At 65.7% G+C, this 106,738-nt stretch carries 105 protein-coding genes, 1 pseudogene and 2 riboswitches; of the genes and pseudogenes, 74 read left to right on the forward strand and 32 right to left on the reverse strand.

Annotation, left to right across the window (positions count from 1 at the left end; translation table 11 throughout):
- Positions 1-409: 409 nt before the first annotated feature.
- The 8 genes from RSO01_RS18180 to RSO01_RS18215 all read right to left on the reverse strand — a co-directional run bounded on the left by RSO01_RS18180 (position 410) and on the right by RSO01_RS18215 (position 7,655).
- Positions 410-649 carry a hypothetical protein gene (locus RSO01_RS18180; protein WP_147150561.1) on the reverse strand — a complete coding sequence of 80 codons (240 nt, stop codon included), beginning with the start codon at positions 647-649 and terminating at the stop codon, positions 410-412.
- A 161-nt stretch (positions 650-810) separates the two neighbouring features.
- Positions 811-2,223 (reverse strand): pyruvate kinase, encoded by a 1,413-nt coding sequence (gene pyk / locus RSO01_RS18185; RefSeq protein WP_147150562.1) that lies wholly within the window; start codon positions 2,221-2,223, stop codon positions 811-813.
- A gap of 9 nt (positions 2,224-2,232) precedes the next feature.
- A complete protein-coding gene (gene ltnD / locus RSO01_RS18190) occupies positions 2,233-3,147 on the reverse strand; it encodes an L-threonate dehydrogenase (protein ID WP_147150563.1) in 915 nt (304 codons plus the stop codon).
- A gap of 5 nt (positions 3,148-3,152) precedes the next feature.
- A complete protein-coding gene (gene otnI, locus RSO01_RS18195) occupies positions 3,153-3,938 on the reverse strand; it encodes a 2-oxo-tetronate isomerase (RefSeq protein WP_147150564.1) in 786 nt (261 codons plus the stop codon).
- 15 nt (positions 3,939-3,953) lie between these two features.
- The gene (gene otnC / locus RSO01_RS18200) at positions 3,954-4,601 is read right to left on the reverse strand and encodes a 3-oxo-tetronate 4-phosphate decarboxylase (RefSeq protein WP_147150565.1); all 648 of its coding nucleotides are present in this window, start codon (positions 4,599-4,601) and stop codon (positions 3,954-3,956) included.
- A complete protein-coding gene (gene otnK, locus RSO01_RS18205) occupies positions 4,598-5,854 on the reverse strand; it encodes a 3-oxo-tetronate kinase (RefSeq protein ID WP_147150566.1) in 1,257 nt (418 codons plus the stop codon). Before otnK ends, otnC begins: the two co-directional genes overlap by 4 nt.
- 9 nt (positions 5,855-5,863) lie before the next feature.
- Complete coding sequence (locus RSO01_RS18210; RefSeq protein ID WP_218037376.1) at positions 5,864-6,295, reverse strand: GFA family protein; 432 nt, start codon at positions 6,293-6,295, stop codon at positions 5,864-5,866.
- 82 nt (positions 6,296-6,377) lie between these two features.
- Entirely contained in the window at positions 6,378-7,655 is a 1,278-nt protein-coding gene (locus tag RSO01_RS18215) for a glycerate kinase type-2 family protein (RefSeq protein ID WP_147150567.1), read from the reverse strand.
- 29 nt (positions 7,656-7,684) lie between these two features.
- Between RSO01_RS18215 and RSO01_RS18220 the strand changes: the two genes are divergently transcribed.
- On the forward strand, positions 7,685-8,452 hold the full coding sequence (locus tag RSO01_RS18220; protein WP_147150568.1) for an N-formylglutamate amidohydrolase: 768 nt from the start codon (positions 7,685-7,687) through the stop codon (positions 8,450-8,452).
- A 109-nt stretch (positions 8,453-8,561) separates the two neighbouring features.
- On the opposite strand, the gene RSO01_RS18225 is transcribed toward RSO01_RS18220, so the two are convergent.
- The 4 genes from RSO01_RS18225 to RSO01_RS18240 form a co-directional block, all read right to left on the reverse strand.
- Positions 8,562-10,061, reverse strand: a complete 1,500-nt coding sequence (locus RSO01_RS18225) for a PepSY-associated TM helix domain-containing protein (RefSeq protein ID WP_147150569.1) — start codon at positions 10,059-10,061, stop codon at positions 8,562-8,564.
- 21 nt (positions 10,062-10,082) lie between these two features.
- Entirely contained in the window at positions 10,083-12,548 is a 2,466-nt protein-coding gene (locus tag RSO01_RS18230) for a TonB-dependent receptor (protein WP_147150570.1), read from the reverse strand.
- 118 nt (positions 12,549-12,666) lie between these two features.
- On the reverse strand, positions 12,667-13,689 hold the full coding sequence (locus RSO01_RS18235) for a FecR family protein (protein ID WP_170303158.1): 1,023 nt from the start codon (positions 13,687-13,689) through the stop codon (positions 12,667-12,669).
- Between the two features lie 100 nt (positions 13,690-13,789).
- Positions 13,790-14,290 (reverse strand): sigma-70 family RNA polymerase sigma factor, encoded by a 501-nt coding sequence (locus RSO01_RS18240; RefSeq protein ID WP_147150572.1) that lies wholly within the window; start codon positions 14,288-14,290, stop codon positions 13,790-13,792.
- Positions 14,291-14,579: 289 nt separating this feature from the next.
- On the opposite strand from RSO01_RS18240, the gene RSO01_RS18245 reads away from it, so the two are divergent.
- The 5 genes from RSO01_RS18245 to RSO01_RS18265 all read left to right on the forward strand — a co-directional run bounded on the left by RSO01_RS18245 (position 14,580) and on the right by RSO01_RS18265 (position 20,820).
- Positions 14,580-14,846 (forward strand): hypothetical protein, encoded by a 267-nt coding sequence (locus tag RSO01_RS18245; RefSeq protein ID WP_147150573.1) that lies wholly within the window; start codon positions 14,580-14,582, stop codon positions 14,844-14,846.
- Between the two features lie 66 nt (positions 14,847-14,912).
- Complete coding sequence (locus RSO01_RS18250; RefSeq protein ID WP_147150574.1) at positions 14,913-16,178, forward strand: TolC family protein; 1,266 nt, start codon at positions 14,913-14,915, stop codon at positions 16,176-16,178.
- Positions 16,175-17,143 carry a divalent metal ion exporter adaptor subunit IhpB gene (ihpB, locus tag RSO01_RS18255; protein ID WP_147150575.1) on the forward strand — a complete coding sequence of 323 codons (969 nt, stop codon included), beginning with the start codon at positions 16,175-16,177 and terminating at the stop codon, positions 17,141-17,143. The genes RSO01_RS18250 and ihpB overlap by 4 nt, the downstream gene beginning before the upstream one ends.
- 135 nt (positions 17,144-17,278) lie before the next feature.
- Positions 17,279-20,452 (forward strand): efflux RND transporter permease subunit, encoded by a 3,174-nt coding sequence (locus RSO01_RS18260; protein WP_147150576.1) that lies wholly within the window; start codon positions 17,279-17,281, stop codon positions 20,450-20,452.
- Positions 20,449-20,820, forward strand: a complete 372-nt coding sequence (locus tag RSO01_RS18265) for a hypothetical protein (protein ID WP_147150577.1) — start codon at positions 20,449-20,451, stop codon at positions 20,818-20,820. The genes RSO01_RS18260 and RSO01_RS18265 overlap by 4 nt, the downstream gene beginning before the upstream one ends.
- A gap of 11 nt (positions 20,821-20,831) precedes the next feature.
- On the opposite strand, the gene RSO01_RS47340 is transcribed toward RSO01_RS18265, so the two are convergent.
- Entirely contained in the window at positions 20,832-20,993 is a 162-nt protein-coding gene (locus RSO01_RS47340) for a hypothetical protein (RefSeq protein ID WP_170303159.1), read from the reverse strand.
- Positions 20,994-21,135: 142 nt separating this feature from the next.
- Between RSO01_RS47340 and RSO01_RS18270 the strand changes: the two genes are divergently transcribed.
- The 15 genes and pseudogenes from RSO01_RS18270 to RSO01_RS49750 all read left to right on the forward strand — a co-directional run.
- A complete protein-coding gene (locus RSO01_RS18270; RefSeq protein WP_246158534.1) occupies positions 21,136-21,816 on the forward strand; it encodes a nitrile hydratase subunit alpha in 681 nt (226 codons plus the stop codon).
- Complete coding sequence (gene nthB / locus RSO01_RS18275; RefSeq protein WP_147150578.1) at positions 21,800-22,417, forward strand: nitrile hydratase subunit beta; 618 nt, start codon at positions 21,800-21,802, stop codon at positions 22,415-22,417. The genes RSO01_RS18270 and nthB overlap by 17 nt, the downstream gene beginning before the upstream one ends.
- Before the next feature lie 21 nt (positions 22,418-22,438).
- Positions 22,439-23,353 (forward strand): DUF6925 family protein, encoded by a 915-nt coding sequence (locus RSO01_RS18280; protein ID WP_373867928.1) that lies wholly within the window; start codon positions 22,439-22,441, stop codon positions 23,351-23,353.
- Between the two features lie 19 nt (positions 23,354-23,372).
- A riboswitch (cobalamin riboswitch) is annotated at positions 23,373-23,571 on the forward strand.
- A gap of 129 nt (positions 23,572-23,700) precedes the next feature.
- Complete coding sequence (locus RSO01_RS18285) at positions 23,701-25,575, forward strand: TonB-dependent receptor plug domain-containing protein (protein ID WP_170303160.1); 1,875 nt, start codon at positions 23,701-23,703, stop codon at positions 25,573-25,575.
- 335 nt (positions 25,576-25,910) lie between these two features.
- The gene (locus tag RSO01_RS18290) at positions 25,911-26,663 is read left to right on the forward strand and encodes a carbon-nitrogen hydrolase family protein (RefSeq protein ID WP_147150581.1); all 753 of its coding nucleotides are present in this window, start codon (positions 25,911-25,913) and stop codon (positions 26,661-26,663) included.
- Positions 26,660-27,478, forward strand: coding sequence for an ABC transporter substrate-binding protein (locus RSO01_RS18295; protein ID WP_147150582.1), 819 nt, complete (start codon positions 26,660-26,662; stop codon positions 27,476-27,478). The genes RSO01_RS18290 and RSO01_RS18295 overlap by 4 nt, the downstream gene beginning before the upstream one ends.
- Positions 27,475-28,431: a FecCD family ABC transporter permease gene (locus RSO01_RS18300; protein ID WP_147150583.1), complete on the forward strand. Its 957-nt coding sequence runs from the start codon at positions 27,475-27,477 to the stop codon at positions 28,429-28,431. Before RSO01_RS18295 ends, RSO01_RS18300 begins: the two co-directional genes overlap by 4 nt.
- A complete protein-coding gene (locus tag RSO01_RS18305; protein WP_147150584.1) occupies positions 28,428-29,207 on the forward strand; it encodes an ABC transporter ATP-binding protein in 780 nt (259 codons plus the stop codon). Before RSO01_RS18300 ends, RSO01_RS18305 begins: the two co-directional genes overlap by 4 nt.
- Positions 29,208-29,348: 141 nt before the next feature.
- Positions 29,349-29,945, forward strand: coding sequence for a hypothetical protein (locus RSO01_RS18310; protein WP_147150585.1), 597 nt, complete (start codon positions 29,349-29,351; stop codon positions 29,943-29,945).
- Between the two features lie 59 nt (positions 29,946-30,004).
- A riboswitch (cobalamin riboswitch) is annotated at positions 30,005-30,206 on the forward strand.
- A gap of 79 nt (positions 30,207-30,285) precedes the next feature.
- On the forward strand, positions 30,286-32,079 hold the full coding sequence (locus tag RSO01_RS18315; protein ID WP_218037377.1) for a fatty acyl-AMP ligase: 1,794 nt from the start codon (positions 30,286-30,288) through the stop codon (positions 32,077-32,079).
- An 82-nt stretch (positions 32,080-32,161) separates the two neighbouring features.
- On the forward strand, positions 32,162-32,458 hold the full coding sequence (locus RSO01_RS18320) for a DUF1244 domain-containing protein (RefSeq protein ID WP_092820576.1): 297 nt from the start codon (positions 32,162-32,164) through the stop codon (positions 32,456-32,458).
- Positions 32,459-32,732: 274 nt separating this feature from the next.
- On the forward strand, positions 32,733-33,005 hold the full coding sequence (locus tag RSO01_RS18325) for a DUF2312 domain-containing protein (protein ID WP_147150586.1): 273 nt from the start codon (positions 32,733-32,735) through the stop codon (positions 33,003-33,005).
- Positions 33,006-33,153: 148 nt separating this feature from the next.
- Entirely contained in the window at positions 33,154-34,305 is a 1,152-nt protein-coding gene (locus RSO01_RS18330) for a YncE family protein (protein WP_147150587.1), read from the forward strand.
- Positions 34,306-34,315: 10 nt separating this feature from the next.
- Positions 34,316-35,278 carry a Bug family tripartite tricarboxylate transporter substrate binding protein gene (locus RSO01_RS18335; RefSeq protein ID WP_147150588.1) on the forward strand — a complete coding sequence of 321 codons (963 nt, stop codon included), beginning with the start codon at positions 34,316-34,318 and terminating at the stop codon, positions 35,276-35,278.
- Positions 35,279-35,343: 65 nt separating this feature from the next.
- A pseudogene (locus RSO01_RS49750) lies at positions 35,344-35,466 on the forward strand (ClpX C4-type zinc finger protein); the annotation flags it as partial.
- 252 nt (positions 35,467-35,718) lie between these two features.
- Here the strand turns inward: RSO01_RS49750 and RSO01_RS18345 are convergent.
- Positions 35,719-36,393: a DUF429 domain-containing protein gene (locus RSO01_RS18345; protein WP_147150589.1), complete on the reverse strand. Its 675-nt coding sequence runs from the start codon at positions 36,391-36,393 to the stop codon at positions 35,719-35,721.
- Positions 36,394-36,426: 33 nt separating this feature from the next.
- On the opposite strand from RSO01_RS18345, the gene RSO01_RS47345 reads away from it, so the two are divergent.
- Positions 36,427-36,687 carry a hypothetical protein gene (locus RSO01_RS47345; protein WP_170303161.1) on the forward strand — a complete coding sequence of 87 codons (261 nt, stop codon included), beginning with the start codon at positions 36,427-36,429 and terminating at the stop codon, positions 36,685-36,687.
- 66 nt (positions 36,688-36,753) lie between these two features.
- On the opposite strand, the gene RSO01_RS18355 is transcribed toward RSO01_RS47345, so the two are convergent.
- Positions 36,754-38,976 carry an NADP-dependent isocitrate dehydrogenase gene (locus RSO01_RS18355; protein ID WP_147150591.1) on the reverse strand — a complete coding sequence of 741 codons (2,223 nt, stop codon included), beginning with the start codon at positions 38,974-38,976 and terminating at the stop codon, positions 36,754-36,756.
- A gap of 133 nt (positions 38,977-39,109) precedes the next feature.
- Positions 39,110-39,700 (reverse strand): LOG family protein, encoded by a 591-nt coding sequence (locus tag RSO01_RS18360; protein ID WP_147150592.1) that lies wholly within the window; start codon positions 39,698-39,700, stop codon positions 39,110-39,112.
- A 139-nt stretch (positions 39,701-39,839) separates the two neighbouring features.
- Between RSO01_RS18360 and RSO01_RS18365 the strand changes: the two genes are divergently transcribed.
- From RSO01_RS18365 to RSO01_RS18400, 8 genes are all read left to right on the forward strand, one after another.
- Complete coding sequence (locus RSO01_RS18365) at positions 39,840-40,916, forward strand: LysM peptidoglycan-binding domain-containing protein (RefSeq protein ID WP_147150593.1); 1,077 nt, start codon at positions 39,840-39,842, stop codon at positions 40,914-40,916.
- Between the two features lie 24 nt (positions 40,917-40,940).
- On the forward strand, positions 40,941-41,633 hold the full coding sequence (locus tag RSO01_RS18370; protein WP_147150594.1) for a phosphatidylserine decarboxylase: 693 nt from the start codon (positions 40,941-40,943) through the stop codon (positions 41,631-41,633).
- A gap of 147 nt (positions 41,634-41,780) precedes the next feature.
- The gene (gene pssA / locus RSO01_RS18375) at positions 41,781-42,611 is read left to right on the forward strand and encodes a CDP-diacylglycerol--serine O-phosphatidyltransferase (RefSeq protein WP_147150595.1); all 831 of its coding nucleotides are present in this window, start codon (positions 41,781-41,783) and stop codon (positions 42,609-42,611) included.
- A gap of 10 nt (positions 42,612-42,621) precedes the next feature.
- Positions 42,622-43,035 carry a CDP-alcohol phosphatidyltransferase family protein gene (locus RSO01_RS18380; RefSeq protein WP_218037378.1) on the forward strand — a complete coding sequence of 138 codons (414 nt, stop codon included), beginning with the start codon at positions 42,622-42,624 and terminating at the stop codon, positions 43,033-43,035.
- Between the two features lie 341 nt (positions 43,036-43,376).
- A complete protein-coding gene (locus tag RSO01_RS18385; RefSeq protein ID WP_246158537.1) occupies positions 43,377-43,517 on the forward strand; it encodes a Flp family type IVb pilin in 141 nt (46 codons plus the stop codon).
- A gap of 281 nt (positions 43,518-43,798) precedes the next feature.
- Positions 43,799-44,305, forward strand: a complete 507-nt coding sequence (locus RSO01_RS18390) for a prepilin peptidase (protein ID WP_147150596.1) — start codon at positions 43,799-43,801, stop codon at positions 44,303-44,305.
- A gap of 57 nt (positions 44,306-44,362) precedes the next feature.
- Complete coding sequence (locus RSO01_RS18395) at positions 44,363-44,590, forward strand: hypothetical protein (protein ID WP_147150597.1); 228 nt, start codon at positions 44,363-44,365, stop codon at positions 44,588-44,590.
- Positions 44,591-44,613: 23 nt separating this feature from the next.
- A complete protein-coding gene (locus RSO01_RS18400) occupies positions 44,614-45,192 on the forward strand; it encodes a hypothetical protein (RefSeq protein WP_147150598.1) in 579 nt (192 codons plus the stop codon).
- A 32-nt stretch (positions 45,193-45,224) separates the two neighbouring features.
- Here RSO01_RS18400 and RSO01_RS18405 read toward each other — a convergent pair whose 3' ends face one another.
- The 5 genes from RSO01_RS18405 to RSO01_RS18425 all read right to left on the reverse strand — a co-directional run bounded on the left by RSO01_RS18405 (position 45,225) and on the right by RSO01_RS18425 (position 48,155).
- Positions 45,225-45,995 (reverse strand): SDR family NAD(P)-dependent oxidoreductase, encoded by a 771-nt coding sequence (locus RSO01_RS18405; protein WP_373867929.1) that lies wholly within the window; start codon positions 45,993-45,995, stop codon positions 45,225-45,227.
- 285 nt (positions 45,996-46,280) lie between these two features.
- Complete coding sequence (locus RSO01_RS18410; protein WP_147150600.1) at positions 46,281-46,556, reverse strand: hypothetical protein; 276 nt, start codon at positions 46,554-46,556, stop codon at positions 46,281-46,283.
- 60 nt (positions 46,557-46,616) lie between these two features.
- Positions 46,617-46,889 (reverse strand): hypothetical protein, encoded by a 273-nt coding sequence (locus tag RSO01_RS18415; RefSeq protein ID WP_147150601.1) that lies wholly within the window; start codon positions 46,887-46,889, stop codon positions 46,617-46,619.
- 115 nt (positions 46,890-47,004) lie between these two features.
- Positions 47,005-47,586, reverse strand: a complete 582-nt coding sequence (locus RSO01_RS18420; protein ID WP_147150602.1) for a sigma-70 family RNA polymerase sigma factor — start codon at positions 47,584-47,586, stop codon at positions 47,005-47,007.
- A gap of 101 nt (positions 47,587-47,687) precedes the next feature.
- Positions 47,688-48,155, reverse strand: coding sequence for a sigma-70 family RNA polymerase sigma factor (locus RSO01_RS18425; RefSeq protein WP_147150603.1), 468 nt, complete (start codon positions 48,153-48,155; stop codon positions 47,688-47,690).
- Between the two features lie 188 nt (positions 48,156-48,343).
- On the opposite strand from RSO01_RS18425, the gene RSO01_RS18430 reads away from it, so the two are divergent.
- From RSO01_RS18430 to RSO01_RS18470, 10 genes are all read left to right on the forward strand, one after another.
- Positions 48,344-48,541 carry a CsbD family protein gene (locus RSO01_RS18430; protein ID WP_147150604.1) on the forward strand — a complete coding sequence of 66 codons (198 nt, stop codon included), beginning with the start codon at positions 48,344-48,346 and terminating at the stop codon, positions 48,539-48,541.
- Positions 48,542-48,727: 186 nt separating this feature from the next.
- Positions 48,728-48,949 (forward strand): YMGG-like glycine zipper-containing protein, encoded by a 222-nt coding sequence (locus RSO01_RS18435; protein ID WP_147150605.1) that lies wholly within the window; start codon positions 48,728-48,730, stop codon positions 48,947-48,949.
- Between the two features lie 132 nt (positions 48,950-49,081).
- Positions 49,082-49,879 (forward strand): response regulator, encoded by a 798-nt coding sequence (locus RSO01_RS18440; protein WP_170303162.1) that lies wholly within the window; start codon positions 49,082-49,084, stop codon positions 49,877-49,879.
- Positions 49,880-49,895: 16 nt separating this feature from the next.
- Complete coding sequence (locus RSO01_RS18445; protein WP_147150607.1) at positions 49,896-51,620, forward strand: sensor histidine kinase; 1,725 nt, start codon at positions 49,896-49,898, stop codon at positions 51,618-51,620.
- Positions 51,613-54,201, forward strand: coding sequence for a response regulator (locus tag RSO01_RS18450; protein ID WP_147150608.1), 2,589 nt, complete (start codon positions 51,613-51,615; stop codon positions 54,199-54,201). Before RSO01_RS18445 ends, RSO01_RS18450 begins: the two co-directional genes overlap by 8 nt.
- Before the next feature lie 80 nt (positions 54,202-54,281).
- On the forward strand, positions 54,282-54,428 hold the full coding sequence (locus RSO01_RS47350) for a hypothetical protein (RefSeq protein WP_170303163.1): 147 nt from the start codon (positions 54,282-54,284) through the stop codon (positions 54,426-54,428).
- Positions 54,429-54,645: 217 nt separating this feature from the next.
- Positions 54,646-54,852: a CsbD family protein gene (locus RSO01_RS48990; RefSeq protein ID WP_246158545.1), complete on the forward strand. Its 207-nt coding sequence runs from the start codon at positions 54,646-54,648 to the stop codon at positions 54,850-54,852.
- Positions 54,853-54,869: 17 nt separating this feature from the next.
- Positions 54,870-55,421: a hypothetical protein gene (locus RSO01_RS18460; protein WP_147150610.1), complete on the forward strand. Its 552-nt coding sequence runs from the start codon at positions 54,870-54,872 to the stop codon at positions 55,419-55,421.
- Between the two features lie 228 nt (positions 55,422-55,649).
- Positions 55,650-57,221 carry an ABC transporter substrate-binding protein gene (locus RSO01_RS18465; protein WP_147150611.1) on the forward strand — a complete coding sequence of 524 codons (1,572 nt, stop codon included), beginning with the start codon at positions 55,650-55,652 and terminating at the stop codon, positions 57,219-57,221.
- 55 nt (positions 57,222-57,276) lie between these two features.
- A complete protein-coding gene (locus tag RSO01_RS18470; protein ID WP_147150612.1) occupies positions 57,277-57,540 on the forward strand; it encodes a GNAT family N-acetyltransferase in 264 nt (87 codons plus the stop codon).
- 29 nt (positions 57,541-57,569) lie between these two features.
- Here the strand turns inward: RSO01_RS18470 and RSO01_RS18475 are convergent, their stop codons facing one another.
- Together RSO01_RS18475 and RSO01_RS49485 are read right to left on the reverse strand one after the other, a co-directional pair.
- Positions 57,570-57,962, reverse strand: a complete 393-nt coding sequence (locus RSO01_RS18475; protein WP_147150613.1) for a DUF2177 family protein — start codon at positions 57,960-57,962, stop codon at positions 57,570-57,572.
- Between the two features lie 22 nt (positions 57,963-57,984).
- Positions 57,985-58,119 (reverse strand): hypothetical protein, encoded by a 135-nt coding sequence (locus RSO01_RS49485; protein ID WP_281291471.1) that lies wholly within the window; start codon positions 58,117-58,119, stop codon positions 57,985-57,987.
- 135 nt (positions 58,120-58,254) lie between these two features.
- On the opposite strand from RSO01_RS49485, the gene RSO01_RS18480 reads away from it, so the two are divergent.
- Positions 58,255-58,422, forward strand: coding sequence for a DUF1328 domain-containing protein (locus RSO01_RS18480; protein ID WP_092820650.1), 168 nt, complete (start codon positions 58,255-58,257; stop codon positions 58,420-58,422).
- Here RSO01_RS18480 and RSO01_RS18485 read toward each other — a convergent pair.
- Entirely contained in the window at positions 58,419-59,444 is a 1,026-nt protein-coding gene (locus tag RSO01_RS18485; RefSeq protein WP_218037380.1) for a hypothetical protein, read from the reverse strand. The genes RSO01_RS18480 and RSO01_RS18485 overlap by 4 nt on opposite strands.
- Between RSO01_RS18485 and egtB the strand changes: the two genes are divergently transcribed.
- Positions 59,443-60,627: an ergothioneine biosynthesis protein EgtB gene (egtB, locus tag RSO01_RS18490; RefSeq protein ID WP_147150666.1), complete on the forward strand. Its 1,185-nt coding sequence runs from the start codon at positions 59,443-59,445 to the stop codon at positions 60,625-60,627. The genes RSO01_RS18485 and egtB overlap by 2 nt on opposite strands.
- The gene (egtD, locus tag RSO01_RS18495; protein ID WP_147150614.1) at positions 60,624-61,592 is read left to right on the forward strand and encodes an L-histidine N(alpha)-methyltransferase; all 969 of its coding nucleotides are present in this window, start codon (positions 60,624-60,626) and stop codon (positions 61,590-61,592) included. The genes egtB and egtD overlap by 4 nt, the downstream gene beginning before the upstream one ends.
- 180 nt (positions 61,593-61,772) lie before the next feature.
- On the opposite strand, the gene RSO01_RS18500 is transcribed toward egtD, so the two are convergent.
- From RSO01_RS18500 to RSO01_RS18525, 6 genes are all read right to left on the reverse strand, one after another.
- Positions 61,773-62,018 (reverse strand): hypothetical protein, encoded by a 246-nt coding sequence (locus RSO01_RS18500; RefSeq protein WP_147150615.1) that lies wholly within the window; start codon positions 62,016-62,018, stop codon positions 61,773-61,775.
- 9 nt (positions 62,019-62,027) lie between these two features.
- Complete coding sequence (locus RSO01_RS18505; protein ID WP_147150616.1) at positions 62,028-63,155, reverse strand: amidohydrolase/deacetylase family metallohydrolase; 1,128 nt, start codon at positions 63,153-63,155, stop codon at positions 62,028-62,030.
- A gap of 152 nt (positions 63,156-63,307) precedes the next feature.
- Complete coding sequence (locus tag RSO01_RS18510; RefSeq protein WP_174825939.1) at positions 63,308-64,528, reverse strand: winged helix-turn-helix domain-containing protein; 1,221 nt, start codon at positions 64,526-64,528, stop codon at positions 63,308-63,310.
- 67 nt (positions 64,529-64,595) lie between these two features.
- Positions 64,596-64,805, reverse strand: coding sequence for a hypothetical protein (locus tag RSO01_RS18515; protein ID WP_170303164.1), 210 nt, complete (start codon positions 64,803-64,805; stop codon positions 64,596-64,598).
- Between the two features lie 57 nt (positions 64,806-64,862).
- Complete coding sequence (locus RSO01_RS18520; protein ID WP_147150619.1) at positions 64,863-66,059, reverse strand: mandelate racemase/muconate lactonizing enzyme family protein; 1,197 nt, start codon at positions 66,057-66,059, stop codon at positions 64,863-64,865.
- Positions 66,056-67,426 carry an amidase gene (locus RSO01_RS18525; protein ID WP_147150620.1) on the reverse strand — a complete coding sequence of 457 codons (1,371 nt, stop codon included), beginning with the start codon at positions 67,424-67,426 and terminating at the stop codon, positions 66,056-66,058. The genes RSO01_RS18520 and RSO01_RS18525 overlap by 4 nt, the downstream gene beginning before the upstream one ends.
- Positions 67,427-67,530: 104 nt before the next feature.
- On the opposite strand from RSO01_RS18525, the gene RSO01_RS18530 reads away from it, so the two are divergent.
- From RSO01_RS18530 to RSO01_RS18605, 16 genes are all read left to right on the forward strand, one after another.
- On the forward strand, positions 67,531-68,019 hold the full coding sequence (locus tag RSO01_RS18530; protein ID WP_147150621.1) for a response regulator: 489 nt from the start codon (positions 67,531-67,533) through the stop codon (positions 68,017-68,019).
- Entirely contained in the window at positions 67,952-68,608 is a 657-nt protein-coding gene (locus RSO01_RS18535; protein ID WP_147150622.1) for a DUF2161 family putative PD-(D/E)XK-type phosphodiesterase, read from the forward strand. The genes RSO01_RS18530 and RSO01_RS18535 overlap by 68 nt, the downstream gene beginning before the upstream one ends.
- 215 nt (positions 68,609-68,823) lie before the next feature.
- Positions 68,824-69,741 carry a transglutaminase family protein gene (locus RSO01_RS18540; RefSeq protein ID WP_147150623.1) on the forward strand — a complete coding sequence of 306 codons (918 nt, stop codon included), beginning with the start codon at positions 68,824-68,826 and terminating at the stop codon, positions 69,739-69,741.
- A gap of 117 nt (positions 69,742-69,858) precedes the next feature.
- On the forward strand, positions 69,859-70,551 hold the full coding sequence (locus tag RSO01_RS18545) for a hypothetical protein (RefSeq protein ID WP_147150624.1): 693 nt from the start codon (positions 69,859-69,861) through the stop codon (positions 70,549-70,551).
- Between the two features lie 56 nt (positions 70,552-70,607).
- Positions 70,608-72,029, forward strand: a complete 1,422-nt coding sequence (locus RSO01_RS18550) for an O-antigen ligase family protein (protein WP_170303165.1) — start codon at positions 70,608-70,610, stop codon at positions 72,027-72,029.
- 105 nt (positions 72,030-72,134) lie between these two features.
- Entirely contained in the window at positions 72,135-73,415 is a 1,281-nt protein-coding gene (locus RSO01_RS18555; RefSeq protein WP_170303166.1) for a sugar transferase, read from the forward strand.
- Between the two features lie 28 nt (positions 73,416-73,443).
- Positions 73,444-75,282: an asparagine synthase (glutamine-hydrolyzing) gene (gene asnB / locus RSO01_RS18560; RefSeq protein ID WP_147150627.1), complete on the forward strand. Its 1,839-nt coding sequence runs from the start codon at positions 73,444-73,446 to the stop codon at positions 75,280-75,282.
- A 7-nt stretch (positions 75,283-75,289) separates the two neighbouring features.
- Complete coding sequence (locus RSO01_RS18565) at positions 75,290-76,393, forward strand: glycosyltransferase family 4 protein (RefSeq protein WP_147150628.1); 1,104 nt, start codon at positions 75,290-75,292, stop codon at positions 76,391-76,393.
- The gene (locus RSO01_RS18570) at positions 76,390-77,622 is read left to right on the forward strand and encodes a glycosyltransferase family protein (protein WP_147150629.1); all 1,233 of its coding nucleotides are present in this window, start codon (positions 76,390-76,392) and stop codon (positions 77,620-77,622) included. Before RSO01_RS18565 ends, RSO01_RS18570 begins: the two co-directional genes overlap by 4 nt.
- A complete protein-coding gene (locus RSO01_RS18575) occupies positions 77,619-78,341 on the forward strand; it encodes a class I SAM-dependent methyltransferase (RefSeq protein ID WP_147150630.1) in 723 nt (240 codons plus the stop codon). The genes RSO01_RS18570 and RSO01_RS18575 overlap by 4 nt, the downstream gene beginning before the upstream one ends.
- The gene (locus RSO01_RS18580; protein ID WP_147150631.1) at positions 78,341-79,390 is read left to right on the forward strand and encodes a glycosyltransferase; all 1,050 of its coding nucleotides are present in this window, start codon (positions 78,341-78,343) and stop codon (positions 79,388-79,390) included. The genes RSO01_RS18575 and RSO01_RS18580 overlap by 1 nt, the downstream gene beginning before the upstream one ends.
- Positions 79,387-80,682 (forward strand): glycosyltransferase family protein, encoded by a 1,296-nt coding sequence (locus RSO01_RS18585; protein ID WP_147150632.1) that lies wholly within the window; start codon positions 79,387-79,389, stop codon positions 80,680-80,682. Before RSO01_RS18580 ends, RSO01_RS18585 begins: the two co-directional genes overlap by 4 nt.
- Before the next feature lie 2 nt (positions 80,683-80,684).
- The gene (locus RSO01_RS18590; RefSeq protein ID WP_147150633.1) at positions 80,685-81,833 is read left to right on the forward strand and encodes a glycosyltransferase family 4 protein; all 1,149 of its coding nucleotides are present in this window, start codon (positions 80,685-80,687) and stop codon (positions 81,831-81,833) included.
- 135 nt (positions 81,834-81,968) lie between these two features.
- Complete coding sequence (locus RSO01_RS18595; protein WP_170303167.1) at positions 81,969-83,051, forward strand: methyltransferase domain-containing protein; 1,083 nt, start codon at positions 81,969-81,971, stop codon at positions 83,049-83,051.
- A gap of 8 nt (positions 83,052-83,059) precedes the next feature.
- Positions 83,060-83,800: an FkbM family methyltransferase gene (locus RSO01_RS18600; RefSeq protein WP_170303168.1), complete on the forward strand. Its 741-nt coding sequence runs from the start codon at positions 83,060-83,062 to the stop codon at positions 83,798-83,800.
- A gap of 205 nt (positions 83,801-84,005) precedes the next feature.
- Positions 84,006-84,998 (forward strand): IS481 family transposase, encoded by a 993-nt coding sequence (locus RSO01_RS18605; RefSeq protein WP_147150636.1) that lies wholly within the window; start codon positions 84,006-84,008, stop codon positions 84,996-84,998.
- Here RSO01_RS18605 and RSO01_RS18610 read toward each other — a convergent pair.
- Positions 84,995-85,900 carry a glycosyltransferase family protein gene (locus tag RSO01_RS18610; RefSeq protein ID WP_147150637.1) on the reverse strand — a complete coding sequence of 302 codons (906 nt, stop codon included), beginning with the start codon at positions 85,898-85,900 and terminating at the stop codon, positions 84,995-84,997. The genes RSO01_RS18605 and RSO01_RS18610 overlap by 4 nt on opposite strands.
- A gap of 183 nt (positions 85,901-86,083) precedes the next feature.
- The gene (locus tag RSO01_RS18615) at positions 86,084-86,854 is read right to left on the reverse strand and encodes an FkbM family methyltransferase (RefSeq protein ID WP_147150638.1); all 771 of its coding nucleotides are present in this window, start codon (positions 86,852-86,854) and stop codon (positions 86,084-86,086) included.
- Positions 86,855-87,483: 629 nt separating this feature from the next.
- Here RSO01_RS18615 and RSO01_RS18620 point away from each other — a divergent pair.
- The 15 genes from RSO01_RS18620 to RSO01_RS18690 form a co-directional block, all read left to right on the forward strand.
- Positions 87,484-88,320 (forward strand): ABC transporter permease, encoded by an 837-nt coding sequence (locus tag RSO01_RS18620; protein ID WP_147150639.1) that lies wholly within the window; start codon positions 87,484-87,486, stop codon positions 88,318-88,320.
- 2 nt (positions 88,321-88,322) lie between these two features.
- Positions 88,323-89,615 carry an ABC transporter ATP-binding protein gene (locus RSO01_RS47355; protein ID WP_170303169.1) on the forward strand — a complete coding sequence of 431 codons (1,293 nt, stop codon included), beginning with the start codon at positions 88,323-88,325 and terminating at the stop codon, positions 89,613-89,615.
- 64 nt (positions 89,616-89,679) lie between these two features.
- The gene (locus RSO01_RS18630; protein WP_147150640.1) at positions 89,680-90,606 is read left to right on the forward strand and encodes a glycosyltransferase family 2 protein; all 927 of its coding nucleotides are present in this window, start codon (positions 89,680-89,682) and stop codon (positions 90,604-90,606) included.
- The gene (locus tag RSO01_RS18635) at positions 90,600-91,991 is read left to right on the forward strand and encodes a glycosyltransferase (protein WP_147150641.1); all 1,392 of its coding nucleotides are present in this window, start codon (positions 90,600-90,602) and stop codon (positions 91,989-91,991) included. The genes RSO01_RS18630 and RSO01_RS18635 overlap by 7 nt, the downstream gene beginning before the upstream one ends.
- A 35-nt stretch (positions 91,992-92,026) precedes the next feature.
- Entirely contained in the window at positions 92,027-93,583 is a 1,557-nt protein-coding gene (locus tag RSO01_RS18640) for a hypothetical protein (RefSeq protein ID WP_170303170.1), read from the forward strand.
- A 38-nt stretch (positions 93,584-93,621) separates the two neighbouring features.
- Entirely contained in the window at positions 93,622-94,560 is a 939-nt protein-coding gene (locus RSO01_RS18645) for a glycosyltransferase family 2 protein (RefSeq protein WP_170303171.1), read from the forward strand.
- 29 nt (positions 94,561-94,589) lie between these two features.
- Positions 94,590-95,984 carry a glycosyltransferase family 39 protein gene (locus tag RSO01_RS18650; protein WP_147150644.1) on the forward strand — a complete coding sequence of 465 codons (1,395 nt, stop codon included), beginning with the start codon at positions 94,590-94,592 and terminating at the stop codon, positions 95,982-95,984.
- 415 nt (positions 95,985-96,399) lie between these two features.
- Positions 96,400-97,869 carry a hypothetical protein gene (locus RSO01_RS18655; protein WP_147150645.1) on the forward strand — a complete coding sequence of 490 codons (1,470 nt, stop codon included), beginning with the start codon at positions 96,400-96,402 and terminating at the stop codon, positions 97,867-97,869.
- 41 nt (positions 97,870-97,910) lie between these two features.
- On the forward strand, positions 97,911-99,092 hold the full coding sequence (locus RSO01_RS18660; RefSeq protein ID WP_147150646.1) for a glycosyltransferase: 1,182 nt from the start codon (positions 97,911-97,913) through the stop codon (positions 99,090-99,092).
- Entirely contained in the window at positions 99,089-100,249 is a 1,161-nt protein-coding gene (locus tag RSO01_RS18665; protein ID WP_147150647.1) for a glycosyltransferase family protein, read from the forward strand. Before RSO01_RS18660 ends, RSO01_RS18665 begins: the two co-directional genes overlap by 4 nt.
- Before the next feature lie 690 nt (positions 100,250-100,939).
- A complete protein-coding gene (locus tag RSO01_RS47360; protein WP_170303172.1) occupies positions 100,940-101,350 on the forward strand; it encodes a hypothetical protein in 411 nt (136 codons plus the stop codon).
- Between the two features lie 70 nt (positions 101,351-101,420).
- Positions 101,421-102,776, forward strand: coding sequence for an outer membrane beta-barrel protein (locus RSO01_RS18675; protein WP_170303173.1), 1,356 nt, complete (start codon positions 101,421-101,423; stop codon positions 102,774-102,776).
- A 64-nt stretch (positions 102,777-102,840) separates the two neighbouring features.
- The gene (locus tag RSO01_RS18680) at positions 102,841-103,416 is read left to right on the forward strand and encodes a polysaccharide biosynthesis/export family protein (protein ID WP_170303174.1); all 576 of its coding nucleotides are present in this window, start codon (positions 102,841-102,843) and stop codon (positions 103,414-103,416) included.
- A gap of 209 nt (positions 103,417-103,625) precedes the next feature.
- A complete protein-coding gene (locus RSO01_RS18685) occupies positions 103,626-105,950 on the forward strand; it encodes a GumC family protein (protein ID WP_170303175.1) in 2,325 nt (774 codons plus the stop codon).
- 132 nt (positions 105,951-106,082) lie between these two features.
- On the forward strand, positions 106,083-106,738 hold a 656-nt coding region (locus RSO01_RS18690; protein WP_246158542.1), incomplete at its 3' end, for a metallophosphoesterase.

Genomic DNA, 106,738 nt, shown 5'->3' on the forward strand with positions numbered 1-106,738 from the left:
ACATTCACCGCACGCTTCATCAGTTCCTCTCCTCTTGAGAAACTGTCCGGGTTTTACCTGTCTCACTTTTGGGGTGCACTCCAAGCCTCGGCCGCCCTGACAAGCAGGTTGACCTGCCCGCGCAGCGCGTGCGGCCGGTGATGGTATCGGATGAACGATGCATAGAGCAGAGCTCGCCGCGAGGCAGGCGCGCGGCCAATATAACTTAGGTGCTTTATAGAGTCAACTACGGTTCTATTTTGGCGGGCCGTGGAGCGCCAGAGTTGATCGAGGTCGGACATCGGCGCCAGCACTGCCGGCAGTCTCGTCGACCCCGCGCCAGCTCGTCAAAACCCCTGTGCAGCGCCACTAGTCTAGTTTCTGTCTCGAAAGGGCTGCGACATGCACATTGTCGCCACAATCCGACGAGCTATCGGTTCAGCAGCGCGATTCCAATTCTTGCCTTAATCAGGTCGGCAGCGGCGGACGAGCGCCCGCTATCTACCGAGAACGTCGGAGGATCGTTGTAGTCCGAGGCCTTGGCGTGACTAATGGTGGTACTGGCGATGGCGATGAAGGTGAGAGCGATGGCTCCCATCACCAGGAAATCGATCCAGGTCAGGGCGTCCGGGCGGAAAGGACGGGCGGTGGTCCGCGACTTGCGTTTCACGATCGCCTCTGTGCGTTGCTGCTTCTGAAAATTTCTACGAGCGCAACTTCGCCTCCATCCCCGATCTTTTCAGGGTCACACTAGGGCGATTCCAAGGTGATCCGCCGTTCTTCGTATCGTTCGTTTCGTGTTGCTCAACGGCAACAGCGCCGGGCGGGCCTTCAGACGTAGGCGATACGCAGGATGTTGGTGGCGCCGGGCGTGCCGAACGGCACGCCGGCGGTGATCACCAGGCGCTCCCCGGCGGCAGCGATCTTGTGCTGGCGGGCGGCGCGTACGGCGCGCGCCACCATGTCGGCGAAGTTGTGCGCATCTTCGGTCTGGATGGGATGCACGCCCCAGGTCAGCGCCATGCGTCGCGCCGTATCGAGCACCGGCGTCAGGCAGAGGATGCGCACGTCGGGCCGCTCGCGCGCCGCGCGCAACGTCGTCGAACCCGTCGTGGTGTAGGTGACGATGGCGGCGGCCGAGAGCGTGTGCGCGCACTGGCGCGCGGCGGCGCTGATCGCGTCGGCGGTCGTCGCCTCGGGCTCGCGGCGGCTCGCATCCATCAGCTTGCGATAGAGCGGGTCGTGTTCGACGCTCTTCAGGATGCGGGCCATCATGGTGACCGCCTCGACCGGATAGTCGCCCGACGCGGACTCCGCCGACAGCATCACCGCATCGGTGCCGTCATAGACCGCGGTCGCCACGTCCGACGCCTCAGCGCGCGTCGGCGTCGGCGAATGGACCATCGAATCGAGCATCTGGGTGGCGACGATGGCGGGCCTGCCGGCAACGCGGCAGGCCGCCAGGATGCGCTTCTGCAATGGCGGCACGGCCTCGGGCGGCATCTCCACGCCGAGGTCGCCGCGCGCCACCATGATGCCGTCGCTCTGCTCGATGATCTCGTCGAGATGGTCGATGGCCAGCGGCTTCTCGAGCTTGGCCATGACGGCGGCGCGGCCGGCCACCAGCTTCTTCAGCTCGGCGATGTCGTTGGCGTGCTGCACGAAGGAGAGCGCCACCCAGTCGACGCCGAGCGACAGGCCGAAGGTGAGGTCGCGATGGTCCTTGGTCGTCATCGGCGACATCGGGATCACGAGGTTGGGCAGGTTGACGCCCTTGCGGTCGCTGATCTGGCCCGACACCTCGACCTCGGTATCGATGGTGGCCTCGTCGTGCGCCGTGATGCGCAGCCGCACCTTGCCGTCGTCGATCAGCAGGATGCCGTCGGGCTTGGCGGCGCGGAAGATCTCGGGATGGGGCAGGGGCACGCGCTTCGCCGTGCCCGGCGCCTCTTCCATGTCGAAGCGGATCTTCTGACCCTTCTTCAGGTCCATTGGCCCCTTGGCGAAGGTACCCAACCGCAGCTTGGGGCCCTGCAGGTCCATCAGGATGGCGATCGGGTGCTTGTATTCCTTCTCCATCGCCCGCAGCAGGTCGACGCGCTGGCGATGGTCGTCCTGCGTGCCGTGGCTGAAGTTGAGGCGAAACACGTCGGCGCCGGCCTCGAACAGCTCGCGCAGGCGCTCGCGGGTCGACGACGCGGGACCGAGGGTGGCGACGATCTTGGTGAAGCGGTCGCGATACATCCTGTAAGTCTACTTCTTGGGCGACGACACTTTGAAGTCGCCGGCCTGCTCGTAGACCTTCACGACCGCTGCGTCATCGAGCCGCCCCCAGCCCGCGCCGGCGGCAGCGAGGAAGAGCTGGTGCGCCGCCGCGGCCATCGGCAGCGGCAACCGGTGTTCGTGGCCGGTGTTCAGCACCAGCCCGAGATCCTTGACGAAGATCTCCACCGCCGACAACGGCGAGAAGTCGTCGTCCAGCATGTGCGGCACGCGGTTGCCGAACATCCACGAGTTGCCGGCGCTGGCCGAGATTACCTCGTAGACGGCGCGTGTATCGGCGCCGGCCTTGGCCGCGAGCGCCATCGCCTCGGCCGCCGTCGCAATGTGCACGCCGGCCAGAAGCTGGTTCACGGTCTTGACCAGCGAGCCGATGCCCGGCGCCTCGCCCAGGCGGAACACCTTGGCCGAGGTCGACGACAGGATCGATTCGGCCGAGGCGAACGCCTTGGCCGAACCCGAGGCCATGAAGGTGAGCTCGCCCGATTCGGCGCGCGCGCGGCCGCCCGACATCGGCGCGTCCAGAAGCTCGTGGCCCGACTTGGTGAGACGTTCACCCAACGACTTGGCGAAGCCTGCGGGCACGGTGGCGCATTGCATGACCAGGCCGCCCTGGCGCAGCTTGGCGACACTGCCGCCCTCGCCAAACAGGACAGTCTCGACCTGCTGGGCGTTGACCACCGCCACGATCAGCGCGTCGGCGCCGGCGGCGGCCTCGCCGGGGGTCGCCGCGATCGTGCCACCGGCGGCAGCGAAGGCCTCGCGCGCCGGCGCGCTGGGATCGACGCCGATCACCTTGTGGCCATGCTTCAGCAGGTTCTTCGCCATGCCGAGGCCCATCGAGCCCAGGCCGACGAAAGCGACGACGGGAGTGTTCTTGTCGGCCATGACCCTTATGCCTTGATGCCGTACTTCGCGGCCCAGCCGAGGCCCGCACCGGTCGTGGTCTTGGGCTTGTATTCCAGGCCGACATAGCCCTGGTAGCCCAGCCGATCGAGCACATCGAGGAGATAGAGGTGATTGGCCTCGCCGATGTCGGGCTCGTTGCGGTCGGGATTGCCCGCGATCTGCACGTGCGCGGTAATGGGGAACAGCCGCTCGGTGCGCCTGGTCAGGTCACCCTCGGTGACCTGGCAGTGATAGAGGTCGAGCTGCAGCTTGAGATGCGGCGCGCCGACCTCGCTCATGATCTGCTCGACCTGTGCGGTGGTGTTGGTGAAGTAGCCCGGAATGTCGCGATGGTTGATCGGCTCCAGCACCAGCGTGAGGCCGCTCTTGGCGGTACGATCGCAGGCCATCTTCAGGTTGGAGATGAAGGTCTTGTGCATCGCCTTCACATCGGCGCCGGGCGCGATCATGCCCGACATGACGTGCAGCGTGGTGCACTCCAGGACCTTGGCGTAATCCAAGGCCTTGTCGAGGGCGGCGGCAAAGTCGGCTTCGCGGCCGGGCAGGGCGGCGAAGCCGCGCTCGCCCTTGCTGGCGTCGCCGGCCGGCAGGTTGAACAACGCCTGCGTGAGCTTGTGCTTCTTGAGTTCGGCCGCGATGTCGGCGGCGGGCGCCTCGTAGGGAAACAGGATCTCCACCGCCTTGAAGCCGTGTGCGGCGGCGGCGCCGAAGCGCTGCAGGAACGGCACTTCCTGGTAGATCCACGAGAGATTGGCGGCGAGCTTGGGCATTGCTTGTTGTTCCGATCAGGAAGGAAAGGCTTCTTCGACTTCGTGCACCTGCGCCTCAGACAGCAGGCGTACCTTGAACCCCTGCAGCAGCAGGTGGAGCTTGGCGGTCTCCTCCAGCTCCTCGATCGAGGCCGAGGCGGCCGACAAGGAAGTCCCCGCCACCACCGGGCCGTGATTGGCCAGCAGGACGGCGCGATGGCCCTTGGCGTAGTCGCGGATGGCATCGGCCAGCTTGGGATCGCCCGGCTTGAAGTAGGGCACCAGCGGCAGCTTGCCGACGCGCATCACGAAGTAGGGCGTGATCGGCGGCAGGGTGGTTTCCTTGTTGTGATGGCACGACGGATCAAGACAGGAGATCGCCACCGCGTGCGTGCAATGCAGGTGCACGATGGCGCCGTCCTTGGGCCGCACGTCGTAGACCGAGCGGTGCAGCAGCGCCTCCTTGGTCGGCGGGTCGCCGCCCACGTGCTTGCCTGAAAGGTCGAGCTTGGAGAGCTGGCCGGGTAAAAGCTCGCCGAGCGAGGAATTGGTCGGCGTCATCAGCCAGCCATCGTCGATGCGCGCGCTGATGTTGCCCGATGTGCCGGGGCAGAGACCGCGCGCGGCGAGCTTGGCGCCCAGCGCGCAGATCGCCTCGCGAGTCTTGGTTTCCTTGGTGCTCATAGCCGCTGGAATGCCTTGGTGAAGAAGTCGGGCGCGCCGAAGTTGCCCGACTTGAGCGCGAGCAGCAGCGGCTTGGCGCCGACCGACGCCGTCCACGGCACGCCGGGATCGATCTCCGGCCCGATGCGCAGCGCCGTCACGTCGAGCGCACCGACCACGGCGCCCGAGGTCTCGCCGCCTGCCACGACCAGCCGGCCGACGCCGGCTGCGACCAGTCCCTTGGCGAGGCTGGCCATGGTCTTCTCGATCGCTTGGCTGGACTTCTCGACGCCGTACTTGGTCTGCAGCGCCTTCACCATCTCAGGGCTATCGCTGGCCGACAGCAGGATCGGCCCGTTGCCGATCTTGTCCTTGGCCCAGGCGAGGGCCGCATCGCCGACCGGCTCGCCGCGGCAGATGGCGTCGGTGTCGAGATGCAGATGCGGGCCCTTGAAGGCCGCGATCTGTCCCAGGGTCGCGGCCGAGCATGAGCCGGCCAGCACGGCCGAGGCGCCGGCAATCTTGGGCAAGGTGTCGGCATTGGCCTTGTGCGCCAGCAGGCCGCGGCGGCGATAGGCGGCGGGCAGGCCGAGCGCCACGCCCGAGCCGCCGGTGACCAGAAGGTCGTCGCCGACCGCTTCGCCGATGATGCCGAGATCGGTGTCGGCCACCGCATCGACGACGACATGGCGCACGCCGTCGGCCGCGAGCTTGTCGAGCGCGGCACGCAGGGCGGCGGAGCCCGCCTGGACCTGCTTCAGCGGCACCAGCCCGACCTTGTGCTTCGTTTGGCGCGCCAGCACCAGCACCAGATTGGAATCCGTCATTGGATTCAGCGGGTGATGGCGCATGTGTGAGTCGGACAACAGGATGTCGCCCACGAACAGATGGCCGAAGAAAATGGTGCGGCCGTTCTCCGGGAAGGCCGGATTGTAGATCGCCTGCTTGGCGTTCAGCGCATCGAGCAGCGCGTCGCCGACGGGGCCGATATTGCCGGCGTCGGTCGAATCGAAGGTCGAGCAGTACTTGAAGAAGAAGCGCTTGCACCCTGCCGCCTGCAGCGCATCGAGCGCGGCCAGCGACTGGGCAATGGCATCCTTGGCCGCGATCGAGCGCGTCTTCAGCGCCACCACGACGGCGTCGACGTCATCGGGAATCGCGCCTTTTGCCGGCACACCGATGGTCTGGATGGTGCGCATGCCGTTCTTGACCAGCATGCCCGCGATGTCGGTGGCGCCGGTGAAGTCGTCGGCAATCACTCCGAGAATGGCCATGGCGGGACCCTAGGCGATCACTGTCGTCTTCATCCAGAACTTTCGCCGCCGGGCCCGCCGGCGCGCCTCGTCCTCGCCGTCATAGACGTGCAGGGGCGGGGCGGGATCGAAAGTGTCGCGGATGTCGAGCGAGTTGACGTTGACGATGCCGAGCTGGCCGCTTTCTTGGCCATTGTCGTCGGGCATGACGGCACCGACGTAGGTGCCGCACTTGGCGCACAGCAGATAGTCGGTGATGCCGAGCCCGAAGCGATAGCGGCTGAGGCTGCCGGGCTCGGCGCGGAACTCGACCGAGCCCGCGGGATCGCCCGAGGTGCGCGCACCGTGGCGGCGGCAGAACGAGCAGGCGCAGCGGCCGACGCGCATCGCCTCGGGCGCCTTGTCCGTCGTGTAGGCGATCTTGATCGCGCCGCAGTGGCAGGAGCCTGGATAGGTAGTCATGTGTGCCTCATGGGAGCGCGGACCTCCGGTCCGCTCATGATCATGATGCGGGCCAGAGGCCCGCGCTCCCAACAAAGATTGCTCATGGCGCGATCAATGTTGCCCTGAAATCGTTGACGTTGGTCTTGGTCGGACCTGTGACAATGCTGTCACCCAGCATCTCGAAGAAGCTGTGCCCGTCATTGTCGTCCAGCATCGCCTTCGGGTCACGGCCCATGGCGTGGGCGCGGGCAAGCGAATCGGGCGTGAACAGGCCGCCTGCGATGTCCTCGGCGCCGTCGACACCGTCGGTGTCGGCGGCCAGCCCCCAGATGCCCGGGGCGCCGTTGGCTTCGATCGCCTCGCCCAGAAGATACTCGACGTTGCGGCCGCCACGGCCTTTGCCGCGCACCGTGACCGTCGTTTCGCCGCCGGACAGGATCACCGTCGGCTTGCTGGCGCGCCTGGCGTGCTCGATCGCCTTCTGCGCATGCTCGGCGCCCAGCTCTCTCGCTTCGCCTTCGAGATTGTCGCCCAGCACGATCACTTCGACGCCGCGCTTGCGGGCAACGGCGGCGGCCGCGTCGAGCGAGCGCTGCGGTGTGGCCACGACGATGGTCTCGACGTGCGCCATGCGCGGATCGCCGGGCTTGGGCGTCTCCTCGATGCCGCCCGCTGCGCCCTTCTCGAGATGGGCGCGCACGGCCGCCGGTGCATCGATGCGGTACTTGGAGAGCACCGCCAGCGCGTCGGCGAAGGTCGTGCGGTCGGGCACGGTCGGCCCCGAGCCGATGACGCCGGGGTCATCGTTGGGCACGTCGGAGATCAGCCAGCTCAGCACGCGCGCCGGCTGGGCGGCGATGGCGAGCCGGCCGCCCTTGATGGCCGAGAGGTGCTTTCGCACCGTGTTCATCTCGACGATGTTGGCGCCCGATTTCAGCAGCGCGCGGTTGACCTCCTGCTTGTCGGCCAAGGTCAGGCCGGGCGCTGGCAGGGCCAGCAGGGCCGAGGCGCCGCCCGAGATCAGGCAGAGCACGAGATCGTCCGGCGTATGGCCCTTGACCCGCTCGAGGATGCGGCCGGCCGCGGCGCGGCCCTTCTCGTCGGGCACCGGGTGTGCGGCCTCGACGATCTCGATCCGGCGGCAGGCCTCGCCGTAGCCGTAGCGCGTCACCACCAGGCCTTCGAGCGCATGCGGCCACTGGTCCTCGACCGCCTTGGCCATGGCGGCACTCGCCTTGCCGGCGCCGATGACGATCGTGCGGCCTTTCGGCGGCTGCAGCTTCTCGATGTAGGGGGCAAGGCAGGTCGCGGGGCGTGCGGCGGCAAGCGCTGCATCGAACAGGTCGCGCAACAGCGCACGGGCTTCAGCATCTTTCATTTGCGCGATCTTCGCACTATAGGGGCGCGATGCAACAACTGCTCGTTCCCGGCGATCCGCCGCCGTTTTCCGTCCACAACGAGCAGGGCAGGGCACCATTGCTGCTGCTGTGCGACCACGCCAGCAAGGCCGTTCCCAAGGCGCTGGGCGATCTCGGGATCACCGAGGCCGAGCTGTCGCGCCACATCGGCTGGGACATCGGCGGTCTCGATTCCGCGATTGCCCTGGCCGAGGCGCTGGACGCGCCCCTGGTCGCCTCGGGCTATTCGCGCCTGGTGATCGACTGCAACCGCTGGCCGGGCGGCGAGGGCTCGACGCCCGAGGTCAGCGACGGCACCCTCGTGCCGGCGAACAAGGGACTGACGAAAGAGCAGATCGATGCGCGGGCCGAGGCCTGCTTCTGGCCCTATCACCGCGAGGTCGATCGCCATCTCGACCGCATGACCGCGAATGGCGCCGAGGTGGCCTTGCTGGTGATGCATTCCTTCACGCCGCAGATGAGCGGCTTCAAGCGTCCCTGGCATGTCGGCGTGCTGTGGAACGACGATGCGCGCCTGCCGGAGCCGCTGCTGGCCGAGCTGCGCCGCGATCCCGAGCTGGTGGTCGGTGACAACGAGCCTTATTCGGCGCGCGCCTCCTACGAATACACGCTCAACGCCCATGCGCGGACCCGCAAGCTGCCGCACTGCTCGCTGGAAGTGCGCCAGGACCTGATCGCCACGCGCGCTACGGCGCGCGTCTGGGGCCGCAGGCTGGCGCCTGCGATAGGCGCCGCAGTAGCCAAGGCATTGTCCTGAACTGCCATCATGTTGCTGTTTACCACAGTCATTGAAAACTTACTAGAGTAATTTTATTTGTTTTTTGCGCGCCATAGGGGGCCAAAACCGCAAAAAAGTGACAGCACTGCTAGCAGCGGATCCGCAAGCGGATTGCCGTGAGCGTCGCGGCGGCAGCGCTGGCCAGGAGCAGCAAATCCATGCCGGCAACTGCCCAGAGATGGCGGTGGGCGAGGCTGTGCAGCAAATGATCGCCGGTCGTCAGCCAATTCAACAGGACTGCAGTCACCGCAAAGGCGGCCATGGGCCAGCATTGCTCCATCCAGGCCCGGCGCGGCCGCCACCAGGCATGGCCGAAGGCCGCCAGCCACACGAGATAGAAGGTCCAGATCTCGAGCGCGGCGCGGTCGTATCCGGCGAACGTGGTGTCGGATGGCAGGAGCCGGTTGACGGCGAAGAAGGAAAGCGTGGCGATCACGATGCCGCTGACCGAACCGATGGCCAGGCCCTCGACGATGGGCACGCCCGCAAGGCCGAGTTCGGCATGCCGCTTGCGCCGCCGCTCCAGCCAGAAGAGGTAGCCGGTCGCGATCAAGACGCAGCCCGACAGCCCGAGGGCGAAGTAGAGCCAGCGCAGTGTCCAGTGCCGAAAGTGGATGAGGTGCAGTCCGGCAATGAAGTGCTGCGCCGATGCGACAGGGAGCGGCGCGCGATGGGTCAGCAGCTTTCCCGTCGCGGAGTCGAAAAAGATTTCGCCGGGTGGGAAGGAAACGACATCGTCGTTCGACCGGCGCATCTGGACGTAGCCTGCGGCATCTCCCGGATGCCAGACGATCACGAGGTGCGCGGCTGCTCCTCCCCAGAGGCGCTTTGCCTCCTCGGCCATGGCGCCGAGTGAGCCGACCGCGCCTGGTTGCCCCGATCGCGGCTGGCGCACGATTCCGGATGTCTCCTCCCTGAAGCGCGTCCGCCAGTTGTCGCCGTAGGCGATCTGGAAGACGACCGAAAAGTAGATCGAATAGAAGATGATCAGACCGGACAGCGTGATGGCGACATGAAAGGGCAGCGCCAGCACGCCCGTCACGTTGTGCAGATCGAGGAGCGCCCGCCGCGGCCGGTTTCGGGCCCGGAACGTGAAGAAGTCGGCGAAGATCTTGCGGTGGATGATCACGCCCGAGACGCAGAGCGCCAGCATCGCCATGGTGGCGAAGGCCACGATCCAGGCGCCCAGCCGTCCGATCCGTATCTGGAGCATGTAGTGGAAGGGATAGATGAAGCGAGTGGCGGCCCACGTCCCGGGATCCGGCAGCACGGCGCCGGTCGAAGGATCGAGCAGAAGCGAAGTGTCCTGCCAGGTGACGCGAATCACCGGTTCGCGTTCCGTCGCGGGGACGACAGCCCAGGCACGCGCCTTGGCCACCGTCGCCGTCTCCAGGTACGGCCGGAACGCATCCAGTGGGATCGGCGCGTCGGGCAGCGCCAGCCGTGTCGCAGGCATCATCCAGCGGTCGATCTCGCGATCGAAGACCGACAGCGTTCCCATCCAGAAGATCGCGAACAGCAGCCCGCCCAGAACGACACCGGCCCAGGTATGCAGCCAGTTCATCGAGGCGCGAAAGGTCGGCTCCACTTCAGCGCCGGCGATAGAGGTCTAGAAGTTCGCCGTCAGCGAGACGCGGAACGTGCGCGGCGCTCCCAGGGTCAGAGTCGTCGTGCCGTTCCCGCCCGCCCAGTAGTCCGCATCCAGCAGATTCTCGACATTGAAGCGCGCAATCAGAAGCTGGCCCTTGGCGCCGGGATTGTCGAAGGCATATCGGACACCGACGTCGAAACGCGTCCAGTCGGCCAGGCTGCGGCGCGGCCAGGTCGTGTCGATGTATTGCGAGCTCGTGTAGATGACGCGGCCGTTCAGGGTCAGGCCGGGCACGAAGGGCAGGTCCCATTCGCCGGCGAGGTTGAGATTGACGGCGGGGGCGAACGGCGCGATCCAGCCGTCGGTCAGCCCGCCCTGGGTCTTGGTCAGCACGCCGCTCAGCAGCATCATGCCGCCCAACAGTCGCACGCCCTGCAGCGGCTCGCCGAAGACATTGAACTCGAGGCCCTGGTTGCGCTGCTCGCCGCCGAGAAACTGCGTGTTGGCCGTGACGTTGGTGAGGATGCTGGGCTGGGAGATCTGGAAGGCGCTGAACGTCGTGGTGAACTTGCCCCAGTCGGCCTTGATGCCTGCTTCGTACTGGTTCGATTTGTACGGCGGAAAGATTTCGCCGGCGTTCGCGAACTGCGAGCCCACGATCGAGCCTTCCTGCAGCCCCTGGATCCAGTTGCCGTAGATCGTGACGTTCTCCACAGGCTTGAACACCAGCGCCACGGAAGGGCTGAGAGCGCCCTGGTCGTAGTTCGACGTCCTGACGCCCGTGGTCCTGTTGAAGTTCGCGGTGGTGACCTGTTGGAGCCGAGCGCCGACGGTCAGTTGAATGCGCTTGTCGGCGGCGGAAAGAGTGTCGGCTACACCCAGGGTCCAGAACGTGGCGGTGCTCACCTTGGCCGCCGCCGGCGTCGCCATGTTGAGAGGCGCAATGACGTTCGGGCTGTAGATGTTCGTCGACACGGCAGGAAGGCTGGCGAGGCCGTTGCCGATCGTCCGCTCGTATGTCGTGGCAATGACGGAGAGCTCGTGCCCGATCGGGCCGGTGTCGACCAGGCCGCGCACGCCGGCCTGGCCCGCAAGGATCGTGTTGTAGGCGCTGAAGTTCAGCGGCGTCGACGTCGCGTTGCCGTTCACGTCGGCGACTGTGATCGCGGTACCGGCATTCAGCTGTTGGTCGCGATAGTCATGGGCGCCGAACGAGGCGTAGGCCGTTACACGCTCCGTCAGATCGATCTCGGCGCGAAAGACCCCGAACAGGTCCTTGTCCGAGTGGTAACCCCAAGGCTGTCCCTGGTTTTTCCGCGCATCGGGCGCCCATGGCATGGGCACGTTGTCGGCCACGCCGAGGTACGGGATCATGCCGCCGATGTACTGGCTCTGATAGCCGAGATCGGCGGCGAGCCGCACGTGCTCGCCGCGAAAATCCAACCCGAGGACGGCCAGCGCCCTTTGGTCGGAATTCCATTCGACGTCCGTCTGGCCGGCCTTGAAGGCGCCGTTGAAGCGCACGCCGAACTGCTTGTCGTTGCCGAACCGACGGGCGACATCGGCATGGCCGCCGAACTGCGCGCCCGACACATAGCTCGCCGTCAGCTGGGTGAGATCGGTGTCTGGCGCCCGCTTGGGCACCACATTGACGGTGCCGCCGATGGAGTTCTGCGGCGGCATGCCGTTCAGCATGGCGCTGGGGCCCTTCAGGACCTCGATGCGTTCGGCGAGCTCCGCCATGATCGTGGCGCTCGGCAGCATTCCGTAGAGGCCGCCATAGGTCGTGCTGGCGTTCTGGACCATGAAGCCGCGAATGAACATCGTGTCGGCGCCGGTGCTGGCGTCGGGGACGAAGAAGCGGACGGAGGGATCGTCGACCAGTACGTCCCTGACCGTCTTCGCCTGCTGGTCCTGCGCCTTCTGCGCGGTGTAGTTCGTCTGGTTGAACGGCGTGTTCATGACGTCGCGGTTGCCGAGCAAGCCGAGCTGGCCGCCCGTCGCCACTTGGCCGCCGGCATAAGGCGGCGGCAGGTTGTCGATCATCGCCTGCGCTGGCACCGGGTAGCCCTGCACCCGCACCGGATCGAGCTGCAGGGCGTCGGACGGCGAGGTCCTGGCATTCTCCACCACCACCATCGTGCCGCTCAGCCGGTAGGCCAGTCCGGTGCCGGACAAGAGAGCGGCAAGCGCTTGGTCGGGCGTCATGCGGCCGCGCACGCCCGCGGTCCGGACGTTGCCGACGACGCCGGTCTCGGCGGAAACTTGTAGGCCGGACTGTCGCGCAAACTCGATCAGGCCGTCGGCCAGCGACTGGCCGGCGATGTTGAAATCCCGGACTCCGGCCTGGGCAAGGGCAGGCGGGTAGGGCTGGGCCCATGCGGCCTGCAGCGACGAGGCGCCGAGCAGGGCTGCCGCCAGCAGCGTTCGCGCACGGTTGGTCGTTCGACGGCGCGACGCGCCGGCGCTTGTCTCTCCGGACATTCGAATCCCCAAATTTTCGCACGGCCTGCGAGACGGCGCTGATGCGGCGGCGCGCACGTCCACGCTTTTCAATAGGTACTGACGGATGAGGCTTGCGATTTTCCGACAAAAAGTCGTATCAGCGCGCCGTCACCAGCAGCATCCAAGGCGAAACTTGGCGCACGACCGCATCGTGGGCGGAGGCGAGATTGCGCAAGGTGGCGTCGGGGTCGCGCAGGTCGTAGACGCCGTTCACCAGCCGACGCGCGAACGCATCATCGCTGACGATGATCACGCCACCATAGTAGTCGCGCAGCCGGTCGACGATCTCGGCGATCGGCCGGTTGCGGGCCACGAACTGGCCGCCTATCCAGTCGCCGATGTCTCCGGGCGCCCGTGTGCCACGTTCGGCGGTGCCGCGTGTCTTGACGCGTATCCAGTCGCCGGCCTGCAAGTTCGCCGATTGCTGCGCCTTCTCATCGTCGACCCGCACCAGGCCATGTCGGACGGCGACGGCGGCGCCGTCGTCCTGCATCGCCACCTCGAACGCGGTTCCGAGGACGGTCGCGACAACGTCGTTGGCCGATACGCGGAAGGGCCGGCGCGCATCGGGCGTGACGTCGAAGAAAGCCTCGCCCTGGAGCAGCCGCACGCGCCGCTCATTCTGCGAAAAGTCGACGCCGATCGCGCTGCGCGGCGCCAGGCGGACCTGGCTGCCGTCCTCCAGGTTGAGCGTGCGCAGCTCCGCGGTGGCCGTCACCGCGTCGGCCTGCAAGCGAAGAAGTGCCGCCGGCGCCGCCACGATCGCCAGGCATGCCGCCACAGCAAGGGTGGCGGCGGCGAGCAGGCGGCGCCCGCGGCGGGGACGAGGGGCGGGGGTGATCGCTGCCGCTGCCTCGCGTCGCGTGGCCGGTGCTCGCCATTCGGCTTCGTACAGAGCCGGGCTGCCGCCCATCATGCGATAGGTGCGGCAGGTCCGCTCCCAGACCTCCTTGTGCAAGGCGCTTGCGGCGCACCACGCCTCGATGCGTGCCTTGAGAGCCGGGTCATCGGGCCGCTCGGACAGGAGCACGAACAGCATCGACGCTTCCTTGCCGGCGCGCCGGCGTTCGGCATCGCCGCCGTTGTCGGGCGCACGATCTGAAGGAGTGGGTGTCGTCATGCCTATGCCTAGCGGGCCGTCCATCGCGGCGGTGAATGCCGTCCTTATTGAATTGACGCGCCAGTAGGATGTTTTTCCGACAGCCGCAACACACGATCGCCTAGATGCGGGTCTGGCAATATTCAATGCCTTCCGCGACCAGAGCCTGCGCCGTCGATATCGAAATGCCGAGATGCTGGGCAATCTCCCTCAGCTTGAAGCCGCCCAGGCGGTGCATCTCCAGGGCGATGCGCGTGCGCGATGGCAGCTCGTCGATGGCTTTCAGGAGATTGCGGAATTCCTGGCGCGCCGCTGCGGCGGCTTCAGGCGAGGGCAGGGCCTCGGCGACTTTGGCGGCAAGCTCGTCGGCGCCGGCCACCTCGTGGCGCCCCTCGAAGGTGAGATGGCGCTGCAAGTCGAGAGCGAGGTTGCGGACGATGCGATAGAGGTAGGCGACCGGCTCGTCGAGGAGGTTCGCCGCCGACGCCGTCCGCAAGCGCAGAAACGCCTCCTGCACCACATCTTCGGCGCGGCCGGGATCCCTGACGATCCGGTTCGCGTAGGTCAGCAGCGCGCGGCGATGAGAAACGTAGAGTTCGAAACAATCATCGTCCTGCTTCAAGGCGCGCCCCTTCCTGATCGCCTGGGCGGCGGCAAGTTAATTCAAATGAGAATCGTTCGCAACTGATTCCGTTGGACGCTCCTGCAAACAGGTGCGCCCGATCTGGAAGGGCAACGACTGGTGTATGTGATAACGACACGTGCGACGATTGCTCCGTCGCACTCTGTTGACGCGGACCCTTCGCGTCGCGTTCACTGCGCGCGTGAGGTCCCGCATTTCCTTCGACGGCGTCGGTGCGCGCGTTTCAGCCCTGTTCAGGGTTTTCTGCGCTCTCGTCGTTGCGACGGTCATGACATTCCACGTCTGCGGTGCGGCCTCGGCGCGCGATATCGGGCCGTCTCCCATCGTCCTTGAAGTGTCCGACGCTTCTCATCAAGCCGGCGACACCGATGTGACGGCCGAGAAGTGCCATATCTGTACGGTGGTCTCGCTTCCCGCCATCCTGGCAGGCGGCGCTGCACTCGCGGTAGCGCAAGTCGTGCCGCCGGGCATCTCGCCTGATCTCATCTCGTTTTCGCCGTCGGCGACCTCTCCACCGCCCAAAACCCTGACCTAGTCGTTCTTGTCGTGGCCGTGCCGCCTTGTGCGGGACGGCCTGTCGAACTCCGTCAGGGTCGTTTCAATGACATTTCGTGCCGTGTGGGCGCTGTGCGCGACGTGCGTCGTCGCGTGGTCGCCGGCCGTCGTCGCGCAGGGCCAGAAGGCGGGGCCGTTGACCTTGCCGCAGGCCCTGCAGCGGGCCGCCAACGCCAATCCGCGCATCGCCGCCGCCGATCGCACCATCGGCATGGCCGACGGGCGGCGCGAGCAGGCGAATGCGCTGCCCAACCCGACGCTTGGCGTCGAGATCGACAATTTCGCCTCGGGCCAGAGCGGCGTCGTCCAGGGGGCGGAGACGACGCTGCAGCTCAGCCAGCTCATCGAGCTCGGCGGCAAGCGCGACGCGCGCGTGCAGGCGGCCCTGGGCGACTACGACGCCGCACGTTGGGAGCGCGAGGCGGCGCGGCTGGAACTTCTGTCCGAGACGACGATCGCCTTCGTCGAGGCGCTGTCGGTGCAGCGCCGCATCCAGCTTCTGGACCGCCAGGCGGCGGCGCTGGAGAAGCTGGTGCCGCAGATGCAGCGTCGCGTCGAGGCCGGCGCTTCCTCGCCGGCCGAGGCCTCGCGCACCCAGGCGGCGGTGGGCTTGGCGCGGCTCGAGCGGGAGCGCGCGCGCACGGCGCTGGCCGTCGCCCGCCGCGAGTTGGCGGCTCTGATGGGCATGGACCGGCCGGATTTCGCCGCGGTATCCGGTGACTTCGGCCGCATATCGCGGCCCGCGCCGTTCGACGCCGCCGTCAAGGCGATCGAGGATAATCCGCAGCTCATGCGCTGGACGGCGGTGCGCGCGCGGCGCGACGCCGAACTCCTGTCGGCGCGCCTGAAGGCCGTGCCCGACGTCACGGCGAGCGTGGCGTGGCGCTACTACGGCCAGACCTCGGACAATGCCCTGCGGCTTGGCGCCTCGATGCCGATCCCGGTGCTCGATCGCAATCGCGGCGGCATCCGCGAGGCCCAGGAGGCGGCGCAGAGGACCGAGGCCGAACGCGCGCAGAACCGGCTCACGCTGATTGCCGTCGTCGGCAAGGCGCACGACAGCGCCAATGGCGCTTTGCAGCAGGTCGAGTTGCTGCGCCGGACCGTGCTGCCGGCCGCACGGTCGGCGCTTGCGACCATCGAAACGGGCTACGGGCAGGGCCGTTTCACCTTGCTGGAAATCCTCGACGCCTATCGCACCGTCGCCGATGCCGAGCTGATGGAGCACGACGCGCTGGCGAGCTTCCATACCGCCGTCGCCACCATCGAAGGGCTCATCGGCAGCCCGGTAACCTTGGCGAGGGCGCGATGATGAAGGTCCTGAAAATCGTTGTCGTCGCGCTGGTCTGCGCCGCCGCCGTCGGCGCTGCGGCCTACTACGTGCTCGATCCCAGGTTCGGCACGACGGCCAGAGCCGTCGGCGCCAAGGGCCATGGGCACGACGAGAAGGGCCACGGTCACGACGAAGGCGTGAAGCTGAGCGAAGCCCAGATCGCCGCGGCCGGCATCGAGCTGCTGGCCGCCGGCCAGCGTGACCTGCACGAGACGCTCCGCCTCAACGGCATGATCCAGCCCAACCAGGAAACGCTGGTGAAGGTGACGTCGCGCTTTCCGGGGGTCGTGCGGAGCATGCGCAAGCGGCTGGGCGACAAAGTGAAGAAGGACGAAGTGCTGGCCACGGTCGAGAGCAACCAGAGCCTCACGACCTACGAGCTGAAGGCGGCGATCGACGGCACGGTGATCGACCGCGACGGCACCTTGGGCGAGTTCGCCTCCGAGCAGCGGCCGCTCTTCACCATCGCCGACCTTTCAACCATGTGGATCGACCTCGCCGTCTACCGCCGCGACTTCGCGCGTGTCCGTGTGGGCGACAGCGTGGCGATCGACGTCGAGGATGGCGGGCCGACGATCGCGGCTCGCATCGACTACGTCTCGCCGCTCGGCGCCAGCGACACGCAATCCTCGATCGTCCGCGCTGTCGTGCCCAACGACGGCCGGCTGCGGCCCGGCCTGTTCGTCGACGGCCGCGTGCTCTTGTCGGCGCGGCCAGTCGAGGTCGCCGTCAAGTCGAGCGCGATCCAGACGCTGGAGGGCAAGACGGTCGTGTTCGTGCGCGAGGGCGACAGCTTCGCCGCGCGCGAGGTCGAGCTCGGCCAGCGCGATGCCGACTGGGTCGAGGTCAGGTTCGGCATCCTGCCGGGCGACGTCTATGCCGCGAGGAACAGCTTCGTGATCAAGGCCGAGATCGGCAAGGCCGGAGCGTCCCATGAGCATTGAGCCAGCCCGTCATCCCGACCGGAGCCGAGCGGAGCGAGGCGCAGTGGAGGGACCTATTTTGTTGATGCGTCGACAAGAACAGGTCCCTCGACTGCGCCGCCCTTTGGGCGGCTCCGCTCGGGATGACGCTTAGCCATGATCGACCGCATCCTCGCCTTCTCGATCCACAATCGCTGGCTGGTCATCGTCGCCGCCATTGCGGTCGCCGCGCTGGGCGCCTGGAACTTCACGCGCCTGCCGATCGACGCGGTGCCCGACATCACCAACGTCCAGGTGCAGATCAACACCGTGGCGCCGGGCTACTCGCCGCTCGAGGTCGAGCAGCGCATCACCTTTCCGATGGAAACGGCGATGGGCGGCCTGCCCAGGCTCGACTACACGCGCTCGCTGTCGCGCTACGGCCTCAGCCAGGTGACCGTGGTGTTCAAGGACGGCACCGACATCTATTTCGCCCGCCAGCTCGTCAACGAGCGCATCCAGCAGACCAAGGACCAGTTGCCGCCGGGCCTGCACACCTCGATGGGTCCGGTCTCGACCGGCCTGGGCGAGATCTACATGTACGCCGTCGAGGCCAAGCCCGGCGCCAAGACGCCGTCGGGTGAGCCCTACAGCACGACCGAGCTGCGCACGATCCAGGACTGGATCATCAAGCCGCAGCTTCGCACCGTGCCCGGCATCGTCGAGGTCAACACGATCGGCGGCTACGAGCGGCAGTTCCACGTGCTACCTGAGCCGGCGCGGCTGATCGCCTACAAGCTCACCTTCCGCGACGTCATGGCGGCGCTGGTGTCGCACAACGCCAATGTCGGCGCGGGCTATGTCGAGCGCAACGGCGAGCAGTACCTGGTGCGCACGCCTGGGCAGGTCGGCAATGTCGGCGAGATCCGCGACATCGTCGTCGGCTCGCGCGGTGGGCTCCCGATACGCATCGGCGACGTCGCCGAGGTGAAGGAGGGCACGGCGCTGCGTACGGGCGCCGCCACTCTCGACGGCAAGGAAGCCGTGATCGGCACGACCATGCTGCTGATCGGCGACAACAGCCGGACGGCGGCGCAGCGTGTGGCGGCCCGGCTCGAGGAGATCGCGCCGTCATTGCCCGACGGCGTCGTGGCACGGGCGATCTACGACCGCACGCGGCTGGTCGATGCCACCATCCGGACGGTCGAGAAGAACCTAGTCGAAGGCGCGATCCTGGTCGTCGTCGTGCTGTTCCTGGTGCTGGGCAACTTCCGTGCCGCCTTCGTCACCGCCTGCGTCATCCCACTGTCGATGCTGTTCACCATCACCGGCATGGTCGAGAGCCGGATCAGCGCCAACCTCATGAGCCTCGGCGCCATCGACTTCGGCATCATCGTCGACGGCGCCGTGATCGTGGTCGAGAACTGCCTGCGCCTGCTCGCCGAGGAGCAGCATCGTCGTGGTCGCGTGCTGACGCGCAGCGAGCGCTTCGCCACGATCCTGGGCGGCGCGCAGGAGGTCATCCGGCCGAGCCTGTTCGGCACCTTGATCATCGGCGTCGTCTACCTGCCGATCCTCACCCTGACCGGCGTCGAAGGAAAGATGTTCACGCCGATGGCGCTGACCGTGCTGCTGGCGCTGACCGGTGCGGCGATCGCCTCGATGACGCTGGTGCCGGCTGCCGTCGCACTGCTGGTGACGGGCCGCGTCGCGGAGAAGGAGAACCTGTTCATGCGGGGCGCGGCGCGCGTTTATGCGCCAGTGCTCGAGCAGGCGATCCATCTGCGCCTGGTCGTGGTCGGGCTGGCCGCCTTGCTGATCGTCGTGAGCGGCGTTGCCGCCTCGCGCATGGGCGGCGAGTTCATTCCCTCGCTCGACGAGGGCGACATCGCCATGCACGCCATGCGCATCCCCGGCACCAGCCTCAGCCAGTCGGTGCAGATGCAGGAGGCGCTGGAGAAGGCGTTGCTGGAATTCCCCGAGGTCAAGGAGGTCGTGGCAAAGATCGGCACGGCCGAGGTCGCGACCGATCCCATGCCGCCCAACGTCGCCGACAACTTCATCATGCTGAAGCCCCGGGCCGAATGGCCCGATCCGAAGCGGCCCAAGGCCGACCTGGTGGCTGCCCTCGAGAAACGCGCGGCCGAAGTGCCCGGCAACAACTACGAGTTCACCCAGCCCATCCAGATGCGCTTCAACGAGCTGGTCTCGGGTGTGCGCAGCGACCTCGGCGTAAAGATCTTCGGCGACGATCTCGACACGTTGCTGTCGGTCGCGGCAAAGGTACAGTCGATGGTGCAGGCCGTGCCCGGTGCCGCCGACGTGCGCACCGAGCAGGTGAGCGGCCTGCCCATGCTGACGGTCAAGCCCGATCGCCCCAGCCTGGCACGCTACGGCATCAGCCTGGCCGACCTGCAGGAAGCGGTCGAGATCGCGGTCGGCGGCAAGGAGGCCGGCCTGCTGTTCGAAGGCGACCGCCGTTTCGACATCGTCGTGCGCCTCCCCGAGCATTTACGAATTGATATCGATGCGCTGCGGTCGTTGCCGATTCCCGTGCCGGCGACCGCCGCGCCGCGCGGCATCGTGCAGACGGGCATCGGCACGGCGGCGCCCTACGTGCCGCTGTCCGCGGTGGCCGAGATCGCGACGGCGCCCGGTCCCAACCAGATCAGCCGTGAGAACGGCAAGCGGCGCGTCGTGGTCACGGCCAACGTGCGCGACCGCGACCTCGGCTCGTTCGTGGCCGAGGTGCAGCGCGAGGTCGCCGCCAAGGTGAAGTTGCCGGCCGGCTACTGGATCGGCTGGGGCGGCCAGTTCGAGCAGCTGGTCGCCGCTTCGCAGCGATTGGCGATCGTCGTGCCGGTCGCGCTGCTACTGATCTTCGTGCTGCTGTGCGTGAGCCTGGGCTCGGTCGGCGATGCCGCCTTGGTGTTCAGCGGCGTGCCCCTGGCGCTGACCGGCGGGGTGGCGGCGCTGGCGTTGCGCGACATTCCGCTGTCGATCAGCGCCGGCGTCGGCTTCATCGCGCTGAGCGGCGTGGCCGTGCTGAACGGCCTGGTGATCATCTCGTTCATCCAGCGCCTGCGCGCCGAGGGCCGGCCTGTCGGCGTGGCCGTGCGCGAAGGCGCCATGAAGCGCTTGCGGCCGGTGCTGATGACGGCATTGGTCGCCTCGCTGGGCTTCGTGCCCATGGCGGTCGCCACCGGTGCCGGCGCCGAGGTGCAGCGCCCGCTCGCCACTGTTGTCATCGGCGGCATCGTCTCGTCGACGATCCTCACGCTGCTCGTCCTGCCGGCGCTCTACGCGCTGTTCCATCGCGACAGACCCAATCAACAAGGAGAGAGTACATGAAGAAGTTGCTGATGATCGCCGTCCTGGCACTGTGGGCCGGCGTGGCGAGCGCGCAGCACAGCCACGGCTCCTTGAAAGGACCGAACGGCGGGGCGATGCAGGATGTCGCCGGCGTCCATGCCGAACTGCTCGTCGCGGCCAACGTGGTGACGATCAACATCTTCGACGAGAGCAACAAGCCCGCATCGGCGAAAGGATTTTCTGGTTCGGTCCTGATCGTATCCGGCGGCAGCCGCGAGACGGTCCAGCTCACGGTATCGGGCGACAGTTCCCTGAAAGGCGAGGCGAAGGCCGCGGTGCCCGCGGGCGCGGCCGTTACGCTGGTCCTCAAGAACGCGGCCGGGAAGTCCGGGCAGGTCAAATTCTGAGGAAGGGGACGCTAGTGGAACAGCTTGTCGATCCGCCTGCGCGCTTCCTCGACCCCGCGGTGAATCTTTTCTTCTTCCGGTGTCGGTGGCCGTATCAGTTTCGTCAACCACACGACGGCAGGCACACCCAATACGATGGTGAAGACCGCGCCGATCACCAAAGCCGTATACATGGGAGCCTCCTGGATGCCGCCATTGCCGGCACCGTCGGTGATCGCCGAGGTAGCAGCATGGTATGATTGAGCATGAAAGCACGCCGTATCCGTCCTGCCCTCGCGGCCCGGCGTGCCGCCGTGCCAACGGACATTTCTCTTGATGGCAGGCGGCGAACCTCGCCATTCTCCACGCAATCTTGCGGAGGGAGTGTCCGGCATGCCCGACAGTCAGACACGAAACGTTACGGCTTCGGTGGAACAGCGCGTCGACGCCATCGAGGCTGCCATGGAGGAACGCGGCCTGAAGGCGGGAGCCTTCATCGAAGACTTCAAGCGCACCGTCGAGGAGGATTGGGTCCCCCAGAACGGCGCGCGCGTCGTCGCCAAGGCCTGGTGCGATCCGGCTTTCAAGCTGCGCTTGCTGTCCAACGGGCGCAGCGCGGTTGCCGAACTTGGCCTGTCCATGCCGCCGCATCACAGGCATCTGGTCGTGCTGGAGAACACGCCGACGCTGCAGAACGTGATCGTATGCACGCTCTGCTCCTGCACGGCGTTCTCCATCATCGGTCTGCCGCCGGACTGGTACAAGGACCTCGAGTATCGGGCGCGTGTGGTGCGTCAATCGCGCACCGTCCTGAAGGAAATGGGTCTCGAGCTCCCGACCTCGATCGACATTCGTGTCTGGGACACCACGGCCGACACCCGCTACATGGTCCTCCCCGTGCAGCCTCCAGAGACCATCGGCTGGCCGGAGGAGAAGCTGGCGGAAATCGTCACCAAGGATTCGATGATCGGCGTCGCTCGCCTCGAAAAGGAATACGCGCATGGACGGCGTTCATGACATGGGCGGCCGACAAGGGTTCGGCCGCGTCCGCCACAGCCTGAAGGCTCTTACTTTCCATGAACCGTGGGAGCGGCGCGTCAATGCGCTGTACTCCCTGGCGGTCAAGCTCGGCGTCTTCAACATGGACGAGTACCGCCATGCCATCGAGCGCATGGAGCCGCGCCACTATCTCTCCGCCAGCTACTACGAACGCTCGCTCACCAGTCTCGCGACCCTTTGCGTCGAGAAAGGCCTGATCTCGAAGGAGGAACTGGAACGCCGCGCCGGCGGTGAGTTTCCGCTTTCGCTGCCAAGTGCGGCAGGTCGCACCAATGCCTCCGATCGACAGCGGTTCAAGCCTGGCGACAAGGTCAGGGTGAAAGTCGAGCACATAACCGGTCACGTCCGCGCGCCCGGCTACATTCGCGGAAAAACCGGTGTCGTCGTCGCCGAGTCTCCGGCCTATCCGTTCCCCGACGCGCACGCCCACGGCATCCATGCGGAGGACGAGCCGACCTACGACGTGCGCTTCAGGGCCGAAGAACTCTGGCCGAATTCCGCCGATCCGGCACAAGTGCATGTTGGCGTGTTCCAGAGCTACCTCGAACGCGTCGACTAGGGCGTGAGGCAAGGCGTGTCCATGCTGCGTGATCTTCTCGTCGACCATATCCGTGATCCCGGTGCGTCCTGGGCGTGCGGCCGCTTCGGCGCAATTGCGGAGTTCCATCGCGATCCCGAGGAGCCGGTCGAGATCGCGACCGGGCAGGCGATCGAGGCCTCGACCAGCCGCGGGGCGATTCGCCTCAACGTGCTGCCGGAACTGCGGCCCGTCGCCTACGAGACGATCAGCTCGTGCATCGAAAGCTGGGGGCAGGGCGTGGCGCTCTGCCTGCCGCGCGAGAGGGCGGCGATGAGCGGCCGCGCCGTCGTGACCGAGCTCGGGCCGGACCGCGACGCCGTGCGACCGCTGGATCGCGACGCCATCCTGTTCGATCTCGGACTGGGCGGCGAGCAGGCCGATATCTGCGTGCGCTCGGCCGATCCGGAAGCCATCGCGCTGCTGCGCGCCGCCTGCGGCGCTCCCTTGCTGCAGAACAATGCGCTGGTGCATCGGCTGCCGGCACTCAGCCCGCATCGCGTGTTCTGCTGCCGCATGGGCCGCATCGAGGTCTATCAGCCGATCCCCGCGCCGGACGGCAAATCACCCGAGGGCCCGCACACGCACGTGCTGCCGCGCCTGCTGGCGCATGGCCGCCTCAATGCCGCGACGGTCCCTGTGCCCGAGGGATGGCTCGCCGGCATGTCGTTGTTTCCGGCGCATCCGCTGCTGCGCGCCGACGGCCAGCCGACGGCGTTCGATGCCGATCGCTATCATGCCTTCCAGTCGTTGATGCAGCAGTTCGGCGATCCCGATTTGGTCGCCGGCAAGCAGGCGGCGTTTACCGGGGCACAGGCCGAGATTGCCGACAGCGACGAGCGGCGTCATGCGCTTGGCTTCCGCATCGGCCAACGTCAACGCAAGTGGCTACAGGAGCCGATTGCGGCAACTTCTTGACGCCGCGATTCGACGCGCTAAGAATATCCGCATCGACGGTCCTCCTTAGCCGGAGGCGAACAGGGAACGCCGTGGCGTCCGCAAGGACCAATCGGCGGCTGTACCCGCAGCTGTAAGCGGCGAGCGACTGCCCATGAGGCCACTGGACGCAAGTCCGGGAAGGCGGGCAGGAGCTAAGACCCGCAAGCCAGAAGACCTGCCGCCGATAGCGTCGCTCTTCCGTGGACGGGATGTTCCAACGGGACGGTCATCCGAGCGGTGACGCGCCTTGTGCGTGTTGCTGTCTGGAGGACCGTCCGATGACGCCGTTCCGTCGATTCCTGCTTGTCTTGTCGCTTCTTTCACCTGTGTCCGCGCTCGCGCAGACCGAACCAGCCGGCACGTTGCCGACCACGGTCGTAACCGCGGATCGCTTCCCGACCGATCCCGACAAGGTCACCTCGAGCTACACCATCGTCCCCCAGGAGGAGATGCAGCGGCGCCAGCTCCGCACCGCGGGCGAGGTGCTGAAGACGGTGCCCGGCATCTCGGTGCAGCAGTCAGGCGGTCCCGGCACGCAGACCTCGGTGTTCGTTCGCGGCTCCAATTCCAACCACGTGCTGGTGCTGATCGACGGCGTCACCGTCAACGATCCTTCGACTCCCAACGGCGCTCCCGACTTCGCGCATTTCCTGACCGAGAACCTCGAGAAGATCGAGATCGTACGCGGCCCCATGAGCACGATGTACGGCAGCCAGGCGATCGGCGGCGTCATCAACATGGTCACCAAGGCCGGCAAGGGACCGATGAACGGCCAGGCTTTCACCGAGCTCGGCACCCGGCTGTGGAGCAACAGCGGCGCCTACGTTCGCGGCAGCGAGGGGCGCTTCAACTACAACCTCACCTTCGCCGGCACGTTCACGCCCAACGACACGCCGGTGCCGGCCCGCTTCACGCCCAACGGCGGCTATGTCGATATCGATCCCTACCGCAACCTCACCTTCGCGGCGCGGCTCGGCTTCGAGATCAACGACAACACCCAGTTCAACTGGTTCGGCCGCTACATCGACACCAAGCTGAACTACGACCAGGTCGGTCAGGAGGACCCCAACGCCAACGGCTACACGTCGCAGTTCTACACGCGCGGCGAGATCGAGGGTAACTACTTCAACGGTCGCTGGAAGCCCGTCGTCGGCGTCAACTACAGCACGATCACCCGGCACGACCTGGACTACGCCAGCCCGCAGGTGCCATTCCCGTTCACTGTCGATGCCTTGTTCAACGGCCGCCGCCTGCAGGGCGACTTCAAGAACCTGGTGACCATCACCGACCAGGTCGAGGTCATCGCCGGCCTCGACTACGACCGGCAGTGGGCCTACAGCAACACACTCAGCTCCGTGGCGCCCGGAACGCTTGCGGCGCTGGCCTGGGGCACGATGTCCCAGACCGGCCTCTACGGTCAGCTCCGCCTCAACCCCTTCGAAGGCTTCAACCTCAATGTCGGCGGGCGTGTCGACTTCAACGACATCTATGGCAGCGTCGGTACGTGGCGCGCCGGTGCGTCCTACCTGTGGGCGCCGACCAACACCAAGGTGAAAGCGTCGTATGGCACAGCGTTCAAGGCGCCGTCGCTGTTCGAGCTCTTCGGCACCGGCGCTTTCTGCGGCGGCAACCGCAACATCCAGCCCGAGTACAGCCGCGGCTACGAGGTCGGCGTCGAGCAAGGCATCTTCGACCGCAAGGTCAAGGCGGGCATCACCTACTTCTTCAACACCTACTCGAACCTCATCCAGTGCCCGCCGCCCTTCACGACGCTGCAGAACGTCGCCAACGCGCAGAGCGAGGGCTTCGAGAGCTTCGTGCAGATCAGCCCACTGAAGTGGTTCGATCTCTACTTCGACTACACGTTCACCATCGCGCGCAACGTCGATGCCAACCAGCCTCTCGTGCGCCGGCCGCAGGACATCTTCAACATTCGTGCCGAGGTAAGGCCGTGGGAGAACACACTGTTCGGCGTAGGCGTGCTGCAGGTCAGCAACCGCACCGACTTCAACGCCACCACGGGCGCGATTATGAACCCGTCGCCCTACACACTGCTGCGCTTCACGGCGCAGTACGACGTGATCCCGGCCGTCCAGCTCTTTGCCCGCGCCGAAAACGTCCTGAACCGTGTCTACGAGGAACCGGAGGGCTTCCAGGCGCCGTATTTCCAGGCCTTCTTCGGTGTGAAGGCGCGATTTTAGGCGATCAATCTCCTCCCCCGTCTTACGGGGGAGGGTAGGGTGGGGGAGAGCTTCAGAGGCGATTTTGAAAATTTCTGATCTGAAACTGTCAGGCATCCCGCCTGTGGCCTTCCCCCTCCACCCGTCTGACGGGCAGGGCTATCGCATATGGCCAATTTTCCCGTCATCCCGCGCGGAGCCGCCCGAAGGGCGGCGCAGTCGAGGGACCTGTTTTGTCGATGCATCAACAAAACAGGTCCCTCCACTTCGCCTCGCTACGCTCGGCTCCGGTCGGGATGACGGAGTTTTGCAGTCATGTGCGATAACCCTGGCCTGACGGGCGAGGTGGAGATGCCATGAGCACTAGCCTGGCGCTGCTTCATCTGGCGCCCCTGCCGGGGGACATCGCTTACAACAAGCTCATGGTTGAGGACGCCGTGCACCGCGCCGCCTCGATGGGCGCGACGTTCGTCGTCAGCCCGGAGCTCGTGGTGAGCGGCTACGGCTTTCGCGACGCCATCGGCACCGACTGGATCGCGCGGGACCAGCCGGCGCTGTTCGCCTGGGCGAGCGATCTCGCGCGACAGGCGTCGGTGTCCCTGCTGCTGGGTACGCCCGAGGCGGATGGGCGGCTGTTCAACAGCCAGATCCTGTTCGCGCGCGACGGCACGAGGATGGGGCATCATCGCAAGATCATGGTGCTCAAGGTCGGTTCGGAATCATGGTCGACGGCGGGCGATCGCAGCACGGTCGTCAGCGTCGACGGAGTCGGACGTACCGGTCTGTTCATCTGCGCCGACATGTATTCCAAGCGGCTGGTCGATGAGACGGCGGCCCAGAGCGTCGACATGCTGGTTTCGTCGGCAGCCTGGGCGCCGGGACAGCATGGCCCCAATGGCGAGTGGGAGAGGGCGTCGCTGGAGACCGGGCGACCGGTGCTGGTGTGCAATCGCACCGGCGCGGACTCCATGGACTTCCGAGGCTCGCAATCGGTCGCTGCCGTCGGCGGCAGGATCGCGTCCTCGCACAGTTCGCCGCAGTCGGCGATCGTCCTGGTCGACTGGCTGCCGCAGGCGCGACAACTCGCGAACTGGCGTGTCGTGCAATGACCGGTTGGATGCGCTGGCTGGTCGCCATTATCTGCCTCGCCGGTTCGCCGGCCTGGGCGCAGGCGCCGCAGCGTGTCGTCACGGTCAACCTCTGCCTCGACCAGATCGCGCTGCGTCTCGCCGCGCCGGGCCAGCTCGTCGGCCTGAGTTACCTGTCGCACGATCCGCGCCTCTCCGTATTGGCTGACCGGGCGCGCGCCATCGCGCCGGTGCGCGCCAAGGTCGAATCGATCCTGGAACTGCGGCCCGACCTCGTGATCCTCGACCGCGATGCGCATGCCAATCTCAAGCGGCTGGTGCGCAAGGCGGGCGTGCCCATCCTCGAAGTGCCGTGGGCGTCATCGCTCGAGGATGCGGAGGGCCTGATCGCTCGCATCGGTGCCGCCCTCGGGCGCGAGGCCGAAAGCCGCGCGATCATCGCCGACATGCAGGAGCAGCGCCGGCAACTCAGCCGACCGGGACCGCCGACGGCGCTTGCCGCCACCCTGCAGGCCAATCGCGGCACGGCGGGCAAGGGAAGCCTGATGGACGAGCTGCTGCACTTGTCGGGCTATCGCAATCTCGCGGCCGAGCTCGGCATCCCGGCCTATGGCCGCCTGGCGCTCGAATCGGTGCTGGCGGGCCGGCCCGATCTGCTGGTGCTGGACGGCAGCGCCAATGCCAATCCGGCGCGGGCCACGGAGTTCGTCGACCACAACGCACTGCTGGCGCTGGCGGGCAGCACGCGGCTGGTGTCGATCCCGCTGAAGTACACGGTCTGCGCCGGGCCGGAGAACATCGAGGCCTTGAAGCTGTTGCGCGAGACGCGGCGATGAACCGCTGGCTCATTGCCCTCGTGCTGGTGCTCTACCTGATCTCGCTGGCTGTCGGTCCGGCGCTGTGGCCCTGGCGGCTGGGCAACGAGGTCGGCTGGGCGATCGTCTGGGAGCTGCGCGTGCCGCGCGCCACCCTCGGTCTGTTGATCGGCGGCGTGCTCGGCCTCAGCGGCGCCATCCTGCAGGGCTGGCTGCGCAATCCGCTGGCCGAGCCCGGCGTGATCGGCGTGTCGGCCTGTGCGAGCTTCGCTGCGGTCTGCGCTTTCTACAGCGGGCTGGCGGCGGCCTTCACCTTGGCCCTGCCGCTCGCCGGCATCGCCGGTGCGGCGATCGCGGTGGCACTGCTGATGACGGCGGTGCGCGCCGGCACCGGTACGGTGTCGCTGCTGCTGATGGGCGTGGCGATCAATGCCATCGCCGCGGCGATGATCGCGCTGGTGCTGGCCTCGTCGCCCAATCCGTTCGCCTATCAGGAGATCTCGCTGTGGCTCGCCGGTTCGATCACCGATCGCGACCTGCGCTACCTCGCGATCTCGACGCCGTTCATGGTCGCGGGCGCACTGCTGGTGCTGGGCGCGGGACGCTGGCTCGACGCGCTGTCGCTGGGCGAGGACGCCGCGCGCAGCCTGGGCGTCGACACTGGCCGGCTCGGCCTGCGGCTGACCTTGGGCGTCGGCCTGATGGTCGGCGCGGCGACGTCGGTGGCGGGCGTGATCGGCTTCGTCGGCCTGGTGGCGCCGCATCTCGTGCGCGCCCGGGTCGGCTACAAGCCGGGCGCCACGTTGGTGCCGTCGATGCTGGCAGGAGCGGCGCTGGTGCTCGCGGCCGATATCCTTGTGCGCCTGCTGCCGACCGCCTTCGAACTGCAGCTCGGCGTGTTCACCTCGCTGGTCGGCGCGCCCTTCCTGGTCTACGTGGTGCGCCGCTCGCGCTCGGCCTGGTTGGCGACATGAGCACGCTCGCCGCTCGTGCGCTCGTCTGCCGCAGAGGGACGCGCACCGTCCTCGAGTCCATCGACGTCGCCTTTGTCGCCGATCAGGTGACGGCGATCGTCGGCCCCAACGGATCAGGCAAGACCACGCTGCTGCGCCATCTCGCCGGGCTCGACCGTCCGGCGGCAGGCCGGGTCGAACTCGACGGCATACCGACCGGCGGGCTCGGCGCCGGCGTTCGCGCCCGGCGCATTGCCTATCTGCCGCAAGGGGCGTCGGCCTACTGGCCGCTGTTCGGCCGCGATCTCGTGGCCCTGGGGCGATTGCCGCATGGCGCCAACCTCGAGCGGCCGTTGGCTGCGCAGGATGCCGAGGCGGTCGAGCGCGCCCTGCGTCGAGTCGACGGGTTGGCGTTCGCGGATCGCACCATCGACGCGCTGTCGCAGGGTGAGCGTGCGCGCATGATGCTGGCGCGCGCCCTTGCCACCGAGGCCGACGTCCTGCTGGCCGACGAGCCGGTGGCGAGCCTCGATCCGGCTTATGCGCTGGACGCCACGGCGGTGCTGCGGGCCGAGGCGGCGCGCGGTGGCTGCGTGGTGGTGAGCCTGCACGACCTCGGGCTTGCCGCCCGGTTCGCCGATCGCGTCATCGTCCTGGCGAACGGCAGGGTTGCAGCCGACGGGCCGCCCGACGAGGCCCTGCGGCCCGCCGTCATCGACGCCGCCTACGGCGTCGGCTTCCGCACCGTCGTCCTCGACGGCGTGACGCAACCGGTAGCGTGGTCCCGAGGGCCCTGAGCCATAGGCTCCGTGGGAAACGACACAGACGACACAATTTTCACGCCCCACGATACGGCCAAGACACCCACAGGGCGTACAGCAACTCTCGTCGACGGGCGGCGTTACGCTCTCCCACCTCATCGGCAAACCGGTGCATCCATGGCTCATCTGCTCGGCCGTCCCTTGACGCTCCTCGCTGGCCTGATCGGCTTCACGGGTCCCGCCATGGCGGGCGCTGCTGGCTGGAGCCTGGAAGCGAACGTCCGCGACCCCAGCTACGCCATGGCCGAGCCCACGAGCACCAATCTCAACATCGATGTCGTCGTGCTGTCGTGCGAGCAAGGGCCAGAGCGGCGCGGGCTGCAGCTCCGCCTTTATCTGTCGGATGCAGGGCCGCTTGCGCCGAAAGTCGCCACGACGGCTTTGAAGGACGATCCCAGGGTGGAACTGGTCGTCGATGGGGTGAGCCGGCCTGCCGAGCTGCTGTTTGCCGACAATTTCGTCGTCGTGGCCGATAGCGCCGACGGCACCATGCCGCTGTTGTCGGATGCCTTCCTCGACAAGTTGCAGTCGGGCCGCCGGCTGGAGCTCAAGTTCGATCTTGTGCAGGAGCCGCGTGACCAGGCGCCGTCGTTCGACGCCAGCGCCGTGGTCGACCTGCAGGCCGGCGTGGGCAGCCGGGCAGTAGCGGCCGTCAGGCATTGCGCCGACGGGTCGACGCAGCATCTGGCCGAGACGCCGCGCCCCTCGCGCTGACGTCGACGCGCTGACGTCGACAGAGGGGCAGCGTGCTTGACCGCACGCTGCGCTCCCACTAACGGTAACGCATCGACGGTCCTCCTTAGCCGGAGGCGAACAGGGAATGCCGTACCGCCCCCTGAGGGCTAATCGGCAGCTGTACCCGCAGCTGTAAGCGGCGAGCGAACGCCCATACGTCACTGGACCTCACGGTCTGGGAAGACGGGCAGGAGCAGAGACCCGTAAGCCAGAAGACCTGCCGGCGATAGCGTCGCTCTTCCGATGGACGGGATGATCCAACGGGACGGTCAACCGAGCGGTGACGCGCACAGTGCGGAACCGTTTGGGAGATCGTCAGATGACGTCGATCCGTGCACGCTCGCGTGCGCTCTATTCAAAGCCAAAGTCTGTCGACGACGAATCGAGCAGGCTGCAACGTTACATCTCGGCCCTGCAGGTGAATCCGGGTCGCGGGTCGGCCGACCTGATGCCGACGCCGACGCGCAATTCCGGGCTGCCGTTCCGCCGCGGCGGCTTCCGCAGCCTGTGCGAGGCCCTCGACTATGCCGCCCACGGCGAGACCGGGCTCAACTTCTTCGACGCGCGCGGTCGGATGATCGGGCGCTTGCCCTATGCCGACCTGCGCACCAGAGCCCAGCGCTTTGCGCGCTGCCTGATCGGCGCGGGCATCGCCCGCGGTGAGCGGCTGGTCATCGTTGCCGACACCTGGCCCGGCTTCTGCGTCGCCTTCTTCGGCGCGCAGTATGCCGGCGTGCTGCCCGTGCCGGTCGCGGTGCCCGTCGGCCTCGGCGCCAAGCAAAGCTACATCCGCCAGCTTCGGCGACAGATCCTCGCCGCCGGCGCGATCGCCGTCGTGGCGCCCGACGATCTGGCCGAGTTCGCGGTAACCGCAGCCGAAGGGACATGGGCGCGCTTCGCCGGGCCGATGTCGCTCTTCGAGGCGATGCCGGAAGCGGCGGGCGAGCTGCGCCCGTTCGGCGCCGGCGATCGCTGCTATATCCAATATTCGTCCGGCAGCACGCGCGAGCCGCTGGGAGTCGATATCCGCCAGGACCAGCTCATGGCGAACATCGACGGTTCGATCGCGCGCCAGCAGCTCGACGCCGACGACAGCGGCGTGAGCTGGCTGCCGCTCTATCACGACATGGGATTGATCGGCTTCGTGCTGGCGCCGATGTGCGCCCAGCGCAGCGTCGATCTTTTGGCGCCGCGCGACTTCGCGCGCCGGCCGATGCAGTGGCTGTCGTTGATCTCGCGCCGTCGCGCCACCGTGACCTACAGCCCGACCTTTGGCTACGACCTCGTCGCACGGCGCGCCCGCCAGCAGCTGCCGGAGGGCATCGACCTGTCCTGCCTGAAGCTCGCCGGCATCGGCGCTGACATGATCCAGCCCGCCGTGCTGCGCCGATTCGCCGACGCCTTCGCCATCTGCGGTTTCGACAGCCGTGCGTTCATGCCGAGTTACGGCATGGCCGAGGTCTGCGTCGGGTTGAGTTTCGGCCGCCGCTTCAGCGGTTTTCGCACCGACCTGCGCGACGGCCGCGAGTTCGTGTCCTGCGGCCAGGCGATGGACGGCCATCGCCTGCAGATCCGCGGCGACAGCGGCTTTGCCCTGGGCGAGGGGAGCATCGGGCGGATCTTCGCTGAGGGCCCGAGCGTCATGCCGGGCTACTTCCTGAAGACCGAGGAGACCGCGCAGGTCCTCAAGGACGGATGGCTCGACACCGGCGATCTCGGCTACTGGCGCGACGGCGAGCTGGTGGTGACCGGCCGCGCCAAGGACCTCATCATCGTCAACGGCCGGAACATCTGGGCGCAGGACATCGAATGGGCGGTGGAGGGGCTGCCGCGCCTGCGACGCGGCGATGCCTGCGCCTTCTCGGTGAGCGCCGAGGAGCGCGAGGAGGTTGTCGTGCTGGTGCAGGGCGAGCCCCCCGACGCTGCCGACCAGGACGAACTGGTCGCGCGCGTGCATCAGGTCGTGCGCGAATCGGCAGCAGTCGATTGCCGGGTGGTGCTGATCGCGCGACGGCCGGGATTGCCCCTGACCTCGTCGGGAAAGCTCAGTCGCGTCCGGGCACGGGCGAACTATCTCGCAGGTCTTGGGGCGGGACTGGCCGACGGCCAGTGACCGGCGCGGCCGGTGGATTATACTACCGGCCGACCCTATATCCCGGACACACCGCCCCGCGCAGTGTCCCCAGGAGACCGCCATGGACGACAAGACCCGCACCGAACTCGAAGCCGCCGCCTTTCGGCGCCTGGTCGCGCATCTGCAGGAGCGCACCGACGTGCAGAATATCGACCTGATGAACCTGGCCGGCTTCTGCCGCAACTGCCTGTCGCGCTGGTATCGCGAGGAGGCGGGCAAGCAGGGCATCGAGATCGCCGATCCCAAGGCGCGCGAGATCGTCTACGGCATGCCGTACGACGAGTGGAAGGCCAAGCACCAGAAGGAAGCCTCGGGCGACCAGAAGAAGGCCTTCGACAAGGCGCACAAGCACGGGTGATTTCTGCTTCGTGAGACCGTCCTCTCATCTCCTCCCCCGTCATACGGGGGAGGGTAGGGAGGGGGATGGCCGCACGCATGGTGCTTGAGAATATCAGATCTGAAACTTGAGTCGCTTCGACTGGGGCTCGCCCCCTCCCGTACCCTCCCCCGATGACGGGGGAGGGATCTGAAGCATCTCCCCCGTTATCCCCATCATTCATCGCTGAAGTGTCATTGAGCCCGGAGGCCTTGCGCTCCTATGGTCCGGCCGACGTGATCAAGGAGTGTTGGACATGCCCGATGGCAGCGCCGTTTCGAAGAAGACCAAGGCCGGGCCGATCTCGGCTGATCGCCTGAAGAGCTTCGTCGAGCGCATCGAGAAGCTCGAGGAGGAGCGCAAGGCGATCGGCAGCGACATCAAGGACGTCTACAGTGAGGCCAAGGGCGTGGGCTACGACGTCAAGACCATGCGGAAGATCGTTTCGCTGCGCTCGATGGACGCTGCCGATCGCGCCGAGCAGGAGACGCTGCTCGACACTTATAAGCACGCGCTGGGCATGGTCTGAGCCTCCTACGCTCCTGCGGAGCTACGGAGGCTGAGCCCTCCGTGGCTCCAGTAGGAGGGACGAAGACTTGATTCCCTCTGCACGGTGCATGCTCTAGGCTGCCGCCCGGCCAACGCTCCAATCAAGTGAGCGGGCCAGGAGGGACGCCATGCGGAACACGACAATCGCGAGCGTTTGCGTTGGCTTGAGTCTGGTTGCTGCGCCGGCCTGGGCGCAGATCGCCGTCTCGTCGAACGACCACAAGGTCCAGCAGGTGAACGGCGTCACCAGCAACGCCGACAATCCGACACCGGATTCGATCACCATCCTCGACCTCGGCCAGTCGCCGGTGAAGGTTTTAGGCACCGTCAATAACGTGCCGGGCAGTGTCGTCGGTCCGCCGACCTCGGTCGCCATTACGCCCGACGAATCGGTGGCGCTTGTCGCAGCCTCCACGCAGATCGATCCGGCCGACAAGACCAAGACCAAGCCCGACACCAAGGTCAGCGTCGTCGACCTCAAGGGCCAGAAGGTCCTGGACACCATCAACACCGGCCCCGGCGCGGCGGGCATCTCGCTGACCAAGGACGGCAAGCGCGCCTACGTCGCCAACCGCATGGCGGGCTCGGTCTCGATCCTGGCGCTCGACGGCAACAAGGTGAGCCTGGTCAAGACCATCGACCTGGTGCCGGCGGCCGCCTTGCTGAGCCACGTCGCCGTCTCGCCCGACGGCGCCACGGGCGTGGCGACGCGCAACGGCGACGGCAAGGTTGCCGTCGTCAAGCTCGGCCCCGATTCGATCAGTGAGAAGGCCACGCTCGACGTGGCGCCGCGGCCCTATGCGGTGTCGATCACGCCCGACGGCAAGTACGCCGTGGTGGCGAGTCTCGGCGATCCCAAGGCCAACGGCATGTACACCGTGATCGACATCTCGAGTGATCAGCCCAAGATCGTCGGCACCGTCGACATCGGCCACGAGAGCCTCGAAGGCTCGATGATGTCAGGCGACGGCAAGTGGGTGGCGGGCATAGCGCATGGCGGCTCGACCCGGCCCAAGGATGCGCCGCAGTTCAAGCCCAACGGCATGCTCGTGCTCTACAGGCTCGACGACGGCAAGCTCACCAAGACCAGCGAGGCGCCGATCGGGGCGTGGTCGCAGGGCGTGTCCTTCTCCAAGGACGGCAAGACCGTCGCGGCGCAGAACATGATCCAGAAGAACATCCAGGTGTTCAAGAACGACGACGGCAAGCTCACCGACACCGGTCAGAAGATCGAGGTCGGCGGCGGCGCCGCCGCCATCCGCTCGTCGACAGATCGATAAGGACCAATTGATGAAACGGCGTACGCTTATCCTCGGCTCGCTCGTCGCGTTATCGGCGGGCGGGGCGGGGGCCCAACAGACTTTCCCCTCGCAGCCGGTCAAGGTCGTGGTGCCCTTTCCGCCGGGCGGCGGCACCGACGCGCTGGCGCGCGCCATCCAGGAGCCGATGCAGAAGGTGCTGGGCCAGACCGTCATCGTCGATAACAAGGGCGGGGCGGGTGGCGCGCTGGCGCACGAGTACGTGGCCAAGCAGCCGCCCGACGGGCACACGGTGCTGGTCAGCTCCAACAACCAGATGCTCTACCCTTTTCTGGTCGCCAAGCTCACCTTCGATCCGGCCGCCTTCGTGCCGGTGGGCTTCATCGCCAAGCAGGAATCGGTGTTCGTCGGCAGCGCCGATGCGCCGTGGGCCGACCTGGCGGCGATCACCGAGGCGGCGCGCAAGGCGCCGGGCGAGGTGCAGTACGGCACCGCCGGCGTCAGCACGCCGATGCATCTGTCGACCGAGCGCTACGCGCTCCTCAACAAGATCAAGCTGACGCACGTGCCGTTTCGCGGCACCGGCCCGTTGGTCACCGACCTTCTGGGCGGTCATATCAAGCTCGGCATGTCGAGCCTCACCAGCGTGCTGCCGCATATCCAGGCGGGCAAGCTCAAGGCCTACGGCATGGCGGCACCCGAGCGCGCCGCGCTGGCGCCCGACATCAAGACCTTCAAGGAGCAGGGTTTCGGCGACGTCGACGGCACCATCGTCTACACGATGATCGCGCCGCCCGGCACGCCGGCCGCGGCCATCGCCAAGCTGAACGAAGCGCTGAATGCCGGCGTGTCGACGCCCGAGATGACGGCGGAACTGCGCAAGCGCGGCTTCGTCGCCATGGGCGGTACGCCCAAGGAACTCGCCGACTGGACAGCGGTGCAGGCGGGCATCTGGGGACCGGTGCTGCAGGCAGCGGGGATCAAGCCAGAGTAGGTTGACGGGCGGGCTGTCAGGGTATACCTGACTGTCAGGATGGTCCTGACAGGAGGGAGATCGCCATGACGGCGACGTTGTCGAAGACCCTCTATTGCTCGTTCTGCATGAAGTCCCAGCACGAGGTGGCGAAGCTGGTCGCGGGCCCGGCGCAGATCTTCATCTGCGACGAGTGCGTGGATCTATGTAATCAGTGGATCGCCGACCGTCCGCCGAAGCCGTCGAAATTCCCGCCGCCCGAGGAAGTTGCGACCGAACGCCTGCTGGAACATCTGCGGGCAATCGAGGAGACGGTGAGGGCCAAGGGGGATCAGCTCCAACGCACGGTCGACTTGCTGCGATCACGCGAGGTGAGCTGGGCGCAGATCGGTACGGCATTGGGCGTCTCGCGCCAATCCGCGTGGGAGCGCTTCACCTGAGACTCATGCTCTTCCGGACCACTAAAACCAGATGTTCATCGGCAGGCCGCGGCTGTCGCGAGACTTGGCGGGTCCGAGGCGTGTCGCCTTTTTCTGAGTGATCAACAGCGCGGTGCGGCAGACGGCGATGGCGTCGAGGATGTCGTCGCGGGCGGCGCCGGAGAGGCGGTCTACGGGGCAGGGGAAGCCGTGCTTCGCTAAAAGCTTGCAGCGCTCGGCATAGCCGTCGGGTTGGCGCTTCTTGCTCAGCACCGGCTTGCCGCCATTCATGCGCGCGAAGGCGAGCTCGGGATGGGCCTCGTAGACGATGCGCTTCAGTTTCGGACGCGAGCACAGAAGCTCGTCGACCTCGCGCATTTTGGGGAACAGATGAAAGGTCTGCTGGTTGATGCCGACGCCCAGCGTCTTGCTGAGCGCATTGGCCTCGGCGTGGGTGGTGCAGGCGAGCGCCGGCCGGCACGGTGTCGGGAAGACCGAGCTTGCCTTGCCCGGCATCAGCCTGCGCGCCTCGACCTCGCAGATGCGTGGTGGGCGCGGCACGTCGACGAAGCCGATCGGCATGTCGACCGCCAAAATGGAAAGACCCTCGCAGGCTTCTGCGAGGGTCTTCACGACTCTTACATCCAACGTGCCGTTGGCGTCGCGCCGGCAGACGACCCAGCCGGTACGACAACCATCAGCGCCACCAACTACCATTGGGTTTGGTTAACGGTTGCTTCGCTGACTGTCTTGCAGTCTTCTCCACCTGATGAGGTAGCCGAAGCCTGGGGCAATGAGCATCCCGCCGACAATCCATTGAAACAGGCTAAGCGGGCGCACGTCAGGATCGGCGCCTGTGAGGAAGAGAAAGACGAAGAAGGCCAGGACGCCGCCTGCGATCATTGCCAGCGCGACGACCAGACCTTTCCGAGAATTTGGCATGAACCTCTAACCCTCAAGAAATCGGCGACCGGACGCGGTCGCCTGCGTGACCCGATCACAACGCGTTGAAGGGCCCAGGGTTGAGGACCGACCAAGCCGCCCCGGTTGCCCGGGGCGGTTCCACCCGACGCCGCGTCAGAGAGCAGCGAGCGCCTTGTTCAACGTCGCGCTCGGCCGCATCGCCGCCGAGGTCTTGGACTGATCGGGCTGATAATAACCGCCCGTATCCACCGGCTTGCCCTGCGCGGCGATCAGCTCGGCATCGATCTTTGCCTCATTTTCCTCCAGCGTCTTCGCCAGCGGCTTGAAGCGCGCCGACAAGGCCGTGCTGTTGTCGCGCCGGGCCAGCGCCTGGGCCCAGTACAGGGCCAGGTAGAAATGGCTGCCGCGATTGTCCAGCTCGCCGACCTTGCGTGCCGGCGAACGGTTGTTCTCGAGGATCTTGCCGTTGGCCTCGTCGAGCGTCTCGGCCAGGACCTTCACGTCCTCGTTGCCGGTCCGCTGCGCCAGATGCTCCAGCGACGCGCCGAGCGCCAGGAACTCGCCCAGCGAATCCCAGCGCAGATAGCCTTCGTGCTGGAACTGCTCGACATGCTTGGGCGCCGAACCGCCGGCCCCGGTCTCGAACAGGCCGCCGCCCGCCAGCAACGGCACGATCGACAGCATCTTGGCCGACGTGCCCAGCTCCATGATCGGGAAGAGATCGGTCAGGTAATCACGCAGCACGTTGCCGGTGACCGAGATGGTGTCGAGACCCTGGCGAATGCGATCGAGCGAGACCTTCATGGCCTCGACCGGCGCCAGGATGCGGATGTCCAGGCCCGATGTGTCCTCGCTCTTGAGGTATTTCTCGACCTGGGCGATCAACTGCGCGTCGTGCGCGCGCTTGGCATCGAGCCAGAACACCGCCGGAGTCTTGGACAGGCGTGCGCGGCGCACCCCGAGCTTGACCCAGTCGCGGATCGGCTCGTCCTTGACCTGGCACATGCGGAAGACGTCGCCGGTCTCGACCGGCTGCGACAGCAGAACCGTGCCGTCATCGGCGACCACGCGCACTGTTCCGGCGGTGGCGACCTCGAACGTCTTGTCGTGCGAGCCGTACTCCTCGGCCTGTTGCGCCATCAATCCGACGTTCGGCACCGATCCCATCGTCTTCGGATCGAAGGCGCCATGCGCCTTGCAGTCCTCGATGACGGCCTGGTACAGCGTCGAATAGCAACGATCGGGGATCGCGGCGAGCGCGTCGTGCAGCTTGCCGTCAGCGCCCCACATCTTCCCCGATTCGCGGATCATCGCCGGCATCGACGCATCGATGATCACGTCGCTCGGCACGTGGAGATTGGTGATTCCGCGGTCGGAATTGACCATGGCCAGGCCGGGTCGCTTCGCATAGGTGGCCTGGATATCGGCCTTGATCGCCGCCTTTTCCGCCTCCGGCAGCGTCTCGATCCGGGTCAGCATGTCGGCCACGCCGTTGTCGGGATCGACACCGAGGCGCGTCAACGTGGCGCCATGCTTCTCGAACACGTCGGCGAAGAACACGGAAACGCAATGACCGAACAGGATGGGATCGGAGATCTTCATCATGGTCGTCTTGAGGTGCAGCGAGAACAGGATTCCGTCCTTCTTCGCAGCGTCGATCTGTGCGGCGTAGAAGGCGCGCAACGCCTTGCGGTTCATCACCGAGGCGTCGATGATCTCGCCGGCCTTGAGCGGCGTCTTCGCCTTCAGCACCGTGACCGCGCCATCGCTGCCGACCAGCTCGATACGGGCATTGGTCGGTGCCGCGACGGTCGTCGCGACCTCCGAACCGTAGAAGTCGCTGCCCGACATGTGCGCCACGTGCGTCTTCGAGTCCTTGGTCCAGGCGCCCATCTTGTGCGGATGCTTGCGCGCGTACTGCTTCACGGCGCCGGCGGCGCGACGGTCGGAATTGCCCTCGCGCAGCACCGGATTGACGGCGCTGCCGAGCACCTTGCCGTAGCGGGCGCGAATTTCCTTGTCCGCCGGCGTCGCGTCGCTGTCCGGATAGTTCGGGACGTCGTAACCCTTGCTCTGCAGCTCCTTGATCGCGGCCTTAAGCTGCGGGATCGACGCAGAGATGTTGGGCAGCTTGATGATGTTGGCCTCGGGGCGCATCGCAAGCTTGCCGAGCTCGGCGAGCTCGTCGTTGATCCGTTGCGCGGGCGTCAGCTTTTCGGGGAAGTTGGCGATGATGCGGCCGGTCAGCGAAATGTCCTTCAGCTTCATCTTCACGCCGGCCGTCGCGACGAAGGCCTCGACGATCGGCAGCAGCGAAAACGTTGCAAGCCCGGGCGCTTCATCGACCTTCGTCCAGACGATTTCGAGATCTGACATACTTGCACCTCCGTGCGCCGCTTCGTTTCGGCCGGGTTGATCTATTGCTGATTATGGCCCGTCTTGTTGCATCGCCGCGAGGCAAAGGCAATGCGTCCAGGAGGCGTGGACTCCAGCGTCGTCGGCGCGCTGTTCAGACGCGGTCTAGCCGGATTTCGAAGCCGACCGAACGCGGCATTGCTGCGATTGCAGGCAGGACCTCTTTGAGGTCGCTCACGAAAGCGACATGGTCGAGATGTGTCCGTTCGGCGAAACCGCCTTCGACGACACCGCGCAGAAGGGCTGCGAGAGGCTGCCAGTAACCGCCCTGGTCGACGATCACGATCGGCTTGGAATGGAGGCCGAGCGTCCGCCAGGACAGGACCTCGAACAGCTCCTCCAGGGTGCCGATTCCGCCCGGCAGGACGACAAAGGCGTCCGAGCGCTCGAACATCTGCAGCTTGCGCTCGTGCATGGTCTCGACGACTACCGTCTCGGTCAGGGCCGGATGGCCTGCCTCGCGCTGCAGCAGGAAGCGGGGGATGACGCCGACCACCCGGCCGCCCCCCTTGAGGGCGGCATTGGCCACTAGCCCCATCAGGCCGACCCCGCCGCCGCCATAAACCAGGGCTATGCCTTCGCGCGCCAAAAGCTCGCCCAGATGCTGGGCGACCTCCCGGGCGGAAGGGTCGGTGCCGAAGCGGGCGCCACAGAAGACGCAGAGGGAGGAGGGGGCAGGTTTCACTTTATCTACACGGACCGGGAACAGACGGTTCTATTTACAGACGATCCGACGTCTTTCCGGACCGAGCCAACATGGTATCATTTCGCAGAGGAAGGTTGCGACGCCAATGGGGGCGGGTAGTCGCACCGTCGGGAGGGTGATGTCACGCACTGTTATCTGGCTCGTCGTAGGCGGGGCGATCGTGATCGCGGCCGGGCTCGGCGTGGCGTGGCAGGTGCGGATGAACGAGCAGGCCGTCCTCGATCGGGCGACCAAGCCGATAGCTGCCGTACCGCAAGCCGCGCCGTCCTCGACATCGAGCGCAACACCGCCAGCCGCAGCCGCTCCAGCGGCACCGTCGCCTGCACCGCCCGTGGTGGCGGTGCCCACCTTCGACATCGCCCGCATCTCGCCGGACGGCCGCGCCGTGATCGCCGGCCGCGCAAACCCGGGCGCGAAGATCGTGCTGCTGGATGGCGGCAAGGAGATCGCGCGCGGCGAGGCCGATGCACATGGCGAATGGGTCGTCATCGCGCAGGATCCGCCGCTCAGTTCCGGCCAGCACGAGTTGCGCGTGGTGCAGCACATCGAAGGGCGCGCGCCGGTGACGTCGGAACAGGTGGTTGTGGCCGTCGTGCCCGAGGCGCCCGTAGCGCCTCCGACGGCGCCCGGACAGCCGCGTCCGCCGACGCAGCCGCCGCGCGAAGAGACGCTGGTGATGATCGCGCCGCCTGGCGGTGGGCCGGCGAAGCTCGTACAGGCGCCGTCGGCTGCTGGCGTGCCGCGCTCGGGCGATCTTGCGATGTCGACGCTCGACTATGACGAAGCCGGTCATGTCACGGTCACCGGTCAGGCGACGCCGGGCGTCGTGGTGCGCGTCTATATCAACGACAATATGGTGGCCGAGGGCGCCGCCGGCCCGGACGGTCACTGGAAGCTACAGCCGCCCGATCCGATCGGACCCGGCAAGCACACGCTGCGGCTCGATCGGCTGGCGACCGACGGCAAGCCGATGGCGCGCCTGGAACTGCCGTTCGAGCGCGTCGTGGTGCCGCCGGGCACCAAGGACACGCGCCGTCTGGTCGTGGTGCGCGGCGACAATCTCTGGAATATTGCGCGCGCCCATTACGGCACGGGCTTCCATCACACGGTGATCTACGGGGCCAACAAGGAACAGATCATCAATCCCGACCTGATCTATCCTGGCCAAGTCTTCAGCCTGCCCAAGGTCAACTGAGACCACGGCAACAGAGAACCTTTCATGCTGGCGAATTTCTTCGTGCCGATCCTCGACGACGGCTGGCGCTTCATCGCGATCTTTGCCGGGATCACCTTTCTCGCGGCGCTGACCGGCGCGGCCTGGCTGTTCTGGCCGCTGTTCGTGCTGACGCTGTGGTCGATCTACTTCTTCCGCGATCCCTCGCGCGGCGTGCCGCAGGACGACGACGTGCTGGTGGCGCCGGCCGACGGGCTGGTGCAGATGGTGGTCGACGCCGTGCCGCCGGCCGAACTCGGGCTGGGCGACCTGCCGCTCAAGCGGGTGTCGATTTTCCTCAGCGTGTTCGACGTCCACATCAACCGCACGCCGTGCGCCGGCACCGTCGACGTCGTCTCCTATCGGCCGGGCAAGTATCTCAACGCCGCCGCCGACAAGGCGAGCGAGGACAACGAGCGCATGGCGATCGCGCTCAAGCGCGCCGACGGCCGCACCATAGGCTGCGTGCAGATCGCCGGCTGGGTGGCGCGACGCATCGTCTGCTACATCAAGCCCGGCCAGGCTGTGCAGGCCGGCGAGCGCTTCGGCCATATCCGCTTCGGCAGCCGCACCGACCTCTACCTGCCGCCCGGCGCGCGATTGCTGGTGGCGACCGGCCAGCGCATGATCGGCGGCGAAACGGTGATGGCGGAGCTCGATCCGGTGAAGCCGGAACCTCGGCGGGTCGTCGAGTTTTAGTATAAAATGAAGACCTCACCCTGAGGAGCGGTCCGCAGGACCGCGTCTCGAAGGGTGGATACAGCCCCGGTGTTGCCATCCTTCGAGACGCCGCGCTGCGCGAGGCTCCTCAGGATGAGGTGATCTTGTTGATGGAGTGAGCTCGCGATGGACAGCGACTTTCGCACCCGCCACGGCCGGTTGCGGGGCTTTTCGATCAACCGGCTGATCCCCAACGTGCTGACGCTCGCGGCGCTGTGCTCGGGCCTGACGGCGATCCGCTTCGGCCTGCAAGGGCAGATGAGGCTCGCGGTCATCGCGATCTTCGTCGCCGCGGTGCTCGACGCGATGGATGGCCGCGTTGCCCGGCGGCTGGGCGTGACCAGCCGATTCGGTGCCGAGCTCGATTCGCTGTCGGACTTCCTGTGCTTCGGCGTGGCGCCGGCGCTGGTGCTCTACATGTCCTCGCTGTCGGACGCCGGTTCGCTGGGCTGGGTCGTCACCCTGATGTTCCCGATGTGCTCGGCGCTGCGCCTTGCGCGCTTCAACACGGCGCTGGTCGCGGACACGCCGCCGCCGGTCTGGACAGGGTCGTACTTCACCGGCGTGCCGGCGCCGGCCGGTGCGCTGCTCGCCCTGATACCGCTGATGGTGAGCTTCGAGATCGAGGCGGCATGGCCGCGCCATGCGCTGGTCGTCGGCACGGTGCTGGTGCTGGTCGGCGGCCTGATGGTGAGCCGACTGCCGACCTTCTCGTTCAAGAAGGGCAGGGTGCCACGCCATCTCGTGCTGCCGGCGCTGCTTGGCGCGGCGCTGGTGATGGGCGTGATCGCAAGCTCGCCGTGGATCGGGCTGTCGTTGCTCGGCCTCGTCTATGTGTCGCTCATTCCCTACAGCTGGATGAGCTACCAGCGGCAGGCCCGGCAGGATCGCGAGCGCGCCGGCGCGGAGGTCGTGAACCTGCGCGCGGTCGATTCGGGGTCGCCGCCCGCCGAGTGATCGATCGTCGATGCTCGATCCGCTCTTGCGGCGATGGATCGATCCATCGCTCAACCAGGCCGGCGCCTGGCTCGCTCGCCGGGGCTTGTCGGCCGACGCGGTCAGCCTCTCGGGCCTTGCGGTCGGCCTCGTCACCGTCCCGCTGCTCGCTTGGCAGCAGTACCACGCGGCACTGCTGGTCATCCTGCTGAACCGGCTGATCGACGGCCTCGACGGCGCGATCGCCCGCCACATCGGCACGACGCGGTTCGGCGGCTACCTCGACATCATGTGCGACATGGGCTTCTACGCCGCCGTACCGGTCGGCTTCGCGCTCGCCCGGCCCGACAACGCGCTGTGTGTGGGCGGCGCTGCTGCTGGCGTCCTTCGTCTGCACGGCGTCATCGTTCCTGGGCCGGGCTGTCCTCGCCGTACAACGCGATGAGCCCGACGACGGCGCGCGGGGAACCAAGTCGTTCTTCCATGCCGCCGGCATCATCGAGGGTACGGAAACCATCGTCGCTTTCATCCTCTTCTGCCTCTTTCCGATGGCGTTTCCCTGGTTGGCCGGCGTCTTCGCCTTGCTGTGCTTCGGGACGGCTGCGGCTCGCGTTCTCGAGGCCAAAAAGTAATTTTTTTCAAACTCTTATCTATCGTCCTTAATGTTTTTATTGACGTTAGATTCAGGGTTGAGTACGTTTCTTCCCGTAACGGCCCCAGCAGAGGGCCGCATCCCCCTTTGAATCGACCCCCGAGAAATCAATGCTGTCCTTTTTCCGACGTCTAATGAAGAACACCCAAGGCGCCACGGTCGTTGAGTACACGCTTATCGCTTCGTTGATCGCCGTGGCCGCCATCGCGTCAATGCGTTCGGTCGGTACGAAGGTTTCGAGTGTGTTGGGAGCGGTCGGACCGGCAATCAACTGAACGAATTGCCCGACGACAGAACTGCCAAGGCGGCCCAGTAAATGGGCCGCCTTTTGTTTTGGGCCGCTATTAGATGTATGAGACTGGGATTTTTCCCTTTAAAAAGAACGTATTACAACCTTGACTTGAGGTAACACTGAAAATATCGTTCGTAACGATTTTATCTGCTGTCCTTTGTTTGTTCATTCGTTTGGAAATTAGTTGTTGAGACTTATTTTCCCGGCCGTGCGTTTGCGGCCGATTCCTGACGAATCTAAGGGCGGCGGCACGATGAGTATCGGATGTCGCTGTTTGCCTTTGTTCAGACCGGCTGCCTGATCGCCTTCGCGCTGCTCCTGGTGCTCGCGGCTTGGCAGGACTGGCGCATGATGCAGATCGCCGACGGGATCTCGCTCGAGATCATCGCGCTCTTCGTCGTCTGGGCCGCGGCGGGCTTCGTTTCGGGCACTTTCTCCCTGTTCGATCTGGCGATGGCGCTGGTCTGCGCGGCCGGCATGTTCGGCCTCTGCACACTCGCTTTCGCCGCCGGCGCCATGGGCGGCGGCGACGTCAAGCTCGCGGCGGCCGTCAGCCTGTTCGCCGGGCCGGTCCTGATCCTCGACTTCGTCCTGGTGACGGCCGTGGTCGGCGGACTCCTGGGACTGGCGATCCTGGCCGGCGCGCCGATCGGTCCCGTCGCCCCGGCGGGCGACGGCACGGTGCGGGCGCGCCTGCGCAGCAACCTTCCATATGGTCCGGCGATCGCCGTGGGCGGCCTGTCGGTCGCCCTGGCCCACGCCTTGACGTGACGCAAAGAGGGGAAGCGTCATGAACAGCAAGCGTATCGTCTTCCTGCGCTGCTCGCCGTGATCGTTGCCGGCACCACGGCCTTCCTCGCACGCGCCTGGCTGCAGGCCGAGCGCGCCGCGATCGCCGCCCAGATCGGCGGCCCCAAGCCCGTCGCCGCGCCGGCGGTGCAGGTGCTGGTGGCGCGCAATGCGCTACGCACGGGCCAGCTGATCAAGCCCGAGGACCGTAGCGCCGAACTCAGGCGCAATCCAAACTTCTTCCCGCAATCCGCTGCTAGCGGCTAGAGTGGCGGGGAAGGGGGAAGATCATGCGCGGACTTCGACTCGGCACTTTCGGTTTCATGGGCGGCCTCGCCGCGTTGACGATGATGGCGGCAGCGGCTCCGGCACAGACGCCGCGCAGCAGCATCGACATGCAATCGAGCCAGCCCGTGCCGGAATTCAAAGATCCCAAGACGGGGCAGATCTGGACACCGCTCAATGTCGGCCAGCAGAGCGGCCCGCCGACGCCGCAGGACCTCGCCTTCGATCCACTGAGCCAGGCGGTCTACGTCAAGGGCGTGGTGACGCAGAAGCCGAGCATCGTGCCGCTGTCGTCGGTGCCGATCACGGCGGGCCCGACGGTGCCGATCGTCAATATCGGCGACGCCACCTTGAGCGCCATCCCCGGCAAGCGCTGGCAGGTCGTGCTCTACCTGCAGAACAACAGCGCCAGCACCGTAGTGCCGCTGCTGACCTGCCGCTTCACCAACTCGAGCAGGCTGGTCGAGGAGACGCACGTGCTGGTGCCCGCCGTCGGCGCCGGCCTGCGCGTCGGCATGATCATCTACGGACCCAAGACCGACCTGTTCGTCGACCGCGCCAATTGCGGCGTGAAGTCGCCTTAGTCGGGAGCGCGGGCCAGAGGCCCGCGCTCCCGTCAGCCCAATACCGAATACCCGCCGTCGACGGTGATGGCGGCGCCGGTCACGAAATCGGACGCCGCCGCGGCCAGGAACACCGCGATGCCGGCGAAGTCCGACGGCTCGCCCCAGCGGCCGGCCGGCGTGCGGCGCAGCACGTTGTCGTGCAGCCCCTGGATCTGTTCGCGGGCGCGGCGGGTCAGGGCGGTGTCGATCCAGCCCGGCAGGATGGCGTTGACCTGGATGTTGTCCTTGGCCCACGCGGTCGCCATCGACTTGGTCATCTGCACCATGCCGCCCTTGCTCGCAGCGTAGGCGGTGGCGAAGGGGGCGCCGAAGATCGACATCATCGAGCCGATATTGATGATCTTGCCCATGCCGCCCTTCTTCATCTCGGAATAGGCGGCGTGGCTGCAGATGAAGGCGCTGGTGAGGTTGCTGTCCATCACCGTGTGCCATTCCGCGACCGTGTACTGCTCAGGCTGCTTGCGGATCGACATGCCGGCGTTGTTGACCAGGATATCGAGCCGGCCGTGCGCCTTCACCGTGTCGGCCATCAGCGCGCGGCAGGAGTCTTCCTTCAGCACGTCGACCGGGATGGCGCTCGCCCTCGCGCCGGCCTCCTGGATCTGCTTGACCGCGTCGGCATTCTTGGCGGCATCGCGACCCGCGACGACGATGGTGGCGCCGGCGCGCGCCATGCCCAGCGCCATGCCGAGTCCAATGCCGCCATTGCCGCCTGTGACCACGGCGACGCGGCCGGAAAGATCGAAAAGCTCCATGTCCAGGTTCCTCCCTCAGGTCGGCCTGTATAGCGAACCGAAGCAACCCGGAACAACGCTGCTCGTTAACTGCAGGCATGGAGATCGGGAGAGGGCACAAGCGTCCCTCCCTGCAGTCGAGTTCGCGGTGCGCCGGCCGGGCTGACCGACGCGTTGCGAATGAGGGTGGCGGCGGTCGCAAGGCCGCCGCCATTCTGTTTTCGGGAAATACACACGACCTCAAATTCCTCTCCCCCTAGCGGGGGAGAGGAGCATGAACGATGCCGAGATGGATAGGGCGAGAACTCCTCACTAAGGTCCGGACTTGGTCGGCGCACCATCTTCCTGGAGGTCAGGGAGACCGAGCTTTTCCTGTGCCTTCTTGACGTCGGCGAACAGGCTGTGCTCGCCTTCGGTCATGCCTTCCTCGGTCGCGACCTGCATCAGGCGCGCGTCGAGCTCCCACTGCTTGAGGATGGCAGCCTTCTCTTTCCGGTCGAGATCCTTGCACGCGACAACGTCGGTGGGATGCTTGAAGACGCTGCTCGGATTGGTCATGGCCTTCTTCTTGTCTTCGCTGGCGAGCATGTCGGTCTCCATCTGGTGAGACAGGAGAACGGATGGCCGCTTGCCGAAGTTCCTCTTTCGCTACGCCTTCTTGCCGCCCGGCGTCTTGCTGCCCGGACCGCCTTTGCCGTCATCGGCGTTGGCCGCGTCGTGATCGATCAGGCTGAGAAGGTCGTTGGGCAGCGGCTCGCTCGCGATCTCGTCGTACATCGCGTGGAGCTGCTTCTGCAGCCACATGTCGAAGGGTCGCTCGGCGGACGCCTTGGCGGGTCGCGCCGTCTTTCCATCCGCAGCCTTCGGCCCCGCCTTGGACGCCGGGGCCGGAGGACGCCGCCTGTTGTCATCAGAGGCCATGACGTTCTCCTCGGGGAATGCTGCCCATTCCTCCGGGTCCCGTCTGAGCCATTGATCTCTCCCCCACGAACTATCCATGACTATACTACAACCTCACGCCGTCTTCGGAAGGGGATTAGCGGTGCTGCTCCTGGTGCACCTCGTCGGCGTCGCGGTCGGCGGCGATGTCGACGCTGTTCGCCGGGCGCGGCTTGGTCTCGCCTTCCAGCAACAGGCGCTCAAGGGTGTCGCGAGCGCGGCTGATGCGGCTCTTCACCGTGCCCACCGACACGCCGGTGTGCTGCGCGATCACCTCGTAGGGCAGGCCCTCGAGGACCGCCAGCAGCAACGCCTCGCGCTGAGTCGGTGCGAGCTTGGCGAAGGCGGAGACGAACTCGCGCATCACCAGACCGCTCTCCTGATGCGCCGGATGCGACAGCGATTCGGCGATCGCCGTATCGACCGGCACGGTGGGCCGCTGACGGCGCAGGCCGGAAATGAACTCGTTGCGCTGGATGCGGAACAGCCACGCCGCGAGGTTGGTGCCCGGCTGGAAGCTGTGGCGTCCAGTCAATGCCTTGATGACGGTGTCGTGGACCAGGTCATCTGCTGCGTCGCGATCACGCGTCAGCGACAGTGCGTAGATCCGCAGCCGCGGAAGGATGGCCTTCAGCTGCTCGTGGAAGTCGCGAATGTCGTTGCTCGTTTCGGTGGCCATGAACCTCTCCAGAAATTCCGAACGATCAACTAATGCTGAGTTATTGAAAAGGTTACATGCCGGCGCGGGCTCGCGCCCAAGGCATTGAAATTGCTGGCTTTTTATCCGAGCTTACCTGACAGCTGCTTGCGCGCCCGCGAAACGCGCGCCTTGAGCGTGCCCACCGAGCAGCCGCACAGCGCAGCCGCTTCCTCATATGAAAAGCCGCCGGCGCCGACCAGCACGAGCGCCTCGCGCGACTGCGGACTGAGCTCGAACAGGGCCGACGAGAGCTCCTTGAGCGCGAGCGCGGCTTCGGGATTGTCGACGGCGGTGAGCATCGGCGCCGTGTCACTGTCGATCGAAGCGGGACGTCGACGTTGCGTGCGCAAATCCGAATAGAAGCGATTGCGCATGATGGTGAACAGCCAGCCTTTGAGATTGGTGCCGGGCGCGAACTGGTCCTGCTTGTCGAGCGCCGACAGAATGGTGTTCTGCACGAGATCATCGGCGGACTCGCGTTCGCGGCACAGGAAGCGCGAGAACGCACGAAGGTCTGGAAGCAACGCCACGATGTCGTCCCTAATCATCGAGCGCAGATCTCCCGCGACGAAAGTGAGTCTCGATCGGCCGCCCTCTATGTGGGCAATCGCCTGCTGCCGCGCAAAGGAAATCTGCCCATGCCCCTTGCCAGGTCTCTTGGGCAACCGCGTCAGTAGTGCTGCGTTGAGCGGACGTCGCGCAAGGCGACGAATCCATCCATTGAAAGGACAACCAGATGAACTGGGATCGCGTTGAAGGCAATTGGAAGCAGCTTACCGGCAAGGTCAAGGAGAAGTGGGGCAAGCTGACCGAGGACGACATCACTGTCATCAACGGCAAGCAGGACCAGCTCGTTGGCCGCATCCAGGAACGCTACGGCATCGCCAAGGACGAGGCGGAGCGTCAGGTCGATAGCTGGATCAACCGCATGTAGCGGTCCACGGGGAACCCTGTGCCGCATCCTGCGTTGTAACCGCAGAATCTAGGGAGGTTAGCTATGGGACGCGCAGCGGTGCTGTGGCTCCTGGGAGTGCCGATCCCGGTGCTCTTGCTGATGTGGGTGCTTGGCTGGCTGCATTGAGGCGGCCAGTGCAGGAACCGGGAAAGAATGGAGAGCAGTATGAGGTTTCACGTGTTGAAGCTGACCGTGGCGATTGCCGGCGTTGGCATGCTGACGGCAGCATGCGGCGAGCGGCCGGTCGACCGCGCGCTGACGGGCGGCGCGATCGGCGCGGCCTCCGGCGCGGTGGTTGGCTCGACCGTCGGTTCGCCGGTAGCGGGTGCAGTGGTTGGCGGCGCAGCGGGCGCCACGATCGGTGCGGTAACGGCGCCGGAGCGCTAGGTATCGAAATACGTCATCATCCGTGCGGGCCTGAAGATTTGTCCTGCGCGACGGTCGGCGTAATGTATGCAACGGCCGGTCCCGGTTTCGAGGGGGCCGGCCGTCGCTCGTGACCAAACGAGGGAGAGAACCGTGGCAGAGGGACCAGCCACCAACAAGATGTCTGAAGCGATCAGCAGGGCACTGCCCTTTCTGAGGCGCTATGCGCGAGCCGTCACCGGCTCCCAGAAACGCGGTGACGAATGGGTGCGGCTGTGCGCCGAGGTCGCCATGCAGCAGCCCGACCTCGTCGCCCAGACCGAGGACACCAAGCTCGGCGTCTTCACGCTGTTCCACCGGCTGCAACAGCCGTTCGGCGGACTGGAACAGGCGGGCAGCGAAAACAGCGTCAGCGGCCGGCTGAAGGAATCGCTCACCGACATGGCGCCCTTGCAGCGCCAGGTGCTCCTGCTCACCGTGCTCGAGGGCTTCACCGTGGCCGATGCCGCGAAGATCCTCGGCATCGAGACCGAGGCGGCCGAGCGCAGCCTCGACGAGGCGCGCCGCGAGCTGCAGCGCGTCGCGGCCGTGCGCGTTCTGGTCATCGAGGACGAGGCGGTGATCGCGCTCGACGTCGCCGACATCGTCCGCAACGCCGGCCATCAGGTGGTCGGCATCGCGGCGACGGAAAAGACCGCCGTCGAGCTCGCCAAGCAGCATTCGCCGCACCTCGTGCTGGCCGACATCCAGCTGCGCGGCGGCGACAGCGGCATCGCCGCGGTCAACCAGATCATGCGCTCGATAAACGTGCCCGTGATCTTCGTCACCGGCTATCCCGAGCGGCTGCTGACGGGCAAGCAGGTCGAACCTGCCTTCGTCATCTCCAAGCCGTTCGATCCCGATCTTCTCCGCGCGGCGATCGCCCAGGCGCTCGATACCGTCGCGATCTGAAGACCGGAGCGGCGCGATGCTGGCCGGTTGGTCGCTGCGCACCAGGCTGGTCGTAGTCGTCACCGTTGCGCTGCTGCCGGTGCTGGCGCTCTCGGCATGGTACGCCGTGCGCGAGCAGCGCATGGATAGGCTGCGCCACGCCGAGGCGGTGACCACCGCCGCCGAGCTGGTGGTGGCGCGCCATCGTGAGATAATCGAGGCCTCGCGTCGCCTCCTGGTCGCGATGTGCGCGGAGGACACCGTCCGGCTAAGCGTCAGTCCCGACGCCCCTGCAGCCGACATCAACCGGTGCGAGCTCTATCTGGGGCGGGTGCTGCAGAAGTTCCCCAACGAGTATTCCACCGCCTTCGTCACCGATGCCGAGGGCACGGCCCGTTGCGCCAGCGCGCCGACGGCCGTCGGCATGGGCTTCTCCGATCGCGAGATATTCCAGCTGGTGCGCGACACGCGGAAGTTCGCCGTGGGTGCGCAGCTCGCCAGCCGCGTCACGCCGAACGCGGTGATCCCGACGGCGCTGCCGATCCTGCAGGGCGGGGAGTTCCGCGGCATGTGCGCCATCGGCATCTCGCTGCGCTCTTTTGCCGATCTCGTCACGCCGGCAGCGGCGGCCGACCAGATCGCCGTATCGCTGGTCGACCGGCGCGGCGTCTCGCTCGCCGGCAATGCCGAGGCGGCGCGCGTCCTGCCGGTCGCCGTCCGGCTCGCCGCGGCGATCGTCGGCGGCCAGAAGGCCTTCCGCGACAACGGCCAGGACGGCCAGCTCTACGAGTTCCGCCTGCTCCCTCTCGCCGAGACGTCGATCTTCGTGGTCGCCGCGGCGCCGGTCATCGAGGGGCTGCCCGCGCTGCTGGCCGACTGGGGCGGCTTCATCCTGGTCGTGCTGGCGCTGGCCGCGGCGTTGCTGGCGGTGTGGTTCGCCGCCGACCGCTGGTGCGTGCAGCCGCTGAGTTACATCCGCGACTTCGCCGATCGCGTGGCACGCGGCGACGACATGAAGCTCGAGCCCAAGCGGCGCTGGGGACCGGAGCTGTCATCCGTGGCGGAGGGGGTGCGTGCGATGGCGGCGGCGATCGCCAGCCGCGAGGCCGAGCTCAGGGACGGTCTCGAGCAACGCGACCACATGCTGCGCGAGATCCATCACCGGGTGAAGAACAACCTGCAGATGATCTCGAGCCTGTTGAACCTGCAGGCCGGAGAAATCCGCTCGCCGCGCATCCGTCGCTTCTTCGGCGACGCCCAGAACCGCGTGCTGACGCTCTCCATCCTGCACCGCCATCTCTACGAACGGTCGAGCTGGGCGCTGGTCGACTTCCAGCAGTTCATCAGCGACCTGGTGCGGCAGATCTCGGTCGGCCGCCGCAGCCCCGACCGGCCCCAGCCGCGCTACCAGATCCGCGCGCCGATCATGGCGGTCGGCCCCGACATCGCCATCCCCATCGGCCTGATCGTCACCGAGGCGGTGAGCAGCGCGCTGAACCGCAGCTTCGAAAATGTCACAGCGCCCGAGATCCGCATCGAGGCGGCCGACAAGGCGGGCACGGTCGAGCTTACCATCGAGGACAACGGTGCGGGCGGCGGCGGCTCGCTCGGTCCCGGTGCGCGCGGCGGTTTCGGCCTGACCCTCATCCGGGGCCTTGCCATGCAGCTCGGTGGCGAGGCACAGATATCGCTGCGAGAGGGCGGAGGAATGCGAGTGGCGGTGACCTTCCCCACGCCGCAGGACGAGGAAGGCGATGCGTAGCGTCGCTGGCACGGCGCGCTCGACCGGCGTGATCGTCGGGCTGACGATTGCGGTTCTGATCGGCACGGCGGCGCTGCTCGCCATCACCCATTCGAATTCCGCGTCGCGCCAGCAGCGCCTGGTCGTCGGCAGCTACGAGATCCTGTCGCTGATGCGCCAGACCGTGATCGCCCTGCAAGACAGCGAGATCGGACAACGCGCCTACCTGCTGAGCGGCCAGGCGAGCGATCTCGAGCCGTACGAACGCGCGCGCCTACGCATCGAGACCGGGGTGCGCCAGCTCGAGGCCGCGGCCGCCGGCGACCCCGACACGACGCGGCAGGTGCGCGAGTTCCGGGCGGCGGCGACCGAGAAGCTCGAGCAGATCAACAGCACCATCAGCGCCTACCAGCTCTATGGGCGCGACTACGCGCTCGCGCAGGAGCGCACCGGGTCGGGCAAGACCACCAGCGACCAGATTCGCCAGATCTCCGAATCGTTCATCGAGGGGCAGCGGCTGCTGCTGGCCCGCCGACTGGCCCTGCTGCGTTCCGAGCAGGAACAGTCCGACATCGCCGGTCTGTTGCTGCTGGCCGGCGCCTTCCTCTGCCTGTTCATCGGCATGTACATCGTCATCCGGGGCGCCAGGCGCCTGGAGAACGCGCAGCTTGCGCTGGCCGACCGCTCGCACCTCCTGCAATCCACCCTAGAGAGCCTGCAGGACCCGATCTTCGTGATCGACGCCGACGGCAAGGTCGTGGCGTGGAACGAAGCCTTTCTGCGCCTGTCGGGCTGGGATCCTGCCAAGCACGCGACACTGACGCGCGAGCAGCTCCTGTCCGACCGGTCGCCCGCCATGCACGCGCTGCTCGAGCCGCTGAAGCTCAACGCCGAGGCGCCCGACCGCCTGGTGACGACGCGCGCCAGCCACGACGGGCGAGACTATGAAGTCTCGCGCGGCGAGATGTCGGGCGGCGGATCGGTGGTGCGCTGCGTCGACATCACCGAGAAGCTGCGCGACGAGATGGCGCTGCGACAGGGCCAGAAGATGGAAGCGACGGGCCAGCTCACCGGCGGCATGGCGCACGACTTCAACAACATCCTGCAGGTCATCCAGGCCAACCTCGATCTGGTGAAGAGCGCGGTGCCGAACGACCAGGCCGCACTCGCCCGTCTCGGCGCCGCCGGCGCGGCGGCCGACAGGGGCGCCAGGCTCACCCAGCAGCTGCTCGCCTTTGCGCGGCGTCAGCCGCTGGCGCCGCAGCCGACCAACGTCGCCCGCCTGGTTCGCGACCTTGCCGACCTGCTGCGCCACTCGCTCGGCGAGCGCATCACCATAGAGCTCGACATCGCCGCCGAGCCGTGGAATGCCAAGATCGATCCCGGCCAGCTCGAGAACGCCATCCTCAACCTGGCGATCAATGCGCGCGATGCCATGCCCGAAGGCGGAACGGTGACGGTCGAAGTGTCGAACGCCACCCTCGATCGGCGCTACGCGGCGCTGCATCCCGACGTCACGCCCGGTCCCTATGTGCTGGTCGCGGTGAACGACACCGGCACCGGCATGCCGCCCGAGGTGGCGGCACAGGCATTCGATCCGTTCTTCACCACCAAGCGCGACGGCAAGGGCACGGGCCTCGGCCTCAGCATGGTCTACGGCTTCGTGCGTCAGTCCAATGGACACATCCGCATCGACAGCGCCATCGGCCAGGGCACCAGCGTGAAGCTCTACCTGCCGCGCACCCTGGATCCGGTGCTCGACCTGTCGAGCGACATGGGTGAGGGCCAGAGCGGCAGTGAGCGGGTCCTGGTGGTCGAGGACAACGACGAGGTCAGGCGTGCGGTCGTCGCCCTGCTGTCCGGTTGGGGCTATCGTGTGGTCGCCGCCGAGAACCCCGACGTCGCCGCGGCGATCCTGGAGAAGGATTCGGCCTTCGACCTGCTGTTCACCGACGTCGTCATGCCCGGTTCGATATCGGCCATCGAGCTGGCGGCGCTGGCGCAGCGCCTGCAGCCCGGCATCGCCGTTCTGCTGACGTCGGGCTATGCGCGCGACCTGATTCCGGCCAACGATCGGCCCGACTACCCCCTGATCGCCAAGCCCTATCGCGGCGAGGAGCTCATGGCGCGCCTGCGTGGCGTCCTGGCGGCGCGTCGGCCATCGTCTGCGCCGGCTGAGGCGCGGCCGGCCCAGGCGGGGACCCCATCCGAGGAGGCGACGCGCCGGCCGCGGCGCGTGCTCGTGGTCGAGGACGAGGTCGTCCTGCGCATGTCGACGACCGACATGCTCGAGCAGCTTGGCTGCTTCGTGTCCGGCGTGGGCAGCGGCGAGCAGGCGCTCGAGCTGCTGACGCGCGGCGGCGCGTTCGATCTGCTTTTGACCGACCTCGGCCTGCCCGGCATGAGCGGCGAGGAGCTGGCCAGCGAGGTGCGCCGGCGCTTTCCCAGCCTGCCGGTGGTCATCGCCAGCGGCTACGGCCGGTCGGGCGCCCAGGCCGCCGGGATGCAGGCGGAGGGCCTGCAGTTCATTTCCAAGCCCTATTCCTCGGTCGACCTGCAGCAGGCGCTCGAGCACGCAGCCCGCATGGCGGTTCCCTCTTAACTAGCTTCCTGCCCCCTGCAACCAAGCCGGTTTGGCGGCGTTCATATGGCAACTCTGCAACGCAAGGTGAGGGTGACGCCATGCGGATCGTGGACTTGTCAAAGTCGGCTCAGGTTACCCCTGAGCCGTCGCCGAGGGGCCTTTTCGACGGCGAGTTGATGGATCTCTATGTTGCCATCCTCATCGTCGTGCCTTTGGCGCTGTTCCTGAAATCTTTGTGGTCGTGACGCGACGCGCTTTGGTCGCAAACCGGTCACTGTCGGGAACCTCTCTGCCCAGCCTCCGTTGAGGGGCACGCGCACATTGCGCCCAATTACAGCAGGAGTTCCCATGCGTCCGATCGCCATTCTCGCTGCCTGCGCGGCGCTCACCGTCGGCACGCTGCCGATCATTGTCCATGCCCAGGCCACCGGCCCGTCGACAGGCCAGACCGACGTCAAGTCGATCTGGGCGAAGTTCAAGGGAAGCTGGAACCAGACCAAAGGCGCAGTGAAGGAGCAGTGGGGCAAGCTGACCGACGACGACCTGCTCGAGATCGAGGGCCGGCGCGACCAGCTCGTCGGCAAGATCCAGACCCGCTACGGCATCAGCAAGGAAGAGGCGGAAGCCCAGGTCGGGACGTGGGAGCAGAAGCGCTATCGCGACATGTGATTGGGAGACTTGGGATCATGACGACCTTTCGTAACCTGGCTGCGACGCTGGTGTGCAGCGTCGCTGCGATCGCGGTGACGACGTCGGCGATGGCGCAGGCGCAGTTCCGCGACGAGAAGACGGGCAAGGTTTGGACGCCGGACAATGTCAGCAAGGACAACCAGCTTCGCCCGTCCAACGAGCCCAGCACGCCGGCCGACAAGGCCTTCGATCCAAACGCGCAGATCGCCACGGCGACGGGCGTCGTGGTGCAGCGGCCGAACGCCACCCTGATGGGTGTTGTGCCCATCACGGCGGGGCCGACCGTGCCCATCGTTGTGCTCGACAGTCCGACGCTGCAGGCCGTTCCCGGCGACCGCTGGGTGGCGCCGCTCTACCTGACCAACAACAGCGGCGCCGACGCCAATGCACAGATCGGGTGCACCTTCACCAACGGCAGCAGGCCGGTGCAGGAGACCCGCATCGTCGCGCCGACAGCGGGACCGGGCCAGCGTCTGGCGTTTGCCGCATACGGACCGCGGAGTGAGATCTTCGTCGACCGCGTGCTCTGTCGCGTGCTCACGCCCTGATCGTAATCATCATCGTCTCGAACAGCGGAAACGGGCCAGTCAGTGGCCCGTTTCTCTTCGGCTGAATCGCGCTACCCTGCCCGCTGCTGAGTTGAGCGGAGTCCGGTCAGATGGAACCGCGCGCGGTTCCATCTGACCGGATTCGTGCGCACGGGAGATGCGTGTTTCAACGGGCACAATCCGTCCGGCTGATTCCAGCCGGACGGATTGTGCTCTAGGGGGTGTGGGATGAGCGTAAGTGGATTTGGGCGCCGGACGGCCATGGTGGGCGGCGCGGCTCTGGCGACGGCGTCGCTGGTCAGGCCGCGCGAGGCGCGGGCGGCGAAGGCGATGACGGTGGTGCTGGAATCGGAGGTCACGATCCTCGATCCGCACGTCATCACCGCCACCATCACCCGGACCTTCGGCCTGCATGTCTTCGACATGCTGTTCGCCATGAACGAGAAGGGCGAGATCAAGCCGCAGATGGTCGAAGGCTACGACAGCAGCCCCGACAAGCTCACCTGGACTTTCACATTGCGCGACGGTCTCAAGTGGCACGACGGCAGTCCGGTCACGGCCGAGGATTGCGTCGCCTCGCTCAAGCGCTGGTCGTTGCGTGATCCGCTGGGCAAGATGCTGATGGCCGGCACCGATCAGCTCACGGCGACCGACGCCAAGACTTTCAAGCTGGTGCTGAAGCAGGCGTTTCCATTGCTGCTCGAGGTCCTGGGCAAGCCCAATGCGCCGCTGCCGGTGATGATGCCGGCCAGGCTTGCCGCGACGCCGGCCGACCAGCGCATCGGTGACCCGGTCGGCTCGGGCCCGTTCCGCTTCCTCAAGGACCAGTGGCGGCCGGGCAATGCCATGGTGCTGGAGCGCAATCCCGCCTATGTGCCGCGCAAGGAGGCGCCGGACTTCCTGGCTGGGGCTAAGAACGTGAAGATCGACCAGCTCACGCTGCGCGTCATGCCGGACCAGTCGACCGGCGCCAACGCCCTGATGCTGGGCGAGATCGACTACATGCAATACCTGCCGTTCGACATGCTGCCGATCCTGGAGAAGGACAAGAGCGTCAAGCTGATGGGCCTGGGCGGCATCCACCAATTCCAGGGCAATTTCCGCCTGAACCATGCCTTCCCGCCGTTCGACAATCCGAAGGTGCGTCAGGTGATGTGGAAGCTGGTCGATCAGGATGCGACGCTGACGGCGATCGGCGTGCCCGACCAGTTCCGCGCCAAGTCGTGCCCATCGTTCTGGATGTGCGGCACGCCGCTTTCCACCGATGCCGGCTCGAGCGTCGCCAAGGTCGATCTGGCGGCGGCCAAGGCCGAGCTCAAGGCGTCGGGCTACAACGGCGAGCCGGTGATCATCCTCGAGGTCGCGGGCTCGATCAGCCAGACCGCCTCGCGCGTGCTGGTGCAGAACATGAAAGATGTCGGCTTCGTCGTGGAGCAGCAGCCACGCGACTGGCCGACGGTGCTGGCGCGGCGCGCCAAGAAGGACGGCTGGTCGATGTTCCCCGTCTACTCGAACGGCACCGACATGTACTCGCCGCTGACGCACTTCTATGTCGCGGCGACCTGCAACGATTTCCCCGGCTGGTCGTGCGACAACCGCGTGCCCGAGCTGCTGAAGGCCTTTACGCGCGCCGCCACGCTGGAGGAGCGCAAGAAGATCGCGGCCGACATCCAGGTGGTCGCCTACGAGATGGTGCCGTCCCTGATGTGGGGGCAGTTCACCATTCCGGCGGGCTATCGCAGCGACCTCAAGGGGCTCATCCAGTCGTCCTACCCCATGTTCTGGGAGGTCGACCGCTGAGCCCCACAGGAACTCGCGATGCTCTCGACCGTTGTCACCGCGTGAGGGCGAAGCGATGACGGTACGCCACAACGCAGCGGCGCACCGCTATGAGATGGACACCGACAGCGGCCTTGCCATCGCGGTTTATCGCGAGCAGGGCGACCGGATGATCTTCACCCATACCGAAGTGCCGGCGGCCGACGAAGGCAAGGGCTTCGCGTCTCGCCTGGTCGGCGCGGCCCTGGCCGATGCGCACAAGCGCGGCTTCAAGATCGTGCCGGCCTGCAGCTTCGTCGTCGCCTACGTGCGAAGGCATCCCGAATACGACGATCGTTAAGGGAGCGCGGGCCAGAGACCCGCGCTCCGTCAAGACGTGGCAAGCATTGCAAGGAATGCTGCCACGCACGCGGCCGCGCTCACCGCAGCACCCCAGGCGAGATCGACCAGGCTCACCGCCATAGGCCAGCCGCGCAGCGTGGCGAGATTGGTGAGGTCGTAGGCAGCGTAGACGACGAAGCCGAACAGCGCTCCGTAAAGCGCTGCTGCAAGCCATGACGTCGCCAGCGCCACCGGAAAAACGACAATGCCGACGGCGTGGATGAGGTAGAAAAGAATCGCCACGGACCAGTTCGGCTGGTCGAGCAGAAGCTGGCCGAGCCCGGCCTTGTAGAAATCGCGGCTGACAAGGCCCAGCCACAGTGCGTCGAGCACGGCCAGGGTGCCCAGCGCGGCGACGTAGCCGATGAACCATGTCTTCATCGGCTACGTCTAGCGGGCAGGTCTATCTCGGGAAGAGGAATAGCCACGCCAGCGCCAGCGCCGCGACGGCGCCAACCGACGAGAGCACAAGGATGGTTAAAATGCGGCCGCTGACGACGCCGCTGCGCGCCTCAACGGGCGTGAGTTCGCGTTCCATGGGGGCTCCATTGGCGTTGTTCAGGACCTAGAGAACGCCTCCCCAAGGACCGGGTTGCCGCCGCCGGACCGGAACTCCGGCAGTCGGCGGGGCGTTAAATGGTCCGAGATCGAACGATCGCAAGGAGACTTAACGATGTTGTACTGGGCGCTGATGTTCCTCGTGATCGCGCTGCTGGCCGGCTTGTTCGGCTTCGGTGGGATCGCCTCGACCGCGACCGGCATGGCGCAGATCCTGTTCGTCATCGCGCTGGTGCTGTTCGTGGTCAGCCTGTTCGCCGGCTTCCTGCGGCGCAACTCCTAGAGTGGAGTCTTCGTCGCCTCGAAGTGGGCACGCAACCGGTCGCGCGCCGCATAACCGGCGGCGCGGTCCCAGCAATTCACGATGGCGACGCGAAAGCCGCCGGGCGGCATGGCGTGCCGTGCGGGCGGCAGTTCTTCATGGAAGGTGATCTGCACACTTGACACGCCGGGGGCAGTCGCGATAGCGCGCTGCAAGTCGGCCGGGGGATGGCGGTAGCGAAATCCGTGCGGCACGAACAGCACGACGCTATATCCGGTGCGTCGCGTCGAATCGTCGAACCGCCATTCACGCGAGGCGTAGAGCCGGATGATCGATTCGACCCAGCCAGGCCCGTAGAGATCGGGCCATTGATCGGCGAAGCGCAGATGCACCTCGATGATGCGGCCGCCGATGGTCTCGAGGTTGATCAGCCCCGTATAGCCCTTGAGATGCCGGCGGCACCAGGCGCCGCACCACTCTTCGACGGCGAGTGACTGCACTGCATGCACTTCCCAGTAATCGAAAGTGCCAGCACCACTGGCAACGCCGGTCGCATGGCGCCACCACTGCGGCTCGCCGTCGACCAGCGCCACGTCGCTGCTGACGTGATCGCCCTCCAGCAGGGTCGTCCAGAAATGACCTGGCTGGTAGGCGCTGGCGTAGTCATCGGCCGAGAAGAGGGCGCGGCTGCCCACGCCCATGCCCTTCAAGTTGTAGATGGGCTTGGAAAAAACCGGGTAATTCTGCGGAGCAACACCATGCGGCGCTGCTGACAATCCCTGACTGAGCGCCACGGCAAGCTTGTCGTAGACCCAGCGATGCGCCGGATTCCACAGCCAGCCATCGCTGTCCTCAGTCGGAATGAAAACGTCGGCCGGGCACGGCACACTCTCAAAATATTGAGTACGCCATGGATCGATCTCGCAAATCGGCACTTGCATACCTACGTTCGACGATGTCCACAGTGAGTGTACGACCACGGCATTGCAACCGGCTATCATCGCCGGCGTTTGCCGACAGGGCGGAGGTGCCGTGTCCAACATGATAACGCGTGGCGTGCGGACCCACGGTGCCTCGCTCGGCAAGCGGTTCCTGTATGTCCGCACCTGCACCGAACAACTCGCTGAACCCTTGTCGGCCGAGGACCAGACGGTCCAGTCGATGCCCGACGCCAGCCCGACCAAGTGGCACCTGGCGCACACTACCTGGTTCTTCGAGACCTTCGTGCTGCGGCCGCATGTGGGCGGTTACCGCACCTTCGATCCTGCCTACGAATATCTCTTCAACTCCTACTATGAAGCCGTCGGGCCGCGCCATCCGCGGCCGCAGCGCGGCATGCTCACCCGGCCAAGTCTGGCCGAGGTCATGTCCTATCGCCGGCATGTGTCCGACGCGATGGCGGCACTGCTCGACAGCGGCAACCAGGACATTGACGCCATCGTCGAGCTCGGCCTGCATCACGAGCAGCAGCATCAGGAACTGATCCTGATGGATGCCAAGCATCTGCTGTCGCTCAATCCGCTGAAGCCTGCCTATCGTGCGCCGACGTCATCGCATGGTGCTGCGACACCGCTGGCCTGGCGCGACTTCGAAGGCGGACTGGTCGAGATCGGCCACGACAGCGAGGGTTTCGCCTTCGACAATGAAGGGCCGCGTCACCGCGTGTGGCTGGAGCCGTACGCATTGGCGTCGCGGCCGACCAATTGCGGCGAGTACCTTGCCTTCATCGAGGACGGCGGCTACCAGCGGCCGGAGTTCTGGCTGTCGGCGGGCTGGGATTGCGTCAACCAGCGCGGCTGGACGGCTCCCCTGTACTGGGAGAAGGACGACGCGGAGTGGCGCGTCTTCACCTTGTCGGGCCTGCAGTCGCTCGACCCGGCAGCACCGGTCTGTCACGTCAGCGGCTTCGAGGCCGCCGCTTTCGCCAAGTGGGCGGGCAAGCGCCTGCCGCGCGAGGCGGAGTGGGAGGCGGGCGCCTCGGCGCTCGAGGACACGGGCATCGTCTGGGAATGGACCGCCAGCCCCTACGTTGCCTATCCCGGCTATCGCGAGCCGGCCGGCGCGATCGGCGAGTACAACGGCAAGTTCATGGCCAACCAGATGGTGCTGCGCGGCGGCTGCTCGGCCACGCCCGCCGGCCATGTGCGCCCGACCTATCGCAACTTCTTCCCACCTGACGCCCGATGGATGTTCGGCGGCATTCGCCTCGCGGAGGATCTCAGATGAACGGCTCGCCCTTGCTTCTCGATCGCGCCCAGCTGGATGACCGCAGCGAATTCAGGGACGCCGTCCTGGCTGGCCTGGACAGCACGCCGCGCGCCATTCCGGCCAAGTTCCTCTACGACGCGCGCGGCTCGGCGCTGTTCGATGCGATCTGCGAGTTGCCTGAGTACTACCTGACTCGCACCGAGATCGAGATCCTGCGCCGCTTCGAGGCCGACATCGCCGCGATGGCCGGTCCTGGCTGCGCGTTGGTCGAGTACGGCAGCGGTTCGAGCGTGAAGTCGCGGCTCTTGATCGAGGCCATGCGCGATCTGGTGGCCTACGTGCCGATCGACATCTCGCGCCAGCATCTCGACGCCACGGCGAACGGGTTGCGCCGCGACTACCCGCACCTGAAGGTCGAACCGGTGTGCGCCGACTACATGACGCTCGCACGGCTGCCGGCCGATGTGAGCGCAGCGCGTCGGCGCATCGGTTTCTTCCCTGGCTCCACGATCGGCAATCTCCTGCCGGTCGAAGCCACGGCGTTCCTGTGTCGCGCCCGCGGCCTGCTGGGCGAGGGCGGTGCGTTGGTGCTCGGCGTCGATCTCAAGAAGGATCCGCGGCGCCTGCACGATGCCTACAACGATGCGGCCGGCGTCACGGCGCAGTTCACGCTGAACCTGTTGCGGCGCATGAATCGCGAGCTCGAGGCCAACTTCGATCTGTCGGCCTTCGCCCACGAGGCCTTCTACAATCCCGTCGAGGGCCGCATAGAGATCTACTTCCGCTGCCTCAGGCCGCAGACCGTCACCGTTGCGGGACGGAGTTTCACCTTCGCCGAAGGCGAGCGGGTCCATACAGAATATTCCTACAAGTTCGACGATGCCGGCATCGCCACGCTGGCGCGTAGCGCAGGCTTCACCATCGCCCGGACCTGGACCGATCCGGCGCGCCTGTTCGCTGTCGTCTATCTCGTAAGCCCCTGATCATGACCCCAGAAGCAGGCAGCCCGCCTCCGAGTTTCCTCGAAGGCGGGCTATAGGTTGGGCGGGGAGAGTGGCATCGCTGAGCGGGGGCAGGGCGATACCGGTACCCAACCAATGCGTTTTCAACGACGACTGGGCCGGAAAAGTTGCAGCGCTTTCCGGAAAAAACTTATCCCAAAGCTAAGTATTTGATTCGACGGATTCTTGCGCCCGAAGCTTGGCCGTCAGTTCACGGTGCAAGGCATCGTCGCGAACCTTGGGCAGCATCCGGCGCAGCATTTCCGCGTGCGGCCGGCCGGCGCGCTCGGCCGCTTCCAGTTCCTTCAGGAAGGCCGTGATCTCGGCCCGGCTGGCGAAACCCATGTAGGCATCGTCGGCTTCATTGGCGCTGCAGGCAGGTGACGCGAACTCCTTGGGATCGCTCATTGGTGACCCTCAGGCCGGATGCCACCAGCGGCCCGCCAGCACCACGCCGGCCGAAAGCAGCCGCTTGGTTCCCACCATGCGCTCGCCGATCGAATCGGCATAGTCGAAGGAGCCGCTCACCTCTTCGATCACCGTCGCCTCGCCGACGCCGCCAACCTTCAACGTTCCAAGGTCGGAACGGTTGATGGCGGCTGCGGCGTTGCCGGTCGACAGCTTGATCACCGTCGGCAGGTCGACGCCCAGGCACAGGAACTTCGACATCGTCGTCAAAAGATCGAACGCCGGACCTTCGATGGAAATGACGTGGACATCCGACGAGATCACGTCGGGCAGGAAGCCCGCCGCCAACATGCCGCGCGTGGTGCCAAAGCCGAACGAGCCGCCGCCGTGGCCGATGTCGAAAATCACGCCGCGTGCGCGGGCCGCCAGGATCTCCTCACGCACATTGCCGTCGGCACGCACCGGCGCATTGGGGAAGGGGCGGAAGCAATGGGTGAGGATGTCGCCGGGCCGCAGCCGGTCGACGACCTCGCGGCGCGCCGGCGGCGGGTTGTCGAGATGGGCCATCACCGGCAGGTCGAGCTCCTCGGCGACCTCGAGGGCGATGTCGAGCGGCTTGACGCCCGAATCGCCGCTGGCCGAACGGCCGACGCGCACCTTGATGCCCAGCACCAAGTCCTTGTGCTCGCGCGCCACGCGCACGGCTTCGCGCGGATCGATCAGGCGCATGTCGGAATTCTCGCCGACCATCACGGTCTTGGAGAAGGCGAAGATGCCGGGGAAGGCGATGTTGAGATAGGGCAGGATGCGCACCGGCGAGGGCTCGATCACGTGCTTGCGAAAGCCGTGGAAGTTGCCGGGGCCGGCACTGCCCGCATCGATGAAGGTCGTGACGCCGCCCGTGCGCGCGACCAGCTCGGCCTCGACGCCGAGCGATGTGCCGCCCCAGTAGACGTGGGTGTGTAGGTCGATCAGGCCGGGCGAGACGATCTTGCCCGCGACGTTGCGGACGTCCTTGCCCGCGAGGTTGTCGCCGATCGCCGCGACCTTGCCGTTTGCGAAGGCGATGTCGGTCACCTTGTCGAGGCCCTGCGAGGGATCGACCACGCGGCCGCCTTTCAACACCAGATCGTTCATGGCTTTCCTTTGCCGCTTCACTCACCACCTCACCCTGAGGAGGGCGCGTGGCGCCCGTCTCGAAGGGTGGCAACAACAAGACTGGGGCCCACCCTTCGAGACGCGGCCTGCGGCCGCTCCTCAGGGTGAGGTTGTTTGCTTGTCCCGCTGCTTTATCGCATCCGTCCCATGGCCTTCGCCAGCGCGCCGGCGCGGGGCAGGGATACGCTTTCGAGGCCGAGCCAGTCGGCCATCAACCGCAGCTCTTCGCGCAGCGGTCCTGCGACTTGGGCCGCGTTCTCGCCCTCCTCGAGATGGGCGGTGTGGACCAGCAGCTTCGAATTGGCCCGGTCGGCCTTGAGGTCGACGCGTGCCACCAGCCGCTCGCCCAGCAGGAAAGGCAGCACGTAATAGCCATGCGTGCGCTTGGCGACCGGCGTGTAGATGCCGATGCGGTAGAAGAAATTCCAGATGCGATGGGTGCGGTCGCGCTCCCAGATCAGCGGATCGAAGGGCGCCAGAAGGGCGCGCGCCTCGACCTTGCGCGGCTGGCGGGCGGCGGGATGGAGGTAAGCCGGCCGGTTCCAGCCCTCGACCTCGACGGCTAAAAGATCGCCCGCCTCGACCAACTCGGCGAGCCGGGCCTTGGTGTCGGCGACACCGAGGCGAAAGTAGTCGCGCAGGTCGAATTCGGTGGCGACGCCCAACGCCGCGGCAGAGCGGCGCAGGAGCTCGCGCTGCGCCTCCTCGGCCGATGGAGTCGGCAAGGCCAGCACCGCGGCCGGCAGCACGCGCTCGGTGAGGTCGTAGACCCGCTCGAAGGTGCCGCGCCGCGTCGCGGTGGTGACCAGGCCGGCAAAGAACAGCCATTCGACGGCGAGCTTGCCGTCGTTCCAGACCCACCAGCCGCTGCGCCGTTCGCCGCCGTTGGACAGCTCCGATGCCGCGAGCGGCCCGCGGTCGGCGATCTCGCGCAGCACCGAATCGATGTACTTGGCTTTCTCCTTGCGGAAGAGACGCAGCTTGCCCTTGCCGTCGCCGGCATTCTCTCGGGCGCGCTGCATGCTCCAGCGAAACAGCGGATGTGCCGACAGCGGCAGCAGCGAAGCCTCGTGCGCCCAGAACTCGAACAGGCCGCGCTGGCTCTTGCGGCCCCAGGCGATGCGATCGAGGTCGCCGGTGCCGTAGTTGCCCAGCCGCGAGAACAGCGGCAGGTAGTGCGCCCTGGTGAGTACGTTCACCGAGTCGATCTGCAGGAGGCCCAGCCGATCGACGGCGCGCTTGACGTTGCCGGCGTTGGTGGGGCCGTCAGGACGGCCGACGGCGAAGCCCTGGGCGGCTAAGGCGATGCGGCGGGCGGCGGCGGCGGAGACGGATTGGCGCTTGCGGGACACACCCCACCATAGCGCACACCGCCGCAAATTGAGTCAGTGGTGTTCTGTGTAAATCCGGCAAGAATGACTATCGCGCCTCGATGCGCGCGATCGCCTTCTTCACCGCCTCGGCCTGCCGGTTGGAGATATGGCCGTTTGCCTTGAACTCGGCGCTGACCTTGCGCAGGAACGGGCTCTTGTCGGCCAGCGCTTCCGCGCGTTTCATCAGCGGCTCGTGGATATGCACGGGTCCGCGCTCCCGCGCGGCCTGTCGCGCGCGCCAGATGCGGATGGCCACGGCGACGACGATCGCCGCAGTGGATGCGATAACGATCTCTGTCCACTGGATCATCGGCTACGCCCTTGTCACGCGCACCGACGCGTCCTTGCGCTGGTCGAGGCCGGGCAACAGGTCGAGGCCCAGGCCCGGCTTCATGTTCACCGTGACCTCGCCCTTGGTGATCGGCGGCAACTCGGTGACCAGCTCGGCGTACCAGCCGGTATAGAAGGCGCGCACGCTCTCCTGGATCAGCGCATTGCGCGCATGCAGGGAGAAATGGCAGGAGGCGGCGTAGACCACCGGGCCGGTACAGTCGTGCGGCGCCACGGGTACATGCCAGGCTTCGGCGAGCGCCGCGATCTTGCGCGCTTCCGACAGGCCGCCGCACCACGACAGGTCGAGCATGGCCACGCCCGCGACGCCGCTCTCGAGGTACTCGCGGAAGGAATGGGTATAGGCCAGCGTCTCCGAGGCGCACACCCAGGCCTTCGAATGCTCGGCATAGGCTTTGAGGTCGGCGAGGTTGTCGAGACGCAACGGGTCTTCGTGCCAGTAAGTATCGAAGGGGATGAGCGCGCGGGCGAGCCTCTGCGCCATGGGCAGGCTCCACAGCGAATGGAACTCGACCATGATGTCCATGCGATTGCCGACGGCCTTGCGGATCTTGGCGAACGGTTCTAGCGCCGCGTCGAGCTCGGCCGGCGAGATGTCCCAGCCGGCCGTGCGCTCGGCGGCGATGTCGAAGGGCCAGATCTTCATGCCGGTGATGCCCTGCTCGAGCAGCGACAGGGCAAGCTCGTCGGCGCGATGCAGGAAGGCTTCGAGATCCTCGTAGGGACCCTGCTTGTTGCCGACGCCCCAGTTGGCGACGGCCTGGCTGCGCTCGTCGCGGATGTACTTGTAGCCGGCGCAGGTGTTGTAGACGCGGATGCGGTCGCGACTCTTGCCGCCCAGCGCCTCGCACACCGGCCGGCCGATCGCCTTGCCGAACAGGTCCCACAGCGCGATGTCGATCGCCGAGTTGCCGCGTGTCTCAACACCGGTGCCGCGCCAGCCGAGATAGTTGATCAGACTGCGGTTGATCGCCTCGATCTGGATGGGATCGCGGCCGATCAGCTTGGGCGCCGCGCTCTCGTGGATGTAGGCCTCGACGGCGGCCGCGCCCATGAAGGTCTCGCCGAGACCCGTCAGTCCCTCGTCGGTCCTGAGCCGGACCCAGACGAGGTTGGGGAACTCGCCCAGTCGGACGGTCTCAACAGCGGTGATCTTCATGCCAACGCCGCCTCGGCGCGCTGCGCCATCGCCAGCAACGGCCGATCGTGCAGGCGAGGGGCCACGATCTGTAGGCCGACCGGCAGGCCGTCGCGGCCGCTGCCGCACGGTATCGAGATGCCGGGCACCAGGGCGAGATTGAACAGCGGCGTGAAGACGGCATGGCCGCGCGGCCCGACCTCGCGGTTCTCGATCACCTTGGGATAGACCTGCTCGACCGGCCAGGAGACGCAGGCCGTGGTCGGCGTGAGCAGATAGTCGTATTCGGTAAAGAACTGCGCGACCGTACGCGCGCAGGCGTCGGCGAAGCGAAACGCCTCCACCACGTCGGTGCCGGGAACAGTGCGGCCGCGTTCGATCAGGCCCGCGACGTTGTCGCCGAACAGATCCTTGTCCTTGGCGTGGCGTTCGCCATAGAGCAGCGCGGACGCCGCCTGGTTGACTGCCGAGAAGGCCGTTTCGCTCGTGCCTTCCGGCCACGCGACGTCCCCTTCCTCGATGCGCCAACCGGCGGCACGCAGGCGAGCGATGGCCGAGTCGAACGCCGCCATAACGTCGGGGTCGACCGCGACGTTGAGGCCGAGGCGCGGACTGAGGGCGATGCGTGGACTGGATGGCGGCGGCACGTCGAGCAGCGCCACCGAATGAGGATCGCGCCGGTCGGGGCCCGCCATCACTTCGAATGCGACCCTGGCATCGGCGACCGAACGGCCCATCGGCGCCGTCACGCCGTAGAGCGGCCCGTAGGCGCCGCCGAAACCGAAGGGCGAGGGGATCGCACCGGCCGAGGTCTTGAGGCCGATGACCCCGCAATGCGACGCCGGTCGGCGGCCCGAGCCGCCGCCGTCCGTGCCAAGCGCGATCGGCGTGAAGCCCGCGGCAAGAGCGGCAGCAGCGCCGCCCGACGAGCCACCCGGCGTCACTGCCGGATTCATCGGATGGCGCGAGGGACCGTAGACCTTGTTCTCGGTGTGGCCCTTGGCGGCCATCTCCGGTGTGTTGGTCATGCCGAGGAAGACGCCGCCGGCGGCCTTCAGGCGCTCGACGGCGATGGCATCGCGCGGCGGCCTGAAGTCCTTCCAGAGCAGGGAGCCGTTGGTGACGCGCCGGCCCTGCACCCAGGTCGTGTCCTTGACGGTGTAGGGCACGCCGAGGATCGGCCCATCGAAGCCCTGCTTGCGGCGGGCGTCGACGGCATCGGCTGCGGCCCGCGCCTCGGCGGGATCGAAGTCGACGATGGCGGTGATCGCCTTGTTCTTGGCCTCGACGCGGGCGATGGCGGCTTCCGCGACGGCGCGGGCGCTCGTCCTGCCGGCGCGGACGGCCGATGCAATGGCCGCCGCGCCCTGATCCAGCAAATCGGTCATAGCTTTGTCATACCGGCTGAGGTCTCGCCGTTCCAGACTGCAGGCCGAGCCGCTGCGGACGGCAGTTCCGACGGTCGGACTCGAACGAAGGGAGCGGAGCGATCATGCTGGCGCCGCGGCTGCTGGAAGGTCTCAGGATCCTGGTCGTCGAGGACAATCTCCTGTTGGCCGAGGTCACCAGGCTTCTGCTGGAGGACAGCGGCTGCGAGGTCGTCGGCCCGGCCGGCCGGCTGCGCCGTGGCCTCAAATTGGCGCGGGAGGAGGCGATCGACGGAGCGATCCTCGACATCAACCTCCATGGCGAGATGAGCTTCCCCATTGCCGAGGTGCTGAGCGCGCGCGGCGTGCCGTTCGTCTTCGTTACCGGATACGAAGACCGCAGCATCGTTCCGATGGCCTTCCGCTCGGCGCCGCGTCTCGACAAGCCGGTGACCGACGAGCAGCTGCTCGAGGTGATGATCGCGACCTTCACCGGGAAGCGCACGGAAAGTGACCCACAGGCGGACATGATATTGTCGGCGGGGCATGCCGTTGGAGAGCGATCTCTACGCGCCGGTGAAGGCGCTGCTCGAGGGACAAGGATACGTCGTTAAAGGCGAAGTGCGCGGCTGCGACGTGGTCGGCGTGCGCGGCGAGGAGTCGCCGGTAATCGTCGAGCTGAAGCGCGTGTTCGGCCTGGGGCTGGTGATGCAGGGCGTCGATCGCCTGGCGCTCAGCGACCGCGTCTACCTCGCGGTCGGCCAGTGGCCCAAGCAGATGAAGAACGTGAAGAAGCTCTGCCGCCGACTGGGGCTGGGGCTGCTGGTGGTGGCGCACGAACGGGCCGATGTCGTGCTCGATCCGCAGCCCTACAAGCCACGCGCCAACAAGCGAAAGGCCGGCCGGCTGCTTGGCGAGCATCGCCGCCGCGTCGGCGATCCCAACCTCGGCGGCAGCGCCATGCGCGCGCCGCTGATGACGGCCTACCGCCAGGAGGCGCTGCGTTGCGCGGCCCTGCTCGCCAGCAACGGGCCGATGGCGCCCAAGGCCATGCGCGCGGCCGCTAACGTGCCCAACGTTGCCAAGATCCTGCAGCATGACCACTATGGCTGGTTCGAGCGCGTCGAGCGCGGCGTCTACACCCTGACGCCGCGGGGTCGCAGCGGGCTTGAGGAGTTTTCGGTCAGGACGCCATCGACGTGAACGCGGGGTTTGAAGACGTCGATCCGGCTGCTCGCCGAGCCCGCCCATGACATCTACTTTCCGTACGACTACACGCTCGACGTGCTGGACGGCGATGACCGACGGGCTGCGCGGACAAGGTGACAGGCATTTCCCCAGCTCGGCCTGGCTCAGCGTCGCCACTTCGTGAAGCAGACCTGTGCAACCTCGAGGAGCGTGGGGCATTATGACGACCCATGCGCACACTCGAGATCGTCCACCGCACGCGGTATGAGTATTCGACACCGGTGACATTGGGCGAGCATCGCCTGATGTTTCGTCCGCGCGACAGCCACGACCTTCGCTTGTTGCATACCGGATTGGCCATCGAGCCGACGGCGGCCGTGCGCTGGATCCACGATGCCTTCGGCAACTCGATCGCCATCGCGTCCTTCGAGGGAACGACGGAATTGCTGGAGCTGACCAGTACGATCCGGCTGGAGCATTTCGCACTGCCGCTCGAACTGCCGCCGATCGAGGAATATGCGCGCACGCTGCCGTTCAGCTACCTCGCCGAGGAAGCGCCTGACCTGGCGCGTTATGTCGAGCGGCACTACCCGGATCCCAACGCCATGGTCAGCACTTGGACCCGGCAGTTCCTCGAGGGCGAGGGCGGAGCCGAGACGTTCGCCACGCTGACGCGCATGTGCAAGGGCATCCAGGAAGGCCTGACCTATGCCATGCGTTTCGAGCTTGGGACACAACCGCCCGCCGTCACGCTGGAGACCGGCGGCGGCACGTGCCGCGACTATGCGCTGCTGATGATGGAAGGCGCGCGCGGCCTCGGTCTCGCGGCGCGATTCGTCACTGGCTACTTGTACGATCCCGCGCTCGATGGCGCGGGCGACAAGGCCAGCGCTGCGTATCCGCACGCCTGGATGGAGGTCTACTTGCCCGGCGCCGGCTGGGTCGAGTTCGACCCGACCAACGGCATAATCGGTACCGAGCGGCTGATCCGAGTGGCTGTCGGTCGGGAGCCCGACCAGGCCATGCCGATCAAGGGCACGTTCACCGGTGACGCCGACGTCGCCGTGAAGGCGACGGTCGACGTCCAGGTACACGCGCTCGAGCGGGAATCCCGGCCCGCTGCTCCTGCGCCAACCAACGGCACCTGACCGCACACCAAGCTTGACGCGCATTCTCCGATAATTTCATGTAGGACGCGATAAATTTGGGTGTATTCGGACGCCCAACGAGTGCTCATCAGGGAAAGACCGACCGTCTTGAATCTAATGACCTGGATGCTGCACGGGCTTCTCGGCGTTGGCGGGGCGGCCCTCGCCGTCGTCGCGTGGCCGGTGGCCAACGGCGCCTTGCAGGCCCAGAAGGCGGATGCGGCGTTTTTCGAGTTTCGCACCGGCGAACAGGTGCAGCTCGGCCAGGCCGAGGCTGCGATGGCGACGCTGGACCGCGCGGTCGCCGCCGATCCGGTCGCCGGTCGCCGGCTGGGGCGGGCCGAGATGCTGCTGGCCGCGGCGCTGACGCCAAGCCTCGGGGCGAGCGAGGAGCAACGCTCGAGATGGCTGAAGCAGTCGCAGGCCGATCTCGAATTCGGGCTGGCCAATGCGCCGGCGCGGGGCGTCGCGTGGGCCCAGCTCGCCGCCGCCCGGCAGGCAATCGACGGACCGTCGGCCAAGGCGGTCGCGGCGCTGATGATGTCGATCGATACGGCGCCGATGATGGAGGCGCTTTGGCCGAGCCGCCTCCGGCTCATCCTCGACAACCAGCAGTTCTTCACGCCGCAGGAGCGCGCACGCATCGGCGCCTATGTCGTGACGAACTGGCGCGCCAGCAGCGACAGGCTCTGGGTTGCCGAGGTCATTCGCTCGCCGTTGGACGAGCTCTTCGTCCGCTACTACCTGCGTGACGAGCCGGAGGCCCAAGAGGAACTGACGCGATGGCTCACGCACCTGAAGAGGAAGTAGTCTTCGGCAGCGACGCCACGTCGCCCGCGCGCCGTCTCCTTGCAGTGGTCCGGAGATTGGCCAACTGGCTCCTGACGTTCGCGTTCTTTGCCGTCGTGGTGTTAGCCGCGCTGCCCATGGGCGCCAATCGCGACTGGGCCTGGGCCCCGATCGCCGTGATCATCGGCCTCATGGCAGTGGCGGCCGCGGCGGGACTTGGATCGCGCAACGGCTTCGAGGTGATCGAGCGCGAACGCCTGCCGCTGCTGGTACTGATCATCTGCTTCCTGATCTTCATCCTGTTCGGCCTGCTCCAAATGGCGACCTGGGCGCCATCGGCGGGCAGCGCCTGGTTCTATGAGACGGCGGCGCGGCTGCTCGGCAGCGCGCACGCTCCGGTACCGGATCTCGCGATCGACGTCTCGCGCAACACGCTGCTGAAGTGCCTGACTTGCGGCGCCATATTCCTGCTGGCGCGCACGCTTTGTCGTGATCACGAGCGCGCGCGGCTGCTGCTGCTGATGTTCATTGCCGGCGGCCTGCTGGTGGTCGTCTACGGCTTTCTCATGCAGCTCCAGACGCATTCCTGCTACGTCGGCAGCTATCTCAAGAAGGTCGGCGCCTATCAGCCAACCGACCGGTGTGTGATGTCGGGGACGTTCGTCAGCAGCAATTCGTTCGGTTCCTATTGCGGCATGGCCCTGATGGCCGCGATGGCACTGGTCTTCGCCAGCCGGCGACGCCAAGGAGACATGCCCTATGGCTACGATGAGGATGACGAGGAGAGCTTCGTCGCCTCCCTGACCGGCTTTCGGGTGACTATGCTGGCGATCTGCCTGTTGCTGCTGGGAGGGCTCCTGTTCTCCGCCTCGCGCGCGGGCCTTGCCGCAACCCTGGCAAGCGCCGGCGTGCTTGGCGTACTGATGCTGCGCGGTCGCTGGCATTCGCGGCCGGGCTTGGCGCGTCTGTTCGTCGGAGTAGCCATCGCCGTCGGCCTGGTCGTCCTCGTGATCGCCGGCAACACCATCGTCAGCAAGATGGCCAACGCCTCCGATGGCGGGGACCGCATCCGCATCTGGCTCGCCGCCCTCCAGGCGATCAGGATGTCGCCTTGGCTGGGCTGGGGGCTCGGCAGTTTTGCCGACATTTACGCCGTCCTGCAGCCCACGCACCTGCCGATGGCCAACGACCTCGCGCACTCTACGCCCCTGGAGACGATGGTCGAGGTCGGTGTGCCGATAGCCTTGGTCGGGTATGCCATCGTCATTATTCCGTGCGGCGTGGCGCTCTATGGCGCCCTGACCCGGCGGCGGGCGCACCGTTACCTGCCCGGCGCCGCCTTCGCCGTGGCGCTGGTTCCAATCCTGCATTCCATGGTCGATTTCAGCCTGCAGATGCCTGCAATCGCTTTCGTCGTGAGCGCACTCCTCGGCATGGGCTGGACTCAGGCGTTCGGTCGCAGGGAGCGGGCCCCACGCGGCTTTACGCCCTGGGAGTAGATCAACTATACTCATATGGGGTGCAAACAGTATGCGGTGGGGCATGCTGGTTGTATGGAGGGAGTAGGCTTGCGCAGAGCGATTCCGGTGGGGCCAGGTGCCTCCATGGGGCGTCGGGAAAACGGCTCGCGGACGATGCGGTCGGCACCGCAGCGCTTCATCGAGACGTGGATCGATGCCGTGGTCGGCTTCCTGTTCTGCGTGGTGCTGCCGATTCCGATCTACGCCACCGGTGAGCCGTTCGTTGGTGCGTGGAGTGGCGCGGAGTTCACCATCATTTCGACGGCTATCGGCTATTCGGTGGTGTGGTATTGCGGGCGACGGCTTGACGCCTTTCCGGGAGCGACCCTGCAGGGCAACCTCGGCTCCGTCGCGCCGATCGCTGTCCTGACCTATGCCTTGATCGCCGCCATTCTGCTGCTGCTGCGTATCGACTATTCACGCATTCAGTTCTTCGGCTCGGGCCTGCTGATGGTGCTGTGGATGGCAAGCGTGACGCACCTTCGGTCGCGCTACCTGGTACGCAACTACGCCGTGATTCCGCGCTCGTCCATTGCCGACATGCCGGTTCTCTCTACATGCCGGTGGCTCGACTTCGACGACGTGCAACGGCGCGACGTCAGGGTGGACGCCATCGTCGCCGATCTCAGCGCAGACCTGGGTGAGGGCCGGCTCGCCGCGCTGGCGGATGCCGCGATCGCCGGCGTGCCGGTGCTCGATCGGCGCTACATCGTCGAGACATTGACCGGCCGCACGCCGCTCGGCGGACTCACGCCCAACGAATTCGGCGCTCTGCTGCCGTCTCGTCAGTATCTCGTCGTACGCCGCGTCGTCGAGCTTGGGCTCACCGTGCTGATGCTGCCGATCCTGCTGCTGACGCTGCCGGTCGTGGCGCTGGTCGTCCGTCTGGACAGCCCCGGCCCGATCTTCTTTCTGCAGACGCGCATCGGCCGGCGTGGGCAGCCGTTCCGCATGGTCAAGTTCCGCACCATGTTCCACGGCGCCGGGGGCCCGAGCTTCACCACCGCCGCCGATCCGCGCATCACGCGCATCGGCGCCTTCCTGCGCAAGTGTCGGCTCGACGAGCTGCCGCAGCTCTTCAACGTCCTCGCCGGCCACATGAGCTGGGTCGGACCGCGGCCGGAGGCGGCATCGCTCGAGAAGAGCTATGTGCGCGACATCGAGCACTTCGCGCTGCGCGGTATCGTGCGGCCGGGCGTTACCGGCTGGGCGCAGATCAACCAGGGCTATGCCCACGAGTCCGACGAGATGCGATCCAAGCTCGAGTACGACCTTTACTACCTCAAGCACTGCTCGCTGTGGCTTGATCTTGTGATCGTGCTACGTACCTTTGCCGTGGTGTTCCGCGGCACCGGTGCACGCTGACCGTCGCCGCCTTCTTGCGATCCGAACCATGTGCGGAATAGCCGGCATCCGTGCCTACCTTGCCGTCGCGCCCGCGGTCGATCGCGCCGAGCTGGCGCGCATCAACGACCGCATGGCGGCGCGCGGGCCGGATGGGCAGGGACTGTGGCTTGCAGCCGACGGCCGGACCGGTTTTGCGCATCAGCGGCTGGCCATCATCGACCTCAGCGAGGCCGGCGCGCAGCCCATGCACAGCGCCTGCGGCCAGTACACCATCACGTTCAACGGCGAGATCTACAACTACCGCGAACTGCGCGACGAGCTGGCGGCGCGCGGCCATATCTTCCGCAGCGGTTCCGACACCGAGGTGTTGCTGCAGCTCTATGCCGATTGCGGCCCCGCCATGGTGCGCAAGCTGCGCGGCATGTTCGCCTTCGGCCTGTGGGACGCGAAGAAGCGCACGCTGCTGCTGGCGCGCGATCCGCTGGGCATCAAACCGCTCTATTGGAGCGACGACGGCTGGACCCTACGGTTCGCCTCCCAGGCCAAGGCCTTGCTGGCTGGCGGCGCTGTCGCGCGCGATCCCGACTCGGCGGGCATCGTGGGTTTCCACCTGTTCGGCAGCGTGCCCGAGCCGTTCACGGTGTGGCGCGACATCCATTGCCTGCCGGCCGGTACGACCCTGACCGTTGACGCGACCGGCCCTGGGGCGCCGCAACGCTACTACGACGTCGCCGACGCCCTGGCCGAGCGCGCGCTGAAGGCGAGCCCGGATGTGGCCGATGCCCGACGTTGTCTTGCCGATGCGGTGCGCGAGTCGGTGCGCCACCATCTGGTGGCAGACGTGCCGGTCGCCGTGTTCCTGTCGGCCGGTCTCGATTCAGGCGCGCTGCTTGGCACCATGGCAGGACTGGGCGCGCGCTCGGTCTCGGCGGTCACTCTCGCCTTCGCCGAGTTCAACGGCCTGGCTGTCGACGAGGCGCCGCTCGCGGCCGAGGTCGCCAAGCGCTATGGCGCGCACCACATCGTTCGCACCGTCGATCGCGCCGAGTTCGAGGCGGATCTGCCGGCGATCCTCGATGCCATGGACCTGCCTTCCATCGATGGCATCAACACGTGGTTCGTCTCAAAGGCTGCGCATGAGGCGGGCATCAAGGTGGCGCTGAGCGGCCTCGGCGCCGATGAATGCTTCGGCGGCTATCCGTCATTCGCCGACGTGCCGCGGAGCGTGCGCTGGCTCGGGCCGCTGTCGTGGTTGCCCGGCGTCGGTGCGCTCGCCCGGCGGGGGGTGTCGGCGGCGATCGGCGCGGGACTAGGCCTGCATCCCAAGGCGGCCGGGCTGCTGCAGTACGGCGGGAATTGGGCCGGTGCCTATCTGCTGCGCCGCAGCGTCTACATGCCATGGGAACTGCCCGAGCTTCTCAACCCTTCGCTCGTGGCAGACGGGCTGCGCCGCCTGTCACCGCTCAGCTACATCGCCTCGTCATTGCAGACGACGCGAGGGCTCGGCGATTTCGACCGGGTCGCGGCCATGGAGACCGCGCTCTACATGCGCAATCAGCTGCTGCGCGACGCCGATTGGGCGGGCATGTCCCACGGCGTTGAGATCCGCGTGCCGTACGTCGATCCATTCTTCCTCGCCGCCTTGCCGCCGGGCGAGGTGCTGGCGCGCGTCAATGCCAAGGACGCCGTGGCCGAGGTGCCCCAGCCGCCATTGCCGGATGCCATCCGCTCGCGGCGCAAGACAGGGTTCGTGACCCCGGTCGGCCGATGGCTGCGCGAAGCGGCAGGCGAGCCGACCCACGCGACAGTCGATTTTTCCGCCGCCTCGCGCGGATGGGCGCAGCGCGTCTGGCACAGCGGCTGGACCAGCCCCGAGGTGGCGTGACGCGACGATGACAGTCCGCATTCTGGCTCTGGTCGGCGACGCCTACGGCGCGCGCGGCGGCATCGCCCGCTACAACCGCGACCTCTTCGGCGCGTTGGCCGCGACGGACACGGAGATCCTCGTGTTGCCGCGGCTCGGCGCGGTGAGCGGCGAGGTGCTTCCTGACGGTGTACGGCAACGGCCCGCCAGGTTCGGGCGGCTGAGCTATTCGCTCGCCGCGCTGTGGGCCGCCTGGCGCTTTCGGCCCGTGGACATCGTGTTCTGCGGGCATGTCTACATGGCGCCGCTGGCTGCCGTGCTGGCGCGCCTGCTTGGCGCCCGCTACTGGCTGCAGACGCACGGTGTCGAGATCTGGCGCGACCGCCGCGCCATCGTGCGTCGGGCCATCGAGGCGGCAGACCAGGTGACCGCGGTCAGTCGCGGCACGCGTAAGCATCTGCTCGGCTGGGTCGATCTCGCGCCTGAACAGGTGCGGGTGTTGCCCAACACCGTCGACGAGCGCTTTGCGCCCGGTCCAGCCTCGCCCGCGCTGCGCGAGCGGCTGAAGCTTGGACCCGGCCCGATCCTGCTTACCGTGGGCCGCCTGTCGGCAGGTGAGCGCTACAAGGGTCATGAGTTCGTCTTCGCGGCCTTGCCCGAGTTGCGCACACGCTTTCCCGACCTGATCTATGCCGTGGCGGGCGAGGGTGACGATCGCGCCCGGCTGGAGGCGCGCGCCAATGAGCAGACGGGCGATGCGTCGGCCGTGCGTTTCCTGGGTTACGTTCCCGACGAGGACCTGCCCGATCTCTATCGCCTGGCCGATCTCTTCGTCATGCCGAGTTCCGAGGAGGGCTTCGGCATCGTCTATCTCGAGGCGGCGGCCTGCGGGCTGCGCGTGATCGGCGGTGCGGGTGGCGGCAGCGGCGATGCCATTCCTGTCGGCGTGGGTACGATCGTCGATCCCGCCGACCAGGCTGGCCTGATTGACGCTGTGACCAGGCTGCTCGGGCGAGGACGGGTCGACCCGGTTGCGATCGAGCCCTATCGGCGACCGCACTTTGCAAACACCGCCCGCTTACTCCTCGCTCGCCTTCTGGCCCAGCGGCGTCGTATGAGGGACAGGGCATGACGACGCTCAGTCCCATGCGTGGCGCCATCTGCATCGTGAGCCCGGGCAATCTCGCGTCAAATCCACGCGTGCTGAAGGAAGCCGACGCCCTGCATGAGGCGGGCTACGCCGTCACCGCCGTCGTCTGTGACTATACGGAAGCGCTGCGCGGCTTCGACGACGAGATCTCAGCCAGCGTTGGCTGGAAAGTGCAACGCGTGCCGCGGTCGGCCAGCGAGCGGCCGATCGGCCTGTTGGCAGGTAGCGTCGCGAAGCTGGCCGGAACGCACATGCCGGTTGCATGGGCGGCCCGGGCCTACGGCGGGCCGGCCGCTGCATTGACGCGAGCGGCGAGCGGCGCGCCGGCCGATCTCTATATCGGGCACTACATCGCCGGACTGGCCGCGGCGGGCCGGGCCGCCCTGCGTCGCGGCGCGATGCTGGGCTTTGATGCGGAGGATCTGCACACCGGAGAGGGTACGGCGCTGCAGGTGAACATGGTGCGAACCATCGAAGGCGTCCTGCTGCCGAATTGTCGCCATGTGACGGCGGCGGCGCCGCTGATCGGCAAGGCGTATCACGCGCGCTACGGCGTCGAGCCGGCCACGCTGCTCAACGTCTTTCCTCTCGCCATGGCGCCGGCGAAACCGGTATGTGCCGGGCAGGGGACGTTCAGGGCCTACTGGTTCTCGCAGACGGTCGGCCTGGATCGCGGCTTGCAGGCTTTCATCCAAGCAATGGCGCGCACGACAGCGCCCGTCACTCTCGATATCCGCGGCGGCGACCGGTGGGGGCATGGCGACAGGCTGATGGAGCTGGCGCGTGAGCTCGGCGTCGCCGGCCGCGTCAACCTGCTGCCCATGGCAGCGCCGCAGGAGATGGTGCGGCTGGCGGCGGACTACGATATCGGCCTGTCGCTAGAGACCGACGTCGGCGAGAATCGTCGCGTCTGTCTCACCAACAAGATCTTCACTTACCTGCTGGCCGGCGTGCCGGTGCTGTTGAGCGATACCCCTGCGCAAGACGCGCTGGCCCCTGAGCTGGGCGCAGCGGCCCGTGTGGTCTCCCTGGCCGATCCCGATGGCATTGCGTTGGTGCTCGATCGCCTCGCCCGGTCACCCGCGGCGCGGGCCGAGGCGCGGGACACGGCGTGGCGCCTGGGGCGCGAACGCTATAACTGGGACGTCGAGAAAGGAGCGTTATTGGGCTCCGTCGAACGTGCCTTTGCGAGCAGACGGGTAGCGGCATGACGACCCTGAAACAGCGGATAGGCGCCTGGCTTATCCCGCGCATGCCGGTGAACCCGTGGGTGTTCCGTACTTTCCGCGTCGAACTGAACGCGATGATGGTACGGCTGCTGAACAGCATCCATCCCGGCCGCATCGCCCAGCTGCGTGCGCTGCAGCGGCGGCGGGGCGTCCTTGTCAATGTCGGCTGCGGCCCGTTCGGCCAGGACGGCTGGATCAATCTCGATCTCTTCCCCGCGCCCGGTGTCACCATGCGCGTCGATTGCCGGTGCGGCCTGCCGCTCGGCGACGGTGCGGCTCGCGGTATCCACGTCGAGCACTATTTCGAGCATCTCGAGCCCACCACGGAGCGCCCTCGTTTCCTTGCCGAATGCCGGCGTTGCCTGGAGCCGGGCGGCATTCTGCGCATCATCGTCCCCGACATGCGGAAGTATGCCGAAGCCTATCTCGCGAACGACTGGACGATGCTGAACCAGATAGGCTGTGGTGGTGAGCTGCCTCAGGCGACCTTCGCCACCAAGATGGAGGCGTTGAACCACGTCTTCGTGCAGGACGGCGAGCATTATGGCGGTTTCGACGCCGAGTACCTGCGTTGCACGCTCGAGCACGCGGGATTTGCCGACGTCGCACAGGTGGATTGGCACGAGGGCCGCTTTCCCGATGGGCCGATCGATCGCGAACAGCATCGGCTCTATTCGCTGTACATGGAGGCCCGCCGCTGATGCGCATCCTGATCACCGCCGATCCGGAGATCGAAGTGCCGCCCCGTCTCTATGGCGGTATCGAGCGCATCATCGACGGCCTGGCGCGCCGGCTGCGCGCGGGCGGGCAAAAGGTCTGCCTGGTCGCCAAGCCCGGCTCGCAATGCCCGGCCGATGCCTTCCATCCTTGGCCGGGAGCGAGCTCGCTGTCGCGCACCGACACGGTGCGCAACGGCCTCGCCCTGTGGAGGGCCGTGCGTGCCTTCAAGCCGGACGTCATCCACAGCTTCTCGCGGATTGCCTACCTGGCCCCGCTGCTGCGTGGTTCGATCCCGATCGTCATGTCGTTCCAGCGCGATCCGACCATGCGCACGGTCGGCACGGCGGTGAAGCTCGCCGCGCCCGAGGTGCTGCGCTTCACCGGTTGCAGCGACTACATTGCCACCGTTGGGCGGCGCGCCGGCGGCGACTGGCGCGGCATCCCAAACTTCTTCGAGATCGATTCGCTCAACTTCAGCCCGACCGTCGCGGCGGACGCGCCGCTCTGCTTCCTGAGCCGCGTCGAGAGCATCAAGGGCGCCGACTGGGCGATCGAGATCGCGCGCCGCACCGGCCATCGGCTGGTGATCGCCGGCAACCACGCCGATTCCGGCGCCGAGGGCGACTATTGGCGAACCAAGATCGAGCCCTGGATCGGCCGCGACGGCATCGAGTATGTCGGGCCGGTCGACGACGTGCAGAAGAACAAGGTGCTGGGCGAGGCGCGCGCCATGGTCGTGCCTATCCAGTGGAACGAGCCGTTCGGCATCGTGTTCGCCGAGGCGCTGGGTTGCGGCACGCCGGTCATCTCCTGTCCGCGCGGCTCGCTGCCGGAGATCGTCCGCCAAGGTGTCGACGGTTTCCTGATCAAGTCGATCGACGAGGGCTGCGAGGCAGTGGCCAAGCTCGGCACCATCGATCGTGCCGGCTGCCGGCGCCGCGCCGAGCAGGAGTATTCGCCCGACGTCGTGGTCGCGCGCTATGTCGAGCTGTATGAGAGTGCGCGTTCGGCGCTGAAGTCGCGACGATGAAGCGGCTCGCCCTGGTGAGCGGTCACTTCGCGCCAAGCAACTTGGTCGGCGCACAGCGGGCGCGGCTGTGGTCGCGTCATCTGCCGGAATTCGGCTGGGAACCTATCATCGTCACGGGCGATCCTGCGCTCTACGAAGAGCGGCCGGATGCCGATCTCGAGCGCCTGGTGGCGCCCGGCCTCAGGGTGATCCATGCGCCGACGATGTCGACGCGGCCCGTCCGGTTGGTGGGAGACATCGGCGTGCGCGCTTTCCGGGGCTGCTTTCGCGTGCTGGCCGAGCTGGCGGCGCGGCGCGAGATCGATTTCGTGCTGATCACCATCCCATCGAACTTCCTGGCGCCCGTCGGCCGGCTGATCCATCGCCGCTACGGGCTGCCGTTCGGCATCGACTACCAGGATCCGTGGATCAACCGCTGGCCCGGCATCGACGTGCCGTTCAGCCGAGCCTGGGGCTCGTATCGGCTGGCCTCGATGCTCGAGCCATGGGCGGTGCAGGGGGCGAGCCTGATCACCGGCATGGCGCCGGGTTATGTCGCGGGCATGCTCGAACGCAATCCCAAGGTCGCCGAGAACGCCGTCGTCGCCTGCATGCCGATGGGCATCGCGCCGGAGGATTACAGTCTGGTGAGTGAGCTCGACCGGCCGCCGTTCCTGTTCCAGCCGGGCGACGGCCATTTCCACATGATCTACGCCGGTGCCTTGCTGCCGGCGGGCATTGTGGTGCTCGACTCCTTCCTGGCAGGCATCGGCACGCTCAAGGCACGGGCGCCCGAGGTCGCCGCTCGCCTGAAGGTGCACTTCGTCGGGACCGGCAGTTCGCCCGACGATCCGGCCGGGCATCAGGTACGACCCCGTGCCGAACGGGCGGGCGTCGCCGACATCGTCGACGAGCACCCGCAGCGCATCGGTTACGTCGACGCCCTCAATCACCTCAGCCGCAGCGACGCGGTGCTGGTGCTGGGCTCGACCGAGACGCACTACACGCCGTCGAAGGTGTTCCAGGCCATGCTGTCTCGCCGGCCGGTCTTCGCCATGCTGCACCGGGACAGCACGGCTGTGGATATGGTGCGCTCGATGCAGGCTGGCAGGGTACTGACGCTTAGCGAAGGGTCGTTGCCGGCGGCTGGCGACGTGGCGGAGGCCTTGCGGTCTTTCATGGCCGACAAGACCTATGATGCCGATGCCGTCGATCGCGCGGCCTTCGACGCCTATTCAGCACGTGCCTCGACACAGGCGCTGGCAACGGCTCTGGATCTTGCCTGCGAGCGGGCTGCCGCAGGGCGGGGCTAGAGATGGCGCGTATCGGTTTCCTGATCAGCCATCCGATCCAGTACTACACGCCGATCTTCCGTGCGCTGGCGAAACAATGCGATCTCACCGTGTTCTTCGCCCATCGCCAGACCGCCGAGCAGCAGGCACGCGCCGGTTTCGGTGTGGCCTTCGATTGGGACGTCGACCTGCTGTCGGGCTACGACAGCCGCTTCCTCGTCAATGTCGCGCGCCAGCCGTCGACCGATCGCTTCACCGGCTGCGACACGCCGGGTATTGCCGACGAGATCGCCCGCGGCAAGTTCGACGCCTTCGTCGTGCCGGGCTGGGCATTGCGCTGTTACTGGCAGGTCGTCCGCGCCTGTCGCCGTCACGGCGTGCCAGTGATGGTGCGCGGCGATTCGCAGCTCGGCACCCAGCGCAACAGCTTCGTCCGTGCCGCCAAGTCGCTGGTCTTCTCGCACCTGCTGCGCCGCTTCGACGGGTTCCTCTATGTCGGTCAGAGGAACCGCGAGTATCTCCTGCACTACGGCGCTCCGGCAGATCGCCTGTTCTTCTCGCCGCACTGCGTCGACAACGATGCCTTCGCCGCCGCCAGCGCCGCCGCTGCCGTATCGCGTGATCCCAGTCGCCGCCGGATCCTGTTCGTCGGCAAGCTGATCGCCCGGAAGCATCCTGCCGATCTGCTGCATGCCGTGTCGCGACTTGCCGGACAACCGATGGAAGTTGCATTCGCAGGCTCCGGCGAGCTCGAGTCCGAGCTCCGGCAGATCGCGGCAAATGCGTCCATTCGTGCCGACTTCATGGGCTTCGTGAATCAGAGCGAACTGCCGGCGGCGTATGCGGCTGCCGACTTGCTGGTGTTGCCGTCCAACGCTCGGGAGACGTGGGGACTCGTGGTCAACGAGGCCATGGCGTGCGGCATCCCTGCTGTCGTGTCGGATGCGGTGGGCTGCGGACCCGACCTCATCGATGCAGGAGCGACGGGGGCAATTTTTCCGTTCGGCGACATCGCTGCCCTGGCGGTCGCCATGCAAGACGTGCTGTCGCTGGATCGGGCCCATGTTCGGCAGCGGCTCGCAGACAAGATGGCGCTCTATTCGCCGCAGCGTACCGCTGCAGCCATCATCGCGGCGGCGGCGACCCTTGATCGCCGTGCTTCGCGACAGTAACGCGACCAAGGCTCGGCGATTGTGCGGGCGGAAAAGATATGTCACCTCTTCGGTGTAGTCATGGAATGGAAGTGGCGGTGCAAGGCAGCATTTTTCTCGTTTTCTCCCCGATGGCGCCGCGGGTACGAGGCGGACATGGTCGCGCCTGATCGCTGGTATCTCGAGAACCTTCGCTGTCCCGTTGACTATTCGCCGCTCTCCTGGAACGGTACGGAACTCGTCACGGCGGCAGGCCGGACCTATCCGATCGTGGACGGCATGCCTGTGATGCTGCGACGCGATCAGCCGCAGACTATCGGCATCGCGCGCGCCTCGATCGACCGTGCGGTGGGCAACCAGGACGTCATTGATCAGCGTGCTCCCGATTTTTATCTCGAGTCGCTAGGCATCGGCGATAATGAGAAGGCACGGATTGTCGAGATAATGAAAGGCACCGCGGTGATCGACCCCGTGGTCTCTATGATGGTCGCGGCGACCTCGGGGCAGCAGTATGTGCATATCAAGGGGGACGCATCGCTCGCCGACTTTCCCATCCCGGACTTGAAGTTGCCACCCGGCAACGGGCGTACGCTGCTGGACCTCGGTTGCAACTGGGGCCGCTGGTGCTTCGCGGCCGCGCGCGCCGGCTACAAGCCTGTCGGCATCGACCCCTCTCTGGGCGGCGCGATGGCCGCGCGGCGGGTAGCGCGTCAGCTCGGCCTCGACGCCAAGTTCGTTGTCGGCGATGCACGCTGGCTTCCCTTCCCTGAAGCCAGCTTCGACACCGTCTGGTCCTACAGCGTGCTGCAGCATTTCTCAAAGATGGACGCGAAGCAGGCTTTGCATCAGGCCGGCTACGTTCTTAAGCCGGGTGGCATAGCGAAGATCCAGATGGCCAATTGGCTTGGCATCAGAAGTCTCTATCATCAGGCCCGCCGCGGGTTCCGTGAACCCGAGTCGTTCGAAGTGCGCTATTGGTCGACGGCGGAGATCGTCGACGCCTTCAGGACCGCGATCGGGCCGTCCACGCTTAGCGTGGACTGCTACTTCGGTCTGGGCTGGCAGTGGGCCGACATGAAGTATATGCGCGCCACGCACAAACCGATTCTGATGGCATCGGAGATCTTGCGTCGATGCAGCCAAGTCCTGACACCGATGCAGCACGTCGCCGACAGCGTCTTCTGCACGGCGACGAGGCCTTTGACAGTGCCTATAGGCGCTTCCATCAAGGCGGGATGACGAGGTCCATGCTGATGGATATCGCCAAAGCCGGAGCAAAGTGGCTCTTCGGCCTCATGGGGCTGCGACTCACGCGAGCCGTAGAAAACCGGTTCGACGCGATGAATCGCTGCCTTGGGCACCTGAAGGCGCTGGGATATGAGCCCAAAGTGATCGTCGATGGCGGCGCACATAAAGGATCTTTCGCTCGTAGCGCACACAAGATCTTCCCGGCCTCGGTCATTCACATGGTCGAGCCACAGGCGTCGTGCCTCCCGCTGCTGAAGGAGCTATGCTCGGATCATCATTTCGCAGTGCACCCGTATGCCCTGAGCAATCGACCTGGCATGCTGCCGATGATCAGCGAGCCAACGCCGGACTCTGGGGCGCACATTCCGGCCGCCGACCGGGTCTTCGAGACGACCATGCAGGTCGAGGCAACCACGCTCGACCAGCTGTTCGCTTCGGATTGTCGGGAGAGTGACCGGACATTGCTCAAGGTCGACTTGCAGGGTCACGAGCTGCCGGCACTCGAAGGCGCCCTGACTCTGTTGCCTCGCGTCGAGATGATCATCACGGAGGTGACGTTTCTCAGCTGGGAGGGCCTCCCAACGCGCGCCGATCTCGAGCGCTTTCTCGATGCACGCGGCTTCGACCTGTTCGAGGTCGCGTCCCTGAGTGGACGCGGGAGTGATGGGCGACTCCGGCAGGGCGACTTTGTGTATGTTCGGAGAGGGACGCCTCTACACAATAGAAATGGGTGGGAGTAACCGCCCCGCAATCCGAGGAAGAAGCGCGTCCGCAGCAAACATCGGTTCAGGTGGCCGGCCACCGCAGCAGCCAGTCTCGATGGATGTGTCGGTCAACCATGCGAACATCGGCTTTTCGTACATCGCCGATGCATCACCGGCAGCGAGTCCATCGGAAACCTAGCTGTTTGATCCCGGGGTTTGATGGTGCATTGTTTTCCAGAGAATGGAAGGATGCGCTAACGGCTGCGCCACGACGACAGAGGCAATCCGTCGCGCAACACAAAATAGTCAAGAGAGCCTGAGAGCGCTGGCCAGGCGCCACGGCATCAATCAGAAGACAGTTGCCAAATGGAAGAAGCGCAGCACGACGGTGGATCTGCCGACCGGCCCCAAAGCCCCGAAGTCGACGTCCCCCTCGCTTGAGGACGAAGCCATCGTCGTGGCGTTTCGCAAACATACGCTGCTGCTGCTCGATGATTGCCTGTATGCCCTGCAGGCGACGATCCCGCACCTGACACGCTCGTCCTTGCACCGCTGTCTACAACGGCACGGCATCTCGCGGCTCCCGGAAGTCGAGGACGGCAAGGGTATAAAGCGCAAGTTCAAGACCTACCCGATCGGCTACTTCCATATCGACGTCGCCGAAGTACGTACCGCGGAGGGCCGGCTCTACCTCTTTGTCGCCATCGATCGGACCTCGAAGTTCGCCTTTACCGAGCTGCACGAGAAAGCCACACGGCGGGTCGCGGCTGACTTCCTGCTCAACCTCATCAAAGCGGTCCCCTACAAGATCCATACCGTGCTGACCGACAATGGAACCCACTTCAACGATCCCAAAGGCGAGAGTTGGTCAGTCGCAGACATCAAAGGCATGCTTGAGCGCGGCGAGCTATTCTGGGCTCCTGCCTTCGAAGTGGCGTGCGCTCGCAACGACATCGATCATCGCCTGACCAAGCCTAAGCACCCGTGGACCAATGGCCAGGTCGAGCGGATGAACCGCACCATCAAGGATGCGACTGTCAAACGCTTCTACTACGAAACTCATGACGAGCTTCGAGCTCACCTGGCGGACTTCGTGACCGCCTACAACTTCGCCAAACGCCTCAAGACCCTCAAGGGGCTCACGCCCTACGAGTACATCTGTAAGGTCTGGACGAAAGAGCCAGAACGATTCACCCTCAATCCGCTCCAGCAAATGCCGGGACTAAACATCTAGCCTGTTGCCACATCCTGGCGGGTTGAGGGCAAAAGCCTTTTCACGCCGACGGTGTGCATTTCTACTTGGTCGAGCAGGCCGTTGTGATAGGCATTGGTGCTCAACACCCACTTGTTCGCCAACAGCCGGCCGATGCCGAGCAACCGCGCGTATGCCCGCACGCCCAAGTAGCGGAAGATGCTTCCACGGCTGTACTGCGGCAGGAAATGTAAGCGGGTAGCGAGATTGTCGGCCCTGTGCTGTCCGGCGCGCGGGAGGCCGAAGACGGCATGCTCAGGATTGGGAAATCCCCCATGCTCGCCATAATTTCTCATGGGGATGAACGCATTACCGCCGGCGCCCATGACAGACCACTGCAGATGGGCGTCGAAGGGGAAATATGCCTTGGTACCAAGGCGATAGATCTCGCTCTGGAAGAAGTTGCACAGGATGCGAGCGATGGCGGGGTTAACCACGTAGCTAACCAGCGGGGAGCAATGCGCGCGCAAGTACCTTCTTTCGCCGACCAGTGCGAGGAGACGCGGACTTCCAGCATAGAGATAGCCCCAGCCCATCGGATCGGATAGCGGCCAGAAACTCGGGAACGCCCCGACGCCACGGCAAGGCACATAGTCGGACTCACAGATTAGCGTGTAGCCTTCCTGCTCGGTCGCCCGCTGCCATGCGGCGCGGTGACTCAGGAACGTCCGGATCGCCCGTGGAAAGGTCAGTTCCGTTTCCGAATAGGAGGCGCGCAGGGTCTCGGGATTCAACTTCTCTTCGGCAAGGGCGCTGAACAGAGGTGTGACGTCTTCAGTGTAGGTGAGGATATACGATCGCCGGACCAGTTCGTTGAGCGGCCGATTGGGCGGGATTTGTTGCGACGTAGCGCGCTTTTCTCGTTGTTCTGGCAATTTCGACATCTGAAGCCCTCGGTCAATCATGCCCGCTTCGGCAACTCATTGGAAGCCAAGGCGCGCGTGGTCGACAACCGGGCCAGTGCGGCCTCGATACGCTGCTGAACTCGTCGTGCATCGCATGCTCTTTAGCCGGCTCCAAATCGAATGGGTGGCCGACTTCCGTCGAGTCCTCACGCAAACATTGGCCTAGATGGCCGGCCAACGCAGCAGCCAGTCTCGATGGCTGTGTGAAGCAAAAAGGGCTGGAGCTTGTTCGAGACCCGAGTCCGCGATCAGGTAGCGACCATAGCCGGCAAGGGCCGGACTTTGCTCCAATCTATCGACGGTAAAGGAAACGACCTCGATCAACAGATCCGGCCTGTAGCGTTCAAGCAGGGGCTTGAGCGCCATTACGAGGTCCGGCTCGAAGCCTTCTACGTCGATCTTGATCAAGGTTCGCCGGGCGGGCCCCAGCCATCGCTCGAGCTCCGACGCCGAGACCATGACGGCAACGTTCTCTTCGATCCTATTGGAGAAGATTTCTGAGAACTCCCTCAGGAATGAACCATTCGTCAGGTGTCCCGTAGGCTCGAAGAAGGTCTGTAGCCCGGAGGCAGGACCAATCGCGGCTTGAAAGGCAGAAGTGAAGCATATGTCGTTGGCCGCAAAGTTTTCGAGCAATCGTGCAAACGCCCTCTGAGACGGTTCAAAGGCAACAATGCGTGGCCTGCCGCCTGGCGCCGCCTTGGCGTTGCGGTAAAGGGCATCGAGGAAGATCGTAAAAACACCGACATTGGCACCGATCTCAATCACGAGATCGTAGGTCGCCGGCACATTCTCGGCCAACCATACGAACACCGGCTTTTCGTAGGTGAGGTCGTGGCGAAACAAGGCTTCGGCATCGAACTCCTCGAGATGGGGAATGAGCATGATCTCGACCGTCCCGGCGAGGCGCACGCGTCGAGCGGCAAAGCGCATTGCGGGCCAAACGGTCCCCTGAAAGCAAACGGAATTGTAGGCGCGTTGCGCAAGCGGGAACGGCAGCAGGCTACGACTGATACCTGAGAGAAGGCGTAGATAGGCGTATGCCAGCCGCGTGGGGCCTCGTGCGAGAGCAGCATGAAGCCACTGTGCGCATTGTCTGATCAGATCATTGCCTTTCCACCGAGACCCGACATTTAGCAGGTTCACTGCTCGGCTGCGATTGAGGTCCAAGGATGTCGTCGTGGAAAAGTGGATGTATCACGCGCATTTCTGCCCGATGAGGCAAGGCCGGGATCGATTCGTCCGCTTGTCATCGGCGGCGGGATCGCGAGCAAGTTGCCAGTAGGCTGCCCGATCCGACGGCAACCGGGCGCCGCTGCACATCTAGTACACGGGCTGCATGGGCCGGTCTGCCTATACGGCGCGCACGACAGCAGCGACCGCCTGCCCATGCCTATATCAGTGGTGATGCAAGTACCTAGTGGGATATGGTAACAACCAAGCGCGTGGAACTTGGCCTGCGCGTTCCAGAATGTCGGACTGTATGACGTCAGTACTATTGGCTCAATTGGCTGAAAGAGGCAGTCGCCGTTGCCGGTGGGCCATTGCATCGCAGGCCGGCCATGAATGATTGGCCCAGCGAACGCCTCATCCTCGAGGCTGGGCGCGCTGATCGTCGCTATTGGGGCGACCTGTGGCGCTATCGCGAGCTTTTCTTCATTCTCGCCTGGCGTGACGTCGCTTTGCGCTACAAGCAAACGGTAATCGGTTTGGCATGGGCGTTCGTTCGTCCATTCATGACCATGGTCGTCTTCACCGTCATCTTCGGACACATCGCCAAACTGCCGACCGAAGGCACGGCACCTTACGCCGTGTTGGTCCTTGCCGGCCTTCTGCCGTGGACGCTCGTTTCTTCGATCTTCAGCGATGGAGCGAACAGCGTTCTTGGCAACTCCCAGCTCGTCAGCAAGGTGTATTTCCCGCGCCTCATCATCCCGCTGGCGCCGGTCATCGTCGGACTGATCGATTTTGTCGTAAGCCTTGTCATCCTTTTCGGCGTAATGGCCTGGTATGGCATGGCACCAGGCTGGCATATCCTGCTTCTGCCCGTCTTCATCGCTCTCGCAGTGTTGGTTGCGATCGGCCCCGCGATGTGGGCCGCTGCGACGATCGTGAAGTACCGTGACTTCCGCTTCGTCATTCCTTTTGTCATCCAGATCGGCCTGTACGTCTCTCCGGTCGGCTTCTCCGCCAAGATCGTACCGCCCGGGTGGCAGTTGCTCTACAGCCTCAATCCCATGGTAGGGGTGATCGATGGCTTTCGATGGGCGATTCTCGGCGGCGAGAGTCCGCTCTTCCTGCCAGGCTTCGCGCTCAGCCTGGTGGTGACGGCCGGCATGCTCTGGCTGGGCATTCGTACCTTCCGCCACACCGAACGCGGCTTCGCAGACGTGATCTAAGCATGTCCGACACCGTCATTCGCGCCACGGGGCTCGGAAAGAAGTTCCTCATCGGCCACAACGTCGAATACAGTGCAATGCTGGGCGAGGCGGCCGTGCGCCGAGCGCGAAACATGGTGCGCAGGGCTGCTGACATGCTGTGCGGCCGGGCGCTTATCGAGGCGGACGAGATCGAGGAATATTGGGCGTTGCGCGACGTCGATTTCGAAGTTCGGCGCGGTGAGGTCGTCAGCATCATCGGGCACAACGGCGCCGGCAAGACCACGCTGCTGAAGATCCTGTCGCGCATTCTCGAACCCACCACCGGACGGGTGGAACTCAGCGGCCGCGTAGCGAGCCTGCTGGAGATCGGGACGGGCTTCCATCCGGAACTGACAGGCCGGGAAAATATCTTCTTGAACGGCGCAATTCTCGGCATGCGGCGCCATGAGGTGCTCGCGAAGTTCAACCAAATCGTCGATTTCTCGGGCGTCGAGAAGTTCATCGACACGCCGCTCAAGCGATATTCTGTTGGTATGTACGCACGCTTGGCATTTTCGGTTGCCGCTCATCTCGAGACCGAGATCCTGTTCGTCGACGAGGTCCTGGCCGTCGGCGATGCAGAATTCCAGAAGCGCTGCCTCGATCGCATGTCGGAGGTCGCCAACGCCGGGCGATCCGTCTTGTTCGTCAGTCACAATCTCGCGGCGGCCGCGGCGCTGACGCGCCGTGGCATCGTCTTGAAATCCGGGCGGCTCATCTTCGACGGCCCGATCGATGGGGCGCTGGCCCAGTACACCGCGTCGCTCGAGAAAGGGAAGATCGAACGTAGCTGGGGACGCGGCGAACATTCGGCCATCGTGTCCGCTGATTTGCTGGATGCAAACGGATTGCCCACGACCACCTATGTCCCGGGCACGCCCTTCAATCTCCAGGTCGAGGTCGAAACCTCGACACTGCCCGGGTTGTCTTTGGAATTCCTGCTCCGCGACGCCAATAGTCTGCCCGTGGGCTTCTATTCATCGAACACTTTTTCCGAGGTGGCGTTGCCGTCGATGCCGGGGCGCTATTCATGCACGCTTGCCTTGAAGCCTCTTTTTCTGGCGTCAGGCGACTACAGCTTCGACCTGACGACGAATTCGATGACAATCGTCGTCGACCACAAAGTGACCAATGCGATCTCGTTCCGCGTGGCCGCGTCCAACCCAAGCACGATCGCTTACGATTTCAAACAGAGTCTCGGTAACGGCGTCATCGCGTTGCAGCTTGCCACCCCACTGGTCATAGAGCCGAGCAGACAAGGGCGGGCCGCGTGAGGAGGCTCGCCTACGCCTGCTGGTACGCATCCATCCCGATCCCAACGGTTCCGTGCGTCCTTTCATGATCGACGTGTCGATCATAATCCCGACCTACAATCGGCTTTGGTCGCTGCCGAAAGCCATTGAATCCTGTCGTACAGCCGGCTGCATTGTCGAGATCATCGTCGTTGACGACGGTAGCACAGATGGCACGTGGAATTGGTTGGAGCAACAGAGCGGCATCGTGCCGATCCGCACCGAGAACTGGGGCAAGGATTGGGCCGTGCAAACAGCAATGGCGGTTGCACAGGGCGAGTATGTGCGCTTCCTCGACTCCGACGACTGGCTGACGCCAGACGCCAACATCGAGCAGCTCGAGCTCGCACGGCAAACTGGTGCGGACATCGTTCTCGCCGGCTACGAGGATTGCGACGAGACCACCGACGTCCGATACGTGCACGCATGGGTCGACTGCGACGACTTCATCGCCCAGCAACTCGGCGAGGTGTGGTCATCGCATTATTCGGCGTTCCTCTTCCGTCGCGGCCTGATACGCGACATTCCGCATCGGCAAGACTTCGCGTTGCGCGACGATCGGTTGTTCATTCTCGAAGCCGCCATACGCCATCCCCGGCTGGCGGTCTATCGCAAACCGGGCTTCGTACACCGCCGGCATGGCGGTGAACGGCTGCAACGTACCACAGGTTTCAGGCGAGATTTCGCGAACTGGACCTTCATCGCGATCTTCCGCAAGGTGCTTGACATGCTTGAGGCACGCGGCGAGCTGACGCTGCGACGCAAGCGGGCAGCCATCAGTACGATGTGGGCGGTCGTGCGCGCTTTCGCGAAAGCATATCCGGACGAGGCGGCCGAGATCGTCGATTGGTTCTATCGGCTTGATCCGGATTTTCGACCGCCCGTGCGACCCGCTGTGTCTCTTGCCTACAAGCATCTCGGCTTTGCGAGGACCGAGCGCCTGCTTCGCTTGAGAGCCGTACTGCTATGCTAGCCGTCGGTGCCGATCGTGGCTCCTCGGTACAACGACGACGTCTGCGCGTGGTTCATTGTGTCGGCTTCTACTTTCCCGAGTCGACGGGCGGCACCGAAGTCTATGTCCGTGATCTGACAAAGGCATTGCTACCCCATGCGATCGACGGAACGATCATTGCCGCGACCAATGGGGCCGCTAATCGCTACCGATGGCAGGGCTTCGATGTCATTCGCTATCGGCCCGATGCAACCAACGAGCCCGCCGAAGCGCCCGGCGGCGGTCCCCTGGGGAATACGGCCTTCAAGAAGATCGTGGAAGAGACGAAGCCGGACCTCTTCCACCTCCACTCGTGGACGACCGGCGCGGGTCTTGATCATTTGCAGCAAGCGGCAGAGTTGGGGATTCCGTCCGTTGTCACCGTGCACGTACCGGCGGCGCTGTGCATGCGGGGAACGATGCTGTTGGAGGGAACGCGGCCCTGCGACGGTCGGATCGACGACAAGAGATGTGCACGGTGCTTCGCATTGTATAGGGGATTGCCGATGCCGGCGGCCTGGCTGGTCTCGCAGCTACCGAAGTGGGACCTGCACGACGGCGAAATATCCCGAATTCTACCCCGAGCCAGTGCCCTTTTTTCGCTCAGAGCCAATGCTGGGCGCAAGGCGCGTAAGCTACATGTCATGGCCGCTCTTTCGAAGCGCATCGTCGCACCGAGCCAATGGGTGCGCGCGGCGCTGGCGGCCAATGCAATCCCGTTGCACAAGATCGTCGTTTCAGCTCAGGCCGCCAGCGAAACTTTCTCGCAGCGCGCGGCAAGACGGCGCGGTGACGATAACGAGGTCGTCATCGGCTTCCTCGGTCGCCTCGTCGTCGAAAAGGGCCCGGACCTGGTCATCAGGGCAATGGGCCATGTCAGCCAGGACCTGCCCGTGCGCTTGCGTGTGGCGGGCACCGGAGAAGAACTGACCTACGAGCGGCGAATCCGACGACTGGCCGCGCGGGATCCCCGCATCGAGCTGGTCGGTCTTGTCGAACATGAGCAGGTCGCGCAGTTCCTCGAGTCCATAGACGTTCTCGCCGTGCCGTCACGCTACATGGAGACGGGGCCACTCGTGGTTCAGGAAGCCCAGGCCCTTGGGATCCCTGTGATGGGGGCAAATCTCGGAGGTATCGCCGAGCGCGTTCGCGACGGTATCGACGGTTGGTTGCTGCCGTTCGACGACGCGCGCGCCTGGGCGGCAGCGATCGTGGAGGCGGTTAGCGACCGCGGCAAGCTCGCCAAGCTGTCGCAGAACATGCAGCGAAACCGCACGGTGGCCGACGTCGCTGCTGACATGGCTTCGCTGTACCATGACGTCATAGCTGAGAACGCAGTATCGGAAGGGGAGTCGCGGCCAGCTTGAGACCTATCGCCTTCCTGCGCTGGCCAGCACTCCTGATGACGGCGATCGCCATCGTAACATCGGCTTACATCGTCGCCAGTGCTGCCATACGGCCGGCCATGTATTCCGACAGCGGTTGGGGCTTCGCCGCCTGGGATACCCGAAGTCGGACCTCGGCGTTCAATCATGCGGCCGGGCTCGATTCGTCGGATATTGCGCGAGAAGCAGAAGGCTTCATGACGATGTGGAGCCCGGGGCAGCACGTCCTGCCTGGGCTGATCGAGGAGGCCGGCGTTAGCCTGGGCGCGGCCCTTGTCGCTGTTTCGGCGGTCTTCTCCATCCTGGGTCTTGCAGGCTGGTTCTCTCTCTACCGTTCGTTTGGCTTCCCGCTGCGTACGGCCATGGTCGCACTCGCGATCATCGCATGCAGCCGTTTCTTCAACCTGCCTTTCTCGACCTACAATGGCGGCGAGGTCTTGCAGTTCGGCGTCGCACCATGGTTTCTCCTGCTCGTGTGGGCTCTGCGGGATCTGCGCTGGTTTGCGGTGCCGCCGCTGATCGCAGGGGCGGCGGTGTTGGTCTTCATGAAGTTGACGGGCATCGTCATAGCCGGTGCCGCCGTCGGCTTCGCGATGGTCAGCCATGACCGTCCATGGCGACACTGGCGGGATACCGCGCGAAAACTATTGGTTGGCGGCGTGACGGTCGGCCTGATGGGTGTGCTCTTCTACGTTGCTTGGTATCGGCGTGGCGCAACGGCGGCCACCATAGTCGGCGTTCCGCATCCGCATGGACTGTTGTTCTACGTAGCGCTCACCCTCAGCTCGACTTGGAGCGCCGCACTCTCCCTGGGCGATCTTGCGAACTACATTTTCCTAAATCCCGCCCGACCCATCCTCCGATCCGTCGAGACCATCTTCTACGTGTTCCTGCCTTTCTCGTTGGCGACCTTCGGCTTCATCTATCTCAGCTTGCGCAAGGACCATGGCGAATATCTGCGCTTCGCGTTTCTGTTCGCCGCCACGATGGTAGTGTTCTTGACGCTCAATTTGTCGGCCGGCATGTCGATAACCCTCGACGAGCGGCACCTGAGGATTGCGTCCTTGCTCCTGCTTGTAGGGGGTGTGCACGCCGTCCTCGAATGCCGGTCGCGGATTCTTCAAGGCGTGTTCGCGGCCATTGCCGCATTGAGCATGGTCTACGGCCTGTCGTCGTTCGTGCAGCGTATGCAGCACAACCTCCAGGATCCGCTTGGCGCCAGAGGCGTCAGGGTGGCCAACGCCACGCCGCAGTTGCTTGATTTCATCCGCAAGATCGATGTCAGCGGCCCCGATGCGCGGCGAACCTTGATTTTCATGCCCTCGCCCGAGCTGATCCTCGAAGTGAAAAACGCTCGCAGCTGGTCGAACCATGCGGACTTCGAATCGATCGATGATCTGCGCAAGCAGATCCGGCGCGGTCGGGTCGATCGCCTGTACGTCATCGTCCAGAGGAAGCTCCTCGACAACGGTAAAGCCGACGCCATTCTACGATCATTCGTTGACTATCCGATCGACGGTTGGACCCGGATACCGCTCGGTGATTTTGTTTGCTTTTATCAAGTGAGTTCCTGATCGAGACTTGGATTTCTCCAGAACCGGACGTTGTTGCAGTGATCAAGATTTCAATCCTGCTGCCCTTCTTCAATCGACACGTGCTCGTCCGGGAAACCGTGGCATCCGTGTTGGCGCAGACATACCCGGTTTTCGAGCTCATCATCGTCGATGACGGGTCGGTGCCGGCCCTGAAGGTAGAGGACCTCGGCGCGGCGGCTGTCGATTCACGAATCCGGATCGTCCGACAAGAGAACGCCGGCTCCAGTGCCGCACGCAACAGGGCGCTGAACCTGGCGTCAGGCGACTATATCCTGTTCCTCGACTCGGACGATCTTTTGGCACCCGAGGCGCTGGAGGTGTTGTGCGCGGGCGCGCGCGGCGGCGAGGTGGACGCCATTGTCGGCAACTGGACAAACTTTGCAGCCGGGATGGAAACGCCTCCTGTCCGCCCCCCCATGCCGTACCGTGACGCCCTGGCCAATGCGGTTGAAGGGGGATGGGCAACCGGAAGCGCCCTCCTGCGACGTGGCCTCAATGTTGAAATGTCTCCCCTCTGGGTGCCGTGGGAGGTCGCCGAATTTTATCAAAAGGCGGTGCAGGCGCCGACGGCGACCGTCGCCCACGTCGATCGCCTCGTCATACGTATGCGGCAGGATACGCCCGGCCGCTTGACCAATCTTCACGATCACTTCGACCCGCAAAAGGCGGGGTTGTTCTGGCGCACAATGAAACGATCGGTCCCACTCGATGACGAACGCCGGTCTGCTTTCGATCGTCAACTTTTTCGCTTCGCCTTTTCGGCGTATCACGTCGGTCGGCATCGCGAGGCCGAGGAGATATTGGCCGCGATCGATATCGACCGGCTCGGTCGCTACCCTTGGTATTCCCGCTTCTCGCCGGCCTGGTTTGTGCGGTGGGGAGGGCGACGGCTCGGCCTGCGGCTCCAGGCGTTGGCGCACGACCTTAAGGACCGGTTTGCAGGAACAAGGACTTGAAGAGCGGCAATCGACCAGATGTCTGACCAATGAATCGACTGCAACTGGCGATATTGATCGCGGTCGTGATTGTCATGGGCGCCGTGCGTTTCGTCGGCGTCGAGATTTCGCCGCCTGGCTTCTATGTCGATGAGGCAGCGGCTGCCGCCAACGCTCTTTGTCTCAAGCAGACGGGTATGGGGGAACTCGGCAATCCGTGGCCTCTTTTCTTTCCTGCCTATGACCGACATATGGGCGCATTCTTCACCGCGCCTTACATCTATCCGCTTACCGGCTGGACCGCTCTGTTCGGCGAATCGATGGGGAGCGTCCGGCTTTTCTCTGCCTTCCTGTCGTCGCTATCGCTGATCGGCATCTTCTTCGTCGGTTCATTGGTCGGCGATCGCAAGACAGGCTGGCTATGTCTCCTCGCCGGTGCCGTCTCGCCGTGGATCTTTCAATTCTCCCGTATCGCCTGGGACCCGGCGATCGTGCCTTGTCTCATCGTCTGGGGACTCTACTTCACTTTACGGTCCCGCCACTGGAGGGACGGCGCGATAGCCGGATTGCTGTTTGCGGCGGCCGCTTATGCATATCCTCCCGTCCGTGCCCAGCTTGCGTTCTTCTTACCGATACTGGCGTGGTTCCGGTACACCCGGTTCGGCTTTGACAAGCCGTTTGCGTCGGCTTTCGTCCTGACGATCTCGCTGGTCAGTTTGCCGCTGGTCTATGCGACCCTGACGGGGGAGATCCAGGGCCGCTGGCGGCTCTTGAGCGTCTTTTCGCACGACCATCTACAGGGCCGCTACGGCTCGACCAGTGCATTCTACGGCTGGCTGACGTTCGCCAAGAACGTTGTGAAGCATTTCTCTCCCGATTTCCTTTTCTATCGTGGTGATTTCAGTGCCCGGAGCTCGACCAAGTATGTCGGGCTATTGAGCGGCATCGACATGCTGGCGCTGCTGGCGTTGTTTGCCGGTGCGGTGCGCTTGAACAGTAAGTTCGTCGGCTTCTTGTTGCTTTGCGCCGGGGGCTACCTTTCCGCCGTCGTCGCGGCTTCGTTTACCTGGGACTGGATTCCACAGGCGCTGCGCTCATTCGGCGGTGCACCGTTTCTGGCACTTTTCACCGGGACTGTGCTGCGCGAGGCGGTCGACCGATTCAGGCCTGCTGGGTGGCTCATCCTGGCCGTGTCGTTCGTCTTCTCGGGCTATTTTCTTTGGGCATATTTTACGAAGTACCCGCAAATCGACCCCAGCTGGTTCGACAACGCGGTTGTTGAGAGCGCCAAAACCAACCTGCCGGCCGGCCGATGGGAACGTTTCCTGGCCGAAAACCATTCCTACCTGCCGAGCGGTCTTCACTACTATCTGATGGCCTACGGCAACCAGACCTGTACGGAGAGCGCTGCAAAATTGCAGGACGCCTACCGTATTAGCCGATAAGGCCGGAGCGTACGGCTCGCGACCGGCCCGGTCGACCCGCCGGACGGCCCTACCGGTAGGGGTACGATGTCAAAGGGCCGCAAGGCGCCCGACCTGTCAAAATCGCCCAACAAGAAAATTGTCATCGGACACAAAGTCGAGTACAGCCACGCCGCATTGTCCGGGCATTTCCGCTTCTCTGGCAAAGGAAAAGAAGACGGGATTGGGCCACGAGGAGCACTCGATGACAGTTTCCCCCGAGGCGAACGGCGCCCGAGATGCCGAACATCCAGCCTCGTCGTTGCACTCGTAGTCGCAACCGCGCCGCGATGCCGCCAATCTACAGGTACCAAGAGCCGCGCCTGTCGCGACGCGTGCGAGGCAGTGGTCGAGCCGGTCCGGGGCTTAGTGACGAAGCCCCCGGACGAAGCACGTTTTGCGCGACCAGACCATGACAACCGCGGTAGCGATGAGAACCGCCGCGACGGTCAGGCTCGACTTTGAGCTGCTCCAGCGGGGCTGCCTCTACCTTGCGATCTTCAATGTCGTCTTCGCGCCGTTCGCACCAGATCCATTGGCTTACGGAGGAGGAGCGTTCGTTCCGTTCCTCTTGATGAGGATCATTGGTCGACCGGCCATGCCCAAAGCAATTGTATTTTTTCTGCTTTGGCAGTGGGCGCAGATCTTCGCGCGCGCGATCCAATCGGTGCTGGACGGCGAATCAATGGGGGCCAGCATCGATGGTGCCGATGTGCTGTATGCCTATTGGTATTCGCTCGCGTCGCTGATCGCGTTGGCGCTTGCCTTCCGGCTTGTGCTCGGAAACCTCCGGTCGCCGACATCCGCCGAATATCAAGCCCACGAGCGGTGGCGGCCGCCGGACCTGGTGACTGTGTACTTCGCTGCGATCGCGGCATCGGTGGTGTTCACCATCCTGGGGCGCTCGGTGGGGGGATTGGACCAGCCCTTCCAGGCCGCCGCGCAAGTGAAGGTCGTCGCACTGTTCCTGCTGTGCACTTACGTCTTCACAACCGGCCGCGGGCGCGGGGCCCTGATCGCTGTAATCGCGGTCGAAATTCTGGTCGGCTTTACAGGCTTTCTTGCGGATTTTCGCGCGGTGTTCATCTACGTCGCCGTTGCCGCCCTGGCGGCGCGTGTCAAATGGACGGGTGCGACGACGGTAGCGGCACTTGCCTGGCTGGTAGTCTTGCTTACTCTCGCGCTCTTCTGGACCTCCGTTAAGTTCGAATACCGGGAGTATGTGACCGGTTCTGAAGACTCTCAAGCGATCAAGGTGCCGCTCGATCAGCGGATGGCCTATCTCGGCGACAGAATGCTGAATATCGGCGACACGAAGTGGGGCGAGACATCCTATGTGCTCCTGACCCGTTTTGCCTATGTCGACATATTTGGTCAGGTCATCGGCGTAGACAGAGGCACGCACGAGCCGATCATGGCGAGACAGTGGAAGGATGCTCTTGCGCATGTATTCCAGCCACGGTTTCTCTTCCCCAATAAACCTGTGCTCTCCGATAGCGATGTGTTCGTAAGGCTGGCGCGCTCCGATCCGATGGAGCAGATCCGCGCCGGCACGTCGATCAGCGTTGGCTACATGGCAGAGAATTACGTCGACCTTGGCTTTCCCGGCATGCTGGGAGGCATGTTTGGAATCGGCCTGTTGTTGGCGCTGGTAGTCCGATACTTCATGACGAGGCCGCTTCCCTGGATGCTCAAGGAAGCCATCGTCATGGGGCTTGCTTTCAATACCGCCGGCACGGGAATGGAAGTGTCGCTGCCGAAAATCCTGGGCGCGACGGTGATGTTTTTCCTGGTCTGGTCCCTGATGGCCAAATTTGCACTGCCAATCGCCATGCGTTGGCTCGACCGGCGCGCCGGCGTGTCCTAGACTCGTTTGGTGCCAAAGCATCGAGTCGCGGTGGACGGGCCTTGCGCTTTCTTCACGTCGTTCCGACCTACCTCCCCGCAGTCCGATACGGTGGCCCAATTCGTTCAGTTCATGCGCTGTGCCGCGCCCTGGCTGCCGACGGCCACGACGTTCACGTCTTCACGACCAGCGTCGACGGCCCGGCCGACAGCGACGTGCCGTTGCAGCGGCCGGTCGACCTCGACGGTGTCAAGGTCACGTACTTTCCGAGCGAGCGGCTGCGCCGCCTCTACTGGTCGCCGCCGATGCGCCGCGCGCTGGCGGCTGCCGTCGGCAGCTTCGATCTCGTGCATCTGCACGCTGTCTTTCTCTGGCCGATCTTGGCGGCCGCACGCGCCGCGCGCGCGCGCGGCGTGCCCTATGTGATTTCGCCGCGCGGCATGCTCGTGCCCGAGTTGATCCGCCGCAAGAACCGCTGGATCAAGTCCGCGTGGATCGCGCTCGTCGAGCGCGGCAATCTCGAGGGTGCGGCAGCCATCCATACGACGTCGTCGATCGAGGCGAGCCGCCTCGCGGGCTTCGGCTGGCGACTGCCACCGATCGTCACGATCCCCCATGGCGTCGACGATCCGCCGCCACCTGCGACCACGACCCCGTCGGCCGACATCGCGGCGGCGATCGCGAACCGGCCGCTCGTGCTCGCCTTCGGGCGGATCAGCTGGGAGAAGGGCCTTGATCGCCTGATCGCGGCCCTGCCTCTGGCGCCGGCGGCGCGGCTCGTGATTGCCGGCGACGACGCCGATGGCCATGCCGCGGTGCTGGCCGGCCAGGCGCGCACCCTGGGTGTTGCCGACCGCGTAACGATCGTGCCGCGTCATGTCGAAGGCGCCGACAAGGAAGCGTTGTTCGTGGCGGCGCGCGTATTCGCCATGACATCCCTGTCGGAGAATTTCGGTCTCGCGGCGTTCGAGGCGATGCGCCGCGGACTGCCGGTGCTGGCGACGCCCGATGTCGGCATGTCGGAAATCGTGCGCGAGACCGGCGCGGGCTGCGTGATCGATCCTGCGCCAGCCTCGATAGCGGCCGAGCTCGCCGCCATGCTGTCCGACGCCGCCGGCAGCCGCGCCATGGGCGAGGCTGGCCGCGCTCAGGTCGTGGCACACTACGGCTGGCCGAGCGTTGCCCGTCGTATGGTCGGGCTCTACACGTCGATACTGGAAGGGAAGAGCGGCGGCTGCCGATGATGGATCTGCTGGCCCACAGCCCGTTCGATGTGGCGCGGGAGCGTCGCGTCGTCATCATCGCCGACTGGCTGCCGCCGGACTTCGGCGCCGTCGGTCAGTACATGCTGCTGCGCGCGCAGGCGCTGGCCGAGCGTGGTCACGACGTGACGCTGATCGGGTTGGCGTCGGGCGCATCCTCGATGCGCCGCGAGGCGAGGGGGGGCGGCGCGCTGACCGAGGTCAGGCTGCAAGCCCGGCCCGTGCCGCGTGGCTCGTTGCTTGGCCGCCTGGCGTGGACGGTGTGGACCGATCTGCGGCTGGTCGCGGCGGGTTTCCGCTACCTGCGTGCAGCGGATGGCATCCTGTTCACCGGCTCGCCGCCCTTCATGATCCATCTGCTGGCGCCGCTGCGCTTCCTGTGGCGCGGTCGTCTCGTCTACCGCATCACCGATTTTCATCCCGAGTGCCTGATCGCGGCGCAGGCGCGCCCATCGCTCGCCCTCTCGCTCCTGCTTGCCCTCACCAACTTCTGGCGCCGCCGCGTCGACGGCTTCGAGGTCTTGGGCCTCGACCAGAAGCGGCGTCTCGCCGCGACCGGCGTTGCCGACCAGCGCATCGCCTTGGTCCGCGATGGCTCGCCGGTCGATTTCTCGGCCGACGATGCGATCGAGCCGCTACCGGCCGCGTTGGCGGACGCCTGCGTGCTCCTGTACGCCGGCAACTACGGCGTGGCGCATGAACTCGACACGGTGGCCGAGGGCTACGCGCAACATCATCGTACCGGCAGCGGGCGCGTCCGGCTGTGGCTGAGCGCGACCGGCATGGCCGCGGAGGAACTTGCCGGGCGCTTGTCCGCTCAGGGGGTGCCGTTCCATCGCTCTCCGCCGGTGCCGCTCGAACGTCTAGCGGGCCTTTTGCGCTCCCCCCACGCCCACCTCGTGACCTTGAAAGATGCCTTCGTGGGGTTTGTCCTGCCGTCGAAGATCTATGCCTGCGTGGATAGTGGCCGGCCCATCCTGTTCGTTGGCAGCGCTGACTCCGACGTTGATCTGCTCGCACGGCCGGCAAAAGCCGGTTACTGGCGTGTGGCGTGCGGAGATGTCGCGGCCTTCGCCGATTGCCTTGAAGCTCTCGCTGACCAGGAAAATATCGTCCAGTCAGTGCATTCAGCATTCTAACTGATGAATGACTTTGGCTTTGTCATTTAGATCATTGAAGAAAAATAATTTTAGTACTCAGATACAATTCTTTTATTTACTGCGTTGACGCTGCAGTTAACTTTGGTATGACTACAGGCGACGCTCGCGGGCGGGCTTCCAGGCCCAAAGCAGCGTATAATGTGCCCGCGTTCAGGTTGGGCTTCTGAGACGTCACAAATGAAAATCAGGCGACCCCCTCTCGAGACCGCGAATAGCCAAGGTGTTGGCGTGCGGCGCGCGTTTCGGTATTTAGCTTCTCAGCTTGGTGGGACCGCTTTTCCGAGCGATCGAACGGGCCAGGCCGTGTCCACGATCAATTTGGAGCTGCAGCTTGGGGGCCGAGCGGTGGGGCTGGGGTATATGACTAAAATTGCATTCCAGGCGCAGTGTATTGCCCTGGCATCGTTGCTGTGGGTGGCGCCGGCGCACGCGCAGGGGCCTGCCGATCAGGGAAACCAGCAGCGGCAGCTTGGTCCGTTGCAGGGAGCTGGGCCATTGCAAGGTGCCGGTCCGCTGCAAGGTGTTGGCCCTGGTGCCGCGGCAGGTCCGGGCGACGATCAAGGACAAGATGGCAATCCACTGCAGGGTGCCGGTCCGCTCCAGAGCGGCGGTCCGCTGCAGGGTGCCGGTCCCTTGCAGGGTGCCGGTCCCTTGCAGAGTGCCGGTCCCTTGCAGAGTGCCGGCCCGCTACAAAACGCCGGGCCGTTGCAGAACGCCGCGCCGTTGGCCGCGATCATGCCGACCGCGATGTCGGTACCGAACATGGCGCCGCCGACGGGGGGAGCGCCCGAGGTGCCGGCGGGCCTGGTGTTGACGCCGGTGCAACTCGCTACGCTGAAGAGTGGCGACCCGACTTCCGTGAACCAGCTTCTGTCGCAGCTGATAGGGGGCGGCAACCTGAGCGCCACAGCGCTCTCGATTCTGGTCGACACGCTGCTGGCTCCGACGACTCAATCGCCGGTGACGCCTGCCTCGAACCCAACGACGACGGTGGCACCGACAGGCGGCGGCGGCGGCGGCGGCGGTTGCGGCTCGTCCTGCTATCCCGGTCCGCCGATCAACTATGTCAGCCGGTCTTAACGCCCGCGAATTGCGATCCAGCTTCTTCCAGCCGACGCTTGGTCCGTTGCCGGGATGGTCTGCCAGTTCCATGACGATTCGTGCGTCCCGCGTACAACTGATCTGGTCCCCCGTCGTGGGCTGGGTGCTGATGTCTTGCGCGGTCTCGGTGGCCCACGCCCAGGTCGACACGCCGTCGCCGGCGCGGCAAACGCTCGATCAGCAGACGCCGCAGCTCGACTTGCCTGACGCGTCAACGTCGACGCCAGTGGCTGGCCCGAGAAACGACAGCGGCAACGAGCTTGGCATCAGCGTCGGCGCGTTCACGCTATATCCGGAGCTCACGCTGCTCACCGGCTACGACGACAACGTGTTTGCGACACCGGCGCCGGCTACCGGCTCGCCGTTCGTGGTGGTGCGCCCGCAGCTCGAGCTGCGCTCGGACTGGATCCGCCATCAGCTGCACCTGGTGGCGGCCGGCGGCTTCGGCTTCTATCCCGCCGCGTCGACCCAGAATTACCAGAACTATCTGCTGCAGGCCGACGGCAAGCTCGACATTCGTTACGACATGTCTGCGACGGGCCTCGTTGCCTTTCGCCGCAGCACTGAGGCCCTCGGCACGCCGAACGTGTCGTTTGCCCAGGCGCCGACCGTCGCAGATTCGCTGCCGGTCGAGTTTGGATTCAATCACCGTTTCAATCGGCTGTTCTATCAGCTGGGGGTCTCGGCCACGAAGTACTGGTACTACGACTACAGCACCATCACCTCGCTCGGTTTGCCATCCGCCAGCCGTAACCGCACTGAGTACGAGGAGAAGTTCCGCGTCGGTTACGAGGTCTCGGACAACCTGACCTTCTGGCTCGCACCCGGTGTCAATCAGCGCGTCTACGACGACACGGTAAACATTGCGGGCCAGCAGCGAGATTCGAGCGGCTGGAACGTCAATGCAGGCACCACGTGGATCCTGGGTCCCAAGAGCACGCTGGAGGCTTCGATCGGCACAGCCAGCCAGACCTACACCACGGCGGGAACAACGACATCGGCGTTCACATTCAGCCTTGCCGGCACCTGGAACGGCTACGAGCCGCTGACGCTGCGGCCGGCGATAAACCGGACGATCAACGAATCGGCTTTGACCAATTACGAGAACTACGTCTCGACCGTGGTCGGCATCGATTTCATCTACGACATCCACTATCCGTGGAAGGCGGTTGGCGGCGTGTCCTACAATCAGGCGGACTATACGCCGGTTCCAGGGCTTGCCGGCGTCAATCCGCGAACGGACACTTTCATCAAGGCGTCGATCGGCCTGCTGTACGAGGTGCGACCGCAGTATTCGATCGGGCCGGTCTACGAGTACAGCCAGGGCTCGTCCACCGACGTGCCGGCCGGCGGGCCGCAATTCACCCGCAACTTGTTCTCCATTCGGTTGGTCGCCAAGCGGTGATGTCGTGAGTATCAGGATTTCTGCCCTGTCCCATCTTTTGGTCGCCTTGTATCGCCGTGTGACGATGCCGGCGCTCGGCCTGGTGCTATCGTTGGGCCTGGTCGCCTGCGATCCACAGCCGCCGATGACGGCCAACACCCTGCAGCAGCCGTCGCAGGTCACCCAGACCATCCGTATGGCGGAATATCGAGTCGCGCCGGGCGACCGACTCCGGGTCGTCGTGCTGTCCGATCCCGAGCTTTCTGGCGAATACGAGGTCGATTCGGCGGGTCTGATCTCGCCGCGCATGGCTGGCCGGGTCCCGGTCGTCGGCATGACGACGGCCGAGATCGAGGAGATGCTGCGTACGCGCTACCGGACCGATGGTCTTTTGCGGGTGGCGAGATTGAGTGTTGACTTGGTCGCGCGCCGGCCCTTTTACGTTCTCGGCGAGGTTGGTCGCCCGGGCTCGTTTCCCTTCGTTTCAGGGATAAATGTGGCCCAGGCAGTGGCCATCGCGGGGGGCTTTTCACGTCGGGCCTCCAAGACGCGTATGACAATTCAGCGGTTCAACCAGACCATAGGCATGGAAGAAACCGTGACCGAGGATAGCCCGGTGGGGCCGGGCGACATCCTTCGGGTCCCGGAGCGATGGTTTTGATCGGGCCTTAGCGTAGTGGCGTAGGCTTTTTGGGGTAGGCGGTGTGGGACCGCCTATTTTGTCGGGAAGGTAAACCGGGGTGCCCCGAAAAGGCGCCACGGGGATGTCGTTTGCGGGTGTCGCGCGTATACTTTGTCGCGGAGTGAATTGGGATGGGATCGTTTCCTAGGAGCGACCAGATTGCTGATGATGCGGCCATAAACCGGATCGTGCCGGCTTCCGAGTCTGGCGTGCTGGCGCCCGTTCGCCCCAGCGAAGCGCCGGATCAGCTGTGGGAGTGGCTGCGCCTGCTCAACCGCCGCAAGGCGTTGATCGTGGGCTGCGGTCTCGTCGCCGTTGCCTTGATGGCGTTGATCATTGCCCAGGCGACGCCGATGTACAAAGCCTCGGCGCGGCTGTTGCTCGACACACGTACCTTCAAGGTCGTCAGCACCGAGGCGGCGCTGTCGGGCGTCGACACCATGAATCTCGGCGCCATCCAAAGTGAGCTCGAGGTCATCCAGTCGGAGTTCCTGATCGGCCGTGTCGTCGACAAGCTGGGACTGGCCAACAATCCGGATTTCAATGGCAGCAAGCCGCCGGGTTTCATCGACTCGGCCTTCGCGCCGCTGCGCGAGCTATGGGCCACCGGCATCTCGACCTTGCTGGCACCGGCGCCCAAGCCGCAGCAGGCGCAACAGGGGCAGCCGGCACGCTCCAGCCGTGCCGCCGAGGAGAGCGATCCCCGCCGTCGCGCTGCGATCGGTTCCGTGGCCGGTGGCCTCAGCGTCACGCTGCTGGGCCGAACCTACGTGATCCTGATCACTGTCGAGAGCCCCGACGGTGCGATGTCGGCGCGCATCGCCAATGCCCTGGCCGAGGCTTATCTCGCCGACCAGATCGACACCAAGAACGAGGCCAACCGGCGAGCCACCGAGTGGCTGGAGCAGCGCCTTGCCGAGCTGCGCCGCAACCTGCAGGTCGCCGAAGAGGCAGTCGCAGCCTATCGCCGAGACAAGGGTCTGGCCGGCAGCCCCGAGGGCACCGTCTCGACCCAGACGCTGTCCGAACTCAACGGCAAGTACGTTTCCGCCCGCACCAAGCGCATCGAGCGCGAGGCGCGCCTGGTGGCGCTCAGCAAGGCAAGCCTCAATCCCGGCGAGATCGCCAACATCGCCGAGGTGTCGGGCAACACCACGTTGGCGGCCCTGCGCATCCAGGACGTCGAGCTCAACCGCAAGATGGCCGAGCTGTCGGCAACGTTGGGGGACAACCATCCGAAGATCATGCAGGCACGCAACGAGCTCGCCTCGGTGCGCGCCCGCTTCCTGAGCGAGACCCAGCGCATCACGCTCGCCGTGCGCGCCGAGCTCGACGCCGCCAAGGCCGAGGAGGACGAGCTCAAGGAACTGGTCGACAAGGCTGCCGTCGTCTCCGGCACGGCGAGCCAGTACGAAGCCGAGCAGAAGCAGCTCGAGCGCGAGGCCCAGTCGAACCGCACCCTTTACGAAAGCTTCCTGACCCGCTTCAAGGAACTGCGCGAGCAACAGGACATCCAGCGCGCCGACGCGCGCATCCTGGCCTATGCCCAACCTTCAGGCGCGCCTTCCTCGCCGAACTACAAGACGGGTCTGATGGCCGCCTTCGTGATCGGCTGCCTGCTCGGCATGGCGGGCGCCGTCGCCGCCGAGAAGCTCGACCGCGTGTTCCGCTCGGCCGCCCAGGTCGAGGACGCGACCGGTGTTGGCGTGCTGGGCATGGTACCCGAGGTGAAGGGCGCGGCCGCGCAACGCTCCAACGTGGTCACCCACGTGCTCGAGAACAACACGTCGCCGGCGGGTGAAGCCATCCGCGCGGTGTTCACCGCCATCAGCCTGGGCAGCCTCGATCGGCCGCCGCGCGTCATCGCCGTCACCTCCTCGACGCCGAGCGAAGGCAAGACGACTTTTGTCGCCGCCTTGGGTGGCCTGCTCACCAAGATGAACGCCTCGCGGCGCGTGCTGATCGTCGATCTCGACCTGCGCCAGGCCAGGATGTCGGCGGCGCTCGGCCTGAAGGACCGCGGCGGCACCATCGACGACTACCTGATGGGCCTGAAGACCCTGGAGGAGTGCACCAAGCGGCACGACAATTCGGGCGTCGACTACATCCTGGCTCGGCCCAACACGCCGAACGCGCCGGAAATCCTCGAATCGCACGCCATGAAGGCCGCACTCGCCACCTTCTCGGAGCGCTACGACCTCGTGATCCTCGACGGCCCGCCGGTCATGGCGGTGTCCGATGCCCGCATCATCGCCCGGCTTGCCGATTACACGGTGTTCATCGTGCAGTGGGCCAAGACGCCGCGCGAGGTGGTCAAGACGGCAATCGCCGCCCTGCTGGGCGTCAGCAGCCACGTCGGCATCGTCATCAACCGTGTCAACCTCGCCAAGCATGCGCGCTACGGCTACGGCGACCACGGCGACTACTACTCGCGCTACCGTGGCTACTACGGTTCGGTAGCCGAGCCGCCGGCCCCTGCCACGCGTCCGCCGCTGACGCTGGCGAAACGGTAGGGGCGGCCCACGCGCCGGATCTGGTCACGGTGGTTCGGACGAGCGTCTCCGCCGGCTGAGCCGGCGTCCGTTCCTGTCGGACATGCCGTCTACGCTGTCGGCGATATCCACGGCCGGGCTGACCTGCTCGAGGTGCTGCTCGGCCGCATTGCCGCCGAGGCGACGCGGCATCCCGAGGATACCGAACGCAGCCTGATCTTCCTGGGCGACTACATCGATCGGGGGCCTTCCAGCCGCGGTGTGGTCGAGCGGCTGCTCGGCGACCCGCTGCCGGGCTTTGCCACGGTTAGGCTGCTGGGCAATCACGAGGAGGCGCTGCTCGACTTCGTGGAGGGGCGCAGCGACGGCCTCGACTGGCTGTCCTACGGCGGCCTGGAAACGCTGATGTCCTATGGCGTGCCGCTCAAGCGCTATCCGGACACGCCGCAGCGAGCCGCTGAGCTGCGGGGCGCGCTTGCGTCTGCGGTGCCAGCGGCCCATCTCGCATTCTACCGAGCCTGTACCTTGCATCGCACCGTAGGCGACTACGTCTTCGTCCATGCCGGGGTACGGCCGGGCATCAGCCTCGAGAAGCAGCACCCGGCTGACTTGCTCTGGATCCGAGACGAGTTCCTGCGCGCTCGGGCGGCCCTGCCGGGCAAGGTGGTGGTGCACGGCCACACGATCTGCGACCTGCCGCAGGATCTCGGCCATCGCATCAACGTCGATACCGGTGCGTTCGTGAGCGGCAGGCTGACATGCCTCGTCCTGCGCGGGACGCGGCGGCAGTTCATGTCGACCTTGGACAT

The sequence above is a fragment of the Reyranella soli genome, assembly GCF_007992495.1.
GTDB lineage: Bacteria > Pseudomonadota > Alphaproteobacteria > Reyranellales > Reyranellaceae > Reyranella > Reyranella soli.

Bases quoted from the DNA above. Each gene is read 5' to 3' on its own strand.
- pyk (WP_147150562.1), bottom strand. From the start codon at position 2,223: ATGTATCGCGACCGCTTCACCAAGATCGTCGCCACCCTCGGTCCCGCG.
- ltnD (WP_147150563.1), bottom strand. From the start codon at position 3,147: ATGGCCGACAAGAACACTCCCGTCGTCGCTTTCGTCGGCCTGGGCTCG.
- otnI (WP_147150564.1), bottom strand. From the start codon at position 3,938: ATGCCCAAGCTCGCCGCCAATCTCTCGTGGATCTACCAGGAAGTGCCG.
- otnC (WP_147150565.1), bottom strand. From the start codon at position 4,601: ATGAGCACCAAGGAAACCAAGACTCGCGAGGCGATCTGCGCGCTGGGC.
- otnK (WP_147150566.1), bottom strand. From the start codon at position 5,854: ATGGCCATTCTCGGAGTGATTGCCGACGACTTCACCGGCGCCACCGAC.
- RSO01_RS18210 (WP_218037376.1), bottom strand. From the start codon at position 6,295: ATGACTACCTATCCAGGCTCCTGCCACTGCGGCGCGATCAAGATCGCC.
- RSO01_RS18215 (WP_147150567.1), bottom strand. From the start codon at position 7,655: ATGAAAGATGCTGAAGCCCGTGCGCTGTTGCGCGACCTGTTCGATGCA.
- RSO01_RS18220 (WP_147150568.1), top strand. From the start codon at position 7,685: ATGCAACAACTGCTCGTTCCCGGCGATCCGCCGCCGTTTTCCGTCCAC.
- RSO01_RS18230 (WP_147150570.1), bottom strand. From the start codon at position 12,548: ATGTCCGGAGAGACAAGCGCCGGCGCGTCGCGCCGTCGAACGACCAAC.
- RSO01_RS18235 (WP_170303158.1), bottom strand. From the start codon at position 13,689: ATGACGACACCCACTCCTTCAGATCGTGCGCCCGACAACGGCGGCGAT.
- RSO01_RS18245 (WP_147150573.1), top strand. From the start codon at position 14,580: ATGACATTCCACGTCTGCGGTGCGGCCTCGGCGCGCGATATCGGGCCG.
- RSO01_RS18250 (WP_147150574.1), top strand. From the start codon at position 14,913: ATGACATTTCGTGCCGTGTGGGCGCTGTGCGCGACGTGCGTCGTCGCG.
- ihpB (WP_147150575.1), top strand. From the start codon at position 16,175: ATGATGAAGGTCCTGAAAATCGTTGTCGTCGCGCTGGTCTGCGCCGCC.
- RSO01_RS18260 (WP_147150576.1), top strand. From the start codon at position 17,279: ATGATCGACCGCATCCTCGCCTTCTCGATCCACAATCGCTGGCTGGTC.
- RSO01_RS18265 (WP_147150577.1), top strand. From the start codon at position 20,449: ATGAAGAAGTTGCTGATGATCGCCGTCCTGGCACTGTGGGCCGGCGTG.
- RSO01_RS47340 (WP_170303159.1), bottom strand. From the start codon at position 20,993: ATGTATACGGCTTTGGTGATCGGCGCGGTCTTCACCATCGTATTGGGT.
- RSO01_RS18270 (WP_246158534.1), top strand. From the start codon at position 21,136: ATGGCAGGCGGCGAACCTCGCCATTCTCCACGCAATCTTGCGGAGGGA.
- nthB (WP_147150578.1), top strand. From the start codon at position 21,800: ATGGACGGCGTTCATGACATGGGCGGCCGACAAGGGTTCGGCCGCGTC.
- RSO01_RS18280 (WP_373867928.1), top strand. From the start codon at position 22,439: ATGCTGCGTGATCTTCTCGTCGACCATATCCGTGATCCCGGTGCGTCC.
- RSO01_RS18290 (WP_147150581.1), top strand. From the start codon at position 25,911: ATGAGCACTAGCCTGGCGCTGCTTCATCTGGCGCCCCTGCCGGGGGAC.
- RSO01_RS18295 (WP_147150582.1), top strand. From the start codon at position 26,660: ATGACCGGTTGGATGCGCTGGCTGGTCGCCATTATCTGCCTCGCCGGT.
- RSO01_RS18300 (WP_147150583.1), top strand. From the start codon at position 27,475: ATGAACCGCTGGCTCATTGCCCTCGTGCTGGTGCTCTACCTGATCTCG.
- RSO01_RS18305 (WP_147150584.1), top strand. From the start codon at position 28,428: ATGAGCACGCTCGCCGCTCGTGCGCTCGTCTGCCGCAGAGGGACGCGC.
- RSO01_RS18310 (WP_147150585.1), top strand. From the start codon at position 29,349: ATGGCTCATCTGCTCGGCCGTCCCTTGACGCTCCTCGCTGGCCTGATC.
- RSO01_RS18315 (WP_218037377.1), top strand. From the start codon at position 30,286: ATGACGTCGATCCGTGCACGCTCGCGTGCGCTCTATTCAAAGCCAAAG.
- RSO01_RS18320 (WP_092820576.1), top strand. From the start codon at position 32,162: ATGGACGACAAGACCCGCACCGAACTCGAAGCCGCCGCCTTTCGGCGC.
- RSO01_RS18325 (WP_147150586.1), top strand. From the start codon at position 32,733: ATGCCCGATGGCAGCGCCGTTTCGAAGAAGACCAAGGCCGGGCCGATC.
- RSO01_RS18330 (WP_147150587.1), top strand. From the start codon at position 33,154: ATGCGGAACACGACAATCGCGAGCGTTTGCGTTGGCTTGAGTCTGGTT.
- RSO01_RS18335 (WP_147150588.1), top strand. From the start codon at position 34,316: ATGAAACGGCGTACGCTTATCCTCGGCTCGCTCGTCGCGTTATCGGCG.
- RSO01_RS18345 (WP_147150589.1), bottom strand. From the start codon at position 36,393: ATGGTAGTTGGTGGCGCTGATGGTTGTCGTACCGGCTGGGTCGTCTGC.
- RSO01_RS18355 (WP_147150591.1), bottom strand. From the start codon at position 38,976: ATGTCAGATCTCGAAATCGTCTGGACGAAGGTCGATGAAGCGCCCGGG.
- RSO01_RS18365 (WP_147150593.1), top strand. From the start codon at position 39,840: ATGTCACGCACTGTTATCTGGCTCGTCGTAGGCGGGGCGATCGTGATC.
- RSO01_RS18370 (WP_147150594.1), top strand. From the start codon at position 40,941: ATGCTGGCGAATTTCTTCGTGCCGATCCTCGACGACGGCTGGCGCTTC.
- pssA (WP_147150595.1), top strand. From the start codon at position 41,781: ATGGACAGCGACTTTCGCACCCGCCACGGCCGGTTGCGGGGCTTTTCG.
- RSO01_RS18380 (WP_218037378.1), top strand. From the start codon at position 42,622: ATGCTCGATCCGCTCTTGCGGCGATGGATCGATCCATCGCTCAACCAG.
- RSO01_RS18385 (WP_246158537.1), top strand. From the start codon at position 43,377: ATGAAGAACACCCAAGGCGCCACGGTCGTTGAGTACACGCTTATCGCT.
- RSO01_RS18390 (WP_147150596.1), top strand. From the start codon at position 43,799: ATGTCGCTGTTTGCCTTTGTTCAGACCGGCTGCCTGATCGCCTTCGCG.
- RSO01_RS18400 (WP_147150598.1), top strand. From the start codon at position 44,614: ATGCGCGGACTTCGACTCGGCACTTTCGGTTTCATGGGCGGCCTCGCC.
- RSO01_RS18410 (WP_147150600.1), bottom strand. From the start codon at position 46,556: ATGCTCGCCAGCGAAGACAAGAAGAAGGCCATGACCAATCCGAGCAGC.
- RSO01_RS18415 (WP_147150601.1), bottom strand. From the start codon at position 46,889: ATGGCCTCTGATGACAACAGGCGGCGTCCTCCGGCCCCGGCGTCCAAG.
- RSO01_RS18420 (WP_147150602.1), bottom strand. From the start codon at position 47,586: ATGGCCACCGAAACGAGCAACGACATTCGCGACTTCCACGAGCAGCTG.
- RSO01_RS18425 (WP_147150603.1), bottom strand. From the start codon at position 48,155: ATGATTAGGGACGACATCGTGGCGTTGCTTCCAGACCTTCGTGCGTTC.
- RSO01_RS18430 (WP_147150604.1), top strand. From the start codon at position 48,344: ATGAACTGGGATCGCGTTGAAGGCAATTGGAAGCAGCTTACCGGCAAG.
- RSO01_RS18435 (WP_147150605.1), top strand. From the start codon at position 48,728: ATGAGGTTTCACGTGTTGAAGCTGACCGTGGCGATTGCCGGCGTTGGC.
- RSO01_RS18445 (WP_147150607.1), top strand. From the start codon at position 49,896: ATGCTGGCCGGTTGGTCGCTGCGCACCAGGCTGGTCGTAGTCGTCACC.
- RSO01_RS18450 (WP_147150608.1), top strand. From the start codon at position 51,613: ATGCGTAGCGTCGCTGGCACGGCGCGCTCGACCGGCGTGATCGTCGGG.
- RSO01_RS47350 (WP_170303163.1), top strand. From the start codon at position 54,282: ATGCGGATCGTGGACTTGTCAAAGTCGGCTCAGGTTACCCCTGAGCCG.
- RSO01_RS18460 (WP_147150610.1), top strand. From the start codon at position 54,870: ATGACGACCTTTCGTAACCTGGCTGCGACGCTGGTGTGCAGCGTCGCT.
- RSO01_RS18465 (WP_147150611.1), top strand. From the start codon at position 55,650: ATGAGCGTAAGTGGATTTGGGCGCCGGACGGCCATGGTGGGCGGCGCG.
- RSO01_RS18470 (WP_147150612.1), top strand. From the start codon at position 57,277: ATGACGGTACGCCACAACGCAGCGGCGCACCGCTATGAGATGGACACC.
- RSO01_RS18475 (WP_147150613.1), bottom strand. From the start codon at position 57,962: ATGAAGACATGGTTCATCGGCTACGTCGCCGCGCTGGGCACCCTGGCC.
- RSO01_RS49485 (WP_281291471.1), bottom strand. From the start codon at position 58,119: ATGGAACGCGAACTCACGCCCGTTGAGGCGCGCAGCGGCGTCGTCAGC.
- RSO01_RS18480 (WP_092820650.1), top strand. From the start codon at position 58,255: ATGTTGTACTGGGCGCTGATGTTCCTCGTGATCGCGCTGCTGGCCGGC.
- egtB (WP_147150666.1), top strand. From the start codon at position 59,443: ATGATAACGCGTGGCGTGCGGACCCACGGTGCCTCGCTCGGCAAGCGG.
- RSO01_RS18485 (WP_218037380.1), bottom strand. From the start codon at position 59,444: ATGTTGGACACGGCACCTCCGCCCTGTCGGCAAACGCCGGCGATGATA.
- egtD (WP_147150614.1), top strand. From the start codon at position 60,624: ATGAACGGCTCGCCCTTGCTTCTCGATCGCGCCCAGCTGGATGACCGC.
- RSO01_RS18500 (WP_147150615.1), bottom strand. From the start codon at position 62,018: ATGAGCGATCCCAAGGAGTTCGCGTCACCTGCCTGCAGCGCCAATGAA.
- RSO01_RS18505 (WP_147150616.1), bottom strand. From the start codon at position 63,155: ATGAACGATCTGGTGTTGAAAGGCGGCCGCGTGGTCGATCCCTCGCAG.
- RSO01_RS18520 (WP_147150619.1), bottom strand. From the start codon at position 66,059: ATGAAGATCACCGCTGTTGAGACCGTCCGACTGGGCGAGTTCCCCAAC.
- RSO01_RS18525 (WP_147150620.1), bottom strand. From the start codon at position 67,426: ATGACCGATTTGCTGGATCAGGGCGCGGCGGCCATTGCATCGGCCGTC.
- RSO01_RS18530 (WP_147150621.1), top strand. From the start codon at position 67,531: ATGCTGGCGCCGCGGCTGCTGGAAGGTCTCAGGATCCTGGTCGTCGAG.
- RSO01_RS18535 (WP_147150622.1), top strand. From the start codon at position 67,952: ATGCCGTTGGAGAGCGATCTCTACGCGCCGGTGAAGGCGCTGCTCGAG.
- RSO01_RS18540 (WP_147150623.1), top strand. From the start codon at position 68,824: ATGCGCACACTCGAGATCGTCCACCGCACGCGGTATGAGTATTCGACA.
- RSO01_RS18545 (WP_147150624.1), top strand. From the start codon at position 69,859: ATGACCTGGATGCTGCACGGGCTTCTCGGCGTTGGCGGGGCGGCCCTC.
- RSO01_RS18555 (WP_170303166.1), top strand. From the start codon at position 72,135: ATGGGGCGTCGGGAAAACGGCTCGCGGACGATGCGGTCGGCACCGCAG.
- asnB (WP_147150627.1), top strand. From the start codon at position 73,444: ATGTGCGGAATAGCCGGCATCCGTGCCTACCTTGCCGTCGCGCCCGCG.
- RSO01_RS18565 (WP_147150628.1), top strand. From the start codon at position 75,290: ATGACAGTCCGCATTCTGGCTCTGGTCGGCGACGCCTACGGCGCGCGC.
- RSO01_RS18570 (WP_147150629.1), top strand. From the start codon at position 76,390: ATGACGACGCTCAGTCCCATGCGTGGCGCCATCTGCATCGTGAGCCCG.
- RSO01_RS18575 (WP_147150630.1), top strand. From the start codon at position 77,619: ATGACGACCCTGAAACAGCGGATAGGCGCCTGGCTTATCCCGCGCATG.
- RSO01_RS18580 (WP_147150631.1), top strand. From the start codon at position 78,341: ATGCGCATCCTGATCACCGCCGATCCGGAGATCGAAGTGCCGCCCCGT.
- RSO01_RS18585 (WP_147150632.1), top strand. From the start codon at position 79,387: ATGAAGCGGCTCGCCCTGGTGAGCGGTCACTTCGCGCCAAGCAACTTG.
- RSO01_RS18590 (WP_147150633.1), top strand. From the start codon at position 80,685: ATGGCGCGTATCGGTTTCCTGATCAGCCATCCGATCCAGTACTACACG.
- RSO01_RS18595 (WP_170303167.1), top strand. From the start codon at position 81,969: ATGGTCGCGCCTGATCGCTGGTATCTCGAGAACCTTCGCTGTCCCGTT.
- RSO01_RS18600 (WP_170303168.1), top strand. From the start codon at position 83,060: ATGCTGATGGATATCGCCAAAGCCGGAGCAAAGTGGCTCTTCGGCCTC.
- RSO01_RS18605 (WP_147150636.1), top strand. From the start codon at position 84,006: ATGGAAGGATGCGCTAACGGCTGCGCCACGACGACAGAGGCAATCCGT.
- RSO01_RS18610 (WP_147150637.1), bottom strand. From the start codon at position 85,900: ATGTCGAAATTGCCAGAACAACGAGAAAAGCGCGCTACGTCGCAACAA.
- RSO01_RS18615 (WP_147150638.1), bottom strand. From the start codon at position 86,854: ATGCGCTTTGCCGCTCGACGCGTGCGCCTCGCCGGGACGGTCGAGATC.
- RSO01_RS18620 (WP_147150639.1), top strand. From the start codon at position 87,484: ATGAATGATTGGCCCAGCGAACGCCTCATCCTCGAGGCTGGGCGCGCT.
- RSO01_RS47355 (WP_170303169.1), top strand. From the start codon at position 88,323: ATGTCCGACACCGTCATTCGCGCCACGGGGCTCGGAAAGAAGTTCCTC.
- RSO01_RS18630 (WP_147150640.1), top strand. From the start codon at position 89,680: ATGATCGACGTGTCGATCATAATCCCGACCTACAATCGGCTTTGGTCG.
- RSO01_RS18635 (WP_147150641.1), top strand. From the start codon at position 90,600: ATGCTAGCCGTCGGTGCCGATCGTGGCTCCTCGGTACAACGACGACGT.
- RSO01_RS18640 (WP_170303170.1), top strand. From the start codon at position 92,027: ATGACGGCGATCGCCATCGTAACATCGGCTTACATCGTCGCCAGTGCT.
- RSO01_RS18650 (WP_147150644.1), top strand. From the start codon at position 94,590: ATGAATCGACTGCAACTGGCGATATTGATCGCGGTCGTGATTGTCATG.
- RSO01_RS18665 (WP_147150647.1), top strand. From the start codon at position 99,089: ATGATGGATCTGCTGGCCCACAGCCCGTTCGATGTGGCGCGGGAGCGT.
- RSO01_RS18675 (WP_170303173.1), top strand. From the start codon at position 101,421: ATGACGATTCGTGCGTCCCGCGTACAACTGATCTGGTCCCCCGTCGTG.
- RSO01_RS18680 (WP_170303174.1), top strand. From the start codon at position 102,841: ATGCCGGCGCTCGGCCTGGTGCTATCGTTGGGCCTGGTCGCCTGCGAT.